The 115343-nt window shown below is 44.9% G+C and carries 100 protein-coding genes; 67 read left to right on the top strand and 33 right to left on the bottom strand.

Going from position 1 to position 115343, the window contains the following annotated elements; all coding sequences use genetic code 11:
* Positions 1-464: 464 nt before the first annotated feature.
* The 9 genes from V5298_RS00920 to V5298_RS00880 all read left to right on the top strand — a co-directional run bounded on the left by V5298_RS00920 (position 465) and on the right by V5298_RS00880 (position 8137).
* A complete protein-coding gene (locus V5298_RS00920; protein ID WP_332929576.1) occupies positions 465-794 on the top strand; it encodes an HPF/RaiA family ribosome-associated protein in 330 nt (109 codons plus the stop codon).
* A 117-nt stretch (positions 795-911) separates the two neighbouring features.
* Positions 912-2504 (top strand): exodeoxyribonuclease I, encoded by a 1593-nt coding sequence (sbcB, locus tag V5298_RS00915; RefSeq protein WP_332929575.1) that lies wholly within the window; start codon positions 912-914, stop codon positions 2502-2504.
* 83 nt (positions 2505-2587) lie between these two features.
* On the top strand, positions 2588-3151 hold the full coding sequence (locus V5298_RS00910) for a hypothetical protein (RefSeq protein ID WP_332929574.1): 564 nt from the start codon (positions 2588-2590) through the stop codon (positions 3149-3151).
* A 146-nt stretch (positions 3152-3297) separates the two neighbouring features.
* Positions 3298-3435: a BsuBI/PstI family type II restriction endonuclease gene (locus V5298_RS00905; protein ID WP_332929573.1), complete on the top strand. Its 138-nt coding sequence runs from the start codon at positions 3298-3300 to the stop codon at positions 3433-3435.
* A 168-nt stretch (positions 3436-3603) separates the two neighbouring features.
* Positions 3604-4395 carry a leishmanolysin-related zinc metalloendopeptidase gene (locus tag V5298_RS00900; RefSeq protein WP_332929572.1) on the top strand — a complete coding sequence of 264 codons (792 nt, stop codon included), beginning with the start codon at positions 3604-3606 and terminating at the stop codon, positions 4393-4395.
* Positions 4389-5132, top strand: coding sequence for a choice-of-anchor E domain-containing protein (locus tag V5298_RS00895; RefSeq protein ID WP_332929571.1), 744 nt, complete (start codon positions 4389-4391; stop codon positions 5130-5132). The genes V5298_RS00900 and V5298_RS00895 overlap by 7 nt, the downstream gene beginning before the upstream one ends.
* Before the next feature lie 173 nt (positions 5133-5305).
* Positions 5306-6118: a Dam family site-specific DNA-(adenine-N6)-methyltransferase gene (locus V5298_RS00890; RefSeq protein ID WP_332929570.1), complete on the top strand. Its 813-nt coding sequence runs from the start codon at positions 5306-5308 to the stop codon at positions 6116-6118.
* Positions 6119-6332: 214 nt separating this feature from the next.
* On the top strand, positions 6333-6854 hold the full coding sequence (locus V5298_RS00885) for an SAM-dependent methyltransferase (RefSeq protein ID WP_332929569.1): 522 nt from the start codon (positions 6333-6335) through the stop codon (positions 6852-6854).
* A gap of 17 nt (positions 6855-6871) precedes the next feature.
* Positions 6872-8137, top strand: a complete 1266-nt coding sequence (locus tag V5298_RS00880; RefSeq protein ID WP_332929568.1) for an ISL3 family transposase — start codon at positions 6872-6874, stop codon at positions 8135-8137.
* A 93-nt stretch (positions 8138-8230) separates the two neighbouring features.
* On the opposite strand, the gene V5298_RS00875 is transcribed toward V5298_RS00880, so the two are convergent.
* On the bottom strand, positions 8231-8413 hold the full coding sequence (locus tag V5298_RS00875; protein ID WP_332929567.1) for a hypothetical protein: 183 nt from the start codon (positions 8411-8413) through the stop codon (positions 8231-8233).
* A gap of 11 nt (positions 8414-8424) precedes the next feature.
* The gene (locus V5298_RS00870; RefSeq protein WP_332929566.1) at positions 8425-8757 is read right to left on the bottom strand and encodes a hypothetical protein; all 333 of its coding nucleotides are present in this window, start codon (positions 8755-8757) and stop codon (positions 8425-8427) included.
* Between the two features lie 135 nt (positions 8758-8892).
* Between V5298_RS00870 and V5298_RS00865 the strand changes: the two genes are divergently transcribed.
* A complete protein-coding gene (locus tag V5298_RS00865) occupies positions 8893-12348 on the top strand; it encodes a hypothetical protein (protein WP_332929565.1) in 3456 nt (1151 codons plus the stop codon).
* Between the two features lie 184 nt (positions 12349-12532).
* Here V5298_RS00865 and V5298_RS00860 read toward each other — a convergent pair whose 3' ends face one another.
* Together V5298_RS00860 and V5298_RS00855 are read right to left on the bottom strand one after the other, a co-directional pair.
* Complete coding sequence (locus V5298_RS00860) at positions 12533-13636, bottom strand: phosphoadenosine phosphosulfate reductase family protein (RefSeq protein WP_332929564.1); 1104 nt, start codon at positions 13634-13636, stop codon at positions 12533-12535.
* A gap of 12 nt (positions 13637-13648) precedes the next feature.
* Entirely contained in the window at positions 13649-13849 is a 201-nt protein-coding gene (locus V5298_RS00855) for a hypothetical protein (protein WP_332929563.1), read from the bottom strand.
* A 130-nt stretch (positions 13850-13979) separates the two neighbouring features.
* On the opposite strand from V5298_RS00855, the gene V5298_RS00850 reads away from it, so the two are divergent.
* Both V5298_RS00850 and V5298_RS00845 read left to right on the top strand, forming a co-directional pair.
* Positions 13980-14447, top strand: a complete 468-nt coding sequence (locus tag V5298_RS00850) for a hypothetical protein (RefSeq protein ID WP_332929562.1) — start codon at positions 13980-13982, stop codon at positions 14445-14447.
* A 628-nt stretch (positions 14448-15075) separates the two neighbouring features.
* A complete protein-coding gene (locus tag V5298_RS00845; protein WP_332929561.1) occupies positions 15076-15366 on the top strand; it encodes a hypothetical protein in 291 nt (96 codons plus the stop codon).
* Between the two features lie 101 nt (positions 15367-15467).
* On the opposite strand, the gene V5298_RS00840 is transcribed toward V5298_RS00845, so the two are convergent.
* Both V5298_RS00840 and V5298_RS00835 read right to left on the bottom strand, forming a co-directional pair.
* Entirely contained in the window at positions 15468-17228 is a 1761-nt protein-coding gene (locus tag V5298_RS00840; RefSeq protein ID WP_332929560.1) for a S8 family peptidase, read from the bottom strand.
* A 22-nt stretch (positions 17229-17250) separates the two neighbouring features.
* Positions 17251-18294, bottom strand: a complete 1044-nt coding sequence (locus V5298_RS00835) for a hypothetical protein (protein ID WP_332929559.1) — start codon at positions 18292-18294, stop codon at positions 17251-17253.
* Positions 18295-18479: 185 nt separating this feature from the next.
* Here V5298_RS00835 and V5298_RS00830 point away from each other — a divergent pair, with 185 nt between their 5' ends.
* The 3 genes from V5298_RS00830 (at position 18480) to V5298_RS00820 (ending at position 20505) form a co-directional block, all read left to right on the top strand.
* Positions 18480-18953, top strand: coding sequence for a hypothetical protein (locus V5298_RS00830; protein ID WP_332929558.1), 474 nt, complete (start codon positions 18480-18482; stop codon positions 18951-18953).
* A 604-nt stretch (positions 18954-19557) separates the two neighbouring features.
* A complete protein-coding gene (locus tag V5298_RS00825) occupies positions 19558-19863 on the top strand; it encodes a hypothetical protein (protein WP_332929557.1) in 306 nt (101 codons plus the stop codon).
* A gap of 144 nt (positions 19864-20007) precedes the next feature.
* Positions 20008-20505: a hypothetical protein gene (locus V5298_RS00820; protein ID WP_332929556.1), complete on the top strand. Its 498-nt coding sequence runs from the start codon at positions 20008-20010 to the stop codon at positions 20503-20505.
* Here V5298_RS00820 and V5298_RS00815 read toward each other — a convergent pair.
* On the bottom strand, positions 20502-21305 hold the full coding sequence (locus V5298_RS00815; protein WP_332929555.1) for a serine protease: 804 nt from the start codon (positions 21303-21305) through the stop codon (positions 20502-20504). The genes V5298_RS00820 and V5298_RS00815 overlap by 4 nt on opposite strands.
* Positions 21306-21550: 245 nt before the next feature.
* Between V5298_RS00815 and V5298_RS00810 the strand changes: the two genes are divergently transcribed.
* The 3 genes from V5298_RS00810 to V5298_RS00800 all read left to right on the top strand — a co-directional run bounded on the left by V5298_RS00810 (position 21551) and on the right by V5298_RS00800 (position 24722).
* Positions 21551-22879, top strand: a complete 1329-nt coding sequence (locus V5298_RS00810; RefSeq protein ID WP_332929554.1) for an ATP-binding protein — start codon at positions 21551-21553, stop codon at positions 22877-22879.
* A 278-nt stretch (positions 22880-23157) separates the two neighbouring features.
* The gene (locus tag V5298_RS00805) at positions 23158-24366 is read left to right on the top strand and encodes an HDOD domain-containing protein (protein ID WP_332929553.1); all 1209 of its coding nucleotides are present in this window, start codon (positions 23158-23160) and stop codon (positions 24364-24366) included.
* On the top strand, positions 24363-24722 hold the full coding sequence (locus V5298_RS00800) for a hypothetical protein (RefSeq protein ID WP_332929552.1): 360 nt from the start codon (positions 24363-24365) through the stop codon (positions 24720-24722). Before V5298_RS00805 ends, V5298_RS00800 begins: the two co-directional genes overlap by 4 nt.
* On the opposite strand, the gene V5298_RS00795 is transcribed toward V5298_RS00800, so the two are convergent.
* A complete protein-coding gene (locus tag V5298_RS00795; protein WP_332929551.1) occupies positions 24709-24981 on the bottom strand; it encodes a hypothetical protein in 273 nt (90 codons plus the stop codon). The genes V5298_RS00800 and V5298_RS00795 overlap by 14 nt on opposite strands.
* A gap of 174 nt (positions 24982-25155) precedes the next feature.
* Here V5298_RS00795 and V5298_RS00790 point away from each other — a divergent pair, with 174 nt between their 5' ends.
* Positions 25156-25854: a hypothetical protein gene (locus V5298_RS00790; protein WP_332929550.1), complete on the top strand. Its 699-nt coding sequence runs from the start codon at positions 25156-25158 to the stop codon at positions 25852-25854.
* Between the two features lie 27 nt (positions 25855-25881).
* Here V5298_RS00790 and V5298_RS00785 read toward each other — a convergent pair whose 3' ends face one another.
* Both V5298_RS00785 and recA read right to left on the bottom strand, forming a co-directional pair.
* Positions 25882-26289: a hypothetical protein gene (locus V5298_RS00785; protein WP_332929549.1), complete on the bottom strand. Its 408-nt coding sequence runs from the start codon at positions 26287-26289 to the stop codon at positions 25882-25884.
* Between the two features lie 52 nt (positions 26290-26341).
* Positions 26342-27358: a recombinase RecA gene (gene recA / locus V5298_RS00780; RefSeq protein WP_332929548.1), complete on the bottom strand. Its 1017-nt coding sequence runs from the start codon at positions 27356-27358 to the stop codon at positions 26342-26344.
* A 310-nt stretch (positions 27359-27668) separates the two neighbouring features.
* Between recA and recN the strand changes: the two genes are divergently transcribed.
* The 8 genes from recN (at position 27669) to V5298_RS00740 (ending at position 38142) form a co-directional block, all read left to right on the top strand.
* Entirely contained in the window at positions 27669-29375 is a 1707-nt protein-coding gene (gene recN / locus V5298_RS00775; protein ID WP_332929547.1) for a DNA repair protein RecN, read from the top strand.
* Entirely contained in the window at positions 29360-30124 is a 765-nt protein-coding gene (locus V5298_RS00770; RefSeq protein WP_332929546.1) for a hypothetical protein, read from the top strand. Before recN ends, V5298_RS00770 begins: the two co-directional genes overlap by 16 nt.
* Before the next feature lie 86 nt (positions 30125-30210).
* Positions 30211-30972: a hypothetical protein gene (locus V5298_RS00765; protein ID WP_332929545.1), complete on the top strand. Its 762-nt coding sequence runs from the start codon at positions 30211-30213 to the stop codon at positions 30970-30972.
* Positions 30973-31117: 145 nt separating this feature from the next.
* Positions 31118-33040, top strand: a complete 1923-nt coding sequence (gene parE / locus V5298_RS00760) for a DNA topoisomerase IV subunit B (protein WP_332929544.1) — start codon at positions 31118-31120, stop codon at positions 33038-33040.
* A 12-nt stretch (positions 33041-33052) separates the two neighbouring features.
* Positions 33053-35314 (top strand): DNA topoisomerase IV subunit A, encoded by a 2262-nt coding sequence (parC, locus tag V5298_RS00755; protein ID WP_332929543.1) that lies wholly within the window; start codon positions 33053-33055, stop codon positions 35312-35314.
* A 210-nt stretch (positions 35315-35524) separates the two neighbouring features.
* Positions 35525-37327, top strand: a complete 1803-nt coding sequence (locus V5298_RS00750; RefSeq protein ID WP_332929542.1) for an HsdM family class I SAM-dependent methyltransferase — start codon at positions 35525-35527, stop codon at positions 37325-37327.
* A complete protein-coding gene (locus V5298_RS00745) occupies positions 37317-37580 on the top strand; it encodes a hypothetical protein (protein WP_332929541.1) in 264 nt (87 codons plus the stop codon). The genes V5298_RS00750 and V5298_RS00745 overlap by 11 nt, the downstream gene beginning before the upstream one ends.
* Positions 37573-38142 (top strand): magnesium chelatase domain-containing protein, encoded by a 570-nt coding sequence (locus tag V5298_RS00740; protein WP_332929540.1) that lies wholly within the window; start codon positions 37573-37575, stop codon positions 38140-38142. Before V5298_RS00745 ends, V5298_RS00740 begins: the two co-directional genes overlap by 8 nt.
* 24 nt (positions 38143-38166) lie before the next feature.
* Here V5298_RS00740 and V5298_RS00735 read toward each other — a convergent pair whose 3' ends face one another.
* Complete coding sequence (locus V5298_RS00735) at positions 38167-39792, bottom strand: DUF4942 domain-containing protein (protein ID WP_332929539.1); 1626 nt, start codon at positions 39790-39792, stop codon at positions 38167-38169.
* 193 nt (positions 39793-39985) lie between these two features.
* Here V5298_RS00735 and ligA point away from each other — a divergent pair, with 193 nt between their 5' ends.
* The 4 genes from ligA (at position 39986) to V5298_RS00715 (ending at position 47236) form a co-directional block, all read left to right on the top strand.
* Positions 39986-42004, top strand: a complete 2019-nt coding sequence (ligA, locus tag V5298_RS00730) for an NAD-dependent DNA ligase LigA (protein WP_332929538.1) — start codon at positions 39986-39988, stop codon at positions 42002-42004.
* Between the two features lie 278 nt (positions 42005-42282).
* The gene (locus tag V5298_RS00725; protein ID WP_332929537.1) at positions 42283-42948 is read left to right on the top strand and encodes a hypothetical protein; all 666 of its coding nucleotides are present in this window, start codon (positions 42283-42285) and stop codon (positions 42946-42948) included.
* A gap of 132 nt (positions 42949-43080) precedes the next feature.
* Positions 43081-45594: a hypothetical protein gene (locus V5298_RS00720; RefSeq protein WP_332929536.1), complete on the top strand. Its 2514-nt coding sequence runs from the start codon at positions 43081-43083 to the stop codon at positions 45592-45594.
* A 103-nt stretch (positions 45595-45697) separates the two neighbouring features.
* Complete coding sequence (locus V5298_RS00715; protein WP_332929535.1) at positions 45698-47236, top strand: cation:proton antiporter family protein; 1539 nt, start codon at positions 45698-45700, stop codon at positions 47234-47236.
* A gap of 26 nt (positions 47237-47262) precedes the next feature.
* On the opposite strand, the gene V5298_RS00710 is transcribed toward V5298_RS00715, so the two are convergent.
* On the bottom strand, positions 47263-47655 hold the full coding sequence (locus tag V5298_RS00710) for a VanZ family protein (protein ID WP_332929534.1): 393 nt from the start codon (positions 47653-47655) through the stop codon (positions 47263-47265).
* Between the two features lie 306 nt (positions 47656-47961).
* Here V5298_RS00710 and V5298_RS00705 point away from each other — a divergent pair, with 306 nt between their 5' ends.
* The gene (locus tag V5298_RS00705) at positions 47962-48225 is read left to right on the top strand and encodes a hypothetical protein (protein WP_332929533.1); all 264 of its coding nucleotides are present in this window, start codon (positions 47962-47964) and stop codon (positions 48223-48225) included.
* Here V5298_RS00705 and V5298_RS00700 read toward each other — a convergent pair.
* Positions 48222-48644: a TraR/DksA family transcriptional regulator gene (locus tag V5298_RS00700; protein ID WP_332929532.1), complete on the bottom strand. Its 423-nt coding sequence runs from the start codon at positions 48642-48644 to the stop codon at positions 48222-48224. The genes V5298_RS00705 and V5298_RS00700 overlap by 4 nt on opposite strands.
* A gap of 191 nt (positions 48645-48835) precedes the next feature.
* On the opposite strand from V5298_RS00700, the gene V5298_RS00695 reads away from it, so the two are divergent.
* Positions 48836-49207 carry a hypothetical protein gene (locus V5298_RS00695; protein ID WP_332929531.1) on the top strand — a complete coding sequence of 124 codons (372 nt, stop codon included), beginning with the start codon at positions 48836-48838 and terminating at the stop codon, positions 49205-49207.
* Positions 49208-49241: 34 nt separating this feature from the next.
* Here the strand turns inward: V5298_RS00695 and V5298_RS00690 are convergent, their stop codons facing one another.
* Positions 49242-52388 carry a PcfJ domain-containing protein gene (locus V5298_RS00690; RefSeq protein ID WP_332929530.1) on the bottom strand — a complete coding sequence of 1049 codons (3147 nt, stop codon included), beginning with the start codon at positions 52386-52388 and terminating at the stop codon, positions 49242-49244.
* 122 nt (positions 52389-52510) lie between these two features.
* On the opposite strand from V5298_RS00690, the gene V5298_RS00685 reads away from it, so the two are divergent.
* Positions 52511-53065 (top strand): YpsA SLOG family protein, encoded by a 555-nt coding sequence (locus V5298_RS00685; RefSeq protein WP_332929529.1) that lies wholly within the window; start codon positions 52511-52513, stop codon positions 53063-53065.
* Positions 53066-53344: 279 nt separating this feature from the next.
* On the opposite strand, the gene V5298_RS00680 is transcribed toward V5298_RS00685, so the two are convergent.
* Positions 53345-53875: a hypothetical protein gene (locus tag V5298_RS00680; RefSeq protein WP_332929528.1), complete on the bottom strand. Its 531-nt coding sequence runs from the start codon at positions 53873-53875 to the stop codon at positions 53345-53347.
* A 361-nt stretch (positions 53876-54236) separates the two neighbouring features.
* Here V5298_RS00680 and V5298_RS00675 point away from each other — a divergent pair, with 361 nt between their 5' ends.
* The 6 genes from V5298_RS00675 (at position 54237) to V5298_RS00650 (ending at position 58678) form a co-directional block, all read left to right on the top strand.
* Positions 54237-55121 (top strand): 5'-3' exonuclease, encoded by an 885-nt coding sequence (locus V5298_RS00675; RefSeq protein ID WP_332929527.1) that lies wholly within the window; start codon positions 54237-54239, stop codon positions 55119-55121.
* Positions 55122-55178: 57 nt separating this feature from the next.
* Entirely contained in the window at positions 55179-55820 is a 642-nt protein-coding gene (locus tag V5298_RS00670) for a C-type lectin domain-containing protein (protein ID WP_332929526.1), read from the top strand.
* 146 nt (positions 55821-55966) lie between these two features.
* Positions 55967-56545: a hypothetical protein gene (locus tag V5298_RS00665; protein WP_332929525.1), complete on the top strand. Its 579-nt coding sequence runs from the start codon at positions 55967-55969 to the stop codon at positions 56543-56545.
* A 160-nt stretch (positions 56546-56705) separates the two neighbouring features.
* Positions 56706-57479 (top strand): hypothetical protein, encoded by a 774-nt coding sequence (locus tag V5298_RS00660; RefSeq protein WP_332929524.1) that lies wholly within the window; start codon positions 56706-56708, stop codon positions 57477-57479.
* Between the two features lie 124 nt (positions 57480-57603).
* The gene (locus tag V5298_RS00655; protein WP_332929523.1) at positions 57604-58200 is read left to right on the top strand and encodes an outer membrane beta-barrel protein; all 597 of its coding nucleotides are present in this window, start codon (positions 57604-57606) and stop codon (positions 58198-58200) included.
* 205 nt (positions 58201-58405) lie between these two features.
* On the top strand, positions 58406-58678 hold the full coding sequence (locus tag V5298_RS00650) for an HU family DNA-binding protein (protein ID WP_332929522.1): 273 nt from the start codon (positions 58406-58408) through the stop codon (positions 58676-58678).
* Between the two features lie 62 nt (positions 58679-58740).
* On the opposite strand, the gene V5298_RS00645 is transcribed toward V5298_RS00650, so the two are convergent.
* The gene (locus V5298_RS00645; protein WP_332929521.1) at positions 58741-59403 is read right to left on the bottom strand and encodes a hypothetical protein; all 663 of its coding nucleotides are present in this window, start codon (positions 59401-59403) and stop codon (positions 58741-58743) included.
* A 300-nt stretch (positions 59404-59703) separates the two neighbouring features.
* On the opposite strand from V5298_RS00645, the gene ssb reads away from it, so the two are divergent.
* The 4 genes from ssb to V5298_RS00625 all read left to right on the top strand — a co-directional run bounded on the left by ssb (position 59704) and on the right by V5298_RS00625 (position 63789).
* Positions 59704-60207, top strand: coding sequence for a single-stranded DNA-binding protein (ssb, locus tag V5298_RS00640; protein ID WP_332929520.1), 504 nt, complete (start codon positions 59704-59706; stop codon positions 60205-60207).
* Between the two features lie 237 nt (positions 60208-60444).
* The gene (locus V5298_RS00635) at positions 60445-61275 is read left to right on the top strand and encodes a hypothetical protein (protein WP_332929519.1); all 831 of its coding nucleotides are present in this window, start codon (positions 60445-60447) and stop codon (positions 61273-61275) included.
* 193 nt (positions 61276-61468) lie between these two features.
* Positions 61469-62164, top strand: coding sequence for a hypothetical protein (locus V5298_RS00630; RefSeq protein ID WP_332929518.1), 696 nt, complete (start codon positions 61469-61471; stop codon positions 62162-62164).
* Between the two features lie 77 nt (positions 62165-62241).
* Complete coding sequence (locus V5298_RS00625; protein WP_332929517.1) at positions 62242-63789, top strand: UvrD-helicase domain-containing protein; 1548 nt, start codon at positions 62242-62244, stop codon at positions 63787-63789.
* Here V5298_RS00625 and V5298_RS00620 read toward each other — a convergent pair.
* Both V5298_RS00620 and V5298_RS00615 read right to left on the bottom strand, forming a co-directional pair.
* Positions 63776-64783: a cell envelope integrity protein TolA gene (locus V5298_RS00620; RefSeq protein WP_332929516.1), complete on the bottom strand. Its 1008-nt coding sequence runs from the start codon at positions 64781-64783 to the stop codon at positions 63776-63778. The genes V5298_RS00625 and V5298_RS00620 overlap by 14 nt on opposite strands.
* Positions 64784-64973: 190 nt before the next feature.
* On the bottom strand, positions 64974-69914 hold the full coding sequence (locus V5298_RS00615) for a PHP domain-containing protein (protein ID WP_332929515.1): 4941 nt from the start codon (positions 69912-69914) through the stop codon (positions 64974-64976).
* 292 nt (positions 69915-70206) lie between these two features.
* Here V5298_RS00615 and V5298_RS00610 point away from each other — a divergent pair, with 292 nt between their 5' ends.
* From V5298_RS00610 to V5298_RS00600, 3 genes are all read left to right on the top strand, one after another.
* Positions 70207-70659, top strand: a complete 453-nt coding sequence (locus V5298_RS00610) for a hypothetical protein (RefSeq protein ID WP_332929514.1) — start codon at positions 70207-70209, stop codon at positions 70657-70659.
* 5 nt (positions 70660-70664) lie between these two features.
* Positions 70665-71942, top strand: a complete 1278-nt coding sequence (locus V5298_RS00605; RefSeq protein WP_332929513.1) for an ISL3 family transposase — start codon at positions 70665-70667, stop codon at positions 71940-71942.
* A gap of 97 nt (positions 71943-72039) precedes the next feature.
* Complete coding sequence (locus V5298_RS00600) at positions 72040-76104, top strand: hypothetical protein (RefSeq protein WP_332929512.1); 4065 nt, start codon at positions 72040-72042, stop codon at positions 76102-76104.
* Positions 76105-76741: 637 nt separating this feature from the next.
* Here V5298_RS00600 and V5298_RS00595 read toward each other — a convergent pair.
* From V5298_RS00595 to nrdA, 3 genes are all read right to left on the bottom strand, one after another.
* Positions 76742-77656 carry an RNA polymerase sigma factor RpoD/SigA gene (locus tag V5298_RS00595; protein ID WP_332929511.1) on the bottom strand — a complete coding sequence of 305 codons (915 nt, stop codon included), beginning with the start codon at positions 77654-77656 and terminating at the stop codon, positions 76742-76744.
* Positions 77657-77765: 109 nt separating this feature from the next.
* The gene (nrdB, locus tag V5298_RS00590) at positions 77766-78896 is read right to left on the bottom strand and encodes a class Ia ribonucleoside-diphosphate reductase subunit beta (RefSeq protein ID WP_332929510.1); all 1131 of its coding nucleotides are present in this window, start codon (positions 78894-78896) and stop codon (positions 77766-77768) included.
* Between the two features lie 153 nt (positions 78897-79049).
* The gene (nrdA, locus tag V5298_RS00585; protein ID WP_332929684.1) at positions 79050-81374 is read right to left on the bottom strand and encodes a class 1a ribonucleoside-diphosphate reductase subunit alpha; all 2325 of its coding nucleotides are present in this window, start codon (positions 81372-81374) and stop codon (positions 79050-79052) included.
* A 718-nt stretch (positions 81375-82092) separates the two neighbouring features.
* Here nrdA and V5298_RS00580 point away from each other — a divergent pair.
* Positions 82093-84162: a hypothetical protein gene (locus V5298_RS00580; protein ID WP_332929509.1), complete on the top strand. Its 2070-nt coding sequence runs from the start codon at positions 82093-82095 to the stop codon at positions 84160-84162.
* A 48-nt stretch (positions 84163-84210) separates the two neighbouring features.
* Here V5298_RS00580 and csrA read toward each other — a convergent pair whose 3' ends face one another.
* Positions 84211-84396 carry a carbon storage regulator CsrA gene (gene csrA / locus V5298_RS00575; RefSeq protein WP_332929508.1) on the bottom strand — a complete coding sequence of 62 codons (186 nt, stop codon included), beginning with the start codon at positions 84394-84396 and terminating at the stop codon, positions 84211-84213.
* A gap of 180 nt (positions 84397-84576) precedes the next feature.
* Here csrA and V5298_RS00570 point away from each other — a divergent pair, with 180 nt between their 5' ends.
* The gene (locus tag V5298_RS00570; RefSeq protein WP_332929507.1) at positions 84577-85362 is read left to right on the top strand and encodes a hypothetical protein; all 786 of its coding nucleotides are present in this window, start codon (positions 84577-84579) and stop codon (positions 85360-85362) included.
* 664 nt (positions 85363-86026) lie between these two features.
* Here the strand turns inward: V5298_RS00570 and V5298_RS00565 are convergent.
* A complete protein-coding gene (locus tag V5298_RS00565; RefSeq protein ID WP_332929683.1) occupies positions 86027-86899 on the bottom strand; it encodes an OmpA family protein in 873 nt (290 codons plus the stop codon).
* Between the two features lie 116 nt (positions 86900-87015).
* On the opposite strand from V5298_RS00565, the gene tmk reads away from it, so the two are divergent.
* The 3 genes from tmk to V5298_RS00550 all read left to right on the top strand — a co-directional run bounded on the left by tmk (position 87016) and on the right by V5298_RS00550 (position 90805).
* Positions 87016-87846: a dTMP kinase gene (gene tmk, locus V5298_RS00560; protein ID WP_332929506.1), complete on the top strand. Its 831-nt coding sequence runs from the start codon at positions 87016-87018 to the stop codon at positions 87844-87846.
* A gap of 144 nt (positions 87847-87990) precedes the next feature.
* Positions 87991-89037, top strand: a complete 1047-nt coding sequence (locus V5298_RS00555; protein ID WP_332929505.1) for an acyltransferase — start codon at positions 87991-87993, stop codon at positions 89035-89037.
* Between the two features lie 229 nt (positions 89038-89266).
* Positions 89267-90805 (top strand): hypothetical protein, encoded by a 1539-nt coding sequence (locus V5298_RS00550; RefSeq protein WP_332929504.1) that lies wholly within the window; start codon positions 89267-89269, stop codon positions 90803-90805.
* On the opposite strand, the gene V5298_RS00545 is transcribed toward V5298_RS00550, so the two are convergent.
* The gene (locus V5298_RS00545; protein ID WP_332929503.1) at positions 90802-92049 is read right to left on the bottom strand and encodes a hypothetical protein; all 1248 of its coding nucleotides are present in this window, start codon (positions 92047-92049) and stop codon (positions 90802-90804) included. The two genes, V5298_RS00550 and V5298_RS00545, sit on opposite strands and share 4 nt — an antisense overlap.
* A 212-nt stretch (positions 92050-92261) precedes the next feature.
* Here V5298_RS00545 and V5298_RS00540 point away from each other — a divergent pair, with 212 nt between their 5' ends.
* The 4 genes from V5298_RS00540 to V5298_RS00525 all read left to right on the top strand — a co-directional run bounded on the left by V5298_RS00540 (position 92262) and on the right by V5298_RS00525 (position 95854).
* Positions 92262-93131: a sigma-70 family RNA polymerase sigma factor gene (locus V5298_RS00540; RefSeq protein ID WP_332929502.1), complete on the top strand. Its 870-nt coding sequence runs from the start codon at positions 92262-92264 to the stop codon at positions 93129-93131.
* Between the two features lie 44 nt (positions 93132-93175).
* Positions 93176-93841 carry a hypothetical protein gene (locus tag V5298_RS00535; protein WP_332929501.1) on the top strand — a complete coding sequence of 222 codons (666 nt, stop codon included), beginning with the start codon at positions 93176-93178 and terminating at the stop codon, positions 93839-93841.
* A gap of 44 nt (positions 93842-93885) precedes the next feature.
* On the top strand, positions 93886-95532 hold the full coding sequence (locus V5298_RS00530; protein ID WP_332929500.1) for a hypothetical protein: 1647 nt from the start codon (positions 93886-93888) through the stop codon (positions 95530-95532).
* Positions 95533-95611: 79 nt separating this feature from the next.
* Positions 95612-95854, top strand: a complete 243-nt coding sequence (locus tag V5298_RS00525; protein WP_332929499.1) for a hypothetical protein — start codon at positions 95612-95614, stop codon at positions 95852-95854.
* Positions 95855-95922: 68 nt separating this feature from the next.
* On the opposite strand, the gene V5298_RS00520 is transcribed toward V5298_RS00525, so the two are convergent.
* Positions 95923-96369, bottom strand: coding sequence for a hypothetical protein (locus tag V5298_RS00520; RefSeq protein WP_332929498.1), 447 nt, complete (start codon positions 96367-96369; stop codon positions 95923-95925).
* Positions 96370-96701: 332 nt separating this feature from the next.
* Here V5298_RS00520 and thyA point away from each other — a divergent pair, with 332 nt between their 5' ends.
* The 6 genes from thyA to V5298_RS00490 all read left to right on the top strand — a co-directional run bounded on the left by thyA (position 96702) and on the right by V5298_RS00490 (position 100958).
* Positions 96702-97619, top strand: coding sequence for a thymidylate synthase (gene thyA, locus V5298_RS00515; protein ID WP_332929497.1), 918 nt, complete (start codon positions 96702-96704; stop codon positions 97617-97619).
* Between the two features lie 109 nt (positions 97620-97728).
* Entirely contained in the window at positions 97729-98085 is a 357-nt protein-coding gene (locus tag V5298_RS00510; RefSeq protein ID WP_332929496.1) for a hypothetical protein, read from the top strand.
* A gap of 79 nt (positions 98086-98164) precedes the next feature.
* Positions 98165-98614 (top strand): MbcA/ParS/Xre antitoxin family protein, encoded by a 450-nt coding sequence (locus V5298_RS00505; RefSeq protein ID WP_332929495.1) that lies wholly within the window; start codon positions 98165-98167, stop codon positions 98612-98614.
* A complete protein-coding gene (locus V5298_RS00500) occupies positions 98614-99126 on the top strand; it encodes an RES family NAD+ phosphorylase (protein ID WP_332929494.1) in 513 nt (170 codons plus the stop codon). Before V5298_RS00505 ends, V5298_RS00500 begins: the two co-directional genes overlap by 1 nt.
* 625 nt (positions 99127-99751) lie before the next feature.
* The gene (locus V5298_RS00495; protein ID WP_332929493.1) at positions 99752-100228 is read left to right on the top strand and encodes a hypothetical protein; all 477 of its coding nucleotides are present in this window, start codon (positions 99752-99754) and stop codon (positions 100226-100228) included.
* A 43-nt stretch (positions 100229-100271) separates the two neighbouring features.
* On the top strand, positions 100272-100958 hold the full coding sequence (locus tag V5298_RS00490; RefSeq protein WP_332929492.1) for a dUTPase: 687 nt from the start codon (positions 100272-100274) through the stop codon (positions 100956-100958).
* A gap of 350 nt (positions 100959-101308) precedes the next feature.
* On the opposite strand, the gene dsbD is transcribed toward V5298_RS00490, so the two are convergent.
* Both dsbD and V5298_RS00480 read right to left on the bottom strand, forming a co-directional pair.
* Positions 101309-103309, bottom strand: a complete 2001-nt coding sequence (gene dsbD, locus V5298_RS00485) for a protein-disulfide reductase DsbD (RefSeq protein WP_332929491.1) — start codon at positions 103307-103309, stop codon at positions 101309-101311.
* 109 nt (positions 103310-103418) lie between these two features.
* Complete coding sequence (locus V5298_RS00480; RefSeq protein WP_332929490.1) at positions 103419-104414, bottom strand: hypothetical protein; 996 nt, start codon at positions 104412-104414, stop codon at positions 103419-103421.
* Positions 104415-104696: 282 nt separating this feature from the next.
* On the opposite strand from V5298_RS00480, the gene V5298_RS00475 reads away from it, so the two are divergent.
* The gene (locus V5298_RS00475) at positions 104697-105317 is read left to right on the top strand and encodes a hypothetical protein (protein WP_332929489.1); all 621 of its coding nucleotides are present in this window, start codon (positions 104697-104699) and stop codon (positions 105315-105317) included.
* Here V5298_RS00475 and V5298_RS00470 read toward each other — a convergent pair.
* The 3 genes from V5298_RS00470 to V5298_RS00460 form a co-directional block, all read right to left on the bottom strand.
* Positions 105304-106440, bottom strand: a complete 1137-nt coding sequence (locus V5298_RS00470; RefSeq protein WP_332929488.1) for an O-antigen ligase family protein — start codon at positions 106438-106440, stop codon at positions 105304-105306. The two genes, V5298_RS00475 and V5298_RS00470, sit on opposite strands and share 14 nt — an antisense overlap.
* Positions 106441-106730: 290 nt before the next feature.
* Positions 106731-106910: a hypothetical protein gene (locus V5298_RS00465; RefSeq protein WP_332929487.1), complete on the bottom strand. Its 180-nt coding sequence runs from the start codon at positions 106908-106910 to the stop codon at positions 106731-106733.
* A 66-nt stretch (positions 106911-106976) separates the two neighbouring features.
* The gene (locus V5298_RS00460) at positions 106977-107438 is read right to left on the bottom strand and encodes a hypothetical protein (protein WP_332929486.1); all 462 of its coding nucleotides are present in this window, start codon (positions 107436-107438) and stop codon (positions 106977-106979) included.
* A 166-nt stretch (positions 107439-107604) separates the two neighbouring features.
* Between V5298_RS00460 and dnaN the strand changes: the two genes are divergently transcribed.
* Positions 107605-108801: a DNA polymerase III subunit beta gene (gene dnaN / locus V5298_RS00455; protein WP_332929485.1), complete on the top strand. Its 1197-nt coding sequence runs from the start codon at positions 107605-107607 to the stop codon at positions 108799-108801.
* A gap of 143 nt (positions 108802-108944) precedes the next feature.
* Here the strand turns inward: dnaN and V5298_RS00450 are convergent, their stop codons facing one another.
* Positions 108945-109580 (bottom strand): hypothetical protein, encoded by a 636-nt coding sequence (locus tag V5298_RS00450; RefSeq protein ID WP_332929484.1) that lies wholly within the window; start codon positions 109578-109580, stop codon positions 108945-108947.
* 223 nt (positions 109581-109803) lie between these two features.
* Here V5298_RS00450 and V5298_RS00445 point away from each other — a divergent pair, with 223 nt between their 5' ends.
* The 3 genes from V5298_RS00445 to V5298_RS00435 all read left to right on the top strand — a co-directional run bounded on the left by V5298_RS00445 (position 109804) and on the right by V5298_RS00435 (position 112908).
* A complete protein-coding gene (locus V5298_RS00445; protein ID WP_332929483.1) occupies positions 109804-110703 on the top strand; it encodes a hypothetical protein in 900 nt (299 codons plus the stop codon).
* A gap of 146 nt (positions 110704-110849) precedes the next feature.
* A complete protein-coding gene (locus V5298_RS00440; protein WP_332929482.1) occupies positions 110850-111965 on the top strand; it encodes a hypothetical protein in 1116 nt (371 codons plus the stop codon).
* A gap of 112 nt (positions 111966-112077) precedes the next feature.
* On the top strand, positions 112078-112908 hold the full coding sequence (locus V5298_RS00435) for a LamG-like jellyroll fold domain-containing protein (RefSeq protein WP_332929481.1): 831 nt from the start codon (positions 112078-112080) through the stop codon (positions 112906-112908).
* Here V5298_RS00435 and V5298_RS00430 read toward each other — a convergent pair.
* Positions 112901-114634: a DEAD/DEAH box helicase gene (locus V5298_RS00430; RefSeq protein ID WP_332929480.1), complete on the bottom strand. Its 1734-nt coding sequence runs from the start codon at positions 114632-114634 to the stop codon at positions 112901-112903. The genes V5298_RS00435 and V5298_RS00430 overlap by 8 nt on opposite strands.
* On the bottom strand, positions 114631-114999 hold the full coding sequence (locus V5298_RS00425; protein ID WP_332929479.1) for a hypothetical protein: 369 nt from the start codon (positions 114997-114999) through the stop codon (positions 114631-114633). Before V5298_RS00425 ends, V5298_RS00430 begins: the two co-directional genes overlap by 4 nt.
* Positions 115000-115343 lie beyond the last annotated feature (344 nt).

The following is a 115343-nucleotide window of genomic DNA, read 5'->3' as shown; positions in this document are numbered from 1 at the left end:
ACATATCCTAGTGCATCCCTTGCTCACGTCCTGTGCTATATAACCTCCACTCCTGTGGGTGTCCGTTTGATAAATCCATTTACCACACATTCCATGTTTAAAGAGTCATCCAAACTCTTTGAAACTCCGTTTACTGCATTACTGCTTCCCGTCCTGGGATGATTAAATTATACATGGAACAATGGCTCACGCAATGACTTATCAATAATCAATTTACAGAAAACAACAGTATCTTTACGTTGCCTGAAGTAAATAACATGAAAAACAGACACTTAACGGTGTTTTGCGCGAGAGTAAAGATATTGTAAGTGAGTGAACTTTGCTCTTCTCGCTTGTTTCGTGAGTTTTAAACAACTCAAAACCCATGATGCGTTTTAAATAAAATGCTAATCATAAAAATCATTATTGATGAATAAAATGTTCTATGCTAAAAATAAAGCTCAATGATGAGAAAGGAGCTCTTTATGTTACATGAAATTACCACGCAAGGAATTGGCCTGCCTGTTACCGCAGCAATTCAAGAGCAAGTCGACAAAAAACTGCTTGCATTTGCAAACCGATACGACGCCATTATTGTCAAAGTATCGTTTTCGGTTAAGGGGAAAAACACACATGTACTCATTGAATACCGCGATAATTTATGCCTGCGAACGGTAAAGAAAACCGGAGATTCGTTTTATTCCGTGCTTAAATCTGCGGCGAAATCATTGCGGCAGACCGTCACTGAGGCTCACCAAAAATGCGTAGATCAGAAACGTAAAAAAGTGATTTTTGAGCCGCAAGAAGCCGCGTAACCTACCTCGATGTAGGAACAAGAAAAAGGTAGCTTATACGCTACCTTTTTTCTTGTTTGAATAAAAGAGACGTGATATTTTACTTTTACAGATTTGTTATATTAACTGGAAAATCAAATGAGTTTAGCGTTTGAGAATGCATGTTCCGAAATAAAACGTACCGCAAGCACCGAGCACATCAAAAAAGCGTACCAAGACATGAGCGATGAATATCGGTCGATGGTTAAAGAAGACGTTTTTGTGCGTTTTTTTGAAGGTCCGAACCGCAACACTATTTTGTGGCATGATTATGAAGCCGGCGGGATCTCCGCTAAGCAGGTCCCCCCTCTTCAGTTTGCGGCGGTCAGAACCGACATGGAACTCAATATTATTGATTTGCCCATTGATATTTATTGCAAGCTAGACTGCGATCGACTTCCCCACCCTCAAGCTATCGCAATAACGAAAATAAATCCGATGAAGTGCGTCACAGAGGGGCTTCCTGAGCCGGAATTTTTCCGTCATATAAATAGGGAGATGAGTCTCCCAAACACTTGTGTTTGTGGTTATAACTCGATGAATTACGACGACGAGGTAACGCGCTTTGGTTTGTGGCGTTCACTCATCCCCGTTTATGAAAGAGAATTTAGAAACGGAAACTCACGGTGGGACTTATTGCCGGTAATGGCGACATTTGCGTCGTTAGGCATACCGGGTGTCATTGTACCCGTTACAGATGAGGGGGAAACGACACTAAAACTTGAAGCTATCGCCGCGGCAAATGATATTACGCAAGAGAACGCTCACAATGCTGTTGACGATGTCTATGCGCTGATAGGCCTGGCAAAATTATTAAAGCGTGCCTCTCCACTCCTTTGGGATTACCTTTATGATGGACGCCGCAAGAAAACGGCATCAGGCAGATGTCTAACAGGAATGACAGGTATGCTCTACTCGCCGATGATGGGCGCTGAACATAATTACGGCAAGCCGGTTTTGATCCTTGGCCCAAATCCACAAAACCGGAATGCTGGGCGAGTGTATCTTGAATTGGATGATGTTACACGTATCCGCCAAATGTGGAAAATGCCCCTGGAAGCGATCCGAGAGAACGTGTTCAAAAAGAAACAAGACCACATTGAGGCGGGGAGCGAGCGTCCGCCCTTATCGACATTAAAAATCAACAATAGCCCCGCCTTTTTCCCATTTAATTGGCTGGTAAAAGAGGGATTTATTGATGATGAATCACCGGTCATTCTTGCGGATAAAATCGCTTCCAATCGCGACTTCATTAGCAAACTACTCGCAGTGTTTGAGTTAGATTCATTTCCTGAAGAGGATGATCCTGAATTGATGCTTTATGGCGGTTTCCCCTCAGACGGGGATAAGGGTAAGCTGGCACGTTTGAGTTCCCAGCCCATCGTCGAAGCTTTTGCAAAAAAAGAAGCGAGCTTTGATGACCCGTCCCTTAACCTCATCTACCTTAATGCAAGAGCTAGATTACGCGATTATCCTGGGATCACGCTATCTAACGATGACAAGGGCGCTTGGCAATTTTATTGCGCATCGTTGCAGATACAACCGATTGATGAGAGCAACCCAAAAGGGTACGTAAACCTTACTAATGCAGAAAAGCTTTTGGCCAAAACGGAAATGGACGATGCGTTGCGTGGGGGGTATAAAGAATATCTGTCTTACGTCCGACAACAGATAGGGCCAAGCCTTCCCTGAATGCCTGATTATCATAGCCTTGCGTTAGCATATTGAAAAATAACACCGTTCCTCTATAATCAATCTATTATAGAGGGGGTCGCATGTTATATTTAGGGATAGGTACGGGGATCAACCTAAGCCATGCAGAATCGCAAAAACTGATTGAACTCGGAGAGTGCCTGGCGCTTTGCGGGTGGAAATTGCGCTGTGGGGGACGAAGCGAAGTCGAAGATAAGTTGGTTGAGGGGGCTCGACGTGTTCCTGAGATCGAACCGGAAATAATTTTACCTTTTCCGTATTACCGGCATTATGATCCCTCAGTAAACGGCGTATCTATTTTTTCCTTTCTTCCGGAAAAGATGCAGCATAAAGCACTGTCCATGTTAGATGCCCCGTCGGAATTGCTTATTTATAAATCACGTCATCAAAAAGTGATGCTGGCCTCCGGGGCTTCCCTCGCGTTTGGTCTGTCCTTAAACACGCCGGTTAGGTTTGCCTTAACCTGGGTGAGAAACCTACAAAAACGGAATTTGCACCTTAACCAAGGAGCATCAATATTTTACACCTTAGAAAATCGCGGTATACCTGTATTCAATCTTGCCGACCCAGAGTCTCAGGCCCGCATCAATAAATTCATTGATAGTACATTAAAATCGGCGATTTAGATGTTATCAAGTCCACTCTACCAAATTCTGGTGTTGTATCTCTTGAGGCTGGTCCGTCTGGAGTTATAGGTAAGTCTGTAATAGAAGATTGATGGCCCGGTCAACTCAATACGGAAAGATAAATTAACTGAAATTGCCCTGAACACTTGGCATTTGTTACTGCTTTCCAAGAACGCTCAGCCTCTGCTTTTAAAAAGGCTACATCAGAACTCGCGTGGGGAACATATGCTTGGTTTTGTTCTGAGCCTGATAATATCGTAGAGCTAAAAGATGGAAATCCATAAAAAAAAGCGTCTAACTGCTGACCCAAAAATCTGCTAAATACCGCGTAATTTCAAAGCTTTATTACCTCCCTTTCTTTCCGTAAAAAAATGTAAAACATCAACTATTGGCCTGCATATTGCTACTTGAAATTGCGCTCACATTATTAATTAAGGGAGTCAACTATCTTGTTGAAAAAAATAATAACATCCATGGCGATGCTCGCAGCCACATCTGCACATGCTGAATTGCCGGAGTTTGATATCACGATTGTGTTTGATGAAGGTTTAACGGAATCACAAGAGGCCATCTTTCTCGAAGCTGAAGCTTATTGGGAAAGCCTTATCACGAATTACGCCTACGACGTCACGTTTCCAACCGGGTTAACAATTACAGCATCAGGTGAAGATATAGATGGTGTTAGTGGTGTTTTGGGGAGTGCCTCCCCTACTCTCGGTTATTCTTACGCTGGTATTACTTATGCGAGTACCGGCACCATGACCTTCGACACTGCCGATTTAGCCGATATGGAAGAAGACGGAAGCCTGTATTACGTTATTCTCCATGAAATGGCTCATGTTATCGGCTATGGCACCTTATGGACCTACAACGACCTTTATGACGAGGGAACCGGGCAGTACACCGGGGAATACGCACTGGCTGAATACCAAGCAGAATTCGATTCTACCGCAACCTACATACCGGTTGAGCAAGATGGGGGAACCGGAACTGCAGATGGCCACTGGGATGAAGATTGGGCTGGGGGAACTGAAGAGCTAATGACAGGGTGGTATGAGGGTTCAGCTTTTATCAGTAACACCACATTGGCTCAGTTTATGGATCTAGGCTACATCGTAGATTTTGACTCTTTGGTTGCCGTTGTCCCGGCACCAACGGTGGGAGCTGCGACTTTATTAATGTTCGTTTTATATCGTCAACAAAAAAGTAAAGTAAATACAGAAAAAGGAATAGTGACATGCTAAAAAAAACGCTTTTAGGGCTAATGATCGCCGCCGCTTCGGCAACGGCATCAGCAGAATTGACAACCGAAGTTCAACATCAAGAATTTTCCGGCGAGGCAGGCCAAGACTCAAGTGACGCCGATATTCTCCCTTTAGAATTTGAAATGTTTGATGAATCCCTGGGTATTTTAACCGGTGTCTATATTTCATACACACTCGACGTTAGTGGTGGCTTGATCGGTGCGGACAACTTGACAGACGAAGACACATCGGGAACGGGCTCTTTGGGGGTTGAAGTACTTTTCTCTGAAATGTCAGGAATGAATTTTTTCGAAGAAGGGACTTTAGATGATGTGTTCACTAAGCTTAGTCGAATAGAAACCACTACGTTCAGTCTGGAAGCCGATCCCACGATGTCCGTCGATGGTTCAGGAGCAGACGTGCAGCAATACGATGGCACCGCCGGAACCGTAGATTCCGACGGGTATATCGCGCTAAATACGGACTACTTAGAGCAATTCATTGGGACAGATGAAACGTTCACAGTGGATTTCGACACCTCATCCATCACCTCAGTGGACGTGACAGGTGCCCAAGGTTTCTTTCAGCCAGTGAACATGATTTTGGGGGTTGATTTATACTACACCTACGAAGAAGTTTCGGTCGTTGAAGAGACCAGTAGTGTTCCCGCCCCACTCAGCTTTGCTGCATTAGGCCTTGTGATGACCGGCCTTGGTGCGCGTAGAAAAGCTGCGTAGCACCGCCCATGGACTTTCTAGGCCGCGTTGTCTAGAAGGTCTTATCATCTCAATTACGAAAACAAAAAAAATATTAAAAATAGACTAATTCATACAGACAACATAAAATCTCTTTGGTTAGAATATAACAAAGTTATATGATAAACTATAAGGAATAACAAGGGATTTGTCATATGCATAAAAAAAGCTTTTTAAAATGGGCTGGCTCAAAAGGAAATGCACTTCATAGCCTTCTTTCTCATATTCCTCGTACCGGTGGTGTTTGGGTTGAGCCCTTTGTGGGGAGTGCAACCCCCGCGCTAAACGTCGAATACGACCGCTTCATACTCAGTGACATTAATACAGATCTGATCAACTTAATGAGATGGGTGGTCGACAATCCCAAAGAGGTGGTAGCGCACGTCACTCCTTACTTTACCCAAAAACACAATACTAAAGAGGCTTTTTACGCGTTGCGCGCGAGGTACAACCAATCAACGGACAGTAAGGAGCGGGCGATTCTCTTTTTGTATCTTAATCGGCATTGTTACAATGGCTTGATGCGCTATAACAGTTCAGGAGGATACAACACCCCTTTTGGTGACTATAAAGCCCCTCGCGTCCCTGTAGAGCAGATTTACAACTTTTCAAAACATTTTATGGGCCGAGTGAAATTTGTTTCGAGCCCCTTTGACAAAGTTAAATTTGTCCGTCGAGAAGGTGTTACAGCATATTGTGATCCACCGTATCTCCCCCTTAGTCCAACGTCGTCGTTTGTGGGCTATTCCCAGAAAGGTTTTTGTCAAAAAGATCATCTAAAACTTGACCGTCGAGCTCGTTTTTGGGCTGAGCGGTGTAGTTCAGTATGGGTCTCAAATCATGCTGTTCCGGTACTCTCAAAATGCTACCCGTCAGCGAAAGAAGTGCATAGCTTTATGGTGTCAAGAAGCATCTCTCAAAATATCCATAACCGGAAACCTGTCGAAGAGGTTCTTTTAAAATACTAGCCTGTAATGACCGCACTTTTTTTACCAGCTTTCGCGGGCTTTGGGTTGATAGCAAATAACTAATCTAACGTACTAATGCCAATATCATTTGCTAAGGGAATAATTGCTGGAGTGCTTTTAATAAATATGGGTATTCGTAAAATGGTGTGTACGTTGATTCATATTCCTGCTAATATACAATCATGTTTAATTCGTAAAATAGTGTGTATTTAAAATGCAAAACAAAGCAGATTCACTTGTACTAGATGCGTGTTGTGGCTCAAAAATGCTCTGGTTTGATAATGACAATCCAATAACCATATTCAGCGACATTCGAGAGCTAGAAACAACGCTTTGCGATGGCCGCCCGTTGGTAATTAAACCTGATCAAATCAATGACTTTAAGAATTTATCATTTGATAATAATTCCTTTAAGGTGGTTGTTTTTGACCCTCCACATTTGGAGCATGTTGGTGATGAGTCATGGCTGGCGTTGAAGTACAGGAAGTTAACAAACCAGTGGCGTGATGACTTGTCTGCTGGATTCATTGAATGCTTTCGAGTATTAGAACCGAACGGAATTCTAGTTTTTAAATGGAATGAAACACAGATAAAAACAAGCGAGGTTTTAAAGTGCTCGCCATTTAAACCAATGTTTGGCCACATCAGTGGGAAACGCGCTGGTACTCACTGGATTTTATTTATGAAGAATGACGTAATGCGAGTTTTGCAGGGAAATGAAAGTCATGCAGCATGAACAGCAGAGCGTATTAAGTGCTAAACATTGAAAACCTAAAAGTAATTGAGCGTGAAGAGTATGACGAGCACTGCATATTCCACGCTCAATCTATATACCCTAACCGCACTTGTTCCGAGTGCGGATCAATCAATACTGTCATCATTGGCAAGGTAAACCAGCCTTACAATGACACTCGTATGTACGGCAAAACCATCAAGATTCAGTTCGATAGGAAGAGGCTGCGATGCAAAGACTGTAACAAAACTTGCTTTGAGCAACTGGACTGGCTCTCTAATGATTTCCGCATGACTAAACGAGCAGAAGATTACATCATGCGAATGTGTGGGAAAGTGCCGTTTACACATGTGGCCACTGAAATGGGCATCACGGAAGGGACTATACGTAACGTATTCGCCAACTATGTGGATGTTATCGAAGGTAAGCACGACTGGCTTGCTCCTCGCGTTCTTGGTATCGATGAGACACATTTCAGCAAGAAGATGCACCTTGTCATGACTGACATTGAGCGTAGAACTCTACTGGATATGCGTAAAGATAGATCTCAGGATGCCACTCAGAAAGCCATTATGAGGCTGATTGGATGGAAAGATATTGAGATCGTCTGTATCGATATGTGGCGACCGTATTACCGCGCTGTGAAACAGCTATTGCCTAACTCCGTTGTCGTTATCGACCGATTTCACGTTGCTAAGATGGCTGGCGAAGCTATGGAGAAAGCACGTAAGGCTATACGAGCAGAACTATCGGACAAGGAGCGTAAGAAGCTCAAGAATGACCGAAAGATACTGCTTAAGCGTAGGGCTAACATCAAAGGCTTGAACGAGCTTGCGTCATTCCATTTCTGGACAGAGGAATACCCAACGTTGATGGAAGTGTATAACGCTAAGGAAGCATTTCTCGACATGTGGGATATGCCAACCAGAAAGGAAGCTGAGGACTATTGGGAGAACTGGAAAGCAGTATCTACACCATCTGTCAGGAAATACTTCAAGGACGCGATACGTGCCGTTGATAACTGGCATGAGCCTATCTTTAATTGGTGGGACTATCCCTACACAAAAGCTGTTACAGAGAGCCTGAATAACACAATCAAAGGCGTGTTTAGGAATGGTCGCGGTTATAGCTTTGAAGTGCTTCGAGCGAAGCTGCTTTACAACAAAGGCGGCTTGGAAGTGTCAATGAAGTCCTTGAACAAACCAACCTATGATCCACTGTTTGAATTGTTGAAGAAAGACGATCCAAAAGTAACCATGCATGGCTTAAGACATAGAGCCTTTTAAGCCCTGTTTAGAGACATGGTTACTTTGCTTGAAAAACAACCAAATACACACGAATAGGGTTTGTGAAGTGTGGGCATCAATTCCGTATATTTATTAATCGACACTCACACTATTTCGAATACCCATAAATATCTCAATCTTGTTAACAAACTCTGAATCAACAAGATCCTCAAATTCATCTAAAATAGTTAAAATTGACTTCTGAGTATCAGCTTTTATACCTGTTAATCCATAGTACAAAGCGTCAAGTTGAGAAACGACTCCTAACTCTTCCACTGGTCCTTGGCTTAGTTGTTTAAGAAATCATCTATTTTCTTTAGGATGAAGGTGTTTTTTACTTCAACATCACCAAAGTCGTCTTCGTCGTACTTTTCTTCCCACTGCGCTTTATCCTCATCTGTAATCTTGCGTGGTTCAACCTGCTCGACGTGAAGTGGTAATTGCTCTATCTGCAAGTATGCCGGTAATGATCTTACCAAAGAAGGCTCAATGCTCTCCAAACGCAACGTGGTTTGCTTCTGATCCATAAACCATTTAATGACGCGACGCATGTGAATGGTTGCATCGGGGCATCGGCTGGCTTCGAGTGAAATCGAAAGCGCTGAATTATCATTTAACATTGCAGTACCTCATACCTTAAACATTAACAATACAATCTCATGTAACATCATTTTTGTCAATTTTTATGCTTTTTTTGACAACATTTTTGTTGTTATGTATTATTTTCGTGTCGACTAGAGAAAAGAGAGAGAAGCATGGCCGCAGTTCAAACATTCAGTCCAGGTTTAATTGGTGTTTCGGTGCTAAATGACGAAGACATCAAAAACCAGCAATCATTAGTTGCTGCTTTTAATGAGGCTGTGGAGCATGTAAAAACACTACTGACTTCTGGAAACGTAATTATTCACGTACCAGTATCTCAAGGCAAAGACAGTACTGTAGTTGAACTTATTGTGATGGAAGCGTATCGCCAATGCGTGGCAGAGGGTTCTATTGAGTCTCAGCGTCCACTGTTTCTTTCAACTGTTGACACTCTCAATGAATCGATTCCCATGAAGATGTACCCACAATACTGCAAGTCACGCATCGACCTTTATGCAGAAGAAAACAACATTAATTTGTTCTACGATTTTGTTACTCCAAGCCTAAACGATGAATACTTTATTAAGTATAACGGCGGCCAAAAACTGGTACCTAACGCAACGCGTCGCGGTGACTGTACAATTTTCTTGAAACTTACCCCTTCAGAGCGTCACGTAAAAACACTTTTAAAGCGTTTTGCTGAGGAACCGACGTCACAGCACTATGCCAACGCAAAAGTGGTAACGTGTGTGGGCTCACGCACTGGCGAAGGCAGCCGCCGCAGCGGCAACATGGCTCAGCAAGGTATTCGCGACAAATCTGCCCATGACCTGTTCACTGAAATGGATCAGGTGATGCTGGACAAGAAAAGCAAAACAACCATCATCAAATACGCACCTATTCGCGATTGGTCCACTGATGACGTATTTGATTTGCTGCGCTTAGCGGGCAAAAAGCCACTGACACGTATGATAGACGGCACAAAATCCCCCATCCCTGCATTTTTGGATGATTTCGGCCTCTTACTTGAGATTTATGGCAACGGCTCCAATGATGTTTGCGAGGTCGCGGTAGGCACAAGCAAGCAGGGAGCTGGTTGCAACGGCAAAGCTCGGTATGGATGTTGGTTATGCACCATGGTACCTAATGATAAGTCATCAACAGCATTAACGGGGTATCAGCGTTGGAACTCATTGGGCGCTGAAGATGCCTTACGTGTTCGTGATTGGCTCTTCCGTTTAAGTTGTGACATGGGCGCTCGTACGTTACATGCTCGTGCATTTGACCCTACCGCATACAACCGTGTTGCAATGCAACCTAACGTTATAAAACCAAAGTACCTAGAAAAAATGGTGCGTTACGCATCACAGCTTGCTACCGACTCTAAAAACCGTGCTGAAGCATTCAAAAAATTGGTGAAGGAAGGTCGTGAGATGGAACATCCTGGTTACGCTGAAATTGCGAACGACATGATGATCCCACCCAAAGCAAAACGCGGCTTCCTTGAAATGTACAAAGAATTCGCTCAAACTCAGCTTTTCACTCCATTCTCTGAAGAGCACGCTGTTCTGCTTAGCTTCCGCTGGTCTATTGATGGCATCGGCGGCGCACCATATCGCCCATTAGCCATTTGGAAACAAATCGAACGTGGAGAAGGCCGTATCCCTTACCCACTACTGAATAATGAATACGAAGCGCGACATGGCAAAATCAGGATGGTTGACGCAGACAATAAGCTTCCTGAAGCAGTTATGTTCCGTATTATGAAGACCGAAGATCCTGTTGCCTTTGCGGCAAACCCCGACAACCTATACGACCTATGGGAACGCCCTACTGATGACTATGACTTCTATGAAGAAGATATGAACTGCACGGTCGAGCGCCGTGCAAACAAATCTACGCCAGTAACAGCAAAAGCTTGCTTTCGCTTCTCAGTGAAAGCTAACGCGGAGTTTGAAATTATTGACGTTAACTTGGATGACCTGGAACTTAACAAAATCAAAATGAATGGTTTCTCAGCTAAACCAATGCTTTCCAACATACTTACGACTAACTATCTTGAGCCTAAAGCAAAGAATTACTTTGAAGCAGTGACTCGCAAAATTGTAGATAAGGCGTTGGGTGAGCACGATTCTTTTGACGCCGCGCTTGACGTGGTCAAACACCAGCTTACATTGACCTTTTGTGAGGACAAAGATATTAAAGTAAGTGTACCTTTCCTTACCTCTTCCGGGCTTCCAAGCGGCTACCAAGCCAATGGACGTAAGGTTGATAAAAAATTCAATGCAACTCAACGTGTAGCTAAGACTGTTAAAGGTCGCACCGTGTTTGGCAATACTCGCATTGTTTTCTATGCACCAGACAATACTTCATCACTACATGATAGCCATGTTTGCGAAGCGAGCTCTCTCTCTTTGGATTTTAGCTCTCACACGCAAAAACGCTTCAATGTGCATGATTTAGCTGCGTCGGAAGATGATTTGTTTGATGTACTTAATAACATTGACGTAAATGCAGAGGCATTTGCACGATGGAAAGCATTAGGTGGTATCGAGCGTTCACTTGAGATCCATGATGACTACTTAAATACCCTAATAAAAAAGCGCCACCTTCGGAACTACAACAAGCATTCTGTTCGCAAATATGGAGGCACAGATGTCGCTGAGCGCTTATTGACAGATGGGCCCATCATGGTCAAAGAAGGATACTGGAAGACGCTTACCCGCATCTTGAAACGCACCCAAATCTTTAACGAAATCGGTTTGTTTGAATTTCAATCTCGCTCATACCTTGAAGTGGCTACCCATCCGCAAGGTGTCGCTATAACTCAGCATCGTAAAGACCGTGCCGTTGTTGCAAACGAATTGCGTAAGCTACGCAATAAAACACGCCGTTCAGCAAAAGAGGCATTACGAGCACAAGCAAAAGGCGATTATCCTATTGTGATGGTTAACCAGGCCGAACAAAACTTTATAGCGTTGGCTAACCGTGCTCGATATGCCGTAACAATAATGGCTGACCAGTTTTTGGCTCACCGAGTAAGAATGGTGTTTAGCTCACAAGAGATTTCTCCGGCACAACGCGCAACCGCCGCCATGGTTTGGTTAGCTCAAACGTTCGATGGTGTGACGAATGTCAACAAGGTGTTGGAACGCACTTTGTCTATGTCTCAGCGTAATTGGATAAAAGAGGATAAAGAAGCGGCCGCCCGTTTCAATAATGCGGTTCATCCAGTGATCCGTGCGCTAGAGAAAAAGCTGGGTGAAGCAAACAAAAACTGGATGCCATTGTACGATGCACTAAAAGCAATTAAAGCAGATGACAATGCTGCTGAGTATCGCGCCAAAGTAAAGGCCGCTGTTGATTCTCACGCTAAAAAGCTGCCAGACGCCGCATTTGCCAACGGCTTCCAAGAAGATTTATTCCAATACTGGCGACCAAACTTGGACAATGCGATTAAACAGGTTAACGCGTGGTGCACCAGCATTCGTGAAGTAGTTAGCTTTCTTGATGCACTAAAAACTCAAATTACTACACTCCAAAAGAGCTGTGAGACAACTTCAGCATCTTTGGTGGGTGGTGGCGAACTGTCTCAAATGAGGATAGCGTTTGATTTGGAGGTGGCATAATGTATCTATACCAATTCCACGGAAGGCCATCGCTGATGGCCGATGGGACACGCTAGATACACAGACCTAAAAGCTTTGGGTGAAAATCGACAGCAAACAGATGTTAAAATCTTTTGGTTGGTTGCGCCGAGCCAGCTTAACTATCAAGTAAAGAACTGAGTCGGCGACTGTTACCATCCAGCGATTAACTTGGACCACATATCGACTCGTTGAATGCACCGGCTGGCAGTACCCACTTATGTTCAGAATTGGCGACCACGGGCAAGGTGTATTCTTCACGCATCGCCTGGTCGAGTGCTACAAGATCAGATATTTCCATCGGCTTTGCCTTGTTCGATACATCGAGAACGTTGATGCGGTCGCGCGAGATGGTTGTGCCAAATCGGTCTTCCAGGCTAGCGATTGGATTAATCCTCTTCGGGAAGTATTCACGGATCGTTGCCCAAATCGTCGGACTGTTAAAGATACACGTCATACAGCTCGAACGTCCCCAGCCGAGGCGATAAGGAACAGGTGGCAGTACGCCATGGCGCTGTAGCGCATCCCAGACGCGTTCTTCTTCCCAGTGCAATACCGGACGCCACACATCAACATGACGACCTTTCTTACCATCACGACAGTCAACCATATGAGGTTCAAATTGGTTGTACTTGGCGCGATTAGAACTCTCTTGGCGGCGCTCGCCAGTAATGAATAAGACTTTCTTCTGGTTAAACCTAGCCTGGTTAGTTAATTGGCGACGGCCCACGTCAATCTTAAGCGCGCTGGAGCACCAGCGAGTTTTAAGGTCGGCACCCACTTGAGGGAACTTGAGTCGTGTGCTCGGCTTAGAGCGCTTCGTATCGCGAGGCAACTCAAATAACCCATCAGGGGTTTCAATCATGTGAGACTGACTGTATTCGTTCTCTTTCAACATTTCTCGCTCCATACCGCCTTTCAGCCAGCTAAAGTAAAGAGGGTGGTTGAAGTGTTTGGCCAGCTTGCGGTTATAGTCCGCCATGAATGCCCAGTCCATCAGCGAGCTCCCTTCGCGGCCGTCAACGTCATGGTGCCACAGTTCAATTTTGCTGCAGTCTACGCCAATGTCGTAAAGGTGAAGCAGGGTTGCCCATGAGTCTTTTCCACCGGACATGCAAATGATGATCTTGTCGTAGATAGTGATGTCAATCTCTTCAGCAGAGAAGTAGATACCAGTATCTGGCGTGAGGATTTCTTCGCAGTCCAGTGCAAGGCCCATTTGCTCTTGCAGTGAAGGGATAATAATCTTGTCGTCTACGGTATGTGACATACTCTCGTCTCCTTATTCCACCAAATCGCGAAGTGACGCGTTAACGGCACAACCAGACTCACCTAAGTCAGTCAGTTGAGCGTCTAAACCTTGGGTATGGGGTGCTTGCATAGAGATGCACTCATGCACCATGCTGTCTAGTCCATCGACGACATCGCTTTCTTTTTTGTCTTGGATGGCCGGTGCAAGAGCAGATCCAGTTCGTATCGACATGTTTTTTCCCGTCATGTTTCAGTAGGTATATAGTACTAAAACTCAACACAAATAACAACCTTTTTGTTGTTTTTTATACTTTCATTTGATATGATACATCTATTGAAAAGAGCTTATACATAGGGAAAGCATGATGACAAAAAACGTAAACCTAGCACCTAAGGCATCTATACCAAAGGCGGTTGTTATCACTTCGTTTTATCGTGACGAAAGCAACTGGAAGAATACAGAACATTACTTCTTCAGTAACGTGAGCAACATGGATTCTAGTGAAATCATGGAAGCGCTACGCTCTATCAACTCAGACTTGCTCGTTCCGGCCGAGTATGGGTTGCCCACTAATGCGCCACTGAGACATCCAGACGAAAAACCGTCTGGAATTGATGATAACTGTTATATCGAATTTGATGCTGATGAACACATTTCATTTCGAGAAAAACCCATTTCCTCAATGGGGGCTGAAGGCGATATTGCTGAAATTATAGCGAACATAAAAGAGGTTAAGGAAAATGGTAGTATCCAATCCTACCGCGAATTAACTGAGTCTATTCACACTGAACGCGTGATTCATGCTCAAAATTTAAGTCTGAGCATTTAAAACTAACGAGGTCATTATGAGTCGTAAATTCTCTACGCCAGAGTTTAAACAAGAGTGTGTTGAACTGGTCATCTGACAGGGTTATCAAGTCAAACAAGCCGCGATGGATGTGGATATGTCGACACCCATTGCTGGTTCCGTCAATATCGCGGTAAACAGAACGCCCCCCTAAAGCATCTGCTATTACCCCAGAACAACCGAATTCAAAGGTAGTGTCACGTCAATCGTGGCATGGATGCCACCTATAGCACCCAACGTATGACAGCAAAGCCACGCTAAATTTTCTTTTTACTTACCACCAAATTCTTCTTTATCATTTTGATAATGTTATTTAACAGCTAAAGTCGAGTCATTCCTTTATCATTTTGAAATGTTATTTAACAACTAAAGCCGAGTCGTTCCTTTATCATTTTGAAATGTTATTTAACAGCTAAAGCCGAGTCATTCCTTTATCATTTTGAAATGTTATTTAACAGCTAAAAACTGAGATTTTTCTTTATTGTCTGTTCTGATCAGCTAAAAAACGGCTGTTGAAAGTAGTTAATTAAATATAACTGCTGACTTGATGACTAATGGAGAAATTATGATAAGTTTTTTTAAGAAAGAAATTTTGACAAGGAAGTAGCGCATGAATATTAATATCAATATCTCGAAGAAAATAGTCAGTAGAAATACACTGTTAATAGCGATTTTTACAATGTTTAATCTTACGGGGGACGTTACAAATAAGCTTTCTCTAAAGCTCGAAAGCGAGTTTGTTATTGTTGTGAATGATGTGCAAAACGGAACGCACCAACCATCTTTTAGCAAGCTTTGCGCGACCAACAAAAAGTGCTCAATAACTCACGCTACGCTAAAGCCAGAGCCAGAGCCAAGCACAAAAAAAAATCAAAGCATAAAAACGATTTTACGCCCTTAACGTGTCTTGTCGGAGAATGTCTGAAAACGTTTCCACCAGTTCTCTTACCCTTAGTGGATAAGAGAACTGGAAGTGTTTTCCATTTTGATTAAAAAACCTATCTATTGACAGTCTACAGGCTTGTTTTCAAGCGAGGCATTTGCTGTATTCATTTCAAATACTTCACTGCAATCGTCGTCGATACAAATCTGCATCCCGTAGTTCAATCCTTCAATGTCAAGATCTTGAAGCATAACGTGACCGCCCTCAAACTCGCCAACCAAAGTTTGATAGCTGGAATCAGACAGATCTTCGTCTTGTGGCACAGAAAACAAACGGTACACTGCATCGTCCTGAGCGAAGCCCCCAAGAAATTTTACACTATACATTTCACACAGTCTCACCGCATCACCGAAGTAATCCAAGTACCACTGCTGTTCACATTCATCCCCCTCATTAAGAGCAAAAGAAATCGTGTTAAGTTCACCCGCAGCAAACTTAACAGCAGCATCAAGCAGTGCTTCCGCATCAACAATACCGTTACCGCAACCATATGTGTTACATTCCACACCAAAGTTAGCATCAAAAGCGGTGGCTTTCACTAAGTAGTCGAGTGTTTCACCACTGACCCCCGTATGCTGTTCAACCATTGCCATGATCCCAGTAACCAGCGGTGCAGAAGCAGACGTTCCACTAAATAGACAAGCCTCACTACTATCTTCGTCACAAGACGTAACCAGATTTGTCCCATAAGCAGCTAAGCTAACATCACCTTGATTACTAAATTCTGCTTTATCACCACTGCTGTCCACGGCCACTACGCTCAACACACCGTCACAGTTCGCCGGAGAATAGTTGCTTACATCGTCACCGTAATCATTCCCCGCCGAAACAACAATACTCCACCCTGACGCTTTCAGATTATCTATCGCTTCTTGCATGTAAACGGGGCAACCTGCCGTGTCATCATCGGTGCTTTCTGCGCTACCCGTATAACCAGCTATGCTAATATTGATGATACCTACATTGCCCTGATAAGGCGTAGCGTTTGATGTATCACCGGTGAATAGGTTTTCGCTATCCCCGTTCGCCCAACTTAACGCACGACTCAAATCTGACATATAACCTGTACCACAAGTTAACACGCGAATTGGATGAATGTTTACGCTGTTTGAAACCCCATCCCCCCCTTCATCGTTTCCGATAGTTCCCCCAATAATACCAGCAACAGACAAGCCGTGGCCGTCACATCCATCAGTAGACCGAGGACTATAATTGTCGTCTGGCACGGCATCATCACCTGTGACAAATGAACGGCCAGAATCGGGGTAATAAACCACATCGTCGGTATCATAGAAAGAGGAATCCATTACCAGAACATCAAGGGCTTCACCGGAAACTTCACCGATTGTTTGGGCAGCATTGTAAACACCTGATCCTGACGCATAATCTTCGTTTGAACCAAAATACTTATCTTGCTGCGCTACCGTATCGCCGCTGGTAGTAAAGGAATAGGTCTGTTTTATAGGTACGTCAATGACGACTTCATCAAACTGCCCTGTATCGCGTAAAGTTTGCGCCACAACCTCCGCATCATAGCCATAGCTATCAAGCTCAACAACTTCTGTTCTAAGGACACGGGCGGCCACAGACTTTTGCATAGCCGTTCCATTTCGCTTCGCAACACGCCCTGGGACACACCACTTAGTTTCAACTCCTGGCGACATGACACAGGATTTATCTTCTGCGCCACTGTAAACCGATTGACTTGCACTTTGGTAACTTGACACAACCAATCTTACACTTTGTTCTTGAGCAGTAACGGGAACAGCAACAGAACTAAACGCAACCATCATTAACATCATTGTTTTTTTATTCATCATTATTATTCTCCTGCGCTCTTTCTTATTCGGCACTGCACGATGCGGTGTAAGGGAACGAAATGTCATTCATAAATGCGTAGTCGTCATCGTATTGCCATTCACCGTCTACGAAACTGCCCAATAGCGAATTGCCTACAAACATTGATACCGTGCCCATATTTTGGTCGATATAGACTTCACTAACCGTTAATCCTGATAGCCCGTCAATATTGCTGGTAAGAGTATTCACTTGCTCTGCGACAGGTTCAGCATATTCGTCCAACACCTCTTGTTGCGTTGCAATAAACGCATCAAGATCCAGTTCATCGGATTCCATATCCTCATAACTACTGATAAGCGAAGTCGCTTCGTCAAGGCTGCTTTCTAAGGCGCTGCTAAGCGTACTGTCGGCCAGACTTGACACACTATCGTAATACTCATCATTCGCAGCAACACCAGAATTCATCATCAAGCTTAATAAGCGCAAGCGATCAACTAACTCATCTTCTTCGGTAAAGGACAAGAAACTATCCAAACCATCAATATAGGCTTGCACATTTGCTATTTTCTCCTCACCGCTTGGGTTTGTGGCTAAAATATCTTCGTCGAAGGTAACTGTTGTTCCTGCTTCGTCCTCTATCGTTACACTCATCAAGATACGACCAAGTTTTACGGATTCATCTTCGGCCTGTAGAGATAACGTAACTGTTTCAGCCGATTCATCGGTGGATGCCGAGTAGCTTGCAGTAGACGCGCCCCCGATAAGCGTTGGCTCTAACGTTACGGAGAACGTTCCTGTTGGGTTTTCAAGTTGATAAACAATATCAATCTGTTCACCCTCATCAATTTCACTGTAAGACGTAACCCTTGTTGCCGTCATAGAGATGGTTGGTTCATCCTCATCACCAGTATCTTCATCACCGGTATCTTCATCACCAGTATCTTCATCACCAGTATCTTCATCACCAGTATTACCTGTTTCGGTGCTGCTATTATTGTCAGTCGAAACACTATCGCTTCCACCGCCGCCACATGCTGTTACACTCAATAGTGTTAGAAACCAAAACATAACCGTTTTAAAACTCATCTAATTTTCGTCCTTCGTAAGCTATTGGATATACAATATCACAACACATTCAAGGCAACAAGCTTTATTAATACTTTTGTTATATTAATTGCTTTTATACAAAAAATAGCCCTACACTATCGTTGTTTTCTTTCAATAATGGCTTTTTATTGTTATAATACGCATCATTAATCGGGAGTAGTAAAATGAAGTTTTGGCTTGTTGTTTTTTGCGTAATCATTTCAGTTGCCACTGTTAGCAGCTATAATAATGGCCACCTCGCAGATAAGATTTACGCGGGCATATTGAATCAAAAAGGGCACTCTTATACCGATGGCTATGCAGCAAGCTCGCTAAAACAGCGTGATTTGGATATTGAGTTATCGACAGAAAAAACGCTCCCTTTATTTGACGAAAAGACGGCGGCACTGGCTTATATAAGTGATTTGCTGAACATAAAAACCGATGTTCCCCAATGCTTGCTAGGCAAAAAGGAACTCACTGTGCGCTATAAGAAGGCACTCGGCGAACCTGTGACCCTCGATAAAGCAAGGGCGTGGGTCGAGCACATTAGAAAGCATTATTGTCAAGGCGTGTTTCCTGATACTGCTACAATAAACCTAAGCCCTAAATACCTTATCGAGCATTACCCAGAAACCGTTTTTGTGTCGCGAAAATAAAGACAAAAAACTCCGGTCTCTCGCTAAAACGAAAATCTATACGGCTTTTATGTTGCCGTATAGTACCGAACATTTTACTATACGTGAGACCAAGGAGGTTCTTATGGGAGTGTCATCAAATAGCCGTCAACATCCCCCCTACCATAAAGAAACTGAAACCCTGTTTGTGCACGATAAGGAAACATTTCGGGCATGGTGTCGACTGTACTCCTTGGACATTGATCAGATTTGCATTCTTTTTGATGTGAGCAAGCCCTCTGTTTATAAATACATTGACATGAGCAGTCATATCAAGGTCAGGAAGCCTATCATTATTAATTGTAATCTAATCTCTTTTTTAGGTCGCAAACAAGCAGAGAGCTACCTGATAGAAAAACTAAAAAACACCAAGCACCCCTGGCCGTCACCTTTCCCTATCGGCCAGTAAAAAGAACGAACAAAAATGTAAGTTTATGCCCTGTTCCTTTGTGAGAGATCTCTCACAGCAGTTTTTTTAGTTGATAAAATAACCAATACATGTTGTTAATTATTACCTGCAGTGGTAAATTAGAATTACTGTTTATTCGTTAAAAATATACAATAAAACCTTCCAGGGAGGAAAAAAATGAACGGAACTCTAACGGTCGACACGTCCAGAAGAAAACGAAAGCCAGGTGGGTATATCACTAAAGCCTCTATCAATGGAGAACGGAAAGTGACGGTTGCCACACGCGGCAAGCCTGTCTCTTCCCCTCAAACACAGACAACCAGGGGTAAACCCAAAACGCCACCTGTTACACTGGTGAAAACGTGGCTCTGGATGTATCGTGAGGCAAAAGAATATGAATTGCGCGAGTGTGCGCGGAAAAATTTAATTTTATCGCTAGGCTCTGTTGCTGATGCCGAAAAATTCGTGAAAAATAACAGTTAAACGACAACAACGCCTCCCTGTCACAAAAAAAGTAATGGTGAAATCTTGCTACATCATTACTTTTTGTCCTAAACAAAATTTACTTTTTCTTTTCTGATATATATTAAATATGCAAAACACATCAATGAATGGGAAAGGTAAAGTATGGATACAGTATTACTTTTTTCCTCACGATACGGATTTTGGTCTTCAGAAAATGGTTGGGTAAAGGATATATCCGACGCTGAATTTATCTTATCAGAATGCCCTGTCGTCGTGAGGTTCAAAAACGCCACAGACATCAAGACTGTGAGACTGTCTGATTGCAGAAGCTTTCTGCCATTAGATTTCATCGACATGGCTGACAAAGTCATGGCAAGGCCTGAATGTAAGAACATAAAAGACTCAATAGCAAATGGGATTGCAAAACAATCGAGACACTTGAATACAGAACTTGATTTTCATTCAAAATTCCAAGTTTACGCCGAGCTCTTCCCTCGCCTCATTGACAGCTATGCCATTGTAGGTAAAAACAGCATAGTTACGCTGCTTAATAAGGCGCATTGCAAACCTGCAAATAAAGCCGGTCTTGTTGGCCCTTTCATCGAACGATATCGAAAACGAGATGCTAACACAAAACGTCGAGAAAAATCGTTTTCTTAATTCCAGAAGGGGCGGCTCAATATTCCTGATAGCCATTTAGACGGGGTGATCTCGACTTTATCTGAGCCACGCTGTCCATTTATCAAAAACTGTTTATCGGTCCGACCATTCCCCCTTATTATGCCAACGACTGCGGCTTGGCCACTATCATCAATAGCCAACACTGGCCCCCCACTCGCTCCACTGAAAGCCACCGTCTCGACGACCACCATGCCTTCATCAATTTGCAACCGGCCCGCTTCCACAGGCGCATCTATTGCCATACGCAATCCTTGGTTACCAAGGTCACCATGGTAACCGGCCACCATATATGTTACATCTGAATCTACCGAAAAATCAGCAAGGGAGAGCGGCGTTACATCCTGAAAAGAGAGTGGAGTTTGCGCTTCGAGTACGGCAACATCATTAGGAATATCAAGGCTCGCGATCTTCATCTCTGATTTCACAAGACGCCATCCATCAATAAATACTGACCAGGATAATTGGCGAATGGGTAACATAGTGCCTTTCTTTTGGTCAATAAGACAATGTGCTGCTGTTTCGAAGTATTTGGCCTGGTTACTGTTACCGGCAAATGCGGGGGGAAAAGCGGTACAGTAATGCATATCCCCACTTCCTGTTATAATCATCAAGCGACCCACCGCATTCAGGAATCGGGGGGAGGCCGAGTTTCTTAGGGTTCGATGATCTATGTCTTTTAACTTCAGGGCATCGCGCTCTATGGCCATACCTGACCGAGAATAGACCATCCCCTCGGCAAATGCCGAGAGGCCAACCGTCATACTCACAACCAGGCTCAAAAGCCCTCCTCTCACTCCCCTGTTTTTCCTACTTGTTGGCATAGCCCGCATCGAATACTCCTATCACTCTTGGCTTGTTGAGTTTCGCAATTCGCACTCAAACAGTCAATCCTTTTGATTACTTCCGCACCGCCGCACCATGATCTTTTTTTGTATTTCACTATCTTTAGAGTAAAAGAAATAAGTGTTTTTTTTGTTTTTGAGATACTATAAAACACATCATACAAGGAAGGTTATACTGTATTATGGAAGTAGATTTAGGGCGTATCGAACTTTCCCCAAATCAACAAAGGGCTGTTGGAAGTAATAATATAAGGGCTGTATGGCGTGCTTCGGATGTCATTAATGGCCATTTTCTAATTGCCGGGGGAAGCGGTGTGGGGAAAACCCACACGATCCGCAATATTATTCGTAGCATGGTGGATACCACCGAACACCCTCTCCGAATTCACGTACTTGATGTGCATGGCGATATAGCAATTCAGGGCGCGTCTGAAGTGTTTTTTAGCGAATCAACAACGGTTGGGTTAAACCCCCTTATCGTTGACCCTGACAAGCACAGTGGCGGCGTTAGAAAGGCATCTCAGAACTTCATCTCCACCCTAAATAAATCCGGACGCAAGTTAGGTGATCGCCAAGAAGCCGTACTCAGAACGCTTCTCGAAGAATTGTATGCCGCGAACCATTTTTACGTCGACCATCCGGAAAGTTGGCACCTTCATGATGGTGTGCAACGTAAATATCCAAAAAAATTCCCAACTGTTAATGATCTTAGCCGGTGGGCGCATTTCAAATACAAACAACTGTATATGGGCGGGAGCACAAAATCTTCAGCCGCGCTTGAACGTGTAAATAAAACCGCAGTTAAAATGCAGCGGTTAGGCAAAGAAGACCAATCTTTTGTCGACGAAAAACTTCAGCCATTGAAAGATGAAGCCATCGAGGCATATTCAGAATATGTCACAAGTATCAACACGGGCCGGGAACTCGAAGAGCTACTGAAGTACGACAGTAAAACCACACTCAAAAGCGTGGTTGACCGTATTGACAACCTTAGAAACTCCGGGGTGTTTAGAGACAACGAACCTGACTTTGACCCAACAAATTCGGTCTGGCGCTACAAACTTAATGCCTTGAGCGCTAATGAAAAGAAGATGTTTGTCTTATTTAAATTAAAAGAGATCTATGACTCGGCAATGAAAAGAGGATTGTGTGATCACATCCGTGAAGTTGTGGTGCTTGACGAAGCAAACCGCTTCATCGACGAGAATGATCCTGAAGACATCCTAAGCCTTATGGCAAATGAGATCCGTAAGTTTGGCGTTGCCATTATCTGCGCATCACAATCTTTCACTCACTTTTCTGAAGACATTATCAGTAGTTTTGCAACAAAAATTATTCTTGGTATCGATGAACATTTTTGGAAGAAAACCACCACGCAATTACAAATCAAAATTGAGCACCTTGCCTGGATCATTCCGCGAGAAAAAGGCTTAATCATGATAAAGCGCGTTCCAAACCCCAAAGACCCCGCATCACGGCTCAAATGTTTATTTACACGGTTTAACGATTGACTGGATGACGGGGTTTCGCGTTTTGCCTTCCCAGCACGAGAGGCTGATGCAATATCTTACTATAAATTGGGACGCTGAGAGGCTCACTATTGGGTGATCCTTGCTACTTCGCTTCGCTCTACTCACGGGGTTTTCTCGATAATTTTAGATAATAAAAATACATAAAGACAACGCCGTAAATTTATTTACTTAATATAACAAAGGTGGTAAGCTATTCTTTTATCATTAGGCGGTACACAATGACGAGCAAAATATCTTCGAATCGGCCAAGGATTTCGATGCGTGACGAGCACGCCCGTTCCTATGTCCACCGGCGGGTTACGGAAAAATTCCTGAATTGGTTACTCACATCAAAGCTCGCACAAACGGAAGATTTATATGATGGACTCCTCAGTGACTACGATTACGAAAGTGAAATCGCTTTTGATAAATTCACCCGAAAGCCGACTCAACGTTTACTCCTCGATGTCGAAAAGGACAGTGAGATTCGGCGAGCAGAAATACGTCAACGAGAACAAGAACTAAGAGGAATCGGACAACAGTTACTTTCAGAGAAAATGAGAGCTCATATTACACAGCAGACCAGCAATTTCTCATATGTAAAAAATAACCTACTGGCGATAAGTCCCGAGTATCTTGACGCGATACAAGAACTCAGCAACTCGTTCGGAAGTATTCGACGCCTTTCGTCAATACTCTCAACAACCGATGAGCTTTCTGATAATTTACTACGGTTGGTGAACAGCCCTGAATTTTGCATGACCACTAAACGGCCCCCGAAGAAAATAATGGATCTCACCGCAGCATGTGGGCTCATTGGGATGGATGGGCTACGCTTTCTCGTGCCGGGTATTTTTCTGAAAAACAGGCTTAAATCAGAGTGCGAGCATTTCCCGCTCCTCTCGCAAAAAATATGGTCTTACTATGTCACCTCATCCAATGCGGCAAGACATCGCCTTGTCCCGCATAATTGTAACACGCGAGATGAGCTTACCGCGATGGTAACCGGCGCTATCGTTTGCATGGGAATGGTTGCGCTGCATAAACAATTCAACTTGAGCTTTGAGTTTTCAAAACGGGCTTTGTTGGAGGAACTTAGGGCAAAGAGGAAGAATATTTTGTATCACGCTGTACTTGATGTTACTCCATCCCCCATGGTGTTGCGTGAACTCCTAGAATCATCATCAATGCGCATAGTTAATAACGTGGCAACCCAATGTGATTGGGGCCATAAAGGGAAAGTCAGGCAAGCGGTTGTGGAGCACGCTAATGACAAAAAAAGCCAGGAACGCTCAATCCATGGCCTCGCAGTAGGACAAGGAAGCACTTACGCCATGTGGTTTTTGCTAAGTAACGCTAACCTGCTCAAAAGCAGCCCTAAGCTTGAAAAGCTGGCCATGTCGCATGTCCGGCTCCCCATGAGCTGCGTCGAAGATCTAAAGGCCAAGAGTGTCAACAAATTGGTGATGGGAGATTATATTGGATGAGCGATTTGAAAGGGGTACATGAATTCATCAACGACGAATACGACAAAAATCCCAATTTGGCATTTCGTTACCCAAAACGTCATGTGTTCCGTGAATTCTACCTTCAAATGTTTGGATTAACCTCATACTTTGAAACGCTTCGCGATAAGGACGTACCTGGGGCTCTTTCCATAGAAATAGGCTTGTACTTTCTGCTTAGGAAAAAGGTGGCTCCCGACGATATTCCCGACGCCCTGCAGCGTATAGAAGAAAATTACCAATGCCGTTTATTACCAGCGTCATCCTGGGATCATATGACGTGGCAGGCGGTACTCAATGGGTGCCAAGACAATCTTGGTATCGTTAAGCAGCGCTGAGGTTTTGCAACGTACGAGAACGTTGAATTGATCGCGCCAACGCATTAATGGAGGTGTGTTCTGTTATGCCCTTTGTTTCTAATGTGAAGCCGAGACGTTTTCCCAAATCAGCAATAAAGTTGTCCATATCCGAGGGCGATACATCAATCATTTCCGCTAACGGCAAATCAACAAACAAATGTTCACTATTGCATTCAAACGTATCTTCTAATACCACTAAAACCGCTTGAATGTCGGTAATCTGTTGCGAAAAAAACATAAAGAACTCCTTTCTTTCTCTCCATCAACCACCTTGTCGATGCTGTTTCGCAGAACGTGTTTCTTGGCCTTATCACTGCGAACGATATATTAACTTATCAAGCATTCAGCTCAATGTCATTTTATATTTTTTTTATGATAACATTAGCCCAGATAAAACAAAGAGAAAGGTAAGATGCAACTGTCATCCTGTTTGCTTGAGTCAGATTTCACTGATTACTATGATGAGTGTTTTTCTACGGAAGGAGAAAACCCCCACGCTACCCGCTTTATGAGGCAAAAAGATATGGCTGGTGGATTGGGTGATCAGATCAACATCTTACGCCTTGCTGGGTTCCTGGTTCCCGATATACTTAACGTCCAAGATGTCCCCCTGCCCTTTTCGCCTCGACCACCGGGAATGCAGCAACCCCGATTCCTAAGTCTGGGGGAAACCGCCCCCCTTTGGGTTGCGCCGAACGGAAAAGCGCAAGTGCCTCACGGTGCCTTACTTGATTTGTATGGGATACCACCGAAGAATTTCTCAGAACGATACCGATACATCCAGGTAGGTATCAGGCATTTTTGGTTTAAAGCATGCAATACTCCACCTTGGCCAGCATTGGCACCGGCGCACACTTTTCAACTACTTCACTGGCGCGAACCCGTCCCGGCCAACCAGCTCCGACACTTTCGTGTTCCTGTATTTTCTATCGATTTCATGATGGCAGCAAATAACAGCAACCTTCTGGCGGTAGGGTTGGACCTATCACCCAGGCTTAAAGATATGGGGGTGGATAAATGGCTTGAAGCCGAAGAAGCGGCCTCGTCAATCCTCGCGACATTGGCCTGCTCAACAGGGCTCGAAAGCGACGAACCTGCTCATTCAGTTTAAATGACAGCGTTCGTCTTTTGTGCGGTTTCAGTGCGTTTGCGGGGTGGAGGGTTGCCTGATGATGGTTTCACCAACAGGAGCGCGAAACGCCGCTTCAAGCTGATTGGCCAGTCTATTTAGCTCACCTGACTCCTGTGCTTTACGATAAACGCTAAGTCCTCGTTTCAATTTAGACAGCACCTTGTCGCAATCAGGATGATAACCACTGTCAATCCTGCACTGCTTAATGTAATTCAACAAGTCGTCAGGCATTAATGACAAATTGCCGATGATAAGAAAAGCGTTTGCCTGGGCAAATCGGTCGCCACCAATTTCACGAAGCCCACTTTTTTCTTTAGAAAAAGAAATGGGTTTATTCACCACTGTTTTCGTTTGGGCCTCACCATAAAAACTGAACAAAAGAAAGGTTAAGCACATCATAAGAGTATATTTCATTTTTACCTCGCAATAAAAGGGTGGCCAGCCACCCTTTAGATTTCAATAGTCTTTACGCCGCATTAGGGGTTTCTGCTTTAGGCATAAACTCATCACGAATCTGCCGTTCAATGCTTTCTGCGTACGCGGGATCATCGTTCAACGCTTTAACAGTATTCCCTTTTCCTTGCCCTAAGCGTTCACCGTCGGCTTTAGAATACCACGCTCCAGATTTCTGGATAAGATTAAGTTTTACCGCTAAATCCAGCACCTCAGCGGCGTGATTAACGCCCTCACCATAACGGATCTCAAACTCAGCTTGTTTGAATGGCGGTGAGACTTTGTTTTTCACGACCTTTACCCGGGTCGCATTCCCAACGACCTCTTCACCGTCTTTAACTGCGCCGATCCGACGAATATCTAAGCGCACCGATGCGTAAAATTTTAGCGCATTCCCACCGGTCGTTGTTTCAGGGTTTCCAAACATGACGCCTATCTTCATTCTTATTTGGTTGATGAAGATCATCATACAATTTGTCTTTTGCACATTACCCGTTAATTTACGTAGCGCCTGAGACATTAGGCGTGCTTGCAATCCAACATGGGACGCCCCCATATCCCCCTCGATCTCTGCTTTAGGCGTTAGCGCCGCCACGGAATCCACGATAATAACGTCAACCGCACCAGAACGAGTCAGCATGTCACAAATTTCTAGCGCTTGCTCCCCGGTGTCTGGCTGCGAGACCAGTAATTCGTCGATGTTTACGCCCAACTTTTCGGCATAAACAGGGTCAAGCGCATGTTCCGCATCGACAAAAGCACACGTCTTACCTTCCTTTTGAGCTTGCGCAACAACCTGTAGTGTCAATGTTGTTTTACCACTTGATTCGGGACCGTAAATTTCCGAAATACGACCGGTAGGAAGACCACCTATACCTAGCGCAATATCCAAACCTAGACTCCCGGTGCTGACACTAGGAATGCTTACTCGCCCCTCATCACCAAGACGCATGATTGCACCTTTCCCGAATTGCTTTTCAATTTGAGATAACGCTGATGTTAAGGCCTTTTCTTTATTATCACTACTCATTATGAATTCCTTTTATTTATTTTTTAACACTATAGCATACCTTGCTTTTTATTCACAGAATTTGTTATATTAATTTAAATATTCGTAGAATAGTGTGCGCGTGAGTTTAAATACCCATTAATTTTAAGGCAACCAGTATTCACTGCACACATGCCTTCCAAGCGACTTATTGCGTTGAGTGAAGACCTGCAATTTCCAAAATTATACTGCACCCCATCTTTTTACTTGTTCTAATAATGTGTTATATTACTCTTATACGATAATAAACGCCATCGCTCGATAGGTTTACCATTATGTGTAAGGAAACACCATGCTTCTTTCTCTGACAATCACGAACTACACGATTACTAAACAGCTACAATTAGATTGGGCAGGTGGATTTACTTCTATCACAGGAGAAACAGGGGCAGGAAAATCCGTCACTCTTGATGCGCTGGCTTTATGCCTGGGAGCCCGGGGAGACACAGACAAGATCTACGAGGGAGCAGACCATCTTGCTGTCTCTGCCGAGTTTGACGTCGAAGATCTGCCCGCCGCCTCTGCATTGCTACATGATGAGGGTGTGCTCGCCCCTGACTCACCCCACTCATGCATTATTCGACGCGTGATCAAGCGCAAAGATCGGCCTAAAGCCACTGTGAATGGCCACCCCGTGACGGTTCAGTTCTTAAAACATTTAGGTACAACACTGGCCTCGATACATGGTCAACACGCTTACCATGAGCTCCTTGGACAAGGTACCGCACTGAATCTTCTTGATTGTTTTGCGCAGAACCAAAGCCAAAAAGAGTGTGTCAGTCATGCTTTTAATGTCTTGCAAAAGTTAAGGAAGGAAAAAAATCAGCTCGTCGATGCCACTGCGGCGTTTAAAGAGCGCCACCAGTTACTTTCCTTTCAACGAAAGGAACTGGACGATTTTGCCCCCCTCATTGATGAGTTTCCGGCACTTGAAATCGAACAAAAAAAATTATCTCATGCAGCCGAGTTACACCATGAAGCATCTGCAATCAGCACCTTGCTTGATGGCGATGGCGGACGTCAAGACGGTGCGATCACCCTGATACGTACAGTTATACGGAAAATGGAGGACATGGTACTTCATGACGAGGGTCTTAAACCCCAACTTGACTCTCTTCACACGGCACTGGCTGACGTTGAGGACGTGTCCGCTGAAACGGCCCGCTACACAATGCACATTGATGTCGATCCTCAGCGTGTTGTAGACGTGGATAAACGTTTTTCAAAATACGTTAACCTGGCAAAAAAATATCAGGTACTTCCCGAAGACTTGGCTCAACACCATGAGGCCGTGATCAGCGAAATGGATGCGATTAACGACAACGAAGGACGTTTGGATGCGATTAACGAAGAAATCAGTGAAGCGGAATCTCACTACTTGGCGTGTGCTCAAAGATTAAGTAAAACCAGGGCAAAAGCCTCACAATACCTCAGTGACAGCGTGACGAAAAACATACAAAGGCTCAACATGAGTGGCGCTCAATGCCTTTTTTCGCTTACCCCGATAAACGATATTACCAAAGGGAATGCGAATGGCCTTGATGACGTAACGATCCTCGTTTCAACGAATGGCAACGCGTCTTTAAAACCACTTTCTAAAGTCGCCTCTGGCGGAGAGATTTCCCGCATTAACTTGGTTATCCAACTTATCATTGCTCAAAAACAAGATACACCAACCTTACTTTTCGACGAAGTCGATGTCGGCATCAGTGGGCCAACCGCATCTGTCGTCGGTTCGCTTTTAAAAGAGTTGGGAGAAAGTACCCAGGTGATCAGTATCACTCACCTACCTCAAGTGGCATGTTATGGGCATCAACATTACCACGTAAAAAAAGAAAAAGTTAACGGAAAAATGTCAAGTGGTGTTACAATCCTACATGATGAAGAGCGTGTCGAAGAAATAGCAAGGCTGCTTAGCGGCTCTTCTCTCACAAAAAAAGCGTTAGAAAACGCCCGTGAACTTTTGGAAAATGGAAGAGACTCATGTTCACCACATTAATACTGCCCGTTATCGGGTTCATTTTGGTTTTAGTTTTTTTTCAATATAAATCAGCGTCAAGTAAAAAACGTAATCAACAAAAGAAGGCTGTCGAACGCTCTTTAAGAACGATCCGCAGTCTCCTAAAAATAGAATCCACCCCAGGCATCTCTTGCCCATTGGCACTCCAATTAGTCATTACGAACCGGCTTTTAACGTGCGCGAAGGCGCTCAAAGAATACGGCACGGATCCTATTGACGATATACCCAGCATTGCGGAACTTTCTTACAAACAACGCGCTACACAGGCGTTATTGTCCGAAAAAAAAGACATTGAAGAAATATTACTCCCGGAGAACAAAGAGGATCGTGCGCTGGCAAAACAAACCCTCAATCGGTACCTTATTTTTTTAAAAAAGGAAATCCAGCTGAGTGACACGCATCCCCAAGACACGCAACTTGCCATCATCACTGTTGAAGCGGCAAAGGACTACGAATTCATTGAAGAAACACTGAGTCTCGGACGTGCGGCCGTTCATAATAACCAGTTAGGTTCGGCCCGGGCTTATTTCGAGACCGTCATTCAACAGTTTAAAAGAAAGCCGAATTTAAGGGCGCAATTTAACGTCCTTTACCAAGAAACCGAGGCATGTCTTCGAAAAACAGAAGCGCTACTCACCAGCGCACTACATCCCCAGGATGGGAGGGATGATAAGGAAGAGCAGTACGGGTTGGAGAGGATGATGGGAACAAAAAAAACGCATTGGTAAAATGCCTTTTTAAACAAAAAGGTTGTTAATGTTGCGTTTTATTGTTATAGTTAGCTTATCGGTTTCAAGATGAATTAAGGAACATCATGACGGATTTAGCAACATTTTTATACCAAGTCGCCTCTGCCCTTCGAGCAAAACGAACTGCGCGTCTCCTGGACAATGTACAGCCTATACGCATAATGCCCTTGGCGATCGTCGAAAATATGAAACACGATTTACATCGACGCCTGCACATCTTGAATTACACGCCGGAATACCGTAAGCACTACGGCGAAACGAAGGCGTTTAACCCTTTACATGAAGCTCTTATTGCTGCTGCCGATGCCATCGAACTCGCAGCGGACAGACTCAATCTTGACAAGCCTATCCCAAAATCAAAACGCCATTTTAGGTACATAAAATCGGAAGATGGATTTATGCGGCTTTTCAGCTTGCTAAACCATAAAAAAGAGGCATTCTTACAACTGATGTCCGCTATGGAATCACCATCATCCAAGTATTATCAATCTAACTGGTCTGGCTTTGAGGTCAAACTTGCAATCGAAGAACTCATTCGCTACGTAGAAGGCATTCACGTCATTCAATATGAACAAGTTGACTTGCCCACATATGAGCAGTTCGTTACTTTCATTTTTGATTTTGCCAATGAAAAGAAACTGCAAAACATGTATCCCTATGATTTGCTGTATAGTGCCAAATTAGAAGCAAAAAAAGGGGTTACACGCTGGGTGACCAGTAGTGACAGTATATCCATTTATGCTACGGATCACGCAGAAAAGTACGGCGTAACGCCACACAACCCTACGTTCTTCACACCGAATACCTGTTTCAAAAAAGCAGGTTAGCGGCAGCGAGCTAAATGACTCCCAGCCCATGTAAAATTTGGGCTGCATACATTTCACCAAAAACAATTTCATGCAAAAAAATGGGTCATATTACCTTTTTTATGTTATTATAACGCAACATGAAATGAAAACGAAAAGGTAAATCATGAGTCAGTATGATGCGTCGGACATGGAGGTTTTACGCGACCTCGCGCCAATACAGAAACGCCCCGGTATGTATACCGACACTCAAAACCCAACCCATACCTTAATGGAAATTGTAGATAACGCCGTGGATGAGGCACAAAATGGGTACGCTAACTCCATTGATGTCACATTATTTAAAGATGGACGCTACGGTGTCCTTGATAACGGACGCGGGATCCCCGTCGACATTCACCCCGAAGAAAAAATATCAGGCGTTGAATTAATCCTTGAAACACCGCACTCTGGCGGGAAGTTCAGCAATAAAAACTATGGGTTCTCTGGCGGGCTACACGGGGTTGGCGTAACGGTCGTTAACGCCTTATCTAAATACCTACTGGCACGGGTTAGGCGTAACGGGCAGACCCATGAAATCACATATGTCAACGCAGTAAAACAAGGGCCACTAACCGCCATCCTGAACGGCCGAGTCAATAAAAAAAATACCGGCACCTACCTTGAATTTATCCCCGATGAACAGTATTACGCGTCTGTCAATGTAGATAAAGAAAGGCTCACCGCACTCTTGCGAACAAAAGCTCTGTTGTGTCCCGGACTGCGGATCAAACTTCATGACGAACGCTTAGAAAATACCACCACTTTCTTTTTTGAATCCGGGGTTGATGACTTTATCGCCGAGCAAGTCAACTATGAAACGGCGATCCCTGACGGCACGTTCAAAACCGCGATGGATTTCTTCTTCGATAAAGAGCAAAAATCGCCAGGCCAATTCGCCTTATGGTGTTATTTTACTGAGAGTGCTTCTTTGAATCATTCGTACGTAAACCTAATCCCTACCCCGCAAAGTGGCACCCACGTCAACGCGTTAAAGAGCGCAATATTTGACTCTGTCAATGAGTATGCGACAACCCACGACCTCTTACCTAAAAAGAAAAAGTTTCAACTTTCTACCGTCGATGTATGGGGAACCGTAAATTTTGTCTTGTCGATCAAAATGCACGACCCCGATTTCGCTGGGCAAACAAAAGAAAAACTACGTATGCCATCCAGTAAATCCAGTCTTTTGAGTCGGCACATCAAAGATGCATTTGTTATTTGGATGACACAAAACCCCACCGTATCAGAAGCCATTGTTACGATGGTGGTCAAAAAAGCCAACAAGCGCCTTCGCGAGCAAGAAAAAGTCGAACGCAAAGCCCTTGATGGTCCCATGGCTCTCCCTGGCAAACTCGTCGATTGCGATTCCGAAGACCCCATGGACAGCGAAATATTTCTTGTCGAAGGTGATTCAGCGGGCGGGTCAGCAAAACAAGCACGAAACCGTCGAAACCAAGCCATCATGCCATTACGCGGAAAGATCCAGAACACATGGGAAGTCCGTTCCGATGTCGTTTTATCGTCCGACGAAATTTCTAATATCGCATCAGCGATTGGGGTCGACCCCGGCAATGAAGATATTTCAGGATTGAGATATGGGAAAATCTGCATACTTGCCGACGCTGATTCAGACGGACTCCACATTGCGAGCCTACTCACCTGCTTGTTCATCAAACATTTTTTACCCATTGTTGAAGCTGGGCACCTGTATATGGCCATGCCCCCTTTGTATCGTATCGACATTGGGAAAGAAACATTCTACGCCCTTGATGAGATTGAAAAAGACCGGGTCATTAACGAGGCTAAACGCAGAGGGAGCCGGGCTCAACCTTATACTCAACGGTTTAAAGGGTTAGGTGAAATGAACCCTGAACAGCTCGACGAAACCACGCTTAACCCCGCTTCAAGGCGTCTTGTTCAAATCACGGTGAATGACAAAGAACGACTCATGGAACATATGGACATGCTGTTAGCTAAGCGACGTTCCCACGACCGTTTCAACTGGCTTAAAGATAACGGCGACCAATTCGAAACCGAACTGTTATAAAAAAGGATTTTTATGAGCGACTTAATACTTGATCCGAGTACGGAAGATACTATCCCTGCATTACAAATGATAAATGATGCATACCTTAACTATTCGATGTACGTCATCATGGACCGAGCCTTGCCACACATAGGGGATGGCCTTAAACCGGTACAACGACGTATTCTTCATTCTATGAATGAACTTAAGCTGTCTCCACAAGCTAAATACAAAAAATCTGCACGCACCGTGGGTGATGTCCTTGGTAAATTCCACCCCCATGGTGATAGCGCCTGTTACGAAGCGATGGTCAACCTTGCTCAATCCTTTAATACGCGCTACCCCCTCATCGATGGACAGGGAAACTGGGGGAGTGTTGATGATCCCAAATCTTTTGCCGCAATGCGCTACACAGAGTCGAAATTAACCCCTTATGCGCAAACAATGCTTGATGAGATCAAACAAGATACCGTCGAATGGGTGGACAATTTTGACGGTTCGCTAAAGCAGCCTGTCACTCTACCTGCGCAACTCCCTAACTTATTACTCAATGGGGTTACCGGTATCGCCGTCGGCATGGCGACAGATATTCCACCGTTTAACATTGACGAAGTGATCGGCGCAGTTTGTCAGACTATCTCAAAAACACGCACGACGGATGACGACATCCTGAACTTTTTTACTGCCCCTGATTTTCCTTGCGGTGGCACCGTGATCAATTCTTTGGACGAACTCCACAACGCCTATCGAACAGGACGAGGTACCGTAACACTGCGCGCCAACTATGAAATTGACGCAAAGAACAACACCCTAACAATACGTTCAGGCCCTTTCCGGGGCGACTTTAATAAAATCATTGAAAACATCAGCAATGAAATTAAAGAGCACAAACTCCCCGTCTCCCGTATTCGGGATATGTCGGACAAACATACCCCTATTTGCCTTCAGTTGGATATCAGCGGGCGGCATAAAGCGGAAGTGGTATTGCAACATCTACTGTCTCACACGGATCTCGAAAAGCCAGCGAAAATAAACCTTAATTGCATTGGTATTAACGGACAGCCCTATGTCAGATCGCTACCCACCCTCATTCGGGAATGGTGCGAATACCGAACGAATGTTTTTGTTAGGAAGAAAAATTTTAGGCTCCGCACCGTCGAGGCACGTTTACACATTTTAGATGGCTACCTTATTGCTTATGACAATATCGAAGAAATTGTCCGCCTTATTCGACAAAGTGATCATCCGAAACCAGCCCTAATGACGCGCTTTGAACTCTCTGACATTCAAGCAACGGCCATATTAGCGTTACGACTGAGCCAACTTAGCAAATTGGAAGCTATCAGCCTTAAAGAAGAGAAAGCCCAGCTTGAACAAGAGCGTAACGCACTAAAAGCCCTGCTTTCAGACGACGGCAAGATCCGCCGTGCGGTGGTGACCGAGATTAAAACGGCCAGCAAACCTTTCCTAGGAGAAAGGCGAACCCTTTGGAAAGAAGACGCCCCAACGTCACTCCTCTCACCTGAAGAAATGGTGGATGACGGACCCGCTACCGTTCTCCTTTCTCGCCAAGGCTGGATACGCGTCCATAAAGGTCAGTCCGTCAATCCGGCTTTACTTAAATACAAAATTAATGACGCCCCAGATTTAATACTGGAAACCCGCTACAACAAACCGCTTGTCATGATTGGAAATAAGGGGCGTTGTTTTGCTTATCCCATACATAAGCTCCCAAACAGTAAAGGGGCCGGCGATCCTCTCAGCAGTAAGATCACACTGCAAAACGGGGAGAAAATACAATATCTACTCCCGTTTGACGTCAACGCTAAAGCCTTAATCGCAACACACAAAGGGTTCGGCTTCATCTCTCCGATTGAAGGGATGAATACCAAAGTGAAAAAAGGACGCGAACTGGTCTCACTGACAGACAATGATACGCTCTTACCTCCCGCTTTACTGTCGGGCCAGGAAGATGAGTTAGCTATCCTTACCCAAGCCGGACGTCTTATAATTATCCCTCTTGATAGCATTAACGAATATAGCAAGGCCAAAGGTATGCAGCTTGTTGCTCTCAAAAGCGACGAAGATCGGATTATTGATATTCTCCCCTTCAAAAAAGGCGCATCAATCCACGTTATTGTCGGCAAAAGGAAGTGTGTTTTAGACAATGAAAGAATGGAGCCTTACCGCGCAGCACGCGCCCGACGGGGCGTTCTTTTTGAGGCGAAGAAACATAAAGCAAGACTCGCATTTTCGATACAGAAAGTAAAAAAGTATTTAAAGTCATGCAGTTAATTATTTTTTGGAGTAAATGCGGATCAAAAATCTTACAGACACTTGAGAATTGCATAGGTACTTTGTACAGATGAGACATATCATAATCTCAAAGAATTTATTACAGGTAATGCTTTTTGGGGAGTGAAAGTGCCTATTTATCGGAAATCAGCAGTAGTCTCAAAGATAGGTGTTAATTATACCAGGTGCATAATTGAGGGAGCGGGTTGCTTGTTCCAACAGATAGATCAGGATGTTAGGTATGACGCCTGTAAAAGTATGGCTCGGGGATATGCTAATTCGATTACGGATGATGAGCAGCGATTGGGTGTAGCTAGGTCCTATTGTGCTGTTCTAGTTACTTCATATTGGAATGAGATTAACTCGCGACACAGTTCAAAGTTGAAGATTTTTCCAGTTCCGAATAACACCTTCTTGGCTGACATTGCATCTGATGCGGAAGAAGTCGCAAAGAGCACTGGAAGAGTAATAGCGCAATTTCCCGATATTGATTCTGGTTTTCTAATCGGTTCAATCTATACATCTATGTTGCCAGTGGCTTTTCGATCAAAGCTTGGAGCCTACTATACCCCTCCTCCTTTAGTTTCACGTTTGCTTGATTTATCCGAAGAGGCTGGCGTTGATTTTGGTAAAGCATCAATAATAGATCCTGCATGTGGTGGTGGAGCATTTCTTGCGCCTGTGGCAATAAGGATGCTAGAGCGGTTGGAAGATACAACTGCAGAATGGAAAATCCGTCAAATTTCTAACCGATTGAAAGGAATAGAGATTGATCCTTTTGCTGCTTGGATGACGCACGTTCTTCTTGAATCGGTACTAATTGAGCTTTGTATAAAAACTAGAATAAGGTTACCCAAAGATGTCATTACGGTTAGTGATTCGCTTAAATATGAAACAACAAATAAATTTGATTTGGTAATTGGCAATCCCCCTTATGGTAAGGTCACTCTTGATGAAGATCTAAGAGGTAAATATTCTCGTTCGCTATTTGGTCACGCTAATCTTTATGGCTTATTTACTGATCTCGCATTAAGAATAGCTAAGGAAGACGGTGTGATCGCATACCTTACGCCAACATCTTTTCTGGGGGGGCAGTATTTCAAGGCGTTACGAGAGCTGCTAATTTCAGAAGCCACGCCACGCGCCTTTGACTTCATTTCTAACCGGGAAGGGGTCTTTGATGGCGTACTGCAGGAAACATTACTAACAACGTTCAAAAAGAAAGCTCGGCGCACCCAAGCAAAAGTATCACTTCTCGTCCCTCAGGGACTCAATGAAGCCAAGGTAGAAAATATTGGCAGGGTTGGGATTGTAAAAGGTGATGGTCCTTGGTTAATCCCAAGAGTGTCAAGGGACGCAGCTCTACTAAACCGAATTAAAAAGTTGCAAACAAGGCTTCCTGACCTTGGCTATGTTGTGTCTACTGGAAAATTGGTCTGGAACCGACATAAAACTCAGCTTAAATCAGAAAAAACGAGGAGTTCGTTGCCATTAATTTGGGCCGAATCGGTTACAGCTAATGGGTTTAAATTTTCAGCGGTTAAGCGGAATCATGTTCCAAACATAGAAGTTAAGAGTGATCAACAACACCTTATAACAAGGGAGTCATGTGTATTAGTCCAGAGGACTACATCAAAAGAGCAGACTCGCCGAGTTATGGGGGCTGTCATTCCCCAGGACTTCATAGATAGAAACAGTGGTGTTGTAGTTGAGAATCACTTGAACATTGTATATTCAGACAGTTTAGTACAGGAAGTTAGCGTTGAAACAATAAACGCACTCTTGAACTCAGAGATCTTTGATCGGATTTATCGTTGTATTAGCGGTAGTGTCGCAGTATCGGCGTATGAGTTAATGTCAGTGCCACTGCCAGACGTTGAGGGGTTGACAACGCTTCAGGAGATCATTATGGACGGATCTGATAGGCTCTCCGTCGAAAAGTGTATAGCTAGATTGTATGGAGAGAACAAAGTTGAGTTGGCCACAAGTTCCAAGTCTAGAGGTGATAGCTGATAGATTGCCTTTGATCTTCCCTGAGGGGACGGAAAACCGTAACTATGTCATTCGGGAAATGGCAGCCCGTACACTGTACGTAATGTTCTATGCTGGTGCCATAGAAGGGCAAGATCGCTGGATTCGACCCAGCCAAGTCACCGATATGTATGATGAACAAGCTGAACAACTCTCAGATGACGAGCGTGAGGCTTGGGTCAAACGTGCGCTCTCAAGTAAGAATGACCGTAAAGGGGCTTGTCAGCGTGGATAATCCCAGCAAGCTTTTCCTCTCAGGTTCTAAAGATGGCCATATTGGGGCGGCAGTCACTTGCATCCGCGATGGTGCAAGAACATTGCTGTTGGAAGTCCAGTCTCTGGTGGATGACTGTGACGGCGATTATGTCGAACGCAATACCATCGGAGTAAGTCGTAATCGGATGAAAATGATCATGGCTGGAATGAACAAATACGGACGTGTTAGGTTGAGCTCACAGAATGTCTATGCATCCCTGGTTGGAGGATTAAAGTTGCAAGAGTCCGATTCCTCTGCGGATTTGGCGATCGCCGCCTCTCTATACAGTTCGCTAAACAATTTCGTTATCCCCCCTCATTTTTGTTTTTTAGGTGAAATCGCCCTTTCTGGAGAAATACGACAAATCCCTAACGGAGTCCCAAGAGTGTTGGAAGCCTCGACGCATGGATTTAAAACCATTGTTATCCCTGAACGCAATTATCACGGAACCATGGAGAGAAAGACGGATGAAAACACCGTCATCCTCAAGGTTAATAACATCAACAACCTGTTTCATTTATTGGAAAAGCTAAAACTTTGACTGCCAGCATCGTTCATCAACGCCTTAACAACTCAAGCGGAGCATCACTACTGAGCATCTTGTGCCGGACGAAATAAACGCATGTTGGATAACATCACTCCACTCATGCTTTAGTCCGTTCACAAGCGTTTCATCCTTCAAGCTGGCAGGTAGAATTGCAACTAACTTTCCGCCTTCATTGAGCAATTCTGCCGCGGCGTCAACGTGTATTCTCGCTTGGTTATTGCTATAAGGGGGATTCATTACTATGCGGTCATACTTTTTAGCCTTTACTGCCCATTCAAGAAAATCAGTATGAATTACGTTAAACCCTTTACTTTTCAGAATGGCGCTTTGAACCACGGAGATCTCTATACATTCCGTGTTGCCAGGCATGAGTTTTGCGATATGACCTTGCCCTGCTGATGGTTCAAGGCAAGAATGCTGCGACTCTATCTCACACCAAGAAACGGCCCGTCTCGCTAAGCTTTCTGGTGTAAAATAATACTGATGAGAACGTTTGTCAGGCACAACCCCCGTCAACACCAAAGTTTCCCTTAACGCTTCAAAGTCATAGTCAAAACGCCACCCCGGCATACCATAACCCGATTTTTCTGGCGTCCCCCCACAAGCAACCATAATGTCGTTAACTTCACTGTAATGAGCGGGTGGGTTGTTCATGTCGCGATGGTCAAAAGGTAAACAGAACAAACCTTCATCTCTCTTTGTTTTGCCTTTTTCATCAATCGCTAATGGGTTTTTCATCTTAATAATGGCATGTAACGCATCGCCACTGATAAGTTTATTTTTCAACTCGCGAACTTTGGCTCTTTTTTTGTGTTTCTTTCTCGCGTTAGGGGGAATGGCCATTGGATAGAGAAGCGCCAAGAACCCGTTTAATCGCCATACCATTTCAGGATGAACCTCAAGATGAATCGTTCCCTTTTTATAGATACGTACACGCACTGCACCGCCATCCAAATCAACCCACTGCCCAAAATAACGAGAAGCCATTTTAATTTGTGTTTGCGTTGTGCTTAACCCTATCCCTTTGCGTCCCATCAAAAAAGCAATAACTGAACGTAAATCAGCAATATTCCCGATAATTTCTGATGATATCTCAAAGTATCTGGAGGTATATTTTGGGGCCATGATCATACGCTTACTGAAACCCATTGGCTGATTGGTCACATGTTCACCGGAAAGGGCGCGGAATATTTCGTCTATGGTTTCGGCCAGCATACGCTCACGTTGATTAATAAGATCTTTCAATGTAGGAACAACCACCTCTAAGGAAAAGCCCGGTGTATTGCGTCCTTTTATCAGTTCATCCCATTCTTTTCGTTTACTGTTACTTAAATACTGATAGACGTCTGTCACGACAAGGGCTCTTTGCCAAAATTGGGCGTTTAAGTGTTTAATCGCGCCTTCTTCATCCAATAGAAAACTCGTCTCCCCTGGGCGATCAGGATTATTACTGGCAAGGACGTTTAGGGCTTGTTCTTTATTTCTCAAAACAGAAGTTATTTCTTTAATATCATTCACCTGGCGTTCGTAATCCTCAAAAAGGAGAGAAATCACATTTGTATTCACCGGCGAAAAATTAGTGTTCCCTAATCCCGTTTCAAGATCGGTTACGGAGCGTAAACTAGAATCAATTAATGAACCCATATCCTTAAATACCTTTCTCATTTCATTTGTGAGTATTATAACAAAAAAAAGAAAAATAACATCATTTTTGTTTATTTTCGTGCATTTATTAAGAGCGACACTCTATAGTGCAAAAAAATCGCTTTCTTACTATATTAAATAGATTATTATGTGTTAAAATAACCAAATGTTAAAATCTTAATTTTGCCTTTATATGTCTCAAGAATACTCACGCATCAACAAATTGATTGATCAAATCAATACCCACAACCATAATTATTATGCGATGGACAACCCCACTATTTCGGATTCCGAATACGACCGGATGTTTAATGAATTAAAAGCGCTAGAAGCCAAAAACCCGGCACTTGTTTTACCTCATTCGCCAACTCACCGTGTAGGCGGAGCCATCAAAAAGGGGTTTACCGAAGTCAAACACGCTACCCCCATGTTGTCGCTAAGCAATTCAAATGGCGACACGTTAATGAAAGACCTAACACGTATGAGCGTTTCGCCAGAAGAACTTTACTGCTGTGAACCCAAGCTTGATGGTCTCGCCTGTTCCCTGCTTTATGAAAATGGATTTCTGATTCAAGGGTTGACCCGGGGCGATGGAATGTCGGGAGAGGACATTACCGCAAACGTAAAAACCATCCGAAATATCCCGTTAAAACTCATGGGAGATATCCCTAAACGCCTCGAAGTGCGAGGCGAAATCGTAATGCCTAAAGCCCTTTTTGAGGAATACAACGAAAAACGCCGTGCACAAGGTAAGAGCACTCTTAAAAACCCGCGTAATGGCGCTGCAGGTAGCGTAAGGCAACTTGATCCCTCCGTTACGGCATCGAGACCTCTCGCTTTTTATGCTTATGGGGTCGTCAAAACCGACGGCGGCAGCACCCTTTACCGAAGCCACTATGACAGCCTCACCCTTTTGCAATCATTGGGTTTTGAGGTAAGCAGCTATGTACGGCGTGTAAAGGGGCCAGAACAAGTTAAAAAATACATTGATGCGATTGGGCGGGTACGAAACGAGATCCCTTACGAAATTGACGGTGCCGTCTTTAAAATCGACAGCGTAGAAAAACAGGAAGCGCTAGGGTATATCTCTCGCGCCCCCAAGTGGGCCTTTTCATACAAATACCCTGCCGTGGAAGAAATGACAACACTGCTCTCTGTTGACATGCAAATTGGGCGAACGGGTGCTGTTACCCCCGTTGGACGATTAGAGCCTGTTGACATCGCCGGCGTTACCGTTAGTAATGTGACACTGCACAACCAAAATGAAATAGAGCGCCTTGGATTAATGATCGGCGACCGAGTTATTGTACGTCGGGCTCAGGAGGTTATCCCTCAAGTTATTGGCGTTGACGTCTCCTCGCGTCCCACTGATGCCAAGGAAATCGTTTTCCCAACGCACTGCCCCGTCTGCAATTCGGCGTTAGTGCGTCCAGAAGACGAAGTAGTATGGCGTTGTAGCGGAGGATTAATTTGTAGTGCTCAGCGTATTGAGGGGTTAAAACACTTTGTTTCCAGAAAGGCGATGAACATTGATGGCGTGGGGGAAAAACTCGTAAGCCTCCTCTTCGAAAAAGGCTTGGTTATAGATTTTTCGGACTTATTTCACCTTACCGCAAACCAACTCATGCCGCTGGATGGGATGGCCTCAAAAAGTGCGGAAAACACCATACGTTCAATCACGCAGGCAAAAAAAACTTCCTTGTCTCGATTCGTGTACGCACTTGGTATTCGCGGCGTTGGAGAAAATTCTTCACGCATTCTGGCAACGCATTTCAAATCGCTTGAAGCACTTATGTCGGCTTGTATCGACGAACTTGTGGATGTACCCGATATTGGGCCTATTACGGCGAAGGACATTGTGACCTTCTTCTCCCATAAGGGGAATTTACGCGTCATTCGTCAACTACTTGACGCGGGGGTCTCCTGGGAATCAATCAAAACGGTGGCTGACTCTCCCATCAAAGGGATGAATTTTGTCGTTACCGGCGGTTTCTCTATTGTCCCACGAAAATCAATAGAGCAAGCCATACTTGATGCGGGCGGCAAAGTAAGCGGTAGCGTGTCATCAAAAACACAGACGCTCATTGTCGGTACGAATGCGGGTTCCAAGCTCGATAAAGCGATTAAAATCAATGGGGCGGGTGGCAACATTACTATCCTTGATGAAGATGCCGGGGTTGCGTTCTTAAAAGGACATGAGGTTCTTGCGTAAACGCGCATTGCTTTTTTTCTAACAGCAAAACACCTCACTTATGTGGGGTTATGAATGGAGTCACTTTTTTGATAAGCAAAGGAAAAATCAAATTATTCTGTCTTCTTTTTTTTGCATCCCATTATGCATACGCATCAGGAGTGTTTAGCGGTAGCTATTGCATCCAAAACCAAGACAGCAATAGTCTTGGACGACCGATCAGCAACAGTAATGTTTCATGCGACACACAAACCGTCGGCGACGTTGATTCAGATTCACTGTTTTGGACGCAAGTGCAGGTGGGAAATAACATTGCAGACAACACCGGTGAAGATCAGGATGCTTTTCTCGGTGATGCGGATGCATGGGTCGCAGCTAGCATTGATTGGGCGAGTTACGATATTAACGCTGCGCAAACCGAATATGAGGCAACGCTATCGTGGTCATTAACCCGCACTGACAATCAGGTGGTATTTGCTATTGGCGATCAATCTCTCACTTACACCACAGAAGGCGGAAACTGGGACGCTGTCGGAGTTTCCATTTCCACAATCAGCGATAACGCTTGGGTTTACGACTATGCGTGGTTGAATTTCACCATTGATGAGTGGAACGAAGTGGTGCTAGATACGCCTTTTTCCTACATTTCATTTCTTGGTAGTACCGCGTATCTTGAGATCCTCGATGCGCAAATGTACGTCATCGGATCATTAAGTGGAACATTATCCCTTTTTTATGAACTAGACGATGCCAGTACAGATATGGACAGCCTTAACGAGGATTTTAGCGTGTCTATGACCGCAATTAGTTATATTGACGATGACATGCTCCTCTCTTCAGATGGCAGCAATAACCTGACTGAGACTCAAGATGTTCCCCTCCCCCCCGTCGGCATTCTTGTCGCGGGGATGATGGTGTTAATCCTTATTCAGCGTCTTTTTTTGCGAGGATACCCCTTGCTTTAACTGGGGTAGGAATCGCATGTGTTTCCTACTCTAAAAAATGACTTTTTCGTTGGTTTTCATTCCTTGCGCAAGCTTAAATTGAATATTGCCCGTGGTATAATACACCAGCGACCTTGCTAAAAAGGAGTTGTCATGCATGCTCTCCCCCCAAATTACAGGAGCATACGCTGGATTATCGCTGAAAAGGTAAGTGAGGTATTATCCAAAGTCAGTGCCTGGCAAAAGAATGCGCAACGTTTAGGAATAGCAGAGCCGAGACTACACTTTACCGGGCATGAAAAAATAGTTCATTTGACGAAGGAACGGGAAACCGGAAACGATTCGACGCTTATCCCGGTGTTAAAAAAAGAGGCCGTTTTTAGCGGATGTTTGCCTCTGATAGATAGCTACAACCTACTGGCCAAGGTTCAGCTCGGAGCAACTTGCAGTAACGGATTTACCAATCTTGTTTTATCGGTAAACAGAGATGCAGAGATAAGACTCGCCTCTTTCCGTCAAAATATTCATGTTTGCATGCCCACTTGCGATCACTGCCCGTCAAAACGACAACGTAAAATTACTTTCATCCTTGAAAACAACAGTACCGGTGAACTTTTGCAAATCGCGGAAAACTGCCTGGGTAGCCTCTTGGGACGAGAAGCATCAAAACAAGTGATGGCCGTCTTCGATATGCTTAGTTTCTTTTGCCTGGATGAGCCGTGGAATGAAATGGACGCTTCTTATGTTTACAATTACAGATACCCCCGGTTCGTTCCTGTCGCAACATTGATCGAGATGGCTACCTTTTACACCACCACCGTCGGGTTTGTTCGTTCTAGGGAAAGCGGGTCGACCCAGAGCGCTATGATGGCCGCATTAGCTTTGGATAGAAACGAACCTTCAACAGCGTTGGCGATCCTTCATGATGGTCTCTCTAAAGCGCCTGAGTCTTTCCCCCACAGTGAACATACGTCTAAAATACTCGCGTGGGTAAACGCCCTCGAAAACCCTGATGGCAACAGTTACGTCAACAACATCAAGAAAATATGCGCACACCGCTTTATCGACACAAAACAAAATGGGGCAATAGGGCTTCTCGCTTCCATTCCTTCAGCATTCCACCGTTACCAAAGAAAACAAGAGGCGCTGCGGCTTAAAAAAAAGAAAATCAACGCTCCTTTCGGCATAATAAAAGCCCGTGGGGCACTCAAGCTAACCCTTGTGAAAATTCAAGAAAAACAATATGGGGTTCACGCCTACACCCTTTATTCCTTTGTTGACGATGCTGGGCGGGCCTTTATTTGGAAAGCGTCTAACCCTTGCCCTGAAATAAAAAAAGTTGGAATTGGTGACACTATTAAAATGGTTGCTACGATAAAAGAGCATTCGTATTTTGACGCGAATAAAACCCATTACACCTATATCAAGATATGCAAAAACATTACTCCGGTTCCTCGGGACTTCCCCGTTCCAGATTTTAACGAGGGATCCAAAAAACGCCGTTTCAAAGAGTCATTCCTCTTTACGTCTAGCCACCTCAATTACGCCGGAGAGAACATTGGGGTTGGGTTTATGCTATTCGAGCGCACCTGGGAAGAAAAAGAGGCTATTCGCACCATAAAAGGGGCTCTTCCCCTCCACTGTCTTGATAATTTTGAGTCCGCCCTTGCCTCTTGCATTATGACCTCCGGGGTCTCCAGAAATCCGGCTGATCCTTACAGTGAGAAAAAAGACCGCAAGTTTCTTATTGCAGCCAGAGAGGCATTACACCCCTATTTGGCATTACCTTCTCCTCAAGACAATATTCTCTACCTCGTCGACAGCGCCTTCCCCCCTCTTTTCTCTTCCGACCCGCTGGCGGAGGGGCCCGCTTATGGAAATGTAACCGACAAAGTAAAAGGCATGCCTCGCTTTTTCTTTAATGAAGAAGAAGCCGTCGTTCATGCTCGTCGCTTGTCGGCCGGACGTATTTTGAAAATGAAAATCCCCGAGTGGAAGCCGGCCATTGCTCCTACGTCCATGCTGCTGAGCACTGAAGATGACGTTGCCCGGTTTAAGGCGCACGCAGCACGCGATCGCAACACGCTGGTAATGATTGATATCTCCGGCCAGGTGAAGCGCATCGAACCCCTAGGTATGGGACCCGACTGGGCCTATACGGGATATGAAATTTTACGGATTGGTACCGCTCATGCGGAGCCGAATCCTTCGATTGCGGCCCAAAGCCCGTTACGGCTTCGGAATCGTAAATACGCCACGATTACTGGACTGGAAAAAGACCCCGAACTTAGCAAAATGCTAAAGGCTTACATTAGCGATAAACGGAACATTAAAATGTTTAGCAGCAACGGGGTGATTCCAGACACCTTTTCCATAACCCAAATGAAAGGAGTGGCCGCTTCTCGACTGCAAGGGACAAGCCTTCAGTTCCTTGTCAATGATATCCCCTATGAAGGGACCCGCGGACGCCTCCTCGTTGTAACCGACTCCACAACGAGCTATTACCTTAGTCTCTTCGGGGCAAACGTCATCAATACACACCTAGTTACGCCCAACACCGTTTCACAACCTCTCCCAGGCTCTCGGGTACTCCATTGGCACTCATCCAACAACGTAACGCGAGAAAATATTACCGCTTTTGTTAAACGCATCATCACGGGAGTTTAAGACTTTCGCCATGATGCGTTAAGTTAATTAAAAATAATAAAGGAAGACAAATAACGGCTGATGTGTTAATATAACCAAATATTAGGTAAGTCAAGGAAACTTTGTGGACGCGGTTGTTATTTGGTTAGGCTGTGCTTTTATTTTTGGGTTTGGGGTTCAACGAGTGGGTTTCCCCCCTCTTATTGGCTATCTCATGACAGGGTTTGGGTTGACTTACGCATCGCAGCATTTTGGTTACTCCCTCGACGGAGAGGATGCTTTACGGGAAATCGGAAATATTGGTGTGTTGATCCTGCTTTTTACCGTCGGTTTGAAGCTTGATGTTAGCGAAGTTTTTAAAAAAGAAGTCTTTGGTACGAGTGCCTTACACATGGCGCTTTCTATCTTAGTTTACGCAACCGTCATCCATTTTGTTTTTTCATGGGAGTGGGCCACCTCGTTACTACTAGGGTCTTTATTGTCCTTTTCTAGCACCGTACTTGCAGCGAACTCTTTAGAAGAGCGTCAGGAATTGCGAGCCTTCCATGGTCGGATGGCCATTGGTATACTGATTGTGCAAGATCTCGGCGCAATGGAGCTCATTTCTATTACCAGTAATGAAGCCCCTCGCATGGCGTCATTGGGGCTTATGTTATTATGTGTGTCACGCCCTGTCTTTCATAAGGTTTTAGATTGGTGCGGCCATGGCGGCATACTGATATTGCTTGGGTTAACGCTCGCTATCGTTGGAGGCGAAGTCCTCTTTCACCACGTTCTTGGCCTGAGTGCGGAGCTGGGTGCATTGGTCATGGGGGCGATGTGCGCAAAGCACTTTAAAGCCAGTGAGTTGTACAGCGCACTTTGGCCACTCAAAGAAGTTTTTCTTGTTGGGTTCTTTATGACTATTGGGCTGAACGGGCTACCATCGTGGGACGATGTCTATTTCGCCGTTGTTGTGGTGGCATTGTTACCGTTCCAAGCCCTGTTCTTTTTCTTCCTCTTAGTGTCATTCAAACTGAAAGTTCGCACCGCATTTCTGACGACAGCAGCACTCACTAACTTTAGTGAATTCGGACTGATCGTTGCCGCGAAGGTAATGCCAGAATGGACAATTCCCCTAGCCGTTGCGGTGAGTTTTTCGTTTCTTATTTCAGCCCCACTCAATAAATATGCTCATACGTTGTTTGACCATGCCGAAAAGTGGCTTAAACGCTTTGAACGGGACGGGTACCATCCTGACGAAGCACCGATGACACTCGGGGCAACAAATATATTGATTGTTGGTTTAGGCCAGATTGGGCGAGCAGCTTTCAAAGAAGCGCTTCGCAGCAACCAAGACAAAGTGGTTTTGGGGATCGATTCTGACGCGGAAAAGGTCACCAGTTTAAAAAAGCTGGGTGACTACAATGTGACTTTTGCTGATGCGGATCATGCGAATTTTTGGCGAACACTCGATACGAGCGAATTAGACTCTGTGATCTTAACTTGTGAATATGATGCAGCGCTTATTGCTATTGTTAATTTAAGAAAACAAGGCTTCGACGGCGACATCATTGCGCACAGTAAGTACGAGGATCAGGCTCGTAAGATGGAGCTCGCGGGCGCAAATCATAGTCACATGACGCTACACGAAGCGGGAAAAGGTCTTCTCTCGCACCTATGAGGGCGGGGATATAAGGCGGTGAGTAGTCACCGGGCGAAAGTCGTTCTGAACAGTCCTGACAAGACAGGTCGAGCAAGTTTAAAGAGAGCCAGGCCAATGACGATGCCCGAGAAATCAGCTATCACATCCGAGACGCTAGCCGTTCGGCCAGACGAAATAGTCCCTTGGACCACCTCGGTGACTATCGCAAAGAACAGTAATCCGAACACTGTCTTTCGGCGTGAGAGGAATAGACTGGACTGAACGCCCAAGCACAAGACAGAAAATAACGTGGCGTGGGCGACGTCATCTAGCCAACTGTATTTGTTAAATGCCGTCGATAAATCAAAAGGCCATAGGGTTGTTGGAAGAAAGAGTAAGGCAAAACTCACCATTAATACCATGAGTAAACACTTAAACAAAAGAGGTGAGCGTATCATTTATCATCCTTGATCTTAATTATTCCCCGATTATATCTGCGCACAACAAGCAATTGTGCTTGTTGAACTGTTTGAAAAACGACATAATGGGTTTAGAAACACTTAAAAATAAAATAATCTATGCGCGGGCTCTACACAGATAATTACAATGGGTTTAAAAAAACACCACCACCGACATGTCATCCACAGTACCCGCTGGGTACTTTAACCTTTTCCGAAGAGAGAGCCTCTCTGCTGGCGAATCTTAATGCTGCCCCGGAGCCGCCACCCGTTCGGAATCGCCCGCCTTCCTACCTGATAACATTAATGTTGTTGAAGTCTGAGGCAATAGAAGAGGGCATTGCGGGGGAAAAGGCCATCTACGTGCTAAAAAAAACCTATGACGGCGTCTTTCCCCAATACCCTTTCAACGACACTGTGACGCGACGGTGTATTGCTGACACGCTAATAGCCATATCACTGGAATCCACCGTTGATATCCAAGAAAAACTGGGAGCCACACTTTCTTTGGCTTTAATCCATACGCCATGCATGATCGTCGAGGGCAATCCGCTACCCAACAGACATTAAAACGCAACACTCAAAAAATGCGCCTTTTTTTTCTCCTTAACCGTACTGCAATGCACATCTGATAGTGCGGCTGGATTTACGGTAAGTCTCGCTAAACCAATTTCTTCACCGCACACTTCACAAAAGCCGTATTCCTCATTGGCTATCGCCAACAAGGCTCGATCAATTTGGCGAATGCGCTTAGTACGGTTGAATTCTTGCGAGTTTCGCAAAAGGGCATCTGTGATACGCTGACCTTCATCGGCAGGATCCGAGAATCGTTCCCCCACCCCCTCCATCTCTTCATCTTTAGATTTTTTGTTTGAGGCGATAAGTCTGCTTTTTTCATCAAACAGAGCTTGCTTAAACACTGCCACTTGAGCAGGTGACATGTACTCTTGCTCACCAGAGGCTGCTAATTTGTCCTTTAATACATCCATTCTTATCATCCTTGTTAAGTGGTATAAATCAGTGGACGCCTTGGCACCCAATATATTGATGTTATCACACCTTCCTTTTTTTACGGGTAAGTGCAAGGAAAAAGTAAAGCATCTTTTTGATTACTATATTGATTTACATTAACATAAAAAATGTTAAAATGTGCGGCATCAAAATCACGAAGGGATGACCCATGGATTACAACGTCAAAATAGACCTCTCGAAAATTCAAGAACTAAAAACAAAAGGGGGAAGTGTAATTCGTGAACTTTTTTTTACCCAGTCTCTCTCATACTCGTCAGAAAGTGGTTACCCATTTAAAGGCTCCGTTGCTGGCACGGGCGCTGGGCAATATTGGCGGACTAACATATACTGGCGATTTGATGGGCTAACGCAAGAACCCTTGTCGCGGAAAATGGCATGGGACCTTTTTGACACCCCTCACCTCGACATAAGTAAAAGCTCCCTCGCGTTACTGCATCAATACTTGGAAAAGTCCCACCCAGCTTTGTTTCCGACAAAAGACGGTGACACACGGGAAGAACCCGTGTTGGCCTCGTGGTAAAGTCCGCGCTTTTGGAGGGTGCTACGTGATAGCATCAACGTAAACTGTTCGCACGCTGAGGACTTGATACCCTCATTTGTCGAAGCGTATCGTTGGGGGTCTCTAAAGCACGCCCATCTTCTTTACGCTTAGCTCGTAGGGAACGTGATATGGAAAGAGCATCCATTTTCCCATCGTTAACCCCCTCGCTTAACGCAACACCAAATGCATCCTCCAACTCTTCATTTATAAGTGTCGCTACCTGATGTTCCGGCACTTGCCCTTGTAGACTGTCGTGTAGTTCTTTGGTGCGTTTCGTTATCATTAGCGTTCGTTCTATGCATGAATTTAAATCAGGCGAATCAGGCGTTAGATCATTGATAACCATGATCCTAGCTGCATTCAAAGGGTCCATGTCTAGCGCCGCCGCGATGCTTCTTATTTTTTCCATCCCCTCACCTATCCCTGATCCTATATACAACTCATAACTTAGAGTGTTATCCGAAAAGAGGGTTTCAACCGATAATCCCTTTGGGGTAAACGCATCTATAGCAAATGCCGCAATGTAAACGCTGGGCGTGTCGTAAGGTATGCTGGTGCAAATCGATCCGTTATCCAACGGAAGCGACTCCACATGGTCAAAGACGGCCTCATTACCATACTGAGAGGTCACACGTTCAATATCATCATAGGAAACGTAAGGGTTTTGCTTTTGGTTGATATCGGACACAAATTTTTCTACGAGGGTAAGCACATCGCGACTTGGTTTTTCGTTGGAGTAGCCATAGCATTGTCCTATTTCACACATATCATCGTCAAACTCTAGGAACTCCAATTCAACCGTAACGACACGGTTGTTGTTCGCATCTTTCAAGCTAAGGATCGCCGACTCCCCCGATAAACATTTTCCAAGATAACTAAAGACACAATGGTTCATAGTGACTCCCTCTTCGAGAAGGTCAAGGCGCGTATTGACACTTGAAAGCCGGTATTGCTTACCTTCCGGTGAGGTGAGAATAACTTCTTCATCAAACAAGCTTTCCCATTTAAAATTATAGGAACTTGCCAAGTTACCATCTTGAATTAAGCTATTGTACTGCTTGTGTAATGCCTGGTTGCCATTCAGTCTTGCGAGCAGCGAGGGCTCGACTGAAGAAGAGTTAAGCGTGCGTTCAATCCTAGCCTGATCCATCTCTTCATAAATGTCGTAATCATTATCGTCATACCGTTCAACAGCCTGTTCTCGCTGCTCGGTAACGCGCTCTATCGACGCACTATCAACCTCCGGAATTCCACCCTTATTAACCTTCGCCGCAAATGCCTCTGCCACACAATGTAAATCCGCAGACTCTTCAACATAGACGCCTTCATCATCAATAGCCAATATAACGTGCTGTTCAAAACCGGACTCATCTTGCACCAGCAACGCCGTAGCCTCACCTCGCTTCAACCGTTCTGAAAATGCAAAGTCAACATCAGACTTATCATTCACTGAAGTGAACGTGTACGTCTCACCTTGATAGACAAACTGAACTTCCCCCTCAAAGAGCGGTTTTACGTCATCATCATAAATCCAGTCTAAGCAGCTGTCCTCACATTGCTCTTCAATCTTAGCCTTGATACTTGAAGAGACGGCATCAGGATTAATCGCAAGAGTTCCTTCCGACGTATACTCCACACAATCATTACCTGTGCTCGTGTCGCGGTATAACATACCAAGCTCGACACACTTGCTTAGTTGTTCAAGCAGAATGGTATAGTCCTCTCCTTCAGCCTCGATTTTATACTTGGATTCAAGCTGTTCCAGTGTCGCGTAAAACGACGAGGATTGGTTGGCGAACGCCCAAGGTTTTATAAGCGCCTTCATCCCTTGCTTATTCCCCACGCCCTTCAATCTATCTAGTTCTAGCCCCAGTTGGGTGGCTCGATTCAAGAAAAGTCGGTAAGCCCCTTGATTGCCTCCCTGTGGACTAGGTGCGAGACTGCTTGTCAGGTAATCCTCCTTTTTCCCGTCCGGGTCACCTACAATTGGTATATCAAACCAACTTTTAGGGAGTTTAGCTAAACCAAAGGCCGTATGCTTCCGCTCTAATTCAATACGCCACCTATCCGTTCCACCTGCTTGATGAGAACGCATAATTGCCAAGGCACGGCGCACTTCTTTCTTGCTTGCATTGGGCGTTCCAGCACCACGAGCTAAATGTGGTAAGAAGGACTCGCCTTTATCTACCGCAGTAAACATGCTCATATTTACTGCTTGGTGTTCTCGCCATCTGCTCGTTCTCGACATAGTCGCAATATCTTCCAGGAGCCTTATTTTTCCGTGCTTCGACGCATCATCAAGCGAGAGCATGTTAGTGAGCGAATCGACAAACTGTTTACGGTAAAGTGCTGAGAGGGGGGATGGGGCCGAACCAATAAAATTTAAATCCAAGATGTCGTAATTGCTTTCAAGTTCTTCGTTCGACATGATTTCGGGGCAGCTTTGCAGAATAAAGGTGTTTCGGGGGCGAACTGTCGATTGGTACGCTTGTTCAAAAACGTTTTTGAACTCTTGTTCAGCAGCATCAAATAACGGATTGGAATCAACGCCAAGGTTTGACTTAAGCAAATTCTCTAGACCAACTCTAGCGAATATCGTTGAATTAAAAACGTCAGTGGGGAGGGATGACGAATTGATATATAGCTCGGCTAAATGAGGCTCACTTTGGAGACTTTCCAATAAAAAAGGTTGGCCAGTAGAATTCGTCCTAAGCTTCGCATATTGGTTTGTGAATACACTTTTTCCATACCATTCAGAAGGACATGACCAACTTGCAATATCAGCCCCAGAACAGACGGGGTGTGCGTACTGATTCTTCGTAAGGACGCTTTTAATGTTTTTCGCGATATACTTTAACGACTCTGGCCCATTGAATGGAAAGCTTCTCTCGCGGTCCAGTTTCACCTGGATAAAGACGTTGTCCTGGTGTCGCCGCAAAAAGAGTGTCACCACCCCGGTTGACTGGTAAACACCCTCATTTTTTTCAATTCCGGTCGGGGCGTAAACAGCGACTCCCTCAGCAACATCATCTATTACAATCGGGAGCGTTTGAGGCATGGACGCATCAAGAACCAGCCCAAGTTCGGCTCTCAAAACATCTTCGCCTTCTTTGACGTCTTTGGGGAGAAGATGAGCGTATTTTTCCATAAACGTTAGCATGACAAATCCTTGTTATTCCTATAACTAAGATAATATCACTGATGGTTGTTTTTATTTTTTTTATCACACAAAAACCTTGTGATAACATAGCAATATAGGTTAAACAAAAGGGGTCGTGTTTCATGAAGCCATTAGCAGTAACCCGTAATTCGCCTTTGCTTATTATTTCAGGAGGACAAACCGGCGCGGATCGCGCGGGGCTAGACGCAGCATATAAACTGCGCATACCGACATCTGGGTATGTACCAAAAGGATTTCGTACTGAGAATGGTCCGGACTATACGCTGAGGCGCTACAATGTTGTCGAACACACATCAACAAGTTACGTGCCCCGAACTCGGGCTAACATCCAAGCCTCTGACGTCACTCTTGTTCTGTCCCCTAATCGTCAATCAAAAGGGACGAAAACGACCCTTCAAGCGTGTGTTGACTATAATAAGCCTCATGTTATTTTGACCGCGTTCGATCAGAGTGAAATGCAGAACACCTTAGCGTTTTTTCGCTTTTTTTCGATTAAGGTTATTAATGTGGCGGGAAATCGTGAGAGTGTTCACCCTGGACTCCATGTAAAAGGGGGTCGCTTTTTACTTGCGCTGATGAGTGAGCACCTAAGAGAGAAAGGGTGGCTTAAACCTGATCCTTCAGGACGTACCCGAGGCCGATTCTGCCCGACTTAAGCTATAATAGGACGCTGTGAGGGCCATATTGTCGAGCAATCACCTGTTCCCAACTGAGCTATTACCCACTGGCTGCGGCTTTCCTTATCAAGTTTATTTACCAGTTCGCATGTCATCATTACCATACTACTGATAGGACCATTTCCATTGACATGCAGGCATTTATAAACGTTAGACACGCTTATGCCCAGCAAACAAGCTGCTTGTTGCGCGTCTATTTCCATGGCTTGGCACCAGTGTCTAAAACTCACTTTATCCCTCACCTCGGGCAGCCGAGTGTTAACTGTCACCCATCACCTCGATCACACCTCCCCCTTGGGTTAACTCCATCCAATTAAAATACCCCATGTCAGTCACAATATACGGACCAAAAACCCCCATTACCAATGAGGTAACCCCATCCTCGTATGCGCCTAATGAGAACAATTCATTCTTGTGCTCCCCTTTATAGGGATATCGGATCACATGTTTTTTTAAATCACCATAAACCATCGACGGACGGTACCCAGGAACGATATCAATTACCACCGCATAAAGAGACGGCCTGATCTCCTCATAATAGTCAAGTAACGTCCCTATCCCAAAATCTGGGTAGGATAACCCCGCATGCCTACTTGGGCTTGTTGCTACCCCCCTAAACTTTAGTTGATGAAGGATATCATCGTTTTTATTGCTACAGGGAACGATAGCTATTTCCATTGCAAGGGTTACCCCATCCATCACTAGGCGTTGATAAAAACTAGATGCAGGAGCTATTTTTACATAAGGCAATGCGCCCGCCGCAAGGTATAGCACTTGCGCTTCGCTCAAACTAACCTCCGTTCTTGACGCGCATGACTCACTGTGTTTTTGAAGAGAGAAACGAACCCGCTTTCCCACAAAATCCTCAAGCCTTTGGTTTGTACCTTTTATCTCGTAAGAGACCAAGGAGGACTTTTTTATAGGGGTTACTCCCCCTTTGCTGACATTTATATGCATCTGTGCGCTTCTTTATTAGAATCCTTATATTTTGCGAGATTACCATATTTGTAATGTTTAAAGGAATATTATAACAAAATGTTTATTCTTAAAAATGTAAGGGCAACATTTAAATTGTTTTTTCGTATACTATATATGTAAGGCCTTTAGTACAATATAACAAAGAGTGTATATTTACCCTATGCAGGACATAATGAAACCTTACCTCTATGCGTTTGATGTGAATGCCATTTTCGGCAGAGCCTTTCCTCACACTCATGAAAGAGTTAGTGCGGGGCGTGTTCACGAAAAAGACTTCATTGACGGGCACCCTGTCTACACCTTAAGAGAAACGCTTCGCATCATTCGCAGTGAATGCCAACAAGTACAAAGAATGGGGTTACCCAATTCACATATCGTCATGGTCTGTGATCACCCCGGTAAAAACTTTCGTCACAAACTCTTTGCAGAATACAAAGCAAACCGGCCTCCCAAACCCAAAGAACGGTCTGAACAAGAGCGTATCCTGCCTCAAATGCTCAAGGCTGCAGGCTATCCTGTGCTCTGCATTGAGGGCGTCGAGGCCGATGACGTCCTCGCAACCCTTTCGACGAAACTAAGCAGCATGAGGCTCCATTCAACGATTTTTACGGGTGACAAGGATTTAATGAGTCTTTGCAACGAACACACGACACTCTTTAACGGCAAGCTAAAAAAAATCATCACAGAAACAGACGTTCTTAATAAATTTGGCGTTTCCGGCGAGTTGGTACTCGACCTCCTTTCCCTATCAGGGGACACTGTCGACAACGTCCCAGGCGTGAAAGGAATTTCGGAGACCTCTGCGGCACACCTCCTACAAAAAATGTCATTAAGTGACATTATTGGGACACCAGAAAAAATACTTAAAACTGATTTAAGACTAAGAAAAGCCATATGTAAACAACTGAAAGCAAACCCCGAGTCCGCCGTCATTTCGCGTAAACTCGTGGCCTTAAAATGTGATGTCCCCCTTAACATGAACTTTAACGAAATGCGCTTTTCTGGCCCCGATAAAGCAGGGTTCTTGCCGGGTTTTTTTGATATTAATCCTATTTAATCGGTTCATCCCCGGCACGCATTTTGCTTAATAAACACAAAAACCAAAGGTTCCGTTATGTGCCAGAAAAAACTTATCTCTCTCTTTTTATTGTTCCTTTCGCCCTTTACCAAAGCGGAACTGCTCGTCGACGTCCTGGACACAACCACTTGGGGCGGGAGCACCTACTACCTGCTCGACAAAAGCACATGGGACGATGCACAATCGACTGCAATTGCACTCGGAGGCAACCTTGTCACCATCAACAATGCCGAAGAGCATATATTTATCAACGAAACATGGGGGGGGTTCAGTGGTTCAGAATACGCCATGACCTACCTTTGGATAGGATTAAATGATGAGGACAATGAGGGCGAGTTCACTTGGATTTCGGGCGAAGAAGTAACCTACACGTTATTCACCTCTGGTGAACCTAACGGCGGGGAAAACGAAAACCAAGTGTACATGTGGTATCGCAGCGCAGCTTATGCAGGGTACTGGAACGACTTCGATGGCAGTCGTGGAGTCGATTATTACGATGGTGTTTACGGCGTGGTTGAAGTGGTTGACGACCCCACTGGCCTTAGCTCCGCCGCCAATATCACTGATTTACCATCACCACATGTTGGCATTTTTTTTCTGAGTTTTCTCGCATACCAAGCGCGCCGTCGATCCCCACTTAACCAGCAACCACACGCCGACGACGCGTGTGATTACTGAGCCCTCTCCGTCCTCTCATCCATTAAAGTTCTATTCTTGACAAGAGAGCTCAACACACCGCCCGTTGCAAAAAAACATACGCGATGCGCTATATTGAAAAATTTAATGTTATTATAGTAACTAATTTCGTTATTAAGGAAGAAACCATGAAAGGACTTTTAAAACCCTCTTTGCTGACAGTAGGGCTTATTGTCTTGGCAATGCTATTTGGATGCACCACCACCGAATTCGACCCTATCGTTCAAACTGACGGCATCAACCATCAACCATCGGTTTACATTGAGCCTCACTTAAATGGATGCAAGGGCGAACCTGTTTGTACGCGCATAGGGGCAGAATGGCATGATAACAAGCCAAACAATGTCCTTTTTATTGTCGCCTTAAGCGGTATGCATACCGAAATTACTGGCGCGGAACTCTACATCGACGGTGACGTGGTCGCGTTAAATGAACTTATCCAGCGTGATGAAATGCTCTATCGTCAGTATAACATTTGGAGCATCAACTGGGACACCACACACCAGGCGTTTCTGTCTAGCGTCGCGGTCGCACAACGCCTCGCCAATGCGGAATCAGCATATTTAACTGTAGAGACAACGAATGGTACCTTTACCGACTTCCTTTATGATGGGTATGGTAAGCGAGCAGAGTCCTACGACGCTCTGTGGCGTTTCTTGCATGAAGTGGATACGTTTAGCCCCTCTGTCATTTCTGACTTCGAATAAAACTACTTGGCGCTCCCCTACCTTTCACACTCAGCAAAACACCCATCGAATAGGTGTTTTGCTTTTTTTCTTCAACAATTCCAATTATTTTTCCTATCATCAAAAAAAGACAACATTGGTGATACTATCAATATAGTATTGACAAACAGTTGGCAGAAATATGAAACAGGTAACCTTCTCTCACAGCCATGGATTTAACTGTGCAATCATTGATGATTATGATGGGTTTGACATCACCTATAAACCTGTAATTAGCAGTGAACAAAACGATGAACTGGCCGAGGATTTTACAGATTACATAGAAGCGTCAATCATTGCAGCTTATGAAGTGAACCGGAAGGATAAAAAGTTCATCGAGAGCATTAAAAACTACGTCGCCAGCGCTGAAGTCAATGTAGGGTTTGAACCTGATATCTTTGAGGACACCCCGGACCGCGCTAATGGCACCCGTCGCATAGACGTAACACTGAATGTAAACTTCCCGTTTAGTGATGTTCTGACGGATTATATGGAAGGCAACCCTTACCGCGAATCCAACTGGCCCCAAGGTCAGGTGGTTTTTGCCGATCAGGAATTCACTGCAACGCCCCCAAACCTCACTCCTTTCGAACATCAAGTTATTGATGTGTTAAGCGATATTGAGGAATCATTCAACAATCTCTTTGATTCCGTTTCACCTGAACAGCTTTACAGGATCATTTCGGACGAATTCAGTGAGTCTTTTGGAATAACAGGATTAGAAGACCGTTTAGCCAGCGTCACTAAAAAAAAGAGTCTCAACGTCGACTTACTTTCCGATGAGATGTGCCGAGCAATCATGATCGATGCTTTGGACAAAATAACCCCTGACACGCCAGAACAAGCGGTAAAGCAGACGATAAAAACAACACCGGATGAAAAAAACACGCCCCATGGACGAACCCCCAAAATATGAACAAAAACCAGCTTTATAAGATGCGTCACTACACTAATGCTGTTTTTTAATGCAATTAAATATGTTAAAATTGCGTTCGCAATATGCAGGACTCATTTTGCCTATACAAAAAAAAGGAAACCGTATGAAAAAAACATTTATTGCCTCTGCTATCCTTCTTGGCGTAGCAGCGAGCTCTTCAGCCTTCGCAGGCGTCACAGAGACCGCGCCCGACTTTAGTTATATTGACGTTGGCTATACCAGTTATGACCTAGATGACACAGATGTAGATGCTGACGGCATTACCATTGGCGGAGCCTTCGAGATAAGTGAATCAGCCTTTATCAACTACTCATATTCAACAGTGAGCATTGACGATTATGATGCTGACATGGACACTTACTCGATCGGAATTGGCGCGCGCCATGCGCTAACTTATAGCACTTCTTTGTTTGGTAGCGTAAATTATATTCGTTCAGATGTTGATGCATACGGCTATGACGACAGCTTTAACGGTTATGGTGTTAGCGCTGGTGTGAAGTCTCGAATTTCTTCTGAAATTGAGCTCACCGGCACTCTCTCCTACACCAATATGGATATGGATGGTTACGATGATGAAGACGACGTCACCGGCGAACTTGGCGCACGCTACTATTTTACAAATGATATTGCCATAGGTCTTACTTATCAGTACAACTCTGACGAACAAGCCTTTGCCGTCGGTGCTCGATACTCCTTCTAAGGTATCGATCCCGCAAAAAAGTCTGCATTTTTCATGTGGACTTTTTTGTTATCCTCTCAAAAACTCCCGTCTTGCGCTAACGCTAATAAAACAAAAGATTAAAACAAATAGTTGTGTTAAATCGCTAAAGATAATGCTATAACTATATACTGTTCCATTGCTGGGACATAGTGTTACTCATACAGGACAAACAAAAGGAATTCTTATGAATAAAAGTGAACTGATTGCAAAAATGTCGGAAAAAGCTGACATCCCCAAAAAAACAGCAGCAGACGCACTGGAGGCATATATAGCGTCGGTAACAGAAGCACTAAAAAAAGACGATTCTGTTGCGCTTATCGGGTTTGGCACCTTTTCTGTAAAAGAGCGTTCTGCACGCTCCGGCCGCAATCCACAAACCGGTGCTACCATCGAAATCCCCGCGAAAAAAAATCCGATATTCAAAGCTGGAACTTTGCTTAAAGACGCCTGCAATTAACCCGATTTTAAACATTAAAAAAGCCGGGTTAACCCGGCTTTTTTGTGTACGCTTGGCAATAATTAATTATTCATTAGATCGACATTGCCCGACCCGGGTAGCTGCTCAGGCACAGCGCCAAGCGCCTCTCCAGGCACATCAAAATCAGAATTAGGCACACCTGTCGGCAAGGCGTTGGCAATTGGCGCATGGCTTGAATTTGCGATAGCGTTGTATGCCTGCGCTTCTTCAGCGTTATCAATGTCGCCATCATCGTCATCATCGTCATCATCAAGACTTCTATCGGTCACTTTGGGCATCGCACCAAGCTCCAGGGGAAAATCCCCACGATTGATTTTATACGCTTCAACCGGCATGGCTGAAATGTATTCAGCAAGTTCGCGTAAACCATTGCTTAATTGTTGATTTGAGAACTGCAGACCTTTATCTTCCTGCACCACGGTGACAACGATAGGGACATTTTGTTTTTTAGAGCGTAAGTTCAAGGCCGTCTTGGTTCTACGCGTTCGGATAAAATCGGAACCGACATCGGTGGTCTGAAGAATAAAAGATTCACCGTCATCTACGATATCGATACGACACTTAGCTTTTTTTTCAACGTCGGCAAGTTGCGCTTCATACATATCACGAACGGCCTTAGCAGTCATACCGTTCGCCTTCAAGATAGACAATGTCGATGTCAGCATGTTGATTACCGCTTGCTCTGCGGGTTTGAAATTGATCACTAAAATCACTCCATTGAATTAATATTAAACAAGGGCCTGTCTCTTCTTTCTCCCATCCAGGCCGAAGGTTTTTTGTTTCATTACGGCGTTAACATCACACGATGCACTGTAACCATTTTTAATATATCACACAGTCTTGATTTTATATTCACGCATCATTAATTAATCGTTTCTCCAATGACGTGATATCATATTAGAACAATTCGCAACATAAAATACATCATTTGTGTTTATTACAACAAAAATGTATTATAATAAAACAAAGAAAATAACAAACCTTTCGTTGGAGAGAGTCAGTATATGAGTCGCGGTATTAATAAAGTCATTTTAGTCGGAAATATTGGGGATAATCCCGAAGTCAAATACATGCCTAACGGCAATGCGGTGGCTAACCTAAGTTTAGCTACCAGTGAAAGCTGGAAAGATCAACAAGGTCAGGTACAAGAACGTACCGAATGGCATCGATTGACCATGTATCGCCGATTAGCAGAAATCGCGGGGGAATATCTCAGAAAAGGTTCACAGATTTATTGTGAAGGTAGATTACAGACGCGCAAATGGAGTGACAAACAAGGTCAGGATCGTTATACCACTGAAATCATTGTCGATCAAATGCAAATGCTAGGTGGCCGTAACGGTGGTGCCCAGGACGGACAATCGGGTGGTTATCAGCAGCCCCCACAAGGCGGTGGTGCCCAGGGCGGACAATCGGGTGGTTATCAGCAGCCCCCACAAGGCGGACATAACAACAATTATCAGGTAAATCCGCTTGAGGATGATTTTGATGACGACTTGCCGTTCTGACCGGTGTAAGAAGTTGATATAAAAGGTTTTTTTAGAGTTTACGCTTTTTTAGACCTTTGGTCAAGATGTAAGGAGAGGCCCCGTGCTCTTTTGACGATAGGCCGCTTGCTCCTTAAATGCGGCAATTCTCAAAACGCGTTGATAACACATCATAATTGTTTTATTATTCTTTTTTATGCATATTTTTTCAGTGGCTGAAATAAGTCCGTGCAACTTTACTTTTTTTTAGGTGGAAACATGCTTACAGAACTCCCTGCGGTTCCTGTTCTAATGGAATTTACAGATTACTTAAAAAAACACAGGGTTAGCATTGAACATTTCGCCATAATGACAAAGCTTTACCTGCCGGCACTTCAACGTACAATGCATTTTAATAGGCTTTATGTTTTTGATTCGCGCCTCTATTATAAAGCGACCCAGTACAGCCCTTCCTTTAAACTCGGGAAGAAAGCTGTTCCCGTTACACTACACGAACACATCCAAACAAATTACGGCGGTGATCTCGTTGATTTTGCAAACAAACATGGGGATAACCCTATATTCGTTGAAACCTCCGTTTCTCTGGCGGCGCTGTGGGTGGCACGCGAAGTGTTGCTTCCCTGCAGAGTCCCTTCCGCTTACCCGATCGTTTCTATCCAATCGCATATCGAGTCGGCCTTTAGCGATAATGCAACTGAATTCGGGCGGAGATATAAAAAACCACAACAGCAAGTCCATCGGTGGAAGTCGAAAAATGCGGCATGGTGTCTCGGTAACGTTTATCTTCGACGCACTGAATTTAACCCAGAGCTTCATATTGGCAAAACCCCCCGACAAGCGGTGCTTTTCCATGACTACCTCTACGGCGGGCTCTTCCTGTCAGAAGACGAATGGTTCGACGTGATAAAAAACAACACAGGAAAAACGCGATCTCGTCTCCTGAAACGGATGTTTAAAGAAAAATATATCAGATACTCAAACCAGATCGACCGCTATATCAATTACCCTGGCACCATGTGGGTCGACGGAGATATTTATAAGAAACAGACTGACTTCACGCCTTTCTCATCAATCTCGACTGATGCGTGAACATCAAAATGGCATATTTTTTGTATAGTGTTTAACGTCAGCACTAATACATCAAGGATGCCTCATGTTCTTTGGTTTTTTTTATAAGACCTCGTCCAAAGCCACACCCGGCGCATTTTCTCGCCACCTCTGGGTGTACGACCAAATAGGTACCGGGCTCGCTATAGAGAAATACCTAATAAGGACAGGTAGCGTGCTTCATAAAAATGCAGTAACACGGATGCTCAAAGGCGAACTGGAGTCTCGCGCAAAATCGGACTACATTCCCTACAGGTACGCGTTAATCAACAACATTGAACTACTCGTACATGCGGCTGCCCGGCCAAGCAGGCAACGCCTCTTATGGGTTATCCCGTCTATTGATGGATTCAAAATACATTCTGAAGAAGACGCGCAGAGCGTGGTCTCATCGTCTCCTAAACAAGGGCAATTGTACCGTTCCCTATCCCCCGTTATCGCTTTGGCGCGTCACAGTGATGATTACAGGTTGCTGACGTGGTACTTAGCGATCCGTGACACGTTAAGCAATCTGGTTAACCAACCGTTCCCTGTAGTACCTATATCTCTGTCTCATCCAAGGAAACTCAAAACGATTCATGTCGCAAACCATGCTGCATCATTGCCATCAGGATGCAGCATTATGGATAACTTAGATCATTACAAACTACACCCGGTATTGCGCTACCTCTGCCTCGATTTATTCCAGACACTCAAGCAATTATCCTCAGAGCCCATGACCCACACCCGACTCCACCAGGCCATAAAACACACCCAAACGCGAGCCGGGAAAACAATATTAAAAATCATACAAGCCCAATCGTCCCGCTTAACACATCGAAACAGATCTGCGGATGTGCTTTCCAGCTGGAAAACAGAACGCATCACATAAACATCAAATTTGTTTAATCCTAACCGGCTTTCCTATACAATAGCAGTGTTTGCAATAGTTATTAGGGCATGGGAATAATGGATTACACGGAAGAACAAAAAAAGACTATCTATTTCAAAGGGAGGAATTTGATTGTTAAATCCGGTGCGGGCACAGGTAAAACCACAATCCTTAAAGGGTATGCCAAAGAAAATCCCAATAGCCGATTTTTGTACCTTTGTTATAACAGTGATATTCAAAAAGAAGCAAAGGCTTCCTTTCCTGCCAATGTCGTATGCCGAACGGGACACGCTATTGCAAGGGCGATGGTTTGCAGACCTTTAGAGCACAAAGTTGCTGACAACATCAGGCTCACGGATGTTAAGGAATTTATTAAAACCAATGATTGGGGATTGACCAAAGATGTCGTCAAGGGACTCAATGCCTTTCTCCATTCCAACCGAAATGAAATATCGCTGGTTGATATTAGCTTTCTACCTAATTTCACTGCTGCACAAAAACGCAGGAATGCCCTTATTCTTTCTTGCATCAAAAAGATTTGGGTGGCAGGTATGGATCCCAAAAGTTCATTCCCAACAACCCATGATATGTATTTAAAAAAGTTTTGCATGGGGCCACCAACAATGCATCGCTGGTTTTCAGGCATACTCCTTGATGAAGCCCAAGACTCCAATCCTGTCATTTCCGACTGGGTGTTAAAGCATGATCAATGCAAACATATTTTAGTCGGCGACGACCATCAGCAACTCTATCGGTGGCGCGGCGCGCAGAATTTCATGGAAAACTACGCAAAGAAAACAAACTGCCAAATCAACCTTATGCAGCAAAGCTTTCGGTTTGGCGAAAAGACCGCACTCGTGGCTTCCAAATTATTAGAATACAAGTCACACATAACCGGGTGTCCACCTTTTAGCGTCCATGGCACCAAGACGATTGATGATAAGGTTTATGTCCTTCGACCTGCTCTCTTCAACAACCAACATCGAGCTATTCTTCACCGGACAGTCATCGGCACTCTGGACTCTGCCATTCAGAATATTGATAAAAAAATCTATTGGGCTGGGGGGATTAATTCATACACACTTCCGACCTTACTCGACGTTTACTATCTCAAAAAAGATATGCGTTCCTCGATCAAAAACAAAAAGTTGCTCCGTGAACATAGGACATTCGACAGCTACCGGCTTATGGCTGAGGGAACGCAAGATCCTGAGATGATGCGAATCATAAAATTACTCGAACAACATGGCAATTCAATACCAGGTAAAATTGCAGCCTTGCGCAGGAATGCCGTAAACAAAGAAAGTCAAGCAGACCTAACTGTGAGTACCGCGCATCGGGCCAAAGGTCGTGAGTGGGAACATGTTGAGGTTTCGAATGACTTCCCCGATCTGCTAGATGAAGCAAAAGACCTGAGTGAAGACTTTGTTTCAGACGAGATAAACCTGCTCTATGTGGCTTGCACTCGTTCGATGGGAGTGCTTGTGGTTCCTAATATTGTTGCTGCCATATACAAAAAGATGGGCGGGGATTTAAAACTCTTTGACCGTGAAGGGGGCGCGTCACTGCGCACCACAGACACTGTCGGAAAGATGACGCGACGGGTAAAACTCAATCAAGGATAACGCTTTGCCGGTGGACTCGTGGATGCTCGAATGCGAGAGATGGCACGGTCGTGGCAGATGACGCACTACTCACGGTTATCTGCAATGAGTTCAATGCCGCATATAAAGCCTCATCTTTTGGCATCGGGAATACGTCGGCACGAATGACGGCACGAGTCGCCGCTTCACATACCTGGTCATCACCAGAATGCGCCCTTATCTTCACGACATGCCCATCTCTTGATAGCGTGAGACCTAGACTACATTCGCCCGAAACGCCCTCGCGGGCCCTCATATAAGAACGAATTTTCTCCGCTATCTGATTTTGGTATAAAAATAACGGATCCATAGACATTCTCCTCACCTCTTTTTGTTGACCTATCGTTTCAGGTTTAAACGTAGGTACGGCTTCGGACACGCCCTCCTTTTTTTGTACAAGTAAGGATTCAGGGAACGCTTCTTCCGCATTTTCCCTTGGTGCAGGTGGCGTTCTGGCGGCCCGTAACCTTTGTACTAACGTGTCGATGTCATCCTCCTTACGCGCCTCTCTAAAACGCGCCTGTTCTTCTCGTACTCTCGCCAGTCGCTCATTGAACTGCGAAAAAGGGTCTATTTTCTTTTTTATGACAAGCCCATCATTGGGTTCTTCTACCGCAGGGTTGTTCTCAATATAGGTAGGCGCACTCTCCTTTTTTGCAGGAATAGATTCAGGCTTCGCAGAAGGTTCTTGCTCAGGGATCACTAATAAGCGATTAAGTTGAGAAGGCGCTATCATTACTGCTCTCAACACCGGGCCCGAAGGCGCTGTTGTTGGTGTGTCATGATAGAAAAACCCAGGAATAAGAAGCATCCCAATAACGAGTGAATGTAAGGCGAAAGAGGCAATAAATCCCGCTCCCGTTTTAGGTGGGCTGCCGGAACCGAAAACCATCGGCTCTCGCACCTCCCCAGTCGGGATCGTAGGAAGGGTTGTTATTATTGGTTCTACCATGGGTTCACCAAGTCCTTTTGTCAATCGAGTAACACCTCATCCTTGAGGCACCAAACAGCTATATTATCACGATGCATCCCAAAGCGCGCGCGATTGGCTTGGCGTAATCGTCAACGTTCCCGATTCTTTTACATACCTTATTGTCCGCGCTAATGTGTAAAAAATACTGATAAGTTAACACGTCTCTATTTAAGATGAACAAAAGGGTTTGTCTTCACGCATTTACTGGTGTTGCTCTGTAGCGCTTCTTAACGTTAACCGCGGGAACATCCGGCTTCAATGCAGGCATTACCAATGCCTCAGCATACTGCAGCAGGACAGCATCCGCCTCCTTTTGGCCACCGGCATTTTCTAATGCTGTAATGAACATCAGGTAGTCATTATGATCCTTCAAGCCATCATCTCTACCTTTGGCGTCTTTCGGCGTCGATACATGAATACCATTCACGACGTATTCTCGGCCTTTCTGAGGTTCTGGCATAAACGAACCAACAGGAATGCCGATCAAGCGACAAACATCCGCTGTTATCTTCGCATCAATTCGCCCAGCGCCTGGGATACCATCTTTAATATCTGCATCTAGCGCCATCCCTAACGATTTAGCCCCCGTTAACAGGGTGAACTTTTGCTGGAGACGCATTCTGACTTGTTGTTTTTCATTCTCCGAGAGAGAAAGGAAGCTCTCTCCCCGCTGTAAATCCGTATTTTTATCACCCGCAATAAAATCACCTTGCGGAGACTGCACTACATCTAAGCCGCAACTATTCAACCAATTGTCTATGTTGTGGACGCTAAGAAAAGCGTCCCCCGGTTTGTTTATAGCGCTTTTGAATATTTCATGAATAGCAAAAGCATCACTGTCATTTTCTTTTCTTTGATGCGTAACAACGGCTTTTTTTATCTCATCGGCTGACATGCCGGCTTCTTTCATTAATGCGGCCAATTTACATTTCGCTTCTTTGTCTTCATGACTGCCGTTGGAATACCAGTGCACTGAATGCGCATCAAACCATTCTCTTAAACTCTCTTTTGTACCGTCTGACATGGGCTTGGGATCCTTAGACTTAACCACCTCGCAAAAATCGATCCCGCCTCCATTCTTTGTGTTATCAATAACCCGGATACTCAGTAGCTCCTCGATAAAAACTTTTGCCATACCGGCGCTTCGAACAGAAAGGCTATTAGGTTCCGCAACCGGCATTCCTTTCAGGTCAGGACGACGGGCGATCAGCTCACCCACCCGTACTTGAAGTTCGTTAAAGGAAAAGGTGTCTATCGTCGCCTCTGTCAACCAAAGGGTTTCTGCGCCTTGCTCAATGCGACCACAAACAGCGCCTCGCTTACTCTTTGTGGTCTTGTTAAGATCCATCTTACCGGCTCGCCCTTTATCGACTCTAAAATAAAACCGCTGATGTCCACCCTCGGCAATGCCCACCCCTGGGTTAGGGGTCATTTGGTATAAGGGCACCGTATCGCTAACCAACCGATGATTAGATAATGGTTCCAGCGAAGATCGTCTGTACGGGCGCTTATCTTTCCCTTTCTTCGGGGTTGTCCACGAGTCAGACCAGCTTTTCGAAGGGCTTAAACTTCCATCCTTAATCTGCCGCTGTAACTCTCTTTTGGGAATAGCACGCGTTTCACTAAACAATGATTCAATGTGTCCTTCCGAGGTGGCTTTCTCGCCTTTAAAAAGAAACTCGGCGTTGATTACCGGGGCACTCGGTTCTAAGATTTCCCGTTTACTGACAAGGCCCATTGACAGCCTGTCGTGAAGCGGCGTTTTCGCCTGTAAAAGGTACTTGTGAGCAACGCGGTAAAATGCCTGGTTTTGCTTGTTAATAGCAGACTCACGATCCTGTTTGTCGTATTCAATTCGAAAGAAACCTCGTTCGCTTTTGCTCAATATAGGCTGAGGCCAGTCCACATTATGTTTCTGCGAAACAGTGAAATAAAACAATTCTTGAGAGGTTATAGATTGCTGGTTTTTGTCCCCACCCTGAAACATAGCTTTAAATATTGGCGAACTGTACTCTCCCATTTTTGATGGGTCGGTCGTCATCGCCTTCACTTTTTCATGATGCATTTTCCCCTCATGATCCTGATAAGCGAAGATGTACACCGCCCTACCGCCTCCGTCATCCTTTGTTTCCACGAGGGAAAGTAGTCCCTCTTTGTCCAGAAAATCTAACATGGCAGGGAAAGGGATCTCTTTAAAGTCTTTATAGTTAAGGTAACGTTTTTCTCGCCGGTTCAAAGGTGCTATACCGCTTGGCTCTTCTTGAACGTGGAGCCCATCAATGCCTTGCCCGCTGGTGTCTTTCTGGCTGTGTTTCTTTTGCCCCGCCACCAGCGGAGCACTAGGCGTATTTACCGCTAACTTTTCACTGACGAAATCAAACACAGAACCACAGAATGCTTTTAACGCCTCACGTTCACCATTCTGAGGAATGATAAAATCCATTCCGCCGAGATCAATAAACTTAATTAGCGCTCCTTGTATACCGCTATAATTCCTCACTGTGTGACGGTGTTTAAAGGGCATGTCCCTGACGGCAATTTTCCCGATGGCGCGCACAAAGCGCTTAGACAAATCATCCCCATCAGGCCGACCAGCGCCGGCGATTTTCCGCCAATCATTCATCAGCGTCGCAATACGATTAACCATTTTTGCCGTAGCGTCATTTTTCTCGTCGGGAATGAGCGTGTGAACAAGAAAGGCTGACGGTGTAAAACGATTGTCCATTAAGGATTCTGCGTAGAATTCGGCTGGGTAATGGCACTTCGTCCATACCTCCTTCATACATAAACTGGCATAGGCCATCGAATGGGCCTTATTAAAAAGATAACGCCCCCTTTTGCCCTCAACCAAGGCATAAATAGAAGCAGATTCTTCCTCTGATAATCCGTGTCGCTGCTGCGCACCGGCCATAAATGGGCCTCGCATCTTATCGATGAGCCCATAATTTTTCTTCTTGATCCCGGAGCGAAGCCTGTCGGCTTCGGTCATGCTAATACCGCCCACCTCTGTCATCAAGGTAAGCAATTGCTCTTCGTAATACAATGCGCCATAAGTGTCACTGAGAATAGATTTGGCAACATCAGGAAGACGGATGTTGTCCGGTTGCCTTTTTCCTTGAACATACTGATCTACGATACTTTGAAAATTAGGATCCCCCCCATCCCTCAACATGGCCGACATCGCACTTATTTCATAAAAATTACTGGGTTTTATTTGTTCGTAAAGTTTCGGAGCCATAAAACCATTCATTTGTGTTAGGCCTAGCAATGCGCCACGAGAAAACACAAATCGCGCTGAGGGGTCATATGGGCTTACTTTAATATTCGGATTCACCCCAGCCAAACGTAAAGCGTTCACGTTCCTCGTCAAATACCTATTCGCCAAGAAGTCATACTTAACCAACCCCAAAGCACCAAGCTCCGATTTATCAAACGCAATAGATGGCCATGGCTGATCCTTCGCGGCAATTTGAGGGTAAGCATCAAATCCTGATTTTGAAATAACGACACCGGTTGAAGAACGGCTTGTCGACATTCTCGCGGCACCTATATTTTCCGCGATACCGACGAGGGCTTTTGAAATGGGTGAACGACGCACTTTTTCTGGCAGTGCAGGCCAAACATCAGACTTCCACGCCACCATATCTGATTTTTTCCGGCCTAGCTCACGGGTAAGTACAGCGGCTATCTCTTTTATTTCAGCTTTTTTTGCCGGGTCAATGTTATAAAAATCTAACAATGCATTTTTAGCAAGTCCAAAGCGCTGAGCTAGACTTTTCAGGCCGTTATAATTCATGATGGTGCCGAAATTTCCCCTGCTCGGCCCTTGGTTTAAGGCGTTAAGCATCTCGCTTGGCTGCGCGATGTCCATGTCAACATCCGGCTCTTCCACGCGCTCTGGACTTAAGAAGCGGCGGAACAATAGCCCCTCCTTAACAGGATCTATATCAGACATGCCCGCCATATGGAAAATAAGTGAAGACACGGCAGAACCACGTAACATCATGTCGTTCTGCTCTCTTACTGAGAGTGCGTGAAACTGAAAGATATTCACAAAATAGCTTTCAAAACCCGTTGCTTTAATGATGTCGATTTCTTCTTTAACTGCGCGGCGGTACCGCTCAACATCATTTGGGTTAAGCAGCTTCTTGAAATTCGCCCAAAGCGCCCTAACTCTTTCGTCAAAGTTGATAGGTACATCATCAATGACATCAAACGCCACGCCACGACGTAACACTGCGCTAGGCGTCTGGCAACGCGCCATCAATGCCGCATCACTGATAAAATTTCCTGGGGAGGGGATGAAATGCTTTCCGGCTGATTCCAGATGACAATGGCTGTATTTTTTATCAATGATCCGGACGATTTTTTTACGCAATTCGTCCGACGACGAAGCCGTTATTTTTTTTGAAATATAATCTTGAGTGTAATGTGCAAGAAGGGCTTTACCCTGACTCAATTGCGCTTCGTTTTTTGCATATCCAAGCAAACTTTCTACTGCACAAGGTGGATGTTGGCGGATGTGGCCATCACCATCCGGTGTTGATGAAAGCACTGATGCCAATGCACTTGATTGGCCTGGCGGCTTTACCCCCAAATAATCATCTGGAGAGAAACGGTATCGCAGACGCGAAAGTAAACTTTGCGGATCTTCAAGCTGCTCCTGAATCTCGTTCGCAACCATCATTTTCTTCTGACTTTGCATAACTGACTGGGCCAGTGAACCAGGGAAACCATCCAAGGCCACACAATGCTTTAATAAAGCATCATATTCGCCTCTTAACATGTTGTCCCACGACAAACCCCGGGCAGGATTGAATTTATTATCATCACCCACATCTCCGGTAATGCGATGAATATCGACTAGCGCTTGATAACCCACATCCCCTTTCGCAAGCAAGACCAACTCACCATTTATATTGTCGTTATTTGTGACATTTATCGTCATACCAGCAATACCATGAATGGATTTTTCTTTGCAGTATTCTAAGAAATGGGGGATTGCACTTAGACTATGCACATCTGTTAGCGCGGCTGCCGGCGCGCCAGACTTTACGGCGAAATCCACAATGTCTCGGTAATCTTGAAGAGAACGACCGAGTGAATTCTTACTTCTAGTTATTAGTGGCAGCATAAAATATCCATATTTTGCATTCCTATCTATATCATATCACATTACAGTGCCCCCTTTAACCAAAATGAAATCATTCGCTCTTCAAAAAAAATATAAAAGCAACAAATTTAAATGTGATGTTTTTCCCAAATCGTCTTCGGCTTTCGTAGTTGATCGGTGGCCAATGTAATTTATTGTATAAATCGGATTTTGTTGTTGATTGCAAGGTTCAAATACCCTATAATTTAAAACGTGGGGCAACGACATTCATAGCCGAACTCAGCGGCATCACTGAGAAGAAGAGGAATCTAGCGTGGAAAAACATACATCTATCGAGTCTACAAAAAATCAAATGTTTAGTGTCGAGTTCGATGGTGAACATTATCGAACTGTTTATCCTGAGCCTTTATCTGAATTGTGTAATTCGTTTCACGATGAAACAAGCGCATGGGCGGATTTGGTTATGAATAGAGTTGGTCACACACACGGAGAAAAGTGGACACTTCATGGCATGACAGACGCTGCTCACCTACTTTGGGATTTGTTGGGCGATACACCTATCGATGAATGCGAATGTTTAGATGAGCCTTTTTTGCACTTTGAGAAAGGCACTGACCGATTCGATGTGTGGCATTGGTTTGAAGAATACTTTGGCTTATCGATAAAGGAAGAATTCGCAACGAATGTTAAAGAAAACCAGACCTCAGCTCGTTGCGAACAAGGCATTGGTGAAGCATTTTCCCCTGTCGATACCGTTACTGATTAAAAACAATGACAAATATTTTGAATTGGCCTGACTACAATGTGTTCAACGTAGTAGAACTTGAACATGATTATCAAGTGCAGGCAGCGGTTGCCAAACAACCAACGCACTGCCCTCGCTGTCATCATACTGAAATCGTTGGCTTTGGCCGCCGCGACGAGTTGATCTTGGATACTCCTCATCACGGTAAGCGAACTTGCATCATACTCAATCGTCGTCGCTATCGCTGCCAGTCCTGCAGGCAGACATTTATGGAACAGGTACCACATAAAGACGAGAAGCGGCAGATGACTCATCGGCTGGTTCAGTACATCGAGCGTGAGAGTCTCCGCTGCACGTTCTCCGCTGTGGCCGAGGATGTAGGTGTCGATGAAAAGACCATTCGCAATATATTCAACGATTACTATGAGCGGCTGGAAAAAACGCTAAAATTCGAGACGCCTCAATGGCTAGGTATCGACAGGATCCACATCATCAAACCCCGCTGCGTGATCACCAATGTTGAGCAGCAGACTATTATTGATATACTGGATAACCACAACAAAACTACAGTGAAACGCTACCTGAGTAAGCGAAAAGATTGTGAACAGGTGCGCTACGTGGCAATGGATATGTGTCGAGCTGACCGCGATGCTGTCGCAACCATGATCCCCGACGCCACCGTGATCATCGACAAATTCCACGTTGTCAGGATGGCAAACGAATCTTTGGAACGCGCTCGCAAAGCCATCAGAAGCGCTCTGACAGCGCAGCAACGGCGCGGGTTGATGCGAGATAGGTTTGTCTTGCTGAAACGCCGTCACGAGATGACTGACACCGAACACATGCGATTCTCAGGCTGGACACTTAACTATCCAGAGATCGGCCACGCTTACTATCTGAAAGAGGCTTTTTTTGCGATATGGGACTGCAAAACTCGGCACCAAGCTGAGGACGCGTATTACGCATGGCTTCGGCAGATAACCCCAGAAATGAAGGTGCATTTTGATCCCTTGGTCAAGGCCGTCGGGAACTGGCACGATGAAATTTTCGCCTACTTCGACCGCCCTATTGTCAACGCTTACACCGAGAGCATGAACAGTCTGAACCGTGTTATAAATCTCACGGGGCGTGGTTACAGCTTTGAAGCGTTGAGAGCCAAATTTCTGTTTACCGAGGGATTTCAGAAGATCAAAAAGCCCCGCTATCAGCGTCAACGAATACCCGAGGGCGCTATTGTCACGATGCCATTTTACGGCGCGGACATATCAACACTGGTACAAGAAATTGAGGCAGGGCGTCTATAACCTATAATCCGGACAAAGTCTTTTCAGCGATTACCCGAACACCCTAATCCTTCTGATTTGCGTGATAATATCTTTAAGACAAAGAAAGGGATTAGGTATGCCAAAATATGTATCGGAAGGTGTTATTAAACGAACCGTCACGCAACGATTACGTAGACACAATAAAACGGTCGCCCGTCGCGTACGTTTACTGCCAGAAGCGGCATTTTCTCGTCTGACAAATCATCCGCAAACCTCAACCCCCCCTCCGTTTGAGTCAGAACGGGCCGCGCTGGTATTTAAGGCGAAGCATTTCAATGACCGCTACACCAGTTTAAGCAGGCTTTTATCTGGGGATCCCCCTCCATCTCTGGTCGAGATCCAGCGGGTACTAATCGAACGTCTAGCCTCCTCTCAAATAAGGGCTAATTCTCTCCTTTCTTCCGGGCAAGACAGTTCACTTCCCCTTGCAGCTCAACATTTTCTTTCAGTAATTAACCTCCACCATGAGCATAACGAATTGGACGCGCTTCCCTTTTTAGCCAGAAAATTGGGCTCGATTAGTCAACAGGACAATCTGAGTGGGAAAGAAACACAATCCTTCATCCGACGTATCGAAATGTGCTTAGAGGAAGCCGACGAGGTCATTGACGGTGTTGATTTGATGCTAAGCCAACATCCTGATGTCGCGCTTTTTAATTCACCCGGCTCTGCTATCCTCTCGCTGCCAGATGATTGGGCACAATTTTTCAGCCTCAAAACGCTAAAGCGAATTTTTGGGATCGGCGACCATGACCTGATGACAGTGATCAACAACTCTTTTGAGCGAGGGGTAGCCAAAACATTATACTCCTCACCTATCGAACAGACCCTAACAACTGCCGCAGGACTGGCTTTTGCGTTATCAAAAGACCAGCTTGTCTTGAAAGAGCATGATGCCTATGACGCACTGCTCAATTCAGATATAAAAAACAACATTTTTCATCCATTACAAGCGATCAATGAAACCCTTGCGGCACACCAAACAGTTAATGCCGAACTTCCCATGAAGGTCAATCTGGCTGACTTGGACGCCATTAATACACTCAACATTGAGTGTAGAACCGCTCACGATGGGTTGCTCGACAAACAATTTGATTTCTTTTTGACGCTCAACAGTGAGATGTCAGGCGTCTTTTCGACGAGAGGCTCACGGCGTGTTCTGGCGCTCGAAAGTGCCCCTGAGCAAACGCCTTTGCTTTGGCATGTAAGTGATAAAAATAACATTACCCTTGAAATCTCCACATCACAACTTCGAGCTCTAAAAAAAGAAAAAAAAGACATCACCTTCCGACTTGCTCAGCGAGCACCTGGGAATTTCTTTTTTTCACAAACATTGTCAACGAATGCCAGTAAACGCCTTCATGGTCATTCTGAACAGATTGCGTTTCCTGATCCCAATCGAGACAGCCGTACAAAGGCGGTGATGGCGGCAATACAACCATTGAAAGAAAGAGGGTACCTGTCACAACAATACAGCAAATCCTCATGGCACCGCACGCTCAGTCACATCGGCAACCCTGATCATCTGATGCAAGAGGGAACAGACGCATTGGGCCGACTTTTAGACGCGGTTGGGGCCGCGACTTTTATCGACATTCAACTTCACAAGGAAAGTGATTCTGAGACTCTCCCATATCGTGTGTCTCTGTCCTTATTAAGCATACCTCAAGCAGGCCCCAACATACGGAACGTAGAACTCCTCATCACTGATGGTCATAATCTGTCAACAGCGACACTGCAAAACATGAAACTGTCGCTGGCTGAATTCAAAGCGTTAGCCCTGTCTCCTGACGATGCGCAACGCGTGTTGTTGAGAGCGCTTCAAACCGCAGAAAAGCAAGGGGCGGTGCTGTGCGGACTCAGAAACACTAGATCGCTTCTCAGCTCTCTTAGCACTATGATGCCGAGGTTATTTGAGGCCGTCAGTCGATACGCGATCATTGATCCCTTATTACTCACAAAACAACACACATTACCCGCCCGCAGCGATGAGGTAATGCCCCTTTTCTTGAAGCGTAATGGGGGAAAGCCTATTTACTTTTCCGATACCCCAGGCAGTATTTTAGGTATTCGCGGATTACTCTCTGGAGAGACAACGCGGATCCTGTCCAATGATGAAAAATACGCAATGAGCCTTGACGATGAGACGGTGTACATTCATGACTATACCGCCGGCACGCATTTCAAATGGGGAGCACGCAAAGACCTTTCCCTCCTTTTACATTCAAGCCAAATGAAAGCCAACGCTCAGCATGTTAGCGGGGCGCAAGAAGCCATGCTTCAAGACACCAAAGTCAGATATTTGTTAGCTGTATCTAAACCTACAACCCCCATTGAATTAGTCCAATTCATAACAAGTTCGACGTTAATGAACTCACTCGTTCCACAAGCGCAACAAAGTCTGAATACCTTAGAAGCTAACTGGGAAGGATTCCAACGCCGCTTCGACTTTTCATTAAGCCTTTCCGACAACCTTGAAAGACTAAGCCCCCTATTAACGCAAAGCGGCTTGTCTTTATCTCAAACACTGGCGGGTGGCGTTGGTGGACAAAAAGGAAACCGCTTTTTACAGCGCCTCTACAAACAAAGTTCTGCCTATTTCTGGGCTGCAACAACCGGGAAAAAAATCGACACACAAACGCTACTAACAAAAGAAAACCCCGCCCTCCCCCTTTCAGCAAAAGACGCGTCTTTAACGGTTGCTGATGTGCTGCGAGCTAATTTTACCGCATTCCAAACCCGAAACCCCACGCATGTAAATCACCACCAACTCCACCATCATGCAAGCTCCTTGCTTTCACGACTGGAGCCAAACACGGCTAGGCCTCCTTCGAAGGCGATTAACGCCCTCAGTCAGGAATACGGGATCCCGGCCACCTTGATCCGTCAACTGTACAACGCGGCATATCAAGACAAAGAAAAGCAGGCAGCAGCGGGGCTTTTCGATGATTTTATCCCCCGCGCCAATATGATGGATATAGGCGCACCCGGGCCAGCCTTGAGTGCGTGGCTTTTTTCTCTACGGATTACTGATAAGTTACCAGGTAATAACCTCAACGAAAGACTGAAAAAACACATTATTGCGCAGACAGCACGAAGCACGATGCTTTCCCTTCATCGCGTGGTCGCGGAAGAGGCAGTGGTTGTCACCACCCCTTTCACTACATCGAAGCAATTAGATTGTCATATTGTCGGAACAAATGGGCCTGTCATGCCTGATATCCCCGTGAACGACATCGAGACCGTGGCCACCCTCATGCACTTACAAAACGGGGCGGCTCAAATCAAGGAGATGGATCTTCCTGAACGCGTTATTAATGAAGTTGAAGAACTTTTTTTGAACACTCTGCGATCCCCAAAAAATAACGCGGCTCTCCAACGCGTCAACGACTACCTAACAACGCATGGTGTAGAGGCGGAATTCAGACCCAACGATGCCGCGCTACAACGGTTTGGTGAAACACTACTGATCGCGGCTGTCACAGGAGGTTCCCCTCCCCCCTTTAACCGACACTTCAATGAAGCCGAACTCGCCATGGTCAAACAAAAGGCGCAAGATACCGTTCGCCTGCTTGGCCCGTTAGGGTTGGTTGAATCCACACAGGCATCCAGCCAAAAGATATCGGATTTAACAGATAACGCCGCCTTACAGTTTAAGATTTCTTCGTTTCTTTTGTCACATGTCAAAAAAGACAAACGGGGGTTCCTTTCTGATGATAAAACAACTTTAAAAGGGCGGCATATCGAGCGGTCTCGCGAACTTGGCATCCCGTTCTTCTTAACCGATACCGTTCAGGTTACTCGTGCACTCCTTCATGCGCTTTACGAACACCTCCCCCCTGGCACCCGCATGGAACTGACACATTTCATTGAGCAGCAAGAAATGCCAAAGCAAGGGTCGGAAGCAAAGCGCATTTATCAGGAGATCCTGAACGTGTTTAGATTGCCGCCCAACCTCATCTCACGAGAAGGGCCGGTTGCCCGTTTGTCAGGAAGCTTCGAGGTCAAGAACATCTCACCCATTGAAAGCCTGATGGACTCCCCCTCACATGCTCGCCTTTTAGAAGGAGCAACCCCGCCTTCGTTTTGCGAAGAGAAAAGGCAAGCATCAATATTAGGTCGAGACATGAGATATGCTTGAGTATAAGCAAGACTTTGTTAAGTATACCTCTTTATACATAAAAGAGATTTTTCTTGAACTTGACGTTTTGCTTACAGTATAGAATGACGATAAACTTATCATTATTAGCGCTACTCAACATACTTACATGTAATTTATGATGGCTAAAGGCTACATATAGCTCGAAACCTTTGTTTTTGTTGCTTATGAAAAGTTCTCGCAAAGCTATTTTTAGTGAAAACCGCCTTTCATAGAAATGTAAGTCATTGTATATAATAACCTAATATTCGTATTCGTCTTATTTCTAGGCATTTGTTCGATGTTGTTCGTAATTTAATGTCATACATATATTCTTTTACTTTAGTTTAGTATGCCTGACATTTTTTTGACAGTATCCGCCAAAAAAGCGGACAGAAAACTTCTGTTTTATGTGTCTAACCATATTTTTGCGACGAAGTTCGCTTTATCGTTAATTACAGCGTTTTATGCTTGATGATCGTGTGGCGCTTTGCTATGATATTTTGGTCGATGTGATGCAGAGGGCGTCAAGAAGTTATAAGATCAATTCTTCATGCAAAAAAAACCACGGACAAGGTTTCCATCCGACGCTTATTCTAAACCGGCATTGCCGGTTTTTTCTTGCTCGCGCTCAATTAATTCAGCTTTGGACAACAAAGTCTTGTAAAGAAAAACCTTGCTCTTCCATGTACACCTGTAAACGACGTAGCGCTTTATTTTCTAACTGCCTGACACGCTCTGCTGAAACAGAATTCGATAAAGATTTACCAACATCTCCTAACGACATCTCTTTTTCAAAGCGCAAAGAAATAATGGCCCTTTCTCTGGCTGTCAGCACCTCCTTAAGCACTTGGTTAAGCGTACTTTGCATCATGCGCTCCTGGGTAACCAGCACCTCACAGGAGCCGTTATTGTCTGTTAGCACATCATGCCATTCTGGCGAGGTATCACTGCCTCCCAAAGGGACGTCGACAGAGACTTCTACGGGGTTTAGTGATGCGATATCATCGTAATGCTCTTGGGAAAGACCTAGTGACTCCATGACAAGTTCTGATGAGGGTTTTCCCTCAGAACAGGAATCCAAGAGTCGACGATAAGCCGCGTAGCGTTTCTGGATATGGATAGGCAAACGCACCGTCCTCGCGTTATTCTGCAAGCACTTTTGAACGTGATCACGTATCCACCAGACGGCGTAGGTAGAAAGGCGAAACCCTTTTTCTTGGTCATACCTCTCCACGGCATGTACTAATCCGACATTGCCTTCAGCAATCAGATCGATAAGTTCCACTCGACTATCATGATTGTACTTTTTGGCAATATTAACCACGAGCCTAGCGTTGGCATGTACCAGGCGTAAGAAGGCTTCTCTGTCGCCCTTTTTAAACCGACAAAATAACTCCCTCTCTTCCTCTGCAGAAAGTAACGGCGTCTTAAGCGCGGTGGATAGATACTGTTCCAATGCTGAACCGTACTGTCCCACATGGCCCTTCCCACTTTCCTTTTCCCTGTCATAAAGCAATGCACCTTCATTATCGGGGGCGAAGGCTCTTTTCATCGCAACATCCTTTTGCTGTTTTTTATACACGTCACTCCGAACGTGAGTTATTGTTTTTTATACTATCACACAAAATAAAATTGGCTTTTTGCAACGTTTCACAGGAGGATCAGAGCTCGAAATCATCAAAATCTGTTACTGTTACCTCAGCGTCAATCTGACCAACGAGATAACTTTGTATTTCTGCCTCTTGTGGCGCAATTTGTACGTTGTCAGAATTGAGATAGTTATTCATCCACGGTAGTGGATTGGTTTTCACAGAAAAAGGCGACACCAACCCTATCGCTTTCATTCTCATATTTGCGATGTACTCGACATATTCACAAAGGATCTGCTGGTTCAGCCCTATCATTGAACCATTTTTGAATAGATACTTGGCCCATTCTTTCTCCTGATTCGCTGCGTTGATGAAGATTTGGCTGGCTTCATCTTTCAACTCTTCTGCAATTTCAGCCATTTCAGGATCATCTTTACCGTGTGCCCACAAATTAATAATGTGTTGCGTAGAAGACAAATGTAAATTTTCGTCCCTGGCAATCAAACGCAATAACTTCGCATTGCCTTCCATTAACTTTCGTTCACAAAAAGCGAAGGTACAGGCAAATGACACGTAGAATCTAATGGCTTCAAGCGCATTAACCGAGTGCATGCACAAGTAAAGTTTTTTCTTTAGTTCGCGTACATTGACGATATAGCTTTTACCATCAACGTCGAAGACGCCCTCACCTTGCGTCTGATAGAGCTGCGTTGCAAAAATCAGATCATCATAGTAGCGAGAAACGTCTGCTGCACGTTTTTGAATCTCTGAATTTTCAACGATATCATCAAAAACCGGGCTAGGGTCCGAGAAAACATTGCGCAATATATGGGTATAAGATCTACTATGAATCGTCTCGAAAAATGACCAGGTTTCAATCCATGTTTCAAGTTCAGGAATTGAAACTATTGGCAAGAACGCAATGTTAGGGCTGCGTCCTTGCACAGAATCCAATAACGTCTGATATTTGAGATTTGAAATAAAGATGTGCTTCTCTGATTCCGTCAACGTCTGAAAATCAACACGGTCACGCGATACGTCTACTTCTTCTGGCCGCCAAAAGAAACTAATTTGTTTCTCTGTCATTTTCTCGAAGATTTGATGTTTTTGCTGATCAAAGCGAGCAACATTGACAGAATGACCGAAAAACATGGGCTCTTTGAGTTGATCATTTTTTTCTTGGTTAAAAACACTGAATTTCATTTTTTTTACTCAATTAAGGTGTTCGGATGACACGGTTCGCTTTCGATTCTAAGGCCGTACACAGCCATCCTTTCCTGATTTAAAGGTAAACCCTGACAACACCTTTGAACAGGGCTTACCGCGCTAGGTGTATGGTCCAGTTCCTATATTTTGTTATATCCGGCAGCTTCCACCACTACATCCGCCTTCATCGGCGTCCTCCACAGCGACCTTCCTGCCCGCGAATGCACCATCAGAATTTCCATCTCGCGTGTTGTGGTAATACAGTGTTTTTACCCCTAATTTATAACTGGTCAACACATCAGAAAGAAGCACTTTCATCGGCACTTTTCCATCTGGAAACTTACTGGGGTCATAATTGGTGTTTGCCGATATAGTTTGATCTATAAACTTCTGAATAATCCCGACCAATTCCAAGTATCCCTTATTGTCTGGGATCTCCCAGAGCAATTCGTATTTATCCGCAAGGGTTTTGATTTCCGGAACCAATTGGCGCAAGGTACCGTCTTTGCTCGATTTTACAGTCATCAATCCCCGAGGCGGCTCAATACCGTTTGTTTCATTCGATATTTGAGATGAGGTTTCTGAGGGCATAATGGCCGTTAACGTGGAGTTGCGCAGGCCATATTGGAGAATGTCGGAACGGAGGGCTTCCCAATCACACAGGAGCCTCGCATCTGGCACAACACTATCAATTTCTTTTTTATACGTGTCGATAGGCAAAACGCCTTGAGAATAACTCGTTTCATGGAAGAGAGGGCATTTACCCCGTTCTTTTGCAAGGGCTACCGAGGCTTTTAACAAGTTATACTGAATGGACTCAAACAATCGATGTGTTTCAACGTTCGCACTACCGTCGCTATAGCGTAATCCACGCTTGGCCAAATAATGTGCAAATCCAATCACTCCCACACCGAGTGTCCGGCGGTTTTTAGACGCTAATTCCGCGGCAATTAGAGGGTAGTCTTGATAGTCAAGTAAGTTGTCCAACGCTCGCACTGCCAGTTCTGCTAATTCGGGAACCTCATCTAAGCTGTCGATTTTTCCTAAATTAAATGCCGAAAGCGTACATAAAGCTATTTCCCCATTTTTATCATAGGTATGCTGGAGAGGTTTTGTGGGTAAGGCGATTTCTAAACACAGGTTACTTTGACGTATCGGGGCCAACTCAGAAATGAATGGACTATGGGTATTGCAATGGTCAACATTTTGCAAGTATATGCGGCCGGTCGAAGCACGCTCCTGCATGAATAAACTAAACAGCTCTATCGCTTTGACCTTTTTCTTTCTTATTGTATCGTCTTGTTCATACGCACAATACAAAGCCTTAAATTTATCTTGATCTTCGAAGAACGCATCATAAAGGCCTGGCACATCTGAGGGGCTAAAAAGTGTAATGTCCCCCCCTGTCATCAAACGATGATACATTAATTTGTTAAACTGGACGGCGTAGTCCATGTGACGCACACGGTTCTCATCAACACCGCGATTGTTTTTCAGTACGATGAGGGACTCGACTTCCAAGTGCCAGACCGGGTAAAACACCGTAGCAGCACCACCTCGAACACCGCCTTGGGAACAACTTTTTACTGCGGTTTGGAAATGTTTGTAAAACGGAATACAACCGGTATGAAAGGCCTCACCCCCCCGAATACTGCTCCCAAGAGCTCTTATTCGCCCTGCGTTAATCCCGATACCGGCGCGTTGGCTGACGTATTTCACGATAGCACTTGATGTTGCGTTAATCGAATCTAAACTGTCTCCCGCTTCCACTAATACACAGGAACTAAATTGCCGTGTAGGGGTTCGCACGCCGGCCATGATAGGCGTGGGGAGTGAAAGCTGCCCTGTTGACGTCGCGTCATAGAAACGACGGACACAATCCATACGGTTCGTCTTTTCTTCTTTTGAAAACAGTCCCGCAGCCACCAGCATATATAAAATTTGAGGACTTTCATAAATCTGACCGGTAGTCCGGTTCTGTGCAAGGTACTTCCCTTCAAATTGTTTTACTGCAGCATATTGATAGTCCAGGTCCCGGTCATGCTGAATCCAATGTTCCATTTGCTCGAATTCATCTTGACTGTAATCTTCAATTAAATGCGTGTCATATACCCCACTCTTCACCATCTTGACAGTATGTTCAAAAAGGGGCGGCGGCGTAAATGTACCGAACGCTTTTTTACGTAGATTAAAAATCGCTAAACGGGCGGCTAATAGGGCATTATCTGGTATTTCTTCCGAAATAAGATCGGCTGCCGACTTAATCAGTGTTTCATGTATTTCTGTGGTTGGCATACCCTCGTAAAACTGAATCCCCGCATTGATTTCTACTTGCGAAATAGAAACCCCTTCTAGCCCTTCAGCAGCCCATGTAACAACTCTGTGAATCTTATCTAAATCAATGGGTTCTTTAACGCCCTGCTTTTTACCGTTTTCTCTTTTTGTAACGTTTATTACACCCGTTAGCTTTTCCATCATAACCTACCCACATTTATGTGATATCAATATATTGCGTCTTTGGGTGTGAACCACCACAACATGGTGTACCCTCGCCAGAATTTTTCTAATTCCGCGAATTGACACTCGAATTTCTAATTTCATCAAAACATCTTTTTTTATAATATCACGCATCATGATTTTTGTTGTAGGTAATTCATCTTAACGGAAGGGAAAGTGCGTCTTTGGCGCTCAATATAGACTGTCCTTCGGGTGTAAACGATAGAAGATGGAGCATTTCTCTTATGATAATAAAGGGGAGGACGTTACTGACTATGACTCGTATAAATGGCAGTGCCTCTCATACTCATTATCGAGATATTCCATCCTCACCCTGCACTTTACATTAGTTTTTTGTTACTCAGCGCATCTTTGTTTATTCGAGTAAAAGGAATCATATTGACGTCAGGTTTTGCACAAAATTAATACGTTTCTCGGGCATGTGAATGATACGTCTTAATCACCAAACAGCAAAACGGCAGAAAAAAGCTTTATTTTATTCACTTTTTTAAAAACCTATAAACCAAACAAAAATGACACTATTTTGTAAATTGAATAGGGGCTGCAACCAGGTGGTCGAATTATTTTATCATATAAATAATTTATTTTTGCACCATCAAAAAAAATATCTCTTTTTTTTCTCGGTCTTTTCTGGTAATAAACCCATCTCAGATTGGGAAATTACGGAGAATGTGAAATGAAAAGAGCACAACCTTTAACTCTCGGTGAAAAACACTTTCCCTCACTGACTGCAGCGGCACAACATTTCAATATGTCCGTAAGTACGGTTAGCCGTCGGCACAGTAAGGGGGAATCTTACGCTGAAATATTTGGCGTTCAAGATCCGATGGGAACAAAAGGGAAAGCTCAAGGAAGAGCAAAGAGCATTAAAGTTGGAGAAACTGTCTTTAGCAGTATCGCCGCGTTCGCTCGTCATTACAACATGGATCCCGCAAAAGTCAGGGTAAGACTACACAATGGGGACACCCCAGAAGAGATCCTTGCCTCGGCCGAACAACACGCACCAACGGTTTATAAAATCGATGGACAGACGTTCTCGTCAGTAAAAGCGTTGGCAAGGCACTACAAAATGAACCCTAAAAAGGTTCAGGAAAATTTAGATAAAGGCCTATCGATTGCGCAAGCGGTCGGGATCTCCTTTGTCCCGCATACGCAATCCAGCAACACCATGAGCATGGTGATTGACAACAATGCCTACTTTAGCCTTGACGAGATCATCAATGCGTTCAACCTGGACAAACGTAAGCTAATAAACCTTATTGCCGAACAGCATACGTTCCAAGACGCCGTCGACATCCTTCGAAAGTCAGATGAAACCCAGGCTTCCGCAGTCGATGAAGAACAAGAACCTTTTGAACTCAAACAACAAGCCACGAAAAAGAAAGGCTCTCGGACGCCTGTCGAGGCAACAGCAGCTCGCAGTCAACCGATAACCTGCGATGGGAAAGTCTACCCATCGCAGCGAGAATTAGCTCGGTCCTTTGGGGTAAGTCCCCACGCGTTACGCTATGCACTTAAAAGTGGAAAGACGCCAGAAGAGGCCGTGGGACTCGTCGCGCCCTCACCTGCCGCACGTAAAAACAATCACCATAACGCAAAGCCTATTCATTATCAGGGGGTTGAGTACGGCTCAATCCGCGAGTTTGCTGATACATTCAATGTGCCTGTAGCAAGCGTAAGGTATCGCCTCAGTAAAGGTGAAAATGTTGATGACATCCTTACCTCGCATACCCAAAAAGTAAAACCGAAATTAAAGGACAAAGTCGACGTCGTTCCTGGTGCCGGCCCCCAATCCGTTTTTTATCGAGGTAAAGAATATCGCTCCATCCGCGCATTTGCTCGACAATTCGATTGCGATGCTGCGCAGGTACGGTATCGTCTTAAAAAAGGCTGGACACCGGGGCAAGCCATTGGCCGTGAGGAAGCCCCAAAGAAAGCTAAGAGTTCTAACGACAATATGGTCAACATCACGCAGATGATGCCCGTAACGGTCAAAAACACCGTCTACCACACAGCCAAAGCACTCGCCGAAGGATTTGGGTTAAAACCCTCTGTTGTTGCTGGTCGCCTACGGAATGGTTGGTCTCCAGAAGCCGCTGTTGAACTCATCCCTCACCGAGTCGGGAAATCCAGCGCTTTCTTGCGCGTTGCCAATAAAACGTTCAATAATGCGCGTGAACTTGCCGAAGCCTACAATGCGCCTTACCGGACGGTCCAGTACCGTCTGAGTCAAGGTGCATCTGCGCCTGAAGCGGTTGGTCTAAAAGAATGGAAAGGTAAGCCTCATCGTGGACAACCTGTCCACTTCAAAGGGGTTGAATATGCCAGCAAAAAAGAGATCGCCGAAGCCTTTGGTGTCGACTACAACAAATTTTTAAGCAGGACAGCCCGTGGATGGTCTGTAGAAAAAGCGCTTGATAACCCGAGCCTCGAACTCGACACTGTAGAGAACGCAGAGGCGACAGAAAAGGAAAGACAAAAAACTGCGACTAAAAAAGCGAAGGGCGCAACAATGAAAAAGGCTCCTGCGGTTTCTCGTAAACCCAAGAAGGCGAAGCTCGCTGACAGTAAACCTCAAAAAGGGGGGAGTGTTCGATTGGATAGCCCTATCTCTATGGGCCGGCTTAAGTTTGAAAATGTGATTGACTTCTCCGATAAGCTTGGACTGGATCCTCACTTGGTCGCCAACAGGTTGGCCGCTAACTGGACGCCAGAACAAATTGCTGGACTTAAACCTGCTCCCTGAGCCACCCCGACACAAACAAGCGTGTTGACGCTTGTTTGTGTTATCGCCTTACTGGTCGTCTTTAAGTTCCTTTTCACCGTGGATACGCAGGTATATTTCCTCGCGATGGACGGCCACGTCCCTTGGTGCATTAACACCAATACGGATTTGATTTCCTTTTACGCCTAACACGGTTACCGTAACATCGTCACCAATTATTAAAGTTTCACCCACTCTCCTGGTTAGGATCAACATAAATCTTATCTCCTTGTTCTACTCTTAACTTGAAAATCGCCACTGCACTCATCACAAATGTCCTAGCGTTACCTACTCATTATACGTTTAAAACGTCAAATTTCGATGGCAAAGTTAATTTTGTATCCCTGTGATATAATGCTCATTCAGAGTCGAATCAAAAAGAGCTTTATTTTTATAATGAAAACACACGGCATTACGCGTATAGAGAACCATCATAAGAAAGCCTTTTGCGAAGCCATTAATGGAAACTTTGCCTGGTTTTATGATGAATTTAACAATGGCTTTCGAGAAACAATTTGTAGCGCCGGGAAACAACCTGAAAACTGCTTCCCAACGCTAAGGGAGGCCCAAAAGTACGCGCACATCGCTTTTATCGAACAAGCCCGATGTGACATTAAAAACAACCAGCCCCTCCTTAACTCATGGTTAGGTATCTACCGCTTATATATCACGCGCAATATTGGTTCGAAAAAACAAAAAGAGGCCATCGAAAGCTTCCTTTCATCGCTTGCAAAGAGACAGCTTGATGCTTCGTTGTCTATAGACGAATTTTTAGAGACCAGGTCAATCGACCCTGTCCCAGCGATTGTTAAGACATCCCCCCTACTCCATCTTGGCGATGAACTCTTTCGGGTTAACGCTCGCCAATTGTTTTCACTCAAGAAGCTTATGATCGAGAAACTGACTATTACAGCGTGCGACATCATTAATAACGAAGGCTTTTCTCACGCGGATGGCGCGGATTTCCTTACCAATTACACTTGTGATACCGGGTTTACTTTCTCAACACAAGACGGGGTTAACGAGGATGTCGTTCTGTTAAAAAGAGACGAAATGCTATTTCGGAATGAAGACGTGCTTCGGCAGTATATAGAAGAGGTGAGGCTGGCGTTTACGGTAGAGGTTAAAAACGGTGATTGGGGGGCTTTAAATGCTTGGACGGTAAATCAGTCCGTCGGGTAAATGTGCTTGCACCGTGTGGGAGTTAACCGTACAAGGGATGCTGTCTATTACGTTAACTGTCGCATTAAGACTATCTTCCGCATACGTTTTTGCCATAAACGTCTTTCCTGATGTGAAATCATAACCTAGAACGGTAAAGGGGTAGCCCTCTTCTGTGGGAAGTGTTGATTTGTGTCCATGATCAATCAATATATGCGTGTACATCAACAATTCTTGCTCCGTAAAAACATCTCCATCTAAAACTTTCCGTGTTATTTCAGCAAACACAGAGTCTTCGAGCGAAGCCGTACTAAGGGCCATTAAAAACCTCTACATTCTCTTTTCATCACACAAGCATCATGTAATTTCGTTCATACATAGATTTTATCATAAAAAAGGACTTTTCAGATTATGCTTGAAATTAACTTTAAAAACATCGTTTTTGTTGGATTCTATGCGGCATTCTGAATAACAATTACGAATAAACTTTAACTGCCGTGACATGTTCGTAGGAAGCTCAGAGAGATGTTTGGCTGGAATAAAGGAGCTGCTTTTCGTCTTCGATCTTGTAAAGTCATAGTCGGCAGGGAGGAATATCATGCATTTTAAGTTCCCCCATAACAAAATACTTCGAGAAGTACCATACCTTTGTATGAGTTAATATACGTAAAACGCAACTTAAACCTCACTTCGCCGAAGTAAGTGACGTGACATCTGCAGATCCTTTTGGAATAAATACAATATCAACCCGCCGGTTCTCCGTGGCTTCATCACCATATATCTTTATGGCTTTAGGGCGATTTTCACCCCAAGCTTGTCCCCATGTATCCTTTTTGTCGACATTGTGATTAAGAATTAAATATTCTCTCACCCTTTTTAAACGCATGATACTTAAATCATGATTATAATTGGCGTCACCAATGAGAGATGTGTGCGCATGCAATTGAATGTGAAAGTGGGAAATGTCTTTAATGCTACCGACAACATTATCCATCAACTGTTTTGCCTCAGCATCGAGATGTGATGAGTTGTGGTTAAAGTAGACACTCATGATCGACGCGTTCGCTGGGAGTGTCTCCTCGGTGCGGGCATCTGTCAAGTAAACATCCACTCCACCTTGGAGTGGCCACAACTCATCTAACCTATATTTTGGTGCATCGCGCAAAGGCATGAGCTTAACGCAAATATCCCACCGGGTTTGTCGCCCTTCACCAACCGCAGTCTCCCCTCGCTCCGCACTATGCAAAGGCGCGCCGTCGCACTCGCTGGAAAGGTACATTTTTACGGCGTAACTCCGGCCGTCATTCAAGGATATGTTAGCAAAGGGGGACAATGAGCTTTTTAAACGGTATGGACGAGCATTGGGCTCACAATTAACGGTCATCTCTCCAGAGATTTGATCAGGGCCTGTCCTGTGCGTTAAAACGGCCGTACGGTCAAAAGTGCACCCCTGGACTGAGGGCTCCAAGCCCAACTGTATACGATTCGCCTCAACCGAGTCTCCCGCGTAAGCATTACTCGCCAGACTTAAAATCATCAAATGTACTAGATTCAACATTATTTTCAAAGCCAACTCCTTTTTGCTTTACGAAAATTGTATATCAATTATACCTTTTTTTACAAAGAGTAAAAAATAAACATCACCACCCGCGAAATTGTGGGAGAGGAAGAAAGTTGATTCCCTTTTCAGGAAGTGTAGGCAAAGGGAAAAGCGATGCCTCGCTGTCATCGATAATGAAGCAAAGTGCGCAGAAAGCGATTAAAGCAATCGGCAAGTTTGCGAGCAATACACGAACGCCTTATATAATCAATTTGAGCTTTAATGTTCCACAAAATAATGTAATAATACTAGCGAAAAAACAAGAATTGACGAGGAGCGGTATGAAAAACAACTATGTTAGCGTTTGGGGGCTCGATGGGGCATCAAAAACTACCAGCATCCAACATGTAGCTTCGGTATTTGAAAAGAATGGCTACCCAACAACCATTACGAGGAAACCAGGCGGAACCCCTTTGGCGGAAGAGGTTCGGAATCTACACAAAAGGACGTGGGACGAGCGTGTCACACCGTTTTCTGAATTAATGCTCATGATGACCACGTTCAATCAACTCTCAGAAAACGTCATAGTACCCAGTCTGAATAAAGGAAATTCAGTTATTGAGGATCGTGGGTGGGGATGCACGTTTGCCTATCAAATCTTCGAAAGGCAACCCGAACTTGAGTCGACGTTCTTTTCTTTGATTGCCGGTGCGTACCAGCACGTTCTCCCCGAAAAAATACTCTTTTTGGACGTTGAGCCAGAAGAAGGGCTTCGCCGTTCCTCCCGCCGAGGCGCACTTGATCGTCTGGAGCAACAACACATCGACTTCTTTTATCGCGCACGGCGAGGGTACCAAGAGTTAGCGCGGCGCTTCCCGGACCAAATCCATACTGTCGATGCAAACGAAGATGTGGAGTCTGTACAAAAAAGCGTGACGGCGTGGGCAAACTCCGTGATAAAATAACAACACAAGAAAGCATGGACGCTTCTGCAGCCAAACAAGGATTGTTAATATGCTACAACCCACCTATTTTTATGTGATTGCATCACACCACACCCTCGATTGGGATGACCCAGAGCCTCCCGCACCGCGGTTAAATCCGAAGTCATGATCAACAACACATTGAGACAGCGAACCAGTCAACTGCTTCCAGCAGCAAGTCCAGGACACGTTACCGTTCTTGACGGTTGGCGCGGATGCGCAGTTGGGTTTGTACTTATCAGTCACTTTTTTAATATCAAGGCGCTTTCTCTCGGCTCCCTCGGCGTTAACTTCTTTTTCGCACTGTCTGGACTGTTGATGGCCAACATCCTTTTTGTAAAACGTGTTCCACTGCTTGCCTTTTACCAGCACCGACTCGCACGGGTTTTTCCGGTCTTTTTAGTGTTCGTTACGGGCCTTTATAGTATCGGGGGTCTATTACATTCTCAGGAAAGTACCCACTACCTTGCAACCATCACCTTTTTGCGTAGCTATATCGGCGATGTCGGTATTTGGCAAGCTGACCTTCCTATTGGCCACCTTTGGTCTTTAAACGTCGAAGAGCATGCCTATCTTTTGCTCGGAGGCTTGGCGCTGTTCGTACGTAGTCGTCGTTTTGCCGGATTGCTCCTTATCACGATAGGTGCGCTGAGCATTGCCACGTCGTTGTATTACCAGCTTCACGAGTCTCAATACCTTTTATTACACCCATCACTGCATCAACGAACAGAGGCTAACCTTGCCTGTCTCATGTTCGCCGGCGGGTACGGTCTAAACAAAGTCTCTTTGAAGAGCCGCTTTCACTTCCTACCTATACTTACACTGATTTGTGGGATCTTATGCTATTCGGATTTCGCCCCATGGCATGCACCGATAACCTTGTCGCCCTGCTTCTTTGCTTTTTCTGTCGTCCACCTTAACGAAACTTCTCTTTGGGCGAAAAATATCTTTAACTTCCCCCCTTTACGACTGCTCGGATTGTGGTCTTTTTCCCTATACCTCTGGCAACAGCCCTTTTACCACATCGTCATTGATATGGAGTTTAATCTGGTCTATTCCATCGCAGGATTACTGCTTTCTTTTTGTGTTGGAGTGTTGTCGTTTTATTACCTTGAACGTCCATTACGACGAGTCATCAACAATATTGACATCAAAAGGCATTTTTTTCGGTAATCACACACCACATTGTTTTATTTGCAAAGCACAATTACAGTTAAAACTTTGTTATTTTGCTGGGTTTTCGTTTCCATGGCGTTTTGTAAAGCTATGAAGCACTTGATATCCCGTTAATTTTTTTTATATTAAAAATACAGTTGTGATAAAATGCTTTCACGTATGGTATTTGTAAATTTAGTGTAACCGTAGTTAGGCAAGCTTCTTGATAAGCTTTGATGGAGACATTGTGACCCATATTAAAATAGTCTGCGATGCCTCTTACGATCATAATTTATGGTTCTCAGGTTATGCTGGCATTATAAATATAAAAAAAACACCGGCTGATTCGAGCAAAGGACTCCCCGTCGATACCCAAACTTTCACCTACCAAGGGGTTGCGGCCGAACAATCCAAAAGCCAAGAAGGGGAAACCCTTGCCGTCCTTGCTGGACTCCGCCAGTTGGCCCAGCGACAACGACGGGAAAGTGGCGAAACATACATTGGTTGTACTATTGACATCTATACAGACTGTCAAGGTAGCCGCGACCGTTTTTATAACTTCACCCCCAGACCCCCCCTCAATCGAAATGATGCTGAATATTATTACATTAAAGAGGTTTACGATCTTATTGCGAAATATGACTGGCGGGTCAAAATACATCACGTTGATGCGCACATTCCGGATCTTCATGCCAATGTCATTCAGAAACTCAACAATAAAGTCGATGAAAGAGCGAATAATGCCCGCACCAAAGCAATCAAAATGATGCTTAATCCGCACGAGCATGGCGAGGTCAGTAATCGCGTAGCCGTACTGGTACCGAAAGACCCCATCAACATCAATGAACGAAACGCGTGGAGCCGCCTCGCCTACCACTTGGCTGAAAAAGGAAAAAAGATACATTTTTACACGGATGGTGACCATGAGAACCACCCTTTCCTTCTTGCGTTAGAAGACTTTTCGTTGATGCACCGAGAGGAGCTCTCGGCTATAGTCAAAATCTGTAATTACACCCCCGACTTCTTAAGTGATCCCCTCAACAAACGTGAGTTGACGATCATTCGCCACCATATGAAAATGCGGAACTTTGATACCAGCGTTGAGTTTACCAATTCTGAAGTGCACCTTCGGGCTGCGTTGGCCAGCCGGATCATTTTTGGGGATCCGACACCGTCAATTGTGCATTCTAATTTCTCTGGCAGAAAACATTCAGCGGTTGACGCTGTCTACGATTTAATGGATGTCCTCAAACCGGACGAGCATCGATTCCCAAACAGTGTGCAAGGCTGGCTCCACACCTTTCTCACCTATGTAAACATTCCCTTAGAAGAAGGGCTTCGAGCTGCGTTTAAACGAGAGCGACTAAAAGCGGTGGTCAGCCCCGAAACGACCTTCTCTACCAGAGAGGAAGCGAAGACACCGGTTGGTCCCAAAGGAAGTACTGACTATATTCCCTATGCCGATGAAGAGTTACTGAGTGCTTTCTTAGAGATTTACGAAACTAACATCCCTGCGTTGAAGAATCGGGAACTCACATACAATCAATTGGCCAGGATCTTTTTGCTCGAATACAGAGAGCACGGTCATACGTTTCCGACATACGCTGAAGCATCTATTGAACGGTTTGTTTATGCCGCCCCAAAAAAAGACCCAAAGAAATTTGTGAATCGGGTACTTAAACAAATCCGGAAGCTATCACCCAAACCTAACGACCCCTCGCCGGAGGCAATGATGCCTCGCAGGCAAACGCCGGTAAAAAAAAAACCGCTGTTCCGCAAGTCTTAATTTCGTTTTCGCCTCAACTCAGGTTCTTTCATACGTAAATTCGTTGCCGGTTCTCGATCAGGCAGTGCATATGTGTTCGCCATCCCTGGAGCTCTCTCCCAAAGCGTAAATTCCGGTTCCACCATCCCCGTTCGAATAGCTCGTCTTGTATGGACATCATTCTGCGGACTGTTAATCAAGAGCTTGGCAATTGGCTTTGTTAACGGACGTCCAAACACCGGGACGCCGGCATCTTCCACCTTCGTTATCAATTGTTCACGAGTCAGGCCGACTCCCTCATATTCTTCGAGCACATCTCGGACGTGTTCAATTAACGTATCGAATACGCTTTGTTCCATGGGGTAACGTCGCTGTTCAATAACATCAACCTCAATTTTATGCGTCGCAAACACGACACAAAACGAGTACTCTGTTTTCTGTCCATCTTCATCAAGGTTCACATTCGCGTAGGTGATTTGGTTTACCGATTCCTCGCTCAACTCTCTGATCATCACTTCGTGAAAAAGGCCATTCCACGATTCCATTCCTAACCCTGTATTGTTGACAGCGATTGAGAAGTAGATCTGAACCATCATTTCCCACACGTTGTCGGACTTACTCATTGCGTAATCAACAACGCCCTCGGGGAAACCAAACTCTTCCCTTAAGTGCGACAGTGGAACGGACGCTTGAGTCATAGAAATAACCTCATCTCGCCAATGATCAGCGTCTTCAAAATTACTCGGGATCCCTTCGCATAAATCTAAAGACGGGTATTTCTCTCTAAGGGCCGCGAATTGGTGATCAATGTCATCCTGCGACACCGCCCCCTCCCACAAGGAGTAAATGGCTTCAATGTCATTTTCCAACTCAGACTCATCAACACCTTGTTCCTTGCTTAGCGCATCCCAAAATGCTCCAACGGCATTAACCCAATCACTAACATCAACATTTTCTAACGGGATTTCATTGGCGGGATGTAAACGTTGTTCAGTATACGCGTCTTCTGTATCAAGAGAGAAACCAATCACCGAACCTTCCCCCTCATGACCGCAATAACCTTTAATTTTGTTGTATAGGTCGAGGGACACCTCAGTCATAGGGAAGGCATACACCCCTGGACCATAGGAATCATACCCATTGTTAATATGGCTAATTTCCTGCGGTTTGTTGGGGTCAAGGCGGTAATTAAATAACTTAAATCCAAACATTTCTGGGTATGCTGGCAGAGCATTGCTCCCATGCAATAATTTTAACTTACTCATTCTTTTAACTTAGTGAGGGTAGATTTCTCTTATCATATCACGGAACACTGAATATACCAGAACTTTATAAACAAAAATGTTGTTATCTACCATCAAAAATGTCATTATTATGCTATGATTTATAGAATGATTAATCTGGAACTTTTCTTTGGTGTAAGAGATGCGCCTTATTAGAAACTGTCTCCAAACTATTACTTTTAAAGCTTTTATTGATGCGCGCCAGAAATAATAAAATCGAGAATGATATGCAAAAAAACCAAACAAAAGAATTAAAGAACCTTTCTTATGACGAAGAGCGAGCACTTCTTCGTTTAGCAAAAAAGAAAGACCCGGCAGCAACGGAACGGCTAACGCTCGCTTTTAAGACCCTTGTGAACAACATCGCCGACGCTATGTACGGTTACCAACTCCCAAGAGAAGACTTAGTGTCCGAGGGCAATATTGGACTACTCAAAGCGATTCACGCCTTTGACTTATCACGGGAAACCCGGTTCTCCTCTCTGGCCTACCATTATATTCGTTCCGAAATGCAAGAATTCATCGTAAAGAATTTCAGTTTAGTAAAGTGCACAACAACAAAAAGCAAACGCAAACTCTTTTTCTCTGTGCGTAGTCGCTATACTGCGCTTTCAAATGCACACCCTAAATGGAGCCGGAGTCAGATTGTTCAGCAGATCTCCGCGGATATGACAATCCCCGTTGATGAGGTCATCGAAATGGCATTTTATATGCTTGGTGCCGACGATGTGTATGATGAGATCTATGACGAACACGGAACTAACGCAGGCGTGGCTGCACTCTTTTCGCAGAAAAAAAATGCAACCTCGGACTATCACCAACCAGAAAAATCCCTGGTCCTCTCCCAGGAGAACGACGCCGCAAATCAGCTTATCAACAAGCTCCCTGCACTTTTGAATAAAAAAGAACTCGACATTTTCACGTCCCGTCAATTACGCGATAAGGAGGACGCTCTCACTCTCAAAACGCTTGCAGAACGTTACTCCATCTCCAAAGAGCGCGTACGGCAAATAGAGAGTAAAGCAAGAAGGATCTTGGCTGACTCAGTCTGCTCAGCTCACTAAGTTAACCAATACACTAAACCAGTTCCAACAAGGATGAATGGATCGTGGAAATTATTTCGTTAGACAAGTTCAAAGAAACGACCCCACCTTTCGATATTGGGCTAGACACGCAACATCACCACCTCGTTATGTATTCTTCAACCGGGGAATTGCTGGGGGCCATGCGCTACTTGCCGGTGAAAAAAAACGAGGGACACGCCCGGGTCATCAACGCGGTCACAAGAGAAAGCGGGAAGGGATTGGGAAAACTTATGTACTTCGCTTTGCTGGCGAGCTTCAATGAAATGTCACTCACACTCTCGCCTGATCCTAACAGTGTAAAAGGCTACGCTTCGCTTATTTGGAAACATTTATGGTCATCACCATCCATTTTGAAATCACCCCTACCTTGGGAAGCGCAGCGAGACAATTACAACGTGGGAGATGCGGATCTATTGACGGTGAGTAACCCTAACATCCCGTTGCGTTTGATGAAGAAAATTATCAAACAAGATCCTCAACACATTCGCGAACTAGTCCTAACAAAACAACTACAACCACACCCTTACAATTATGCTTACTCATTGAGTTGTGAACATCCCCTTGGCACCTCACTACTCAACATCATCGAGCACCGTCGCGTGAGCTTTGAGGAAATTTACGCACATGATCAACTCTGGGAACGACGTTATTTAGCGTTTCGTGAGCCCTATAAAAAACAATTCAGGTGATACTATAAACGTATCAAGAGAAATAACGTCAATTTGAGGTCAACATGTCAACTCCCATCATCAACCATCAGACTATCCGCAACGTTGCTGGTACATTATATAAAGCCAGAACGAACTCCTTGGATCTTATCCAGAAGAGTGCCAACGACCTTACCCGTGCATTAACTCACGGGGCGGATTTAGATAGCGTGTCGGAACTTGAAGCGTTAGACATGCTGTATGGGGCGCTACTGGACGCTAATATCAACTCTGTCATCCAACGATACCCCGATAACACAGAATACATTGACGAGGCCCAAAAATATCGTCTGGAGGCCGGAAATGTCGACATCAAGCGTGATGCTATCATCCTCCAGTCTCCTGACAGTTTGATTTTTTTCATCCGGCAGATGGACCGTATTCGACAAGGGTTGGAGGGGGCAATCTATGATGCGTTATCGCCCACAATGGACACACTAGAACAAAACCTAGCTATCTCTTTAGGGATGCGGAACTTCCCGCTTTACAACACGCAAGCCCAACCAAGTATCGCTGATATTGTTGATAAAATACAAAAACTATCAACCCATGGTGATTACCTCTATGGGGCTGACCGTGGATTTTCGAATATCACGAGGCAATTAGAACTTGTCGCTCTTTCTCCCGGTATCCCCTATAGCCAGGATCTGTTGGTGGGACTCCTTGAACAAGCTTACGAAAGCAAGCCAATGACGCTTCCTGTTGGGACCCAACCTTTTACCACCGGTCAGGTTTCCCAATATGCTAACCCTAACTATCGCATATCGTCCGATATTCCAATTCCGTCACAGAGCGATGCTGACCAAATCAGTCGCGCAATGATCTTCCTTGCTCACCGGTTTGATGTAGTGTCCACTATAGATACCGATGGGAAGCCTGTAGATGACGCCACCAAAAATAATATTCAGTCAAGGTTAATGGCCATGGCCGTTCAGCATACGATCAGAAGTAACACACTTAGATTTAGTGAGTTTGAGGGGGCAGATGAACTGACGTACAGCGATGCTTTAAAACATAAAAAAGCAAAAAACACACCCTCAAACGCGGTGTTTTTAGTTTCCATTGATGAGACGCATGACTGGATCTCAGCGACGCAAGCAGCAACAGATCCCCGCCTCTCCAAAAATGCGCAAGAAATTAAAGAGACGTTAAATACAAACAAAGGCAAAGTCATGATGGTTGCTAATGAGGACAACCTTATTGCACTCAAAGACCGCTTCCCCGCTCTTTCGGTTAAGGAGTTTAACGTTTCTCTTACCGAGATGCAGCAAATTAAGCAATACAGCCACACGGGAACCCCCCTAAGCGCCAGCGAAGTGCTGATGCGTCACGCGATACAGTCAGCACACGAAAACCTCGGCTTAGACATCCTCCCTGAGATGGGAAAAGGACCCATCACCACCGCCATGGTAAAAGAGCTCCAAACGGTCATCCCTGGCACTGACGACGTATTTGCGGAGGCAGTCAAAAATGCTGTCTCACGGAACTATCCCTCTTACTCAGGGCTTACCCCGCAATTTATTGTTGATGACATCTTAAGAGAACTCCCCAAACCGTACCGGGATAATATTCGCACTCCAGGTTACCCTCGCGAGATAAATCCAGAGCTGTCGGTTACCCGTGAACGGGAGCATTGCAATCTGCCCTTAAGCACCCCATCATTACGACGATAAGAGCAATACTTCAGATCGGGAAGGATGTCGTCTTGGCAATGACGATCAACAATAAAAAATGAAATTATAAGGAAACGGAATGAACGCGAAAAGCAGTAAAGCCATCACGTCAATTGGGAAAAGTATCGCTAACATAAATAAACAACTGGAGGCACTTAAAGAAGAGTATCCTGACGCAATGATGTATGTTGAAGATGGTACGCAATACAATGTCATGTCAGGACGACCGCACGTTGATGTCGGGTTAAGTCTCCCTGAAAGGAGGCCGGACCGAATTCTTGCTACGTTTTATGTTAATCACTCAGAATGCGGGGCCTGGTAACAATATTGCTTTAATGCCTGATCTTCTCGGCGAAATGGCTAATTTTCAGCTTGAAAGTCAGTTTCCATTTATTTCGGCGGCAACAGCTCAGTCGATTCGTTCTTTTTGCAGTCATTCTTCCTGTAACCTTCACACACTGACTCAGTTCCATAGAAGTAAACGCCGTGAGTCCGCCGCACCTTCCGTTTTGTTGTTGTCGATTTCACCGGCACCACATAGGATTTATTACTAAGAACGCCCCGCAACTTCGCCACACTGTATCCCAGCGGGGTAATGGCAAATTTGTCAACGGACAACCACGTTATCAGGCCCTTTTGCTCAAGGCTTTCCTGCACCTCTTTGGAGTGAGCGCAATCAAAACAGTGCTCGTAAACCGAAAGCGCAGCCTCTTCTCGCTGTGTTATCGATGCGGCTATATCAGCCACTTTTATACGGAAATTTCGCCGATTTTTATACTGTTTAGTGAGAAAGTAACCTGCGGGAAACATCAGTGCAGCAATAACTGGGGCGATCATTTATTCATCCTTGAATTACATGTTGGCGTCCATTGATACTATCACATAAAAAATAAATATTTGCGCACCGGCGATGTTTAAGATGCAAAAAGTGAACATTGATATCACATCGTAAATGTGCAAAGATCCGGTAGAGGCGCGTGTTGGTAAATCATAGTTCTCCTGTGTGTGTGAAGCCAGTCAGTTCATCATGAAGCCAGTACGCACCTCACCTCCCATCCCATGCAGCGCTTCCTCTGTCAAAACTTCTTGATGCGTGCTCAACAAAACAGTTAAGCGTGATATTATTTAATAAACACGAAACCCCAGCATTTAAAAGGACTTAACTAATCATGCAAAGCCCTCACCCTGAACAACAGTATCTGCATATGCTGCAACTGATCCTCGACACAGGAAGCGAACGCAGTGATCGCACGGGTGTTGGCACGAAGGCGATCTTCGGCCATTCGATGCGTTTTAATCTCTCTGACGGGTTCCCGGTATTTACAACCAAGCGTGTTTTTTGGAAAACCGCATTTAAAGAAATGCTGTGGATGCTTTCTGGAGGAACTAATGTGCGTGAGCTAATCGCGCAAAACGTCCATATATGGAGTGATTGGCCTTATAAAAAATTTATTGATGCTCAAGCCGTCGGCAGTCCTGACAAATTACTTTCAATAAACGCCTTTGAACAGCGGATCTTAGAAGACCAGGCATTTGCTGATAAATGGGGGGATTTAGGACCTGTCTATGGGAAGCAATGGCGTCGTTGGAAAACCTCCGATGGTCGCGAAATCGATCAGGTCTCGCAAGTCATCGAAAGCCTGAAAAAGGATCCCGCGTCACGCCGGATCCTCTTTGATGGATGGAATGTCGGGGAACTCAACGAAATGGCCTTGCCCCCTTGCCATAAGCATTATCAATTTTTTGTTGACGGGACAACGAACAGGCTCAGCGGGGCCATGGTACAAAGAAGCGTGGACTCTTATCTTGGTTGCGCTTTCAATATCGCTAACCTCGCCTTTTTAACCACGCTATTGGCTCACCAGACAGGGTACGAGCCGGGGGAGATAGTGTGGTTTGGTATGGATGTCCATTTATACCTAAATCATGTTGAGCAGGCCCAAAAGCAACTGGCGCGAACGCCAAAACCGTTTCCTAAATTACTGATTAAACGCAAACCTGAATCGCTTTTTGACTACACCATTGATGATTTCGAGATGGTTGGGTACGACCCTCACCCCGCAATAAGCGCGCCGGTGGCTGTCTAACACGGTAGCAAAAACGGAGCTTTTAGCTTCGCAAGGAGGTGAGTTATTCAAAAGTTATCCACAAAATCGGTGAGTAAGTCTGTGGATAAAATCAACATTGGAGATATGTATGAGAAAATCAACCGCATACTTTTTGTTAACAGGTTTAATTATCGCCTTTAACACAAACGCAGTCATGCTGCCCTCAGCGGATGAGCTTGATAAAGCAATAAACGACTGCGAAACCCTGCTTATTGAAAACACCAACCTGACTTCGGAGAAGTTAAATCCGAGTTCAAAATACCACCCCTCACTGACGCTCGGTAATGAGCTTAACACTGACGGGGATTTACCCCTAACCATCCGGTACAATCGGATCACCGACATATACTGCCACGGGCACCTAGACAACATGGGACGCGTATTCATTGACGCCACGCCCTACCAAAAAGCCCAGCCTTACAACTCAATATCAACAGAGCATTAGGCAGTACAACAATTCTACTTGCGTTTCACTGGCTAGTACTTTATACTAATAACACCTAGTAAATGTGCGAGAAAAAGCCATGCAAGATGTTACAATTAACTTATCAGAACTTTTCATTGCGCGTGTAGCAGGTAAACAGCACAACATTTCCGTTAGTCATATTGATACCCTGCGGTTTGTCAATATGCTATCGGATGGCGTTGAAGGTACCGTCCTACGTACCGTTGCTCAGCATATACCCAAATTGGTATTGTCTGTTTCCCTCGGCAGTGATATCACTAACTTGTCCAAGCTTTACCGACGAAAAAAACTTACCCCCAAGCAAACGGAGAGTTTAGAAGATCTCACCGCACTCTGGGAAGATTTACGTGCTCTTTTTGATAATGATGATGAGCTTATCCATGAGTGGATACAAGCGCCTCTCCCTGCTTTTGAGGGCGGGTGCGCGATGGATATCATGGGTTCGAGTTTCGGCAGGAAAAGGATTCGAGAAGTGTTGGAAGAAATGAAGTATGGCGAGTTCGCTTAATGATCCTCTTTAGAACAATCCATAAGGACTACTTTTCAACGTGGTTTGATTACCGAAACTCGAAAAGTTTTAAACATGGCGCTCGGTGGAATCTCCCCAATATCCCAGCGACATACACATCAAGCAATGCGCAAAACGCCATGTTAGAGTGCGCTAATTATACGCCATCACCTAAAGCCGCTAACAGACTTTATCGGCTGTGTGTGTTTGAGGTTCCAGAACTAAGGCTTAAAAACATCGAACCGACTGATTTACCTGATAAGTGGTTCCAAAAGTCGAGCCAGACCCAAACCCAGGAATTGGGAAGCAAGTACCTTCTCAATCCCGACTACGAGGGCATTGTTGTCCCATCCGTTACCATAAACCATGGTATTGCCACCCACCCTATCAACGCTATACGTCACTCTGTTTGGGCGAATGTCGTTATTAACCTTGATACCATAGGTATCGACAGGATCAAATTAATTGAGGTTTGTGAACCCCTTTTCTCAACACGCATGTTCGGTGCTTAACAATAGACCGCTTTGTTTGGCAACTGGTGAAAGGTTTTACAGAAAATCGACAAGACGACAGGCATTCCCATCGTTCTAGCAAGCCTTGGTTCCATCATCACGTAAGCATGACGACGCCCCTTCGACATTGCCAAGGATGCCCCCATCAAGTAAAGGCCCGCCGGTACCAGCTTTCTTGCCCTCCGTCCATTGGATGCGTTTGAACTGCCAACATCCTGGCCCTTTTTATGGCCAACCTCAACCGCGACCACGGGCGAGAAAAAACTCAAACAACGACGAGGGATCATTCGAATCGATATTGGCGATAGGTAACTGGGCTGAATTACTAATAGAGTTGCACAGGATACAAAAAGGTTCCTCTCGATGCGTTCAATAAAAAAATGACGTAAAACCATTTAACTTTTTAACGCCTCAGATCTCTAACATGCTGTATACGAGTGTATAAATCAACTCTCTCACCCCTCCGCCTTAATAAAACAATGACAAAAAAATAATATAACCAACATTTTCCTTTACTAGGGAATCATTTTGATTATAATAAAACAGTGGACATAAAACTGAAGCGGCACGTATGCGTTACAAACACATTTTCCCGTACACAAACAGACGCCTAAGTATGGCGGCAGTGAAAACAAAACATGACGACAGACGAAACCCGTTATGGCTAGCAAAGATTGCCTTGGCTAACGTCAAAGAAGGAGACTGTCTTACTTTCCCTGCGGGTTTTTTGAGAGTGAAAGACGTGACTGAAGACCGCGTCGTGTTCATGTTAACCAAGAATGATGGTGAACTCATCCCTATCACCCTAACCAAAGATGAGGTTGAAGAACACAATGTAACGCAATCATTCGCCGCAATCATCGAAAGTGTCGGCCCCGATTTCGAAAGTGACATCACCCCCATTATTGAACGCGACCCCGTTATTTACAGGTTGCGAACAAAAGAGGGATGGATCGCTAACGACAAGCTCTGTTTGCTGACAGGAAACACCCAATACACGTCCATCCCAACAAACAAGGCTGAACCGGATGACAATGACGCGGAATCGACGTCATCGTCCGTATCATCCGATGCCTACCAACAATCCAGTTTTAATTTCTAAGCTAAACCTACACAACGTTCAAAATAATCTTAAGGAGAAGCCTTTGCTTACGCTAAAACAGTTAGAAAACATGTGTCACTTACAAAACCAAATGAATTTGCTGGTAAATCGAGATTGGGTCAACGCTAATTATGATTGGCTACGGGCCGCAGCTAATGAGTTTTTTGAACTGTATGACCATGTTGGCCAATGGAAATGGTGGCGCAAAATGTCCGTTAACGAAACCCAAGGGCAAATCGAACTTGTCGACGTCTTCCACTTTTTACTTAGTCACACGATTCAGGCGGAAAATGGCGATGTTAAGCAGGCTGCTAAAACAATGCATACCAACCTGCAAATCGACACCAATACGGTAACGTTCGATAGAAAAACCTACCACATCGACTCAATGACATTCCTCGAACAACTAGACCTTACGGTCGCGCTACATGCCGTTAAGCGCACTTCCTACCCTCTTCTTAAACGCCTCTTTGACTACTGTAATTTGTCGCCAGAGCGCCTTTATTATTGGTACATCTCAAAAAATGTATTAAACACCTTTCGAAAAAATCATGGATACGACACCGGGACTTACATTAAGTCATGGCCCACTGGCCACGATAACGAAACGGCTGAAGACAACGTTTTTTTAGAAGATATTGCCAATGGGCTGGATATCACGGACCCCGAATTCCCAACGAAGCTATATAAAGCGCTTGAGTCAACATACCATAGCTTTTACACTCAATAGGTATCCCCTATCAAAACCGTGAATTAACAGCCCCCCTAAAATAGAAGGAACGGAGACCCCACTCATGACCATGGATGGGGTCGCAAAAAACTATGGAAATACATCGAAAAAAAACTCGACGCACCGTAATGCAGACCAAGGTATGTATTGTCATTATGGTCGTGGCATTCACCATGACACTGCTTAACTTTTTAAACTATGATGGTGCGAACCCCTACGTACAGGTTGGCCTACTTTTTGTAGATTCGTATCTCCTCATCGCCGCAATCCTTTTTTTAAAAGCGTTTAAAAGGCAAGACAAAACGATTGCAAAAAAAAGGACAGAGACTTAATCCCACCTTTTTATCGGTTTAACAAACCGCATTGCTCGCCATTTCTTGCTCACATTTGGCAATCACCTGCACATCGTTAAGGTGAGAAATAAAGGGGGTCGGGGCGGCAAAACCAAACAGTCGGGACTCTGTTAATTCGGTTTCTCTAGGACCGTAAAAGAGAATAGTTGGCAAACCAATGACCCCCAAGGCCTCCTGTATATTAACGTTCTCATCACTCGACGCTGTCAGGTCAACCCGAATCAAATGAAATCGAGACATCACATCACGCACCGCATCTTGAGAAAACGTCCGAGCTTCAAATTCTAGACACGCTTGGCACCATTGCGCATACAAATCAAGCATAACAGGCTTCCCCTCTGTGCTTGCCTGTGCCACTTCCGCTTTAATCTCCGCCAACGTGGTTACATCTTTAAAAAGACCAGGCTGCACCTTTTCTCCACTCACAGCCGAGGCATTTTCTGCCTCAAGCTTCCCTGACGTAATGCGCGCGCCACTGGTGGTCGAGTCGAGTATCATTGATGCCGCCAAGTGAACTGCAAGCAAGATCCCAGCTAAGCCCGCAAATAGCGCAATAAACCTAAATTGACTGGGTGGCGCATCATAACTTTTCTTCACGACATAGGCACTAAACGCATACGCAAAGGAAACAAGCATGACGTCTAAAAATAGAGATGAAACCACCCGTTGTGCAAAATAAATCGCAACCCCAAGTAGCACAAACCCCATGAGTTCTTTAACGACATTCATCCATACCCCTCGGTTAGGTAAAAAACGGCTGCCTGAGAGGGCAAAGGTAATGAGGACTACGCCCATACCGATACTCAACAAGTAAAGTGACAGGAAACCGTCCAACACGTCTCCTGTTTGTGCGATATACATGAGTACACCTGCCAAGGGGGCGGTGGTACAGGGGGACGCGACCAGCCCTGACAAGGCCCCCATCACAAACGCACGCAACAACGACCCACCCGCTTGTTTTGGGTTCACTTCGTGGATCACGGTTTGGTACCGCGCGGGTAACTGGATGGTATAAAAACCAAATTGGCTACCCGCCAAAATAACGAAAAAGATCGCGACCGTGCCTATCAGATAAGGCTCTTGCAATGCTTGCTGAAATTGCAAACCCAGCAACGCAACAGCAACACCTGCCGCCGCATAAACAAAGGCCATCCCCTGTACATAAGCCATGGAAAGCTTGAAAACTTGGAACGCGGAACGCTTTTCTTTACCCACAACCACAGATGCCAATATCGGGTACATGGGGTAAACACATGGCGTCAACGCCAAGCCAATTCCCACAATCAAAAACATAAACTTCGCCATCCCGGCGTAGACGGGACCAACATCCGAATTAAATTCTAACGTTGACGCGGGAGACTTACTCACTTTAGGCGGCAACTGTTCTACGTGATCGAGGGTATCGATGGACGAAGCGTCTTTACGGGCTATCTTATCTAAAACATCTTCCTCGGCAACCAAGGAGGCATATTGAGGCTCAGAAACCACCGGGTCAGCAACAAAAGCGACTTCCCCGTTTTCACTGGACCCCACCTTATCCAATAAAACCATGGTACTTCTTGGCGGGTAACAAAAGGTAGGCGAGCATCCTTGGTAAGCAACGGCAAGACTGCTACCGTAACTGGATTGTAGAATGGGTACCACAAGCTCAAACTCGTCCGAGTACACCGGAACCGGCCCATAAAAAGGGTCGTCAATAACCTCAGACGGAGGCCATTTCACCTTCCCGAATTTCGCGTTTTTTGAATTGAATTTCAATTTGTCTTTGTAGAGGTGGTACCCCTTTGGCATCGTAAAACGCAGCGTTAACTCATCGCCGTCTTGACTAAAACCAAAAACGAAAGCCTGCTCTACCGGTAACGGTGGCTTTTTCACACGAGACATAGGGTCGCGGTTCATTTCATTTACGAGATCATCAAAAGACTGAGCTGACAACGGCATACTAATCATCGTTATAAAGACGAACACCGTAAATTCCACTATTCTTGTATACTTCATTTGAAACATCCATGTTGTTTTCGTGCCGGCGTCTCCCGGCTTTTAAACGTACGACCCGACGATGAGCGTCGGGCCATTTACGACAAAGGAATCGCGTTCGCGCATCAAGCTAACGCACGCTCACCTTACCTCTCATGCTGGGAGGGTCTTGCTTTAAGGTGGGCAATTCGACCTCAATTTTATTCATGTAAGCGATTGTGACATCCTCAATATCATCATCATCAATCTTTGACGCGAAATCTAATGCTGCCAACAGCCTTTCGTTACCTGGCGCATCAGACAACCCCTCCGTGAGCTGTTCGAGCTTTTCACTGACGTTACCCGTCTCCGCCCCTGCAAACTCAAACGGCGAGTCCACTACGCCCTGAGCAGACTGCGCGCACTCTTTCAAGTTGTGGGTCATCTCAATACCATGTTCACGACGATACAACAGGCTCATGGACAACATACGTTGCGCCGCTTCCGTCGGTGTACTTGCTTGACTCAAACGCATCATGTTGTTCGCCAAATGAGTCATAAACCCTGCATTCACAGTTCCTCTACGCTGTTTTTGTTCGAGCACCATTGACATCGCCTGGATAATGTCACGGACAGGCGATTGAGACGTCAGCGCCTTTGACCAATCGCCAATTTTCGCAAACCAATCTGCCCTTGGTTTTCTCACCATGGTCAACGCCATGGATTCAGGAAGTTTTTCACCTGTTAAGGTCAGGTATCGTGATTTCATATTTACTTTCTTGTCACTGTGCGAATGCGGTGACGCAGCAATATTGGCCAATTCCTCCATAATGTCTGGGTCGTTCATGATCTTCAATGGGATAGGCAAATTTTCAAACAACCAGATATTTCCCTTTTGTTCGGCCAGATAATCAAGGAACGGAACGGCACGGAAATGGCGACGATGTAATTGGTTAATGGCGTTCAATGCCTCACTTGGATCCCGCGGCGACACGATAACCTCTCTTAATGCGGCGTCCTGATCCCCCAGAAGGGCCCGCTTTGCGCCTGCATACACAAACGCAGAGGCATCAGCTTCAGGTAGTGTCGAAATTGCTCTTCCACTTTCATCTACAACAAAATATGCGGTACCTTTCACTGTGCTCATAACAACTCCTAATTTGCGTGCAATCCACATTAAACTAAAATACCACATCAACTGCAATCATTTTGATTCTTTACAAGCTAAAATAAAGACTAGCGGAACGATGCGTATCTATCCTAATGCAAAAAAAAATACGCGCTGACTCCTACTGACATACTGATAATATCACGGTAATTGGGAAGTGGATTGACAAACAAATTCAAATCATTATGATTACTCCCTGTTTCTATTGCGCTTTTGAGCCGTTTTTTCTCCGGTTACCGGAGTTGCCCATGTGGAGAAATCATGCGAAATTTACGATTTGTTTTTGTCGATACATTGTTACTCATAAAAGGCGAACTGCATCGAAAAGATTTTACCCCCGACAAAATGATTTACCCTCTATCCACAGCACAATGCACGCGAATGCTGAAAGATTACCTTTCCTTATTCCCAAATCAAACGCGGTATGCTGGCCCTGAACTTGGTTACTTACCCTCATCAACGTTCAGTGCGCCATTACTTCCTGGAGATACACGACAGGAAAAAACGGCGGCTGGGGAAAAACTGACCCACATCTTCAAAAAGATCAACGGGAACCTTAAAGTGTTAAAGGCGGCTTACCTTGAATCGTTGATCCTGGTGAAAGGAGGGTTTAGGCCGCCGGAACTGTCGGAAACGTTTAACCTATCAAAGCCTCAGCTCACCCGCGATCTTATGGTTTACCGCAAGGAACATCCTAACCAGACCGTCTACGACCATAGCGCTCGACAATACATCCGTCTTGACGGGTTTACCGGCCCGGTATTATCTCAACTCTATGGAGAAAAAAATCTAGCGGATAAGGCCGTTGACGTCATTCAAGACACCTCTTTTCTCCGCATGCTTGACGAGCGAACAGAGGAAATGATCATCAACGCGCTTTGAGCGTCTCTTGTTGGACGGCTAGGCGCTGCTCATCGACCTGCGTTCGCCGGTTAAACGCTTTGATTTCACGATAGAGAACGGGGATCAAAGCGATAAACCAAATATCTTCTTCAAGCTTCTTGTTATTCGCCCCTTGCCCGGCCAAAAGAAAACAAAATAAGGCCAAAACCGAACCCACCAGCATGTTGCTATACAGCCGCTGTTCGTCATTAAGTGTCTCCCCTTCCGCAAGACGGTATCGGTATCCAAAAATTCTTATTAGCGCAATGAACGCAGCGCTAAAATACAACAAGGCACCGATGATGCCATGATCAACCAGCAAGGCCATAGTTAAGTTGTGCGACGCTCTCACGCCCGGCCCCGTGAGGTATTCTTCCGGGAGGTAGTCCGGGCTTTGTACCAAGGTACCGCGATGCCCAAAACCTAAAATAGGATTCTTTTTCCACATCTCTATTTGCGCTTCAATGATCACGATGCGTGACTCTGCACTTTTATCTTTTATCTCACCAAGATTATCGGTCTCCATGCTCTCAAAACGCTGGATTATTTGTGGTCCCATCAATAATGCGACGGCGGTAGCGGCCATTAAACCTAACAATAAAAACTTTCCTTTACTTTGCTGAGAAGGAAAGAAAAGTGCCAGTCCACCTGTCGCCACCAACGCGAGGATAGCTCCGCGCGATTCGGTCATGAACAACCCCATCAAGATAACGCCTAATGCGCCCGCAATAATAATATGGGTGTAACGAAAGCGTTCTATGAGAAGGTACCCCCCCATAAATGTTATCGCGGCAAAATGCATACCGATAAGGTTCGCATCCATTCCATTTCCGCCAAGCCCCTCCATACGCCCTCCCACAGTTTGACTCATGCCATAATATGAGAGGTAGGCACTACCCAGCAGATTAACCCAAATCACACCGCGTAATTCTTTGGCTGAGGCAACGACATTTTGAATAATAAACATCAAAAGGAGAAACTTGATAAAGAGAATGACATAATCCAGGTGAAGTACACCAAACTTCACCCAGAATTGCTGCAGGCAAACAAAAATAGCCATGACCGTTAAGAATTTGTTTTCGTGATAGGTCCAGAATCTCAAACCACGCTCAGGCGGTTTCACTAACAAAACCCCAACGGTTATAATGGCGGCGATTAACGACCACCGGATATCAGGAAGTGACTGCCCCCACCATTGTGAGGGTGCATGAAAGTAAAAGGAGAAAAAGTAGACATAAAGGCCATAACGGGGACGACCAGATAGCGCTACCAACAAACCGCCGCAATACACGGCGAGGTAAAAGATTATGGTCAATATTTCGCTTCCTTGCAAAATTCAGTTCTCTAAAAAGTGTCGTCCTTTGACATAACCAACAGTCTATAGGACCCTTCACCCTCAATCAATCAAAAAGATTAACTGCGAACTGTTTTACCTTTTTTAAAAAACAGCGAGAGGAACAATCCTGGGGAGAGGACCCAAAATGATGGCGCTGGAACATCTAGGAGGAACGAACCATCGTTGACTTCCAACTCACTTCCCAAGGAAATAACTGATGCGTTATCAAGCAAAATGCCGGAACTTTCATCCACCACAGTCAACGCTTCGATAGCAAGGCGCGTGACATCCCCTGTCGCAACGAAGGTAAAGGTGAGCTCTTCTCAACTGTCGCTTTCGTCGTTATCAAGCACATCAACCGAGAAAAGGAACTCTGAGGTATCAAAATCCTGCATATAGACACGAAATTGCTCTTCGAGATCAAATCGCGAGTCATAAAAAATGCTGAACTGATAGCTATTGCCGGCAATGGTCGGAAACAACTGGTATAGCGTATTTTGACTGATAGAATTCAGTTCTATGAGTTGTTCACCACTTTGAGCCTCGACACCAGTGAATTCATACCAAACTTCAGTAATACCGTTGGCAGATGACCAGCCCAGCATGTCTTCGTTCGTGACTTCAAACCAGCCTTCAAACGTGTAGGACTCGTAGGATTCAGATGTTTCAGTAATCTCTGGGGATACGGTGACATCTTCAAAATCACCGTTAATTAACAATTCAGCGTTAACATTACCCCAAAACAACAATATAAGGATCCCAAAGGCTGAACGTAAATTCTTCATTACTGGTCCTCAAAAGAAAAATATACCACAACCCTAAGCAATAACCGCACCAATACGTTGCGTGAAATAAAGTGATTATAAAAAATAGTTAGACAAACATATTCAACAATCATTTTGATTATGATAATATAACCCTATCAAAAGAACATAGTCATTCGAGGTCGACATGTCTAACACCCAAAACAACACTATCTCTATCTTTCTTCCTGTTGAAACCTTGCGTGACGCACTCACGCTCATCGCGAACGCCGTCAACACGCGATCACAAATACCCATTTATTCTCACGTCTATTGCCGCATCTCACCCCAAGGAATTCGTTTTTCCACCTGTGATGGTGAGGCGATTGAACAACGGGTTGCCGTTCCTTTCTCTGATAACGTATCCGCCGAGTGTTACAACGTAGGTGGGGATCCTGTAAGTGATGTGGGTTTTACCGTTCCTCACAAAAAACTATTAGACATCCTAAAGGAATTTGATTCCAACCTCGTCGCTGCCTTATCCTCAGACAGAAAAACCAATAAGGCGAAATTGAAGGTATCTGGATACCGGTCCTCCTACTCGTTTTTAGGTCTTGATGAGACACTCTACCCTTCGTTGGACATTGACGCGCCCCAGACCAAAGCCGTCATTAGTGCATCCAATCTTCTCAAGCTAATGACGCCCATTGAGGGCTCCATGGCCAACAACGATGTGCGCTACTATTTAAACGGTATTAACTTAGAAAAAACAGGAAAAGACTTTTTCGCAACCGCGACAGATGGACACCGGCTCTCTTTTAATCAGGTTCAAGCGAGTGACGCTAGCGATGTTGATGCACGCTGTACTGTTCCGCGTCTAGCGTACAAAGCCATCCCGGTTTTCTTGAAATCCATGACCAGTGAAGCCAATGTTGTAGTGGCAATCACGGATAACCATATCGTTTTGAAAGGAGAAAAGAAAACTTTCACCTCGAAATTGATTGACGCTAAATACCCTGATGCGCGCCAGGTCATCCCGAAACAGAATAGCATTATTGTTGAAATCAACCGGGCCGCACTGCTAAACGCATGCAAACGCACTGCTATCTTGGCGTTAGAAAAATTCAGAGGCGTAACCCTTGGATTCAGTAATGATAACCCCGACGCTTTGGTAATAAAGAGCGAAAACAAGACCAAGGAAAAAGCTTCGGAAGAAGTTATCATTCATCGCATGGAAGGCCTAAACAGCCCCCTCGAAATCGGCCTGAATGTTGACTACCTTATTAACGCACTCACTAGCCTAAACGATGAAGTGATCACCATTAAACTTCGAGACGCAGAAAGTCCCGCGCTCGTCCATGGTGAGAGTGCATTGCTGCATGTTATTATGCCAATGAGAACATAGTCTTTCAGGGCGGCCACCTATGCGCCAAAGCCGACACAGCCTTATTCGGATAAGCGATTAGGCTTCCGCCTTATATCCCGGCCTTATCGGGCGAGAATATAAGGCTGAATTGCTAATCACAATGGATACGTTGGACGGGACAATCAATTGGCAGACAGGTAGTCTTCGATAAAAAGCAACACAGTCGGATCACCACATGTCAATTCACCAAACCTAAAATACCCCTCACTTTGCCTAAAGGCACCGGTCCCTAACTGCGCTCTATATCTATCCCGCATAACGGGATCCATCAGTTCCAAAGCTTCATTGAACGCTTGCGTGTTCGGGGGAAAACAAAAATCAAATAGTGCCGCGCTTGACGCAGGACAAACCTCCCCCATATCCTGCTCTGGACCAAAAGAGCGCGTATCAGACAGTTTAACTCGTCGGCTGGCTAATATATTAATGGTTATCAACCGTTCTGGGTATGGGTAATGCCGCAACGCTGCCACAAAAACAGGCGCTTTCGTGTGCTTTCTCAGTAATATAGCGTTAATGCGATCCAAGGTCTCCCAGGGTTTCAGTGCAACCGGGAAATGCGCCGGGGACGCATCAGGGAGACGCAGTGCCTCCACGTAAATCTGCATACAGTCTTGAAACGACAAAGTGACGTCTATCTTTGATAGCGCCGCCTGTACGGATGATGCCTGCTGCTCCAAATCGTTAATGGTGAGAAAAAAACGATATTCACTGGGTAACTCATCTGCTACTGGGTCTGGGAAATAAAATGTGTTTGCCATCACGTTGGTCATCCTTATAGTTGGTTTTCACAAGCAAATATCGAACAATGATATCCTTTTTTCCTACCAATCGTTAATTTCGAACAAAAAAACAGGTGTTATAGTTGGTTTTTATTTTTTTCTCGTAATATAATGTGGCTTACGACGAATAGTTATCGCTACAAAACGCAGATATAATACTAAACTGTTGTTACAGTCAAGAATCATGTAGGCTTTGCTAAATATGGAAATAGACCGAAGGATCGAAGGACTTTCTTTTACCTCTGGAAAAGGGAACTGGAAAGGTTTTCAGGTCCCGCTGAAAAAAATCGTCGAGGCGTCCATGGAATGGCAAGCCCTCTGCGCGAACCACCCCAAGCTATGGCTTTGCTGGAATGTCGATCCGGACTGGTGTATCGTTCAGCAACGGCTCGTAAAAGAACTCGGTTGGACCCCATTGGTGGGCAGTGATCCTCGCGCTAAACCGCCAACGCTTATTGACGGTGCTATTCACGTTAACTTCAACAAACACATCAATCTTCCCATATTCCACATGATCATTGCCATTGAGTTCGCGTTTCTCTACGTACCGGACAAACTGGCTTTTTGGCATTCAGATTTACTTGTTCGTCGAGAAAAGCTGCGCCATATCGAACAAACAATCCGTCGCATGACAAGTAATGAGATGTTAGTGACCCAGCCGGAACGGGGGCTCAAAGCCCGTTTGCTCTGCCAACAAAAACGGTACTGGGAATTACTGGGTTGCACGAATAAACACATCAGCAAACACCAGTTTTTACGGGGTTCCGGATGGATGTCGAACATTATGTACCACCCTCTTTCCCCGCAAACATTAAAAGAGAAAAAACGCCGTGCTAAACAATATTACGACCATGGTACCGGCATTCATTATTGGGCAAAACATTACAAACCGGCGGATCACTCCATCCATCTCATTCCCGAAGCACTGCTTGATGAGGGGCACTTCTCGCGTATCCGCGCAAAAAAATACCGAACCATATCGCCCAATAACTCTCGGCGAGACCTAACAAGCGAGTTATCTCTTAATTTCGACATAAAAAAAGAAACTGCCCGGCTTGGCCTCAGCGATTTGGTTCTCGCACTTCCCAGCGAGACCCAGTGAAATTGACGTAAACATTAGAGAGTAGCGTAACCTCTGGCTTCCGAAGGTGATCGACTCTTTTTGAGTTTTAAGCAACATAAAATCCTTTTTTCCTGTGCTATCATTATTTGCAGACACTCTTCCACACGATAAAACATGGATGGACAATGACTCAAAAAGAACAAAGAGCACTTACTTTGCATTACCTAAATGACTGGATCCGTATTACGGGCGAAGGGTATGACGCTACCTTCACCTACGCAAAAGCCTCGCAGTTCCTTAATGATTTTCTAATGCTGGAAACAGACGCCACGCAGGGTTCTTTCCGCCTCTCGTTAACGTATATTGATGATGATTGCACTTTAGGCACAGCCTACCTTGTGGTCCTGCGCAATGCCGCTACGAACAACAAGCCGGAACGATGCGAATTAATCCCCGACTTTCACGCCTTGTCTTTCGACTCCAATAAAAACGACCTTTTACTCAGCGGAGTCTCCGTGCTGAGGTGTGATAGTGAGCGCAGAAACGCGTCCTTGTTTGGTGGCACCAACCTGGCCAACATGGTCGTAGCACGTTCGGCTTTAACTCACCCACCAATGAAATTCGCGCCTTTGAGCTCCCAATGCAGAGAGGCGAGAGTTGCTGAAAATCTTGCTGTTGAAAACGCTCTCAAAGCCTTTCATTCGCGCTACGTGGCACTGACTCATGTACTTTGTCACCTTGACCCAGATACGGGCTCCCTAGTACCTGTCACGCCTTTTTCAAACAGCTTAAAGAAATCGGCAGCCCTTTCTGAAACGCGTTATCTGCCATATTCAATTCGATTGAAAACCGCACTGCTTGTTGCTGAGCTTGAGAAAGCTGGCTATCCGCGAAACTGGCTCGCTAACCTGTATGCTTTCAGTGATACTCAACAGCACTGCATCAACCCGTTAATAAAATCCTCCGCGACGTTCCACATTGATGACGTTCAGTACTTAGACAACGAAAGTCTCTATGAAGCGGCGACCGCTATCCGGAACGATGCGGTTGCGCTTTTTCGAAATGAATTAAACAAAAGTCGTCAAGAGGGCCGCTGTGAAACCTTATTACGCAATTGGCTCGACGTGACAAATGATGAGGAAAGAGCCCTAATCTTCGAAGCAGCCCTCTCTCTTAATAGCGGGATGGGAACCTCTGAGTTAAAATCGCTCGCAACGCGCTATTGCGAACAGTATGCCAACAATCGTTTGATGGACCTCTCGTTATTTGGGGGCGCAACCGACACCTCGCTTACGACCTAATCTTTCCCCGTCCTTATCGGGCGGAGAACCTGAGTTATTGTAAAACCTTCCCCCCCTCAATAAACGTGGCATTTTTCTTGCTCTAAATACGCATCACTCTCTGGAGGAAAAAATGTTGAAAAGAACTCTGTGCTTACTTTGGTTTTTCGCCGCGTTCGCCCAAGCTGAACTTGTCGGCGAATGGCATTTCGAGGGCGACACGCTGGACTCTTCTGGGAACAATATTCTTTCTGAAGATCTAGGGAATATCCCGCTCACCTATATTGAGCGGGACGGGCAAGAAGCGGCTTATTTCGACGACGAAAGCTATGTTGCTATCGACTTTGCGTATGACACCCCCCAAGAAGCGATGAGTGTCTCCCTCTGGTTTAACACGACATATGACGAAGTTTATACATCATGGGCGGAGGAAATCGCAAACTGGTCACTGATCGACTTTGACCGAACCGATTATTATAACCTTTCTCTCACTTCCGATGGACGCCTCGATCTTGGGATCACCTTTATTACGTCTGGCTCGACTATCGACTACATTACAGAAGAAGCGTACAACGATGGGGACTGGCACCAAACAGTAATAACCTACGGAGAAGATGGCGGCTTGCAAATATTCGTTGATGGCGATTTAATTATTTCCGACATCTATCAAGGGGCTTTTGGGAAAACCGGCTCCGTGCGTTACGGCATTATTGGCGATGGCTCTGAGGCGGAAACGTACGATGGCAGTCGCAATTATCATTATTACGAAGGAGCCATAGATAACATCGCGCTATACGACAACGAGTTGAGTTTAACGGAAGTGGAAAGCCTTTTTGCTACCGACTCTCTCGCCGCCGTTCCCAGTCCTTTCATCGGAGCGTCTACATTATTTTTGACGCTACTCTTTCGCTTCTGGGGCCGTAAGGAAAACACCCAACCCCAGGGCGGTGGCATGACTAGATAGCTTCACTTAGTGCTTTTGCCGGCACTTCCTTAATAGATGTCTGCCGCACGGGGACGGGCATCCCCTTAGACTCCAGGAATCGCTCCGCTAATTTTTTGATGCGATTAACATCAGCCTGTTGGCTGACCGGCGTTTCGCAAGGATCAATGATACCGCGGCTTTGCGATTCTTTTAACCCCAGCAAATCAATGATTTCAGGGTCCGACCCAAAATTTGTGGCAACATAAAAAACAAAGACTTCTTCTTTTTGTCCATCCCTATCCACTCGCCCTATACACTGTTCGTGCACCTTTGGTGACCAGTCAAACTCACCTTTGATGACGGTGGAACATCGATGTTGAATGCCATCCGTTCCGGCTCCGGAACGTAAACTCATAATTAACAGGTCTGATTCCCCATTAATAAATGCCTTTTTTGACTTTTCTTTTTGGGCCTGTGATTGGCGGCCAGTATAAAATAGCGGATTTAGGTCTCCCAATTCCTCTTCCCAGATCCGGTAGACTTCATGATGATAACCAAAAAGCACCACCGGGGTACCGGTCTCGACAAACATCCTAGCGTAAGCCGCGGTCTGCGATGCCTTCGCTATCCCGGTCATCTCTCGCATTTTCATGTCGAACTCACGCGCGGCCATACCCGCCTCTTGGAAGTTCGCTGTCAATGTTTTTAACGCCAGCTTTTCTGCTAACGCCTCAGCACTGGCAACAAGCTTTTGATTTGGCTCCACCCATTCGATATGCGGGGCCATTTGCTTAGCTTCTTGACCTACATCACTTTTTTTCCGTCTCAACGTCATCATAGACTCTCGAAGGTAAGCGCCAAGTGCATCCGGATCTTTAACAATAAACTTCCCATTTTGATTCCCGCTACACCACTCTCGAATAAACTCGTTTTTGGTCCCCAATAAGCCTGGGCGAATTATATCAATAATATTCCATGCTTCGATGCCGAAATTATAAATTAGCGTCGCCGTAAGCCCGACACGAATAGGGATTTTTTCGCAAATGTATTTAGCCGCATATCCCTTTGCTGAATCAACACCGGTTCTCAACTGTTGGACTTCATCAAAAGCAATGGCCCCCACCCACCCCTGAGTGAGCACATCGACCCAAGGGCCTAGCTGAGTGTATTTGAAAACATAAATATCAACAGGAGGAAGATCGTAAGGGGTATTACCTTTTACTGCATGCACAGAAAGGTTAATAAAACTTTCCGCCTTCTCTATCCACTGGTCTTGCAAGTGAGGTTCCACAACGACAACGAGCGGCAACGCATTCTCTATTAATGCTATCCCCAGCCCCTCGTACGTTTTCCCCAAACCTACATCATCAATAACAAGTAAACTTTGAACTTGTTCGATAAGATCGATGGCCTGCTTTTGATATTCTTTCAGGAACTGGCCCTCTTTAAGCCCTACTCTTCCTCGTGGCACATAAGATGGTAAGAGGATAGATTCCGCCTTTTCTTGCTCGGTGTAAAAAAGGCGTTTTCTTTTCTTAAGGTACCGCAAGTCGGCTTTATCAATCGCCAGCGCATAGCGTGAAATAAACCATTCGAGATCTGCAGCAACATCTTTATTATCAACAAAGGAAAAGGTACCTGCTTTGTGTTGCGGGATTTTAGGGAAGAGTTGTTTCAGGCGAATTGCTACATGCGGTTCGAGTCCAGATATCACCCACTTTCCATCCATCCTTTTCAGCGACCCGTACGTTTTCGTTCTTCTCATAGTAAGTTTACTCCTAACTGAAATACCCGCACGGGCTTATTTTTAATCTCCAAGGGTAAACCTTGTGCCTTCCCGCTGGCCAACACCAGTCCTTTCACCTGCTCATGCTCACAATAACGCTCACATTGACGATAAACCTTAACTTTACTCCAGGTTTTCGACGCCTTGACTTCCATGGCTATACCTGTTCTTGGGAAGAAGAAGTCTATGATCCCATTACCTACATTGTATTCACGTATAAACGAGACCCTGTTTTCACGCAGAAACGTCTCAATCTGCGACTGACATATTTTTTCATCTGCGTAATCGAACTTTCCGCGCCTTAACAGTTCCATTAACGCGTGAATCGGGGATATAGGAGGCATAACCTTAACCTTAAATAATCACATAGGTTTACTATATCACAACTCTCACCATGTGTAATCATTATGATTTATCTACACACCGTAAAAACATTTAATTCTCTATCATTTTGAATTAAACTGATAATCTCTATTGCCGTCAATTATCGAAGGAGTAAATATGGAAATCCTTTATGTTAACAAGGACTGTCAGCCTTGGGAGGGGGACATCAAAACGTTAGCATCCGGCGTAAAAGAAATACGTCTTCGGTCCCGCTTTAACGGTGCATGGGTGGTTTCTAATGGGCGACCAGTTTTTTCTTGGGTACAGTACGACTATGCTAAAGCGAGTAGGCTTCGTAACCGAT

Source organism: Alteromonas sp. 14N.309.X.WAT.G.H12, from assembly GCF_036697315.1.
Classification (GTDB): Bacteria; Pseudomonadota; Gammaproteobacteria; order Enterobacterales; family Alteromonadaceae; genus Alteromonas.
Note: the sequence above shows the minus strand (reverse complement) of the source record. Positions and strands in the feature narration are given on the sequence as shown.

Excerpts from the sequence above, each read along its gene's own strand:
- V5298_RS00510 (WP_332929496.1), top strand. The coding sequence starts at position 97,729 with ATGAGAAAATCAACCGCATACTTTTTGTTAACAGGTTTAATTATCGCC.
- V5298_RS00895 (WP_332929571.1), top strand. The coding sequence starts at position 4,389 with ATGCTAAAAAAAACGCTTTTAGGGCTAATGATCGCCGCCGCTTCGGCA.
- V5298_RS00685 (WP_332929529.1), top strand. The coding sequence starts at position 52,511 with ATGAAGCCATTAGCAGTAACCCGTAATTCGCCTTTGCTTATTATTTCA.
- V5298_RS00810 (WP_332929554.1), top strand. The coding sequence starts at position 21,551 with ATGGAAGTAGATTTAGGGCGTATCGAACTTTCCCCAAATCAACAAAGG.
- ssb (WP_332929520.1), top strand. The coding sequence starts at position 59,704 with ATGAGTCGCGGTATTAATAAAGTCATTTTAGTCGGAAATATTGGGGAT.
- V5298_RS00480 (WP_332929490.1), bottom strand. The coding sequence starts at position 104,414 with ATGAGCACAGTGAAAGGTACCGCATATTTTGTTGTAGATGAAAGTGGA.
- V5298_RS00600 (WP_332929512.1), top strand. The coding sequence starts at position 72,040 with ATGCCAAAATATGTATCGGAAGGTGTTATTAAACGAACCGTCACGCAA.
- V5298_RS00840 (WP_332929560.1), bottom strand. The coding sequence starts at position 17,228 with ATGATGAATAAAAAAACAATGATGTTAATGATGGTTGCGTTTAGTTCT.
- V5298_RS00660 (WP_332929524.1), top strand. The coding sequence starts at position 56,706 with ATGAAACAGGTAACCTTCTCTCACAGCCATGGATTTAACTGTGCAATC.
- V5298_RS00865 (WP_332929565.1), top strand. The coding sequence starts at position 8,893 with ATGGCCGCAGTTCAAACATTCAGTCCAGGTTTAATTGGTGTTTCGGTG.
- V5298_RS00595 (WP_332929511.1), bottom strand. The coding sequence starts at position 77,656 with ATGAAAAGAGCCTTCGCCCCCGATAATGAAGGTGCATTGCTTTATGAC.
- V5298_RS00885 (WP_332929569.1), top strand. The coding sequence starts at position 6,333 with ATGCAAAACAAAGCAGATTCACTTGTACTAGATGCGTGTTGTGGCTCA.
- V5298_RS00855 (WP_332929563.1), bottom strand. The coding sequence starts at position 13,849 with ATGTCGATACGAACTGGATCTGCTCTTGCACCGGCCATCCAAGACAAA.
- V5298_RS00825 (WP_332929557.1), top strand. The coding sequence starts at position 19,558 with ATGAACGGAACTCTAACGGTCGACACGTCCAGAAGAAAACGAAAGCCA.
- V5298_RS00665 (WP_332929525.1), top strand. The coding sequence starts at position 55,967 with ATGAAAGGACTTTTAAAACCCTCTTTGCTGACAGTAGGGCTTATTGTC.
- nrdB (WP_332929510.1), bottom strand. The coding sequence starts at position 78,896 with ATGAAATTCAGTGTTTTTAACCAAGAAAAAAATGATCAACTCAAAGAG.
- V5298_RS00830 (WP_332929558.1), top strand. The coding sequence starts at position 18,480 with ATGAAGTTTTGGCTTGTTGTTTTTTGCGTAATCATTTCAGTTGCCACT.
- recA (WP_332929548.1), bottom strand. The coding sequence starts at position 27,358 with ATGAGTAGTGATAATAAAGAAAAGGCCTTAACATCAGCGTTATCTCAA.
- V5298_RS00555 (WP_332929505.1), top strand. The coding sequence starts at position 87,991 with ATGATCAACAACACATTGAGACAGCGAACCAGTCAACTGCTTCCAGCA.
- V5298_RS00870 (WP_332929566.1), bottom strand. The coding sequence starts at position 8,757 with ATGTTAAATGATAATTCAGCGCTTTCGATTTCACTCGAAGCCAGCCGA.
- V5298_RS00890 (WP_332929570.1), top strand. The coding sequence starts at position 5,306 with ATGCATAAAAAAAGCTTTTTAAAATGGGCTGGCTCAAAAGGAAATGCA.
- V5298_RS00700 (WP_332929532.1), bottom strand. The coding sequence starts at position 48,644 with ATGGATGTATTAAAGGACAAATTAGCAGCCTCTGGTGAGCAAGAGTAC.
- V5298_RS00445 (WP_332929483.1), top strand. The coding sequence starts at position 109,804 with ATGGAAATAGACCGAAGGATCGAAGGACTTTCTTTTACCTCTGGAAAA.
- V5298_RS00800 (WP_332929552.1), top strand. The coding sequence starts at position 24,363 with ATGAGCGATTTGAAAGGGGTACATGAATTCATCAACGACGAATACGAC.
- V5298_RS00695 (WP_332929531.1), top strand. The coding sequence starts at position 48,836 with ATGGATTACAACGTCAAAATAGACCTCTCGAAAATTCAAGAACTAAAA.
- V5298_RS00820 (WP_332929556.1), top strand. The coding sequence starts at position 20,008 with ATGGATACAGTATTACTTTTTTCCTCACGATACGGATTTTGGTCTTCA.
- dsbD (WP_332929491.1), bottom strand. The coding sequence starts at position 103,309 with ATGAAGTATACAAGAATAGTGGAATTTACGGTGTTCGTCTTTATAACG.
- thyA (WP_332929497.1), top strand. The coding sequence starts at position 96,702 with ATGCAAAGCCCTCACCCTGAACAACAGTATCTGCATATGCTGCAACTG.
- V5298_RS00805 (WP_332929553.1), top strand. The coding sequence starts at position 23,158 with ATGCGTGACGAGCACGCCCGTTCCTATGTCCACCGGCGGGTTACGGAA.
- recN (WP_332929547.1), top strand. The coding sequence starts at position 27,669 with ATGCTTCTTTCTCTGACAATCACGAACTACACGATTACTAAACAGCTA.
- V5298_RS00605 (WP_332929513.1), top strand. The coding sequence starts at position 70,665 with ATGACAAATATTTTGAATTGGCCTGACTACAATGTGTTCAACGTAGTA.
- V5298_RS00570 (WP_332929507.1), top strand. The coding sequence starts at position 84,577 with ATGAAAACACACGGCATTACGCGTATAGAGAACCATCATAAGAAAGCC.
- V5298_RS00770 (WP_332929546.1), top strand. The coding sequence starts at position 29,360 with ATGTTCACCACATTAATACTGCCCGTTATCGGGTTCATTTTGGTTTTA.
- V5298_RS00850 (WP_332929562.1), top strand. The coding sequence starts at position 13,980 with ATGATGACAAAAAACGTAAACCTAGCACCTAAGGCATCTATACCAAAG.
- nrdA (WP_332929684.1), bottom strand. The coding sequence starts at position 81,374 with ATGGAAAAGCTAACGGGTGTAATAAACGTTACAAAAAGAGAAAACGGT.
- V5298_RS00615 (WP_332929515.1), bottom strand. The coding sequence starts at position 69,914 with ATGCTGCCACTAATAACTAGAAGTAAGAATTCACTCGGTCGTTCTCTT.
- V5298_RS00675 (WP_332929527.1), top strand. The coding sequence starts at position 54,237 with ATGAAACCTTACCTCTATGCGTTTGATGTGAATGCCATTTTCGGCAGA.
- V5298_RS00525 (WP_332929499.1), top strand. The coding sequence starts at position 95,612 with ATGAACGCGAAAAGCAGTAAAGCCATCACGTCAATTGGGAAAAGTATC.
- V5298_RS00705 (WP_332929533.1), top strand. The coding sequence starts at position 47,962 with ATGTTGTTGAAGTCTGAGGCAATAGAAGAGGGCATTGCGGGGGAAAAG.
- V5298_RS00520 (WP_332929498.1), bottom strand. The coding sequence starts at position 96,369 with ATGATCGCCCCAGTTATTGCTGCACTGATGTTTCCCGCAGGTTACTTT.
- V5298_RS00540 (WP_332929502.1), top strand. The coding sequence starts at position 92,262 with ATGCGCGCCAGAAATAATAAAATCGAGAATGATATGCAAAAAAACCAA.
- csrA (WP_332929508.1), bottom strand. The coding sequence starts at position 84,396 with ATGTTGATCCTAACCAGGAGAGTGGGTGAAACTTTAATAATTGGTGAC.
- V5298_RS00795 (WP_332929551.1), bottom strand. The coding sequence starts at position 24,981 with ATGTTTTTTTCGCAACAGATTACCGACATTCAAGCGGTTTTAGTGGTA.
- V5298_RS00920 (WP_332929576.1), top strand. The coding sequence starts at position 465 with ATGTTACATGAAATTACCACGCAAGGAATTGGCCTGCCTGTTACCGCA.
- V5298_RS00565 (WP_332929683.1), bottom strand. The coding sequence starts at position 86,899 with ATGTTGAATCTAGTACATTTGATGATTTTAAGTCTGGCGAGTAATGCT.
- V5298_RS00710 (WP_332929534.1), bottom strand. The coding sequence starts at position 47,655 with ATGATACGCTCACCTCTTTTGTTTAAGTGTTTACTCATGGTATTAATG.
- V5298_RS00720 (WP_332929536.1), top strand. The coding sequence starts at position 43,081 with ATGCATGCTCTCCCCCCAAATTACAGGAGCATACGCTGGATTATCGCT.
- V5298_RS00765 (WP_332929545.1), top strand. The coding sequence starts at position 30,211 with ATGACGGATTTAGCAACATTTTTATACCAAGTCGCCTCTGCCCTTCGA.
- V5298_RS00625 (WP_332929517.1), top strand. The coding sequence starts at position 62,242 with ATGGATTACACGGAAGAACAAAAAAAGACTATCTATTTCAAAGGGAGG.
- V5298_RS00910 (WP_332929574.1), top strand. The coding sequence starts at position 2,588 with ATGTTATATTTAGGGATAGGTACGGGGATCAACCTAAGCCATGCAGAA.
- V5298_RS00690 (WP_332929530.1), bottom strand. The coding sequence starts at position 52,388 with ATGCTAACGTTTATGGAAAAATACGCTCATCTTCTCCCCAAAGACGTC.
- V5298_RS00650 (WP_332929522.1), top strand. The coding sequence starts at position 58,406 with ATGAATAAAAGTGAACTGATTGCAAAAATGTCGGAAAAAGCTGACATC.
- V5298_RS00785 (WP_332929549.1), bottom strand. The coding sequence starts at position 26,289 with ATGAAATATACTCTTATGATGTGCTTAACCTTTCTTTTGTTCAGTTTT.
- V5298_RS00530 (WP_332929500.1), top strand. The coding sequence starts at position 93,886 with ATGTCAACTCCCATCATCAACCATCAGACTATCCGCAACGTTGCTGGT.
- V5298_RS00580 (WP_332929509.1), top strand. The coding sequence starts at position 82,093 with ATGAAAAGAGCACAACCTTTAACTCTCGGTGAAAAACACTTTCCCTCA.
- V5298_RS00860 (WP_332929564.1), bottom strand. The coding sequence starts at position 13,636 with ATGTCACATACCGTAGACGACAAGATTATTATCCCTTCACTGCAAGAG.
- V5298_RS00435 (WP_332929481.1), top strand. The coding sequence starts at position 112,078 with ATGTTGAAAAGAACTCTGTGCTTACTTTGGTTTTTCGCCGCGTTCGCC.
- V5298_RS00545 (WP_332929503.1), bottom strand. The coding sequence starts at position 92,049 with ATGAGTAAGTTAAAATTATTGCATGGGAGCAATGCTCTGCCAGCATAC.
- V5298_RS00505 (WP_332929495.1), top strand. The coding sequence starts at position 98,165 with ATGCAAGATGTTACAATTAACTTATCAGAACTTTTCATTGCGCGTGTA.
- V5298_RS00670 (WP_332929526.1), top strand. The coding sequence starts at position 55,179 with ATGTGCCAGAAAAAACTTATCTCTCTCTTTTTATTGTTCCTTTCGCCC.
- parC (WP_332929543.1), top strand. The coding sequence starts at position 33,053 with ATGAGCGACTTAATACTTGATCCGAGTACGGAAGATACTATCCCTGCA.
- V5298_RS00790 (WP_332929550.1), top strand. The coding sequence starts at position 25,156 with ATGCAACTGTCATCCTGTTTGCTTGAGTCAGATTTCACTGATTACTAT.
- V5298_RS00440 (WP_332929482.1), top strand. The coding sequence starts at position 110,850 with ATGACTCAAAAAGAACAAAGAGCACTTACTTTGCATTACCTAAATGAC.
- V5298_RS00835 (WP_332929559.1), bottom strand. The coding sequence starts at position 18,294 with ATGAGTTTTAAAACGGTTATGTTTTGGTTTCTAACACTATTGAGTGTA.
- parE (WP_332929544.1), top strand. The coding sequence starts at position 31,118 with ATGAGTCAGTATGATGCGTCGGACATGGAGGTTTTACGCGACCTCGCG.
- V5298_RS00500 (WP_332929494.1), top strand. The coding sequence starts at position 98,614 with ATGATCCTCTTTAGAACAATCCATAAGGACTACTTTTCAACGTGGTTT.
- V5298_RS00460 (WP_332929486.1), bottom strand. The coding sequence starts at position 107,438 with ATGAAGAATTTACGTTCAGCCTTTGGGATCCTTATATTGTTGTTTTGG.
- V5298_RS00655 (WP_332929523.1), top strand. The coding sequence starts at position 57,604 with ATGAAAAAAACATTTATTGCCTCTGCTATCCTTCTTGGCGTAGCAGCG.
- V5298_RS00845 (WP_332929561.1), top strand. The coding sequence starts at position 15,076 with ATGAATATTAATATCAATATCTCGAAGAAAATAGTCAGTAGAAATACA.
- ligA (WP_332929538.1), top strand. The coding sequence starts at position 39,986 with ATGTCTCAAGAATACTCACGCATCAACAAATTGATTGATCAAATCAAT.
- sbcB (WP_332929575.1), top strand. The coding sequence starts at position 912 with ATGAGTTTAGCGTTTGAGAATGCATGTTCCGAAATAAAACGTACCGCA.
- V5298_RS00450 (WP_332929484.1), bottom strand. The coding sequence starts at position 109,580 with ATGGCAAACACATTTTATTTCCCAGACCCAGTAGCAGATGAGTTACCC.
- V5298_RS00735 (WP_332929539.1), bottom strand. The coding sequence starts at position 39,792 with ATGGGTTCATTAATTGATTCTAGTTTACGCTCCGTAACCGATCTTGAA.
- dnaN (WP_332929485.1), top strand. The coding sequence starts at position 107,605 with ATGTCTAACACCCAAAACAACACTATCTCTATCTTTCTTCCTGTTGAA.
- V5298_RS00425 (WP_332929479.1), bottom strand. The coding sequence starts at position 114,999 with ATGCCTCCTATATCCCCGATTCACGCGTTAATGGAACTGTTAAGGCGC.
- V5298_RS00475 (WP_332929489.1), top strand. The coding sequence starts at position 104,697 with ATGCGAAATTTACGATTTGTTTTTGTCGATACATTGTTACTCATAAAA.
- V5298_RS00430 (WP_332929480.1), bottom strand. The coding sequence starts at position 114,634 with ATGAGAAGAACGAAAACGTACGGGTCGCTGAAAAGGATGGATGGAAAG.
- V5298_RS00635 (WP_332929519.1), top strand. The coding sequence starts at position 60,445 with ATGCTTACAGAACTCCCTGCGGTTCCTGTTCTAATGGAATTTACAGAT.